The organism is Sphingobacterium gobiense, from assembly GCF_002980575.1.
Lineage (GTDB): Bacteria > Bacteroidota > Bacteroidia > Sphingobacteriales > Sphingobacteriaceae > Sphingobacterium > Sphingobacterium gobiense.
Map to the genome: position 1 here is coordinate 1,672,473 of NZ_PVBS01000001.1, position 114,828 is coordinate 1,787,300.

At 41.0% G+C, this 114,828-nt stretch carries 120 protein-coding genes and 1 pseudogene (2 of these 121 running past the window's edge); 53 read left to right on the forward strand and 68 right to left on the reverse strand.

The window, feature by feature from the left end; translation table 11 throughout:
• The 3 genes from C5749_RS07360 to C5749_RS07370 form a co-directional block, all read right to left on the reverse strand.
• A protein-coding gene (locus C5749_RS07360; protein WP_342748690.1) for a helix-turn-helix domain-containing protein crosses the window boundary here: on the reverse strand, window positions 1-747 show its 5' portion. 171 nt of this gene lie to the left of the window's left edge; 747 of the gene's 918 nt are visible here — the first part of the coding sequence; its start codon is at window positions 745-747; its stop codon lies beyond the left edge, outside the window.
• 51 nt (window positions 748-798) lie between these two features.
• Entirely contained in the window at window positions 799-1,638 is an 840-nt protein-coding gene (locus tag C5749_RS07365; protein ID WP_105724410.1) for an SDR family NAD(P)-dependent oxidoreductase, read from the reverse strand.
• Window positions 1,639-1,798: 160 nt separating this feature from the next.
• Window positions 1,799-2,338: a hypothetical protein gene (locus tag C5749_RS07370; RefSeq protein WP_105724412.1), complete on the reverse strand. Its 540-nt coding sequence runs from the start codon at window positions 2,336-2,338 to the stop codon at window positions 1,799-1,801.
• Between the two features lie 238 nt (window positions 2,339-2,576).
• Here C5749_RS07370 and C5749_RS07375 point away from each other — a divergent pair, with 238 nt between their 5' ends.
• Genes C5749_RS07375 through C5749_RS07385 form a run of 3 tightly spaced genes read left to right on the forward strand, consistent with a single transcriptional unit; the run spans window position 2,577 to window position 3,584 of the window.
• Window positions 2,577-2,780 carry a type II toxin-antitoxin system Y4mF family antitoxin gene (locus C5749_RS07375; protein ID WP_105724414.1) on the forward strand — a complete coding sequence of 68 codons (204 nt, stop codon included), beginning with the start codon at window positions 2,577-2,579 and terminating at the stop codon, window positions 2,778-2,780.
• Window positions 2,780-2,923 (forward strand): HipA N-terminal domain-containing protein, encoded by a 144-nt coding sequence (locus tag C5749_RS19935; protein WP_105724416.1) that lies wholly within the window; start codon window positions 2,780-2,782, stop codon window positions 2,921-2,923. Before C5749_RS07375 ends, C5749_RS19935 begins: the two co-directional genes overlap by 1 nt.
• A gap of 13 nt (window positions 2,924-2,936) precedes the next feature.
• Window positions 2,937-3,584, forward strand: a complete 648-nt coding sequence (locus C5749_RS07385) for a HipA domain-containing protein (protein ID WP_105724418.1) — start codon at window positions 2,937-2,939, stop codon at window positions 3,582-3,584.
• On the opposite strand, the gene C5749_RS19940 is transcribed toward C5749_RS07385, so the two are convergent.
• Window positions 3,576-3,731, reverse strand: coding sequence for an SDR family oxidoreductase (locus C5749_RS19940; RefSeq protein ID WP_146113724.1), 156 nt, complete (start codon window positions 3,729-3,731; stop codon window positions 3,576-3,578). The two genes, C5749_RS07385 and C5749_RS19940, sit on opposite strands and share 9 nt — an antisense overlap.
• 5 nt (window positions 3,732-3,736) lie before the next feature.
• On the opposite strand from C5749_RS19940, the gene C5749_RS07395 reads away from it, so the two are divergent.
• From C5749_RS07395 to C5749_RS07425, 7 genes are all read left to right on the forward strand, one after another.
• Window positions 3,737-4,558: a hypothetical protein gene (locus tag C5749_RS07395; protein ID WP_105724420.1), complete on the forward strand. Its 822-nt coding sequence runs from the start codon at window positions 3,737-3,739 to the stop codon at window positions 4,556-4,558.
• Between the two features lie 140 nt (window positions 4,559-4,698).
• Window positions 4,699-5,265 carry a 6-phospho-3-hexuloisomerase gene (gene hxlB, locus C5749_RS07400; protein WP_105724422.1) on the forward strand — a complete coding sequence of 189 codons (567 nt, stop codon included), beginning with the start codon at window positions 4,699-4,701 and terminating at the stop codon, window positions 5,263-5,265.
• A gap of 28 nt (window positions 5,266-5,293) precedes the next feature.
• Window positions 5,294-5,923, forward strand: a complete 630-nt coding sequence (hxlA, locus tag C5749_RS07405; protein WP_105724424.1) for a 3-hexulose-6-phosphate synthase — start codon at window positions 5,294-5,296, stop codon at window positions 5,921-5,923.
• A gap of 110 nt (window positions 5,924-6,033) precedes the next feature.
• Entirely contained in the window at window positions 6,034-6,909 is an 876-nt protein-coding gene (locus C5749_RS07410) for an AraC family transcriptional regulator (RefSeq protein WP_105724426.1), read from the forward strand.
• Window positions 6,910-7,149: 240 nt separating this feature from the next.
• On the forward strand, window positions 7,150-7,653 hold the full coding sequence (locus tag C5749_RS07415; protein WP_105724428.1) for an RNA polymerase sigma factor: 504 nt from the start codon (window positions 7,150-7,152) through the stop codon (window positions 7,651-7,653).
• Window positions 7,643-8,260: a hypothetical protein gene (locus C5749_RS07420; RefSeq protein ID WP_105724430.1), complete on the forward strand. Its 618-nt coding sequence runs from the start codon at window positions 7,643-7,645 to the stop codon at window positions 8,258-8,260. Before C5749_RS07415 ends, C5749_RS07420 begins: the two co-directional genes overlap by 11 nt.
• Before the next feature lie 47 nt (window positions 8,261-8,307).
• Entirely contained in the window at window positions 8,308-8,745 is a 438-nt protein-coding gene (locus C5749_RS07425; protein ID WP_105724432.1) for a carboxymuconolactone decarboxylase family protein, read from the forward strand.
• Between the two features lie 12 nt (window positions 8,746-8,757).
• Here the strand turns inward: C5749_RS07425 and C5749_RS07430 are convergent, their stop codons facing one another.
• Together C5749_RS07430 and C5749_RS07435 are read right to left on the reverse strand one after the other, a co-directional pair.
• Entirely contained in the window at window positions 8,758-10,038 is a 1,281-nt protein-coding gene (locus tag C5749_RS07430; protein WP_105724434.1) for a FecR domain-containing protein, read from the reverse strand.
• Window positions 10,039-10,059: 21 nt separating this feature from the next.
• Window positions 10,060-10,629, reverse strand: a complete 570-nt coding sequence (locus C5749_RS07435; protein WP_105724436.1) for an RNA polymerase sigma factor — start codon at window positions 10,627-10,629, stop codon at window positions 10,060-10,062.
• 247 nt (window positions 10,630-10,876) lie between these two features.
• Between C5749_RS07435 and C5749_RS07440 the strand changes: the two genes are divergently transcribed.
• Both C5749_RS07440 and C5749_RS07445 read left to right on the forward strand, forming a co-directional pair.
• Window positions 10,877-11,485 (forward strand): MauE/DoxX family redox-associated membrane protein, encoded by a 609-nt coding sequence (locus tag C5749_RS07440; RefSeq protein ID WP_105724438.1) that lies wholly within the window; start codon window positions 10,877-10,879, stop codon window positions 11,483-11,485.
• Between the two features lie 123 nt (window positions 11,486-11,608).
• Complete coding sequence (locus tag C5749_RS07445; protein WP_105724440.1) at window positions 11,609-12,001, forward strand: hypothetical protein; 393 nt, start codon at window positions 11,609-11,611, stop codon at window positions 11,999-12,001.
• 70 nt (window positions 12,002-12,071) lie between these two features.
• On the opposite strand, the gene C5749_RS07450 is transcribed toward C5749_RS07445, so the two are convergent.
• From C5749_RS07450 to C5749_RS07460, 3 genes are read right to left on the reverse strand one after another with little or no spacing between them, the layout of a single operon-like run.
• A complete protein-coding gene (locus C5749_RS07450) occupies window positions 12,072-13,412 on the reverse strand; it encodes a RagB/SusD family nutrient uptake outer membrane protein (RefSeq protein ID WP_105724442.1) in 1,341 nt (446 codons plus the stop codon).
• A gap of 10 nt (window positions 13,413-13,422) precedes the next feature.
• Window positions 13,423-16,653 (reverse strand): SusC/RagA family TonB-linked outer membrane protein, encoded by a 3,231-nt coding sequence (locus tag C5749_RS07455; RefSeq protein ID WP_105724444.1) that lies wholly within the window; start codon window positions 16,651-16,653, stop codon window positions 13,423-13,425.
• A 5-nt stretch (window positions 16,654-16,658) separates the two neighbouring features.
• Window positions 16,659-18,239, reverse strand: a complete 1,581-nt coding sequence (locus tag C5749_RS07460; protein WP_105724446.1) for a TlpA family protein disulfide reductase — start codon at window positions 18,237-18,239, stop codon at window positions 16,659-16,661.
• An 833-nt stretch (window positions 18,240-19,072) separates the two neighbouring features.
• On the opposite strand from C5749_RS07460, the gene C5749_RS07465 reads away from it, so the two are divergent.
• From C5749_RS07465 to C5749_RS07490, 6 genes are all read left to right on the forward strand, one after another.
• Entirely contained in the window at window positions 19,073-19,525 is a 453-nt protein-coding gene (locus C5749_RS07465; protein WP_105724448.1) for a hypothetical protein, read from the forward strand.
• 45 nt (window positions 19,526-19,570) lie between these two features.
• Complete coding sequence (locus tag C5749_RS19825) at window positions 19,571-19,882, forward strand: ORF6N domain-containing protein (protein ID WP_245893656.1); 312 nt, start codon at window positions 19,571-19,573, stop codon at window positions 19,880-19,882.
• On the forward strand, window positions 19,872-20,171 hold the full coding sequence (locus C5749_RS19830) for a hypothetical protein (RefSeq protein WP_105724450.1): 300 nt from the start codon (window positions 19,872-19,874) through the stop codon (window positions 20,169-20,171). The genes C5749_RS19825 and C5749_RS19830 overlap by 11 nt, the downstream gene beginning before the upstream one ends.
• 94 nt (window positions 20,172-20,265) lie before the next feature.
• Window positions 20,266-20,463: a hypothetical protein gene (locus tag C5749_RS07480; RefSeq protein ID WP_105724451.1), complete on the forward strand. Its 198-nt coding sequence runs from the start codon at window positions 20,266-20,268 to the stop codon at window positions 20,461-20,463.
• 193 nt (window positions 20,464-20,656) lie between these two features.
• The gene (locus C5749_RS07485; protein WP_105724453.1) at window positions 20,657-21,541 is read left to right on the forward strand and encodes a hypothetical protein; all 885 of its coding nucleotides are present in this window, start codon (window positions 20,657-20,659) and stop codon (window positions 21,539-21,541) included.
• Window positions 21,542-22,063, forward strand: a complete 522-nt coding sequence (locus C5749_RS07490; RefSeq protein ID WP_105724455.1) for a restriction endonuclease — start codon at window positions 21,542-21,544, stop codon at window positions 22,061-22,063. It abuts the gene before it with no gap.
• A 683-nt stretch (window positions 22,064-22,746) separates the two neighbouring features.
• Here C5749_RS07490 and C5749_RS07495 read toward each other — a convergent pair.
• The 3 genes from C5749_RS07495 to C5749_RS19630 form a co-directional block, all read right to left on the reverse strand.
• Window positions 22,747-24,387 (reverse strand): RNA-binding domain-containing protein, encoded by a 1,641-nt coding sequence (locus C5749_RS07495; RefSeq protein ID WP_105724457.1) that lies wholly within the window; start codon window positions 24,385-24,387, stop codon window positions 22,747-22,749.
• Window positions 24,388-25,641, reverse strand: a complete 1,254-nt coding sequence (locus tag C5749_RS07500; protein WP_105724459.1) for a hypothetical protein — start codon at window positions 25,639-25,641, stop codon at window positions 24,388-24,390.
• A 127-nt stretch (window positions 25,642-25,768) separates the two neighbouring features.
• The gene (locus tag C5749_RS19630) at window positions 25,769-25,930 is read right to left on the reverse strand and encodes a hypothetical protein (protein ID WP_181151306.1); all 162 of its coding nucleotides are present in this window, start codon (window positions 25,928-25,930) and stop codon (window positions 25,769-25,771) included.
• A gap of 128 nt (window positions 25,931-26,058) precedes the next feature.
• On the opposite strand from C5749_RS19630, the gene C5749_RS07505 reads away from it, so the two are divergent.
• A complete protein-coding gene (locus tag C5749_RS07505; RefSeq protein WP_105724461.1) occupies window positions 26,059-27,693 on the forward strand; it encodes a reverse transcriptase domain-containing protein in 1,635 nt (544 codons plus the stop codon).
• 29 nt (window positions 27,694-27,722) lie between these two features.
• Window positions 27,723-28,328 carry a hypothetical protein gene (locus tag C5749_RS07510; protein WP_146113713.1) on the forward strand — a complete coding sequence of 202 codons (606 nt, stop codon included), beginning with the start codon at window positions 27,723-27,725 and terminating at the stop codon, window positions 28,326-28,328.
• A 191-nt stretch (window positions 28,329-28,519) separates the two neighbouring features.
• Here C5749_RS07510 and C5749_RS19740 read toward each other — a convergent pair whose 3' ends face one another.
• From C5749_RS19740 to C5749_RS07520, 3 genes are read right to left on the reverse strand one after another with little or no spacing between them, the layout of a single operon-like run.
• Window positions 28,520-28,672, reverse strand: a complete 153-nt coding sequence (locus C5749_RS19740; RefSeq protein ID WP_219847918.1) for a hypothetical protein — start codon at window positions 28,670-28,672, stop codon at window positions 28,520-28,522.
• Window positions 28,657-28,947 carry an ATP-binding protein gene (locus tag C5749_RS19745; protein WP_219847919.1) on the reverse strand — a complete coding sequence of 97 codons (291 nt, stop codon included), beginning with the start codon at window positions 28,945-28,947 and terminating at the stop codon, window positions 28,657-28,659. The genes C5749_RS19740 and C5749_RS19745 overlap by 16 nt, the downstream gene beginning before the upstream one ends.
• A 41-nt stretch (window positions 28,948-28,988) precedes the next feature.
• A complete protein-coding gene (locus C5749_RS07520; RefSeq protein WP_105724465.1) occupies window positions 28,989-30,164 on the reverse strand; it encodes a Kelch repeat-containing protein in 1,176 nt (391 codons plus the stop codon).
• Window positions 30,165-30,696: 532 nt separating this feature from the next.
• Here C5749_RS07520 and C5749_RS19750 point away from each other — a divergent pair.
• Window positions 30,697-30,822 (forward strand): ORF6N domain-containing protein, encoded by a 126-nt coding sequence (locus C5749_RS19750; protein WP_281258057.1) that lies wholly within the window; start codon window positions 30,697-30,699, stop codon window positions 30,820-30,822.
• Window positions 30,823-30,992: 170 nt separating this feature from the next.
• Here C5749_RS19750 and C5749_RS19945 read toward each other — a convergent pair whose 3' ends face one another.
• Window positions 30,993-31,124, reverse strand: coding sequence for a hypothetical protein (locus C5749_RS19945; protein WP_425443439.1), 132 nt, complete (start codon window positions 31,122-31,124; stop codon window positions 30,993-30,995).
• Between the two features lie 265 nt (window positions 31,125-31,389).
• Here C5749_RS19945 and C5749_RS19950 point away from each other — a divergent pair, with 265 nt between their 5' ends.
• From C5749_RS19950 to C5749_RS07550, 5 genes are all read left to right on the forward strand, one after another.
• Window positions 31,390-31,653: a helix-turn-helix domain-containing protein gene (locus tag C5749_RS19950; RefSeq protein ID WP_425443443.1), complete on the forward strand. Its 264-nt coding sequence runs from the start codon at window positions 31,390-31,392 to the stop codon at window positions 31,651-31,653.
• 86 nt (window positions 31,654-31,739) lie between these two features.
• Window positions 31,740-32,495 (forward strand): SDR family oxidoreductase, encoded by a 756-nt coding sequence (locus C5749_RS07535; RefSeq protein ID WP_105724469.1) that lies wholly within the window; start codon window positions 31,740-31,742, stop codon window positions 32,493-32,495.
• 78 nt (window positions 32,496-32,573) lie between these two features.
• Window positions 32,574-32,924, forward strand: a complete 351-nt coding sequence (locus C5749_RS07540) for a DoxX family protein (protein ID WP_105724471.1) — start codon at window positions 32,574-32,576, stop codon at window positions 32,922-32,924.
• 1 nt (window position 32,925) lies between these two features.
• The gene (locus C5749_RS07545; protein ID WP_105724473.1) at window positions 32,926-33,372 is read left to right on the forward strand and encodes a nuclear transport factor 2-like protein; all 447 of its coding nucleotides are present in this window, start codon (window positions 32,926-32,928) and stop codon (window positions 33,370-33,372) included.
• A 49-nt stretch (window positions 33,373-33,421) separates the two neighbouring features.
• The gene (locus C5749_RS07550; RefSeq protein ID WP_105724475.1) at window positions 33,422-33,688 is read left to right on the forward strand and encodes a hypothetical protein; all 267 of its coding nucleotides are present in this window, start codon (window positions 33,422-33,424) and stop codon (window positions 33,686-33,688) included.
• Window positions 33,689-34,052: 364 nt separating this feature from the next.
• Here C5749_RS07550 and C5749_RS07555 read toward each other — a convergent pair whose 3' ends face one another.
• The 5 genes from C5749_RS07555 to C5749_RS07575 all read right to left on the reverse strand — a co-directional run bounded on the left by C5749_RS07555 (window position 34,053) and on the right by C5749_RS07575 (window position 37,452).
• Window positions 34,053-34,553 carry a hypothetical protein gene (locus tag C5749_RS07555; protein ID WP_105724477.1) on the reverse strand — a complete coding sequence of 167 codons (501 nt, stop codon included), beginning with the start codon at window positions 34,551-34,553 and terminating at the stop codon, window positions 34,053-34,055.
• A 9-nt stretch (window positions 34,554-34,562) separates the two neighbouring features.
• Complete coding sequence (locus tag C5749_RS07560; protein WP_105724479.1) at window positions 34,563-35,024, reverse strand: hypothetical protein; 462 nt, start codon at window positions 35,022-35,024, stop codon at window positions 34,563-34,565.
• A 36-nt stretch (window positions 35,025-35,060) separates the two neighbouring features.
• Window positions 35,061-35,918: a thiol-activated cytolysin family protein gene (locus C5749_RS07565; RefSeq protein WP_105724481.1), complete on the reverse strand. Its 858-nt coding sequence runs from the start codon at window positions 35,916-35,918 to the stop codon at window positions 35,061-35,063.
• Window positions 35,919-35,933: 15 nt separating this feature from the next.
• Window positions 35,934-36,497 (reverse strand): hypothetical protein, encoded by a 564-nt coding sequence (locus C5749_RS07570; RefSeq protein ID WP_105724483.1) that lies wholly within the window; start codon window positions 36,495-36,497, stop codon window positions 35,934-35,936.
• 202 nt (window positions 36,498-36,699) lie between these two features.
• Window positions 36,700-37,452, reverse strand: coding sequence for a response regulator transcription factor (locus tag C5749_RS07575; protein WP_219847922.1), 753 nt, complete (start codon window positions 37,450-37,452; stop codon window positions 36,700-36,702).
• A gap of 349 nt (window positions 37,453-37,801) precedes the next feature.
• On the opposite strand from C5749_RS07575, the gene C5749_RS07580 reads away from it, so the two are divergent.
• Window positions 37,802-38,041: a hypothetical protein gene (locus C5749_RS07580; protein WP_146113715.1), complete on the forward strand. Its 240-nt coding sequence runs from the start codon at window positions 37,802-37,804 to the stop codon at window positions 38,039-38,041.
• A gap of 312 nt (window positions 38,042-38,353) precedes the next feature.
• Here the strand turns inward: C5749_RS07580 and C5749_RS07585 are convergent, their stop codons facing one another.
• A complete protein-coding gene (locus C5749_RS07585) occupies window positions 38,354-38,959 on the reverse strand; it encodes a Crp/Fnr family transcriptional regulator (RefSeq protein WP_181151307.1) in 606 nt (201 codons plus the stop codon).
• 164 nt (window positions 38,960-39,123) lie between these two features.
• Here C5749_RS07585 and C5749_RS07590 point away from each other — a divergent pair, with 164 nt between their 5' ends.
• From C5749_RS07590 to C5749_RS07605, 4 genes are all read left to right on the forward strand, one after another.
• Window positions 39,124-39,531, forward strand: a complete 408-nt coding sequence (locus tag C5749_RS07590; RefSeq protein WP_105724491.1) for an SgcJ/EcaC family oxidoreductase — start codon at window positions 39,124-39,126, stop codon at window positions 39,529-39,531.
• Window positions 39,532-39,682: 151 nt separating this feature from the next.
• Complete coding sequence (locus tag C5749_RS07595) at window positions 39,683-40,240, forward strand: NADPH-dependent FMN reductase (RefSeq protein ID WP_105724493.1); 558 nt, start codon at window positions 39,683-39,685, stop codon at window positions 40,238-40,240.
• 116 nt (window positions 40,241-40,356) lie between these two features.
• Window positions 40,357-40,926 (forward strand): Crp/Fnr family transcriptional regulator, encoded by a 570-nt coding sequence (locus tag C5749_RS07600; protein ID WP_105724495.1) that lies wholly within the window; start codon window positions 40,357-40,359, stop codon window positions 40,924-40,926.
• A 90-nt stretch (window positions 40,927-41,016) separates the two neighbouring features.
• Window positions 41,017-41,541, forward strand: coding sequence for a DinB family protein (locus C5749_RS07605; RefSeq protein ID WP_105724497.1), 525 nt, complete (start codon window positions 41,017-41,019; stop codon window positions 41,539-41,541).
• Window positions 41,542-41,721: 180 nt separating this feature from the next.
• Here C5749_RS07605 and C5749_RS07610 read toward each other — a convergent pair whose 3' ends face one another.
• The 3 genes and pseudogenes from C5749_RS07610 to C5749_RS19955 form a co-directional block, all read right to left on the reverse strand.
• Entirely contained in the window at window positions 41,722-43,044 is a 1,323-nt protein-coding gene (locus tag C5749_RS07610) for an RNA-binding domain-containing protein (RefSeq protein ID WP_219847923.1), read from the reverse strand.
• A 233-nt stretch (window positions 43,045-43,277) separates the two neighbouring features.
• On the reverse strand, window positions 43,278-43,502 hold the full coding sequence (locus C5749_RS07615; protein WP_105724499.1) for a hypothetical protein: 225 nt from the start codon (window positions 43,500-43,502) through the stop codon (window positions 43,278-43,280).
• A 106-nt stretch (window positions 43,503-43,608) separates the two neighbouring features.
• A pseudogene (locus C5749_RS19955) lies at window positions 43,609-43,728 on the reverse strand (Fic family protein); the annotation flags it as partial.
• Window positions 43,729-44,023: 295 nt separating this feature from the next.
• On the opposite strand from C5749_RS19955, the gene C5749_RS07625 reads away from it, so the two are divergent.
• Window positions 44,024-44,587 (forward strand): hypothetical protein, encoded by a 564-nt coding sequence (locus C5749_RS07625; protein ID WP_105724501.1) that lies wholly within the window; start codon window positions 44,024-44,026, stop codon window positions 44,585-44,587.
• A gap of 188 nt (window positions 44,588-44,775) precedes the next feature.
• Window positions 44,776-45,219, forward strand: coding sequence for a GNAT family N-acetyltransferase (locus C5749_RS07630; protein WP_181151308.1), 444 nt, complete (start codon window positions 44,776-44,778; stop codon window positions 45,217-45,219).
• A 48-nt stretch (window positions 45,220-45,267) separates the two neighbouring features.
• On the opposite strand, the gene C5749_RS07635 is transcribed toward C5749_RS07630, so the two are convergent.
• The gene (locus tag C5749_RS07635) at window positions 45,268-45,627 is read right to left on the reverse strand and encodes a winged helix-turn-helix transcriptional regulator (protein WP_105724505.1); all 360 of its coding nucleotides are present in this window, start codon (window positions 45,625-45,627) and stop codon (window positions 45,268-45,270) included.
• Between the two features lie 94 nt (window positions 45,628-45,721).
• Between C5749_RS07635 and C5749_RS07640 the strand changes: the two genes are divergently transcribed.
• Window positions 45,722-46,321 (forward strand): nitroreductase family protein, encoded by a 600-nt coding sequence (locus tag C5749_RS07640; protein ID WP_105724507.1) that lies wholly within the window; start codon window positions 45,722-45,724, stop codon window positions 46,319-46,321.
• A 41-nt stretch (window positions 46,322-46,362) separates the two neighbouring features.
• A complete protein-coding gene (locus C5749_RS07645) occupies window positions 46,363-46,908 on the forward strand; it encodes an NAD(P)H-dependent oxidoreductase (RefSeq protein ID WP_105724509.1) in 546 nt (181 codons plus the stop codon).
• Here C5749_RS07645 and C5749_RS07650 read toward each other — a convergent pair.
• From C5749_RS07650 to C5749_RS07660, 3 genes are all read right to left on the reverse strand, one after another.
• Window positions 46,905-47,516, reverse strand: coding sequence for a response regulator (locus tag C5749_RS07650; protein WP_105724511.1), 612 nt, complete (start codon window positions 47,514-47,516; stop codon window positions 46,905-46,907). The two genes, C5749_RS07645 and C5749_RS07650, sit on opposite strands and share 4 nt — an antisense overlap.
• Before the next feature lies 1 nt (window position 47,517).
• Window positions 47,518-49,506: a tetratricopeptide repeat-containing sensor histidine kinase gene (locus C5749_RS07655; RefSeq protein WP_105724513.1), complete on the reverse strand. Its 1,989-nt coding sequence runs from the start codon at window positions 49,504-49,506 to the stop codon at window positions 47,518-47,520.
• 77 nt (window positions 49,507-49,583) lie between these two features.
• Window positions 49,584-50,561, reverse strand: coding sequence for a TolB-like translocation protein (locus tag C5749_RS07660; protein WP_105724515.1), 978 nt, complete (start codon window positions 50,559-50,561; stop codon window positions 49,584-49,586).
• Window positions 50,562-50,971: 410 nt separating this feature from the next.
• On the opposite strand from C5749_RS07660, the gene C5749_RS07665 reads away from it, so the two are divergent.
• The 4 genes from C5749_RS07665 to C5749_RS07680 all read left to right on the forward strand — a co-directional run bounded on the left by C5749_RS07665 (window position 50,972) and on the right by C5749_RS07680 (window position 54,418).
• Complete coding sequence (locus C5749_RS07665) at window positions 50,972-52,252, forward strand: MutS-related protein (protein ID WP_105724517.1); 1,281 nt, start codon at window positions 50,972-50,974, stop codon at window positions 52,250-52,252.
• Window positions 52,253-52,297: 45 nt separating this feature from the next.
• Complete coding sequence (locus C5749_RS07670) at window positions 52,298-52,525, forward strand: hypothetical protein (protein ID WP_105724519.1); 228 nt, start codon at window positions 52,298-52,300, stop codon at window positions 52,523-52,525.
• Window positions 52,526-52,645: 120 nt separating this feature from the next.
• Window positions 52,646-53,773 (forward strand): TlpA disulfide reductase family protein, encoded by a 1,128-nt coding sequence (locus C5749_RS07675; protein WP_105724521.1) that lies wholly within the window; start codon window positions 52,646-52,648, stop codon window positions 53,771-53,773.
• A 90-nt stretch (window positions 53,774-53,863) separates the two neighbouring features.
• On the forward strand, window positions 53,864-54,418 hold the full coding sequence (locus C5749_RS07680; RefSeq protein WP_105724523.1) for a dihydrofolate reductase family protein: 555 nt from the start codon (window positions 53,864-53,866) through the stop codon (window positions 54,416-54,418).
• Window positions 54,419-54,496: 78 nt separating this feature from the next.
• Here the strand turns inward: C5749_RS07680 and C5749_RS07685 are convergent, their stop codons facing one another.
• Window positions 54,497-54,763: a hypothetical protein gene (locus C5749_RS07685; RefSeq protein ID WP_105724525.1), complete on the reverse strand. Its 267-nt coding sequence runs from the start codon at window positions 54,761-54,763 to the stop codon at window positions 54,497-54,499.
• 98 nt (window positions 54,764-54,861) lie between these two features.
• On the opposite strand from C5749_RS07685, the gene C5749_RS07690 reads away from it, so the two are divergent.
• From C5749_RS07690 to C5749_RS07700, 3 genes are all read left to right on the forward strand, one after another.
• A complete protein-coding gene (locus tag C5749_RS07690) occupies window positions 54,862-55,653 on the forward strand; it encodes an amidohydrolase family protein (protein ID WP_105724527.1) in 792 nt (263 codons plus the stop codon).
• A 380-nt stretch (window positions 55,654-56,033) separates the two neighbouring features.
• Window positions 56,034-57,191, forward strand: coding sequence for an HlyD family secretion protein (locus C5749_RS07695; RefSeq protein WP_146113716.1), 1,158 nt, complete (start codon window positions 56,034-56,036; stop codon window positions 57,189-57,191).
• Between the two features lie 10 nt (window positions 57,192-57,201).
• Entirely contained in the window at window positions 57,202-59,361 is a 2,160-nt protein-coding gene (locus tag C5749_RS07700) for a peptidase domain-containing ABC transporter (RefSeq protein ID WP_105724531.1), read from the forward strand.
• 86 nt (window positions 59,362-59,447) lie between these two features.
• Here the strand turns inward: C5749_RS07700 and C5749_RS19635 are convergent, their stop codons facing one another.
• The 7 genes from C5749_RS19635 to C5749_RS07735 form a co-directional block, all read right to left on the reverse strand.
• Window positions 59,448-59,597: a hypothetical protein gene (locus C5749_RS19635; RefSeq protein WP_181151309.1), complete on the reverse strand. Its 150-nt coding sequence runs from the start codon at window positions 59,595-59,597 to the stop codon at window positions 59,448-59,450.
• A 252-nt stretch (window positions 59,598-59,849) separates the two neighbouring features.
• Entirely contained in the window at window positions 59,850-61,853 is a 2,004-nt protein-coding gene (locus C5749_RS07705) for a sensor histidine kinase (RefSeq protein WP_105724533.1), read from the reverse strand.
• Entirely contained in the window at window positions 61,850-62,608 is a 759-nt protein-coding gene (locus tag C5749_RS07710) for a LytR/AlgR family response regulator transcription factor (protein ID WP_105724535.1), read from the reverse strand. The genes C5749_RS07705 and C5749_RS07710 overlap by 4 nt, the downstream gene beginning before the upstream one ends.
• Before the next feature lie 97 nt (window positions 62,609-62,705).
• Window positions 62,706-63,008 (reverse strand): hypothetical protein, encoded by a 303-nt coding sequence (locus tag C5749_RS07715; RefSeq protein ID WP_105724537.1) that lies wholly within the window; start codon window positions 63,006-63,008, stop codon window positions 62,706-62,708.
• Window positions 63,009-63,036: 28 nt separating this feature from the next.
• Window positions 63,037-63,855, reverse strand: coding sequence for a hypothetical protein (locus C5749_RS07720; RefSeq protein WP_105724539.1), 819 nt, complete (start codon window positions 63,853-63,855; stop codon window positions 63,037-63,039).
• Between the two features lie 720 nt (window positions 63,856-64,575).
• Window positions 64,576-65,349 (reverse strand): hypothetical protein, encoded by a 774-nt coding sequence (locus C5749_RS07730; protein ID WP_146113718.1) that lies wholly within the window; start codon window positions 65,347-65,349, stop codon window positions 64,576-64,578.
• Window positions 65,350-65,361: 12 nt separating this feature from the next.
• Window positions 65,362-67,524, reverse strand: a complete 2,163-nt coding sequence (locus C5749_RS07735) for a WG repeat-containing protein (protein WP_181151310.1) — start codon at window positions 67,522-67,524, stop codon at window positions 65,362-65,364.
• A 110-nt stretch (window positions 67,525-67,634) separates the two neighbouring features.
• Here C5749_RS07735 and C5749_RS07740 point away from each other — a divergent pair, with 110 nt between their 5' ends.
• From C5749_RS07740 to C5749_RS07750, 3 genes are all read left to right on the forward strand, one after another.
• A complete protein-coding gene (locus C5749_RS07740) occupies window positions 67,635-67,784 on the forward strand; it encodes a winged helix-turn-helix transcriptional regulator (protein WP_105724547.1) in 150 nt (49 codons plus the stop codon).
• A gap of 101 nt (window positions 67,785-67,885) precedes the next feature.
• Window positions 67,886-68,527 carry a phosphotransferase gene (locus C5749_RS07745; protein WP_105724549.1) on the forward strand — a complete coding sequence of 214 codons (642 nt, stop codon included), beginning with the start codon at window positions 67,886-67,888 and terminating at the stop codon, window positions 68,525-68,527.
• Between the two features lie 176 nt (window positions 68,528-68,703).
• Window positions 68,704-69,426, forward strand: coding sequence for a DUF4386 domain-containing protein (locus C5749_RS07750; protein WP_105724551.1), 723 nt, complete (start codon window positions 68,704-68,706; stop codon window positions 69,424-69,426).
• 250 nt (window positions 69,427-69,676) lie between these two features.
• Here the strand turns inward: C5749_RS07750 and C5749_RS07755 are convergent, their stop codons facing one another.
• Both C5749_RS07755 and C5749_RS07760 read right to left on the reverse strand, forming a co-directional pair.
• Entirely contained in the window at window positions 69,677-70,681 is a 1,005-nt protein-coding gene (locus C5749_RS07755) for an SPFH domain-containing protein (protein ID WP_105724553.1), read from the reverse strand.
• 13 nt (window positions 70,682-70,694) lie between these two features.
• The gene (locus tag C5749_RS07760) at window positions 70,695-72,071 is read right to left on the reverse strand and encodes a hypothetical protein (protein ID WP_105724555.1); all 1,377 of its coding nucleotides are present in this window, start codon (window positions 72,069-72,071) and stop codon (window positions 70,695-70,697) included.
• A 431-nt stretch (window positions 72,072-72,502) separates the two neighbouring features.
• Between C5749_RS07760 and C5749_RS07765 the strand changes: the two genes are divergently transcribed.
• Window positions 72,503-74,062, forward strand: a complete 1,560-nt coding sequence (locus tag C5749_RS07765; protein ID WP_105724557.1) for a protein adenylyltransferase SelO — start codon at window positions 72,503-72,505, stop codon at window positions 74,060-74,062.
• A gap of 17 nt (window positions 74,063-74,079) precedes the next feature.
• On the opposite strand, the gene C5749_RS07770 is transcribed toward C5749_RS07765, so the two are convergent.
• The 6 genes from C5749_RS07770 to C5749_RS07795 all read right to left on the reverse strand — a co-directional run bounded on the left by C5749_RS07770 (window position 74,080) and on the right by C5749_RS07795 (window position 85,130).
• Complete coding sequence (locus C5749_RS07770; protein ID WP_105724559.1) at window positions 74,080-76,479, reverse strand: alpha-L-rhamnosidase-related protein; 2,400 nt, start codon at window positions 76,477-76,479, stop codon at window positions 74,080-74,082.
• A gap of 9 nt (window positions 76,480-76,488) precedes the next feature.
• Window positions 76,489-77,463 (reverse strand): hypothetical protein, encoded by a 975-nt coding sequence (locus tag C5749_RS07775; protein WP_105724561.1) that lies wholly within the window; start codon window positions 77,461-77,463, stop codon window positions 76,489-76,491.
• 11 nt (window positions 77,464-77,474) lie between these two features.
• Window positions 77,475-78,440, reverse strand: coding sequence for an IPT/TIG domain-containing protein (locus C5749_RS07780; RefSeq protein WP_105724563.1), 966 nt, complete (start codon window positions 78,438-78,440; stop codon window positions 77,475-77,477).
• Between the two features lie 36 nt (window positions 78,441-78,476).
• Window positions 78,477-80,240 (reverse strand): RagB/SusD family nutrient uptake outer membrane protein, encoded by a 1,764-nt coding sequence (locus tag C5749_RS07785; RefSeq protein ID WP_181151311.1) that lies wholly within the window; start codon window positions 80,238-80,240, stop codon window positions 78,477-78,479.
• Between the two features lie 107 nt (window positions 80,241-80,347).
• Window positions 80,348-83,710 carry a TonB-dependent receptor gene (locus C5749_RS07790; protein WP_219847925.1) on the reverse strand — a complete coding sequence of 1,121 codons (3,363 nt, stop codon included), beginning with the start codon at window positions 83,708-83,710 and terminating at the stop codon, window positions 80,348-80,350.
• Between the two features lie 238 nt (window positions 83,711-83,948).
• Window positions 83,949-85,130 carry a FecR family protein gene (locus C5749_RS07795; protein WP_105724567.1) on the reverse strand — a complete coding sequence of 394 codons (1,182 nt, stop codon included), beginning with the start codon at window positions 85,128-85,130 and terminating at the stop codon, window positions 83,949-83,951.
• 197 nt (window positions 85,131-85,327) lie between these two features.
• Between C5749_RS07795 and C5749_RS07800 the strand changes: the two genes are divergently transcribed.
• The 3 genes from C5749_RS07800 (at window position 85,328) to C5749_RS07810 (ending at window position 89,607) form a co-directional block, all read left to right on the forward strand.
• The gene (locus C5749_RS07800) at window positions 85,328-85,894 is read left to right on the forward strand and encodes an RNA polymerase sigma-70 factor (protein WP_105724569.1); all 567 of its coding nucleotides are present in this window, start codon (window positions 85,328-85,330) and stop codon (window positions 85,892-85,894) included.
• A 220-nt stretch (window positions 85,895-86,114) separates the two neighbouring features.
• Window positions 86,115-88,508 carry an alpha-L-rhamnosidase-related protein gene (locus C5749_RS07805; RefSeq protein ID WP_105724571.1) on the forward strand — a complete coding sequence of 798 codons (2,394 nt, stop codon included), beginning with the start codon at window positions 86,115-86,117 and terminating at the stop codon, window positions 88,506-88,508.
• A 46-nt stretch (window positions 88,509-88,554) separates the two neighbouring features.
• Entirely contained in the window at window positions 88,555-89,607 is a 1,053-nt protein-coding gene (locus C5749_RS07810) for a hypothetical protein (protein WP_105724573.1), read from the forward strand.
• Between the two features lie 129 nt (window positions 89,608-89,736).
• Here the strand turns inward: C5749_RS07810 and C5749_RS07815 are convergent, their stop codons facing one another.
• The 21 genes from C5749_RS07815 to C5749_RS07920 all read right to left on the reverse strand — a co-directional run bounded on the left by C5749_RS07815 (window position 89,737) and on the right by C5749_RS07920 (window position 109,195).
• Window positions 89,737-90,912 carry an NRAMP family divalent metal transporter gene (locus tag C5749_RS07815; RefSeq protein WP_105724574.1) on the reverse strand — a complete coding sequence of 392 codons (1,176 nt, stop codon included), beginning with the start codon at window positions 90,910-90,912 and terminating at the stop codon, window positions 89,737-89,739.
• Between the two features lies 1 nt (window position 90,913).
• Window positions 90,914-91,666 (reverse strand): 5-oxoprolinase subunit PxpA, encoded by a 753-nt coding sequence (locus C5749_RS07820; RefSeq protein ID WP_105724576.1) that lies wholly within the window; start codon window positions 91,664-91,666, stop codon window positions 90,914-90,916.
• Window positions 91,656-92,615, reverse strand: a complete 960-nt coding sequence (locus tag C5749_RS07825; protein WP_105724577.1) for a 5-oxoprolinase subunit C family protein — start codon at window positions 92,613-92,615, stop codon at window positions 91,656-91,658. The genes C5749_RS07820 and C5749_RS07825 overlap by 11 nt, the downstream gene beginning before the upstream one ends.
• Window positions 92,605-93,303 carry a 5-oxoprolinase subunit PxpB gene (pxpB, locus tag C5749_RS07830; RefSeq protein ID WP_219847926.1) on the reverse strand — a complete coding sequence of 233 codons (699 nt, stop codon included), beginning with the start codon at window positions 93,301-93,303 and terminating at the stop codon, window positions 92,605-92,607. Before pxpB ends, C5749_RS07825 begins: the two co-directional genes overlap by 11 nt.
• 132 nt (window positions 93,304-93,435) lie before the next feature.
• Window positions 93,436-94,392 (reverse strand): TolB family protein, encoded by a 957-nt coding sequence (locus C5749_RS07835; protein WP_105724579.1) that lies wholly within the window; start codon window positions 94,390-94,392, stop codon window positions 93,436-93,438.
• A gap of 138 nt (window positions 94,393-94,530) precedes the next feature.
• Window positions 94,531-96,168, reverse strand: coding sequence for an ABC-F family ATP-binding cassette domain-containing protein (locus C5749_RS07840; RefSeq protein WP_105724581.1), 1,638 nt, complete (start codon window positions 96,166-96,168; stop codon window positions 94,531-94,533).
• A 143-nt stretch (window positions 96,169-96,311) separates the two neighbouring features.
• A complete protein-coding gene (locus C5749_RS07845) occupies window positions 96,312-96,719 on the reverse strand; it encodes a RidA family protein (RefSeq protein ID WP_105724583.1) in 408 nt (135 codons plus the stop codon).
• A 161-nt stretch (window positions 96,720-96,880) separates the two neighbouring features.
• Window positions 96,881-97,996: an oxidoreductase gene (locus C5749_RS07850; protein WP_105724585.1), complete on the reverse strand. Its 1,116-nt coding sequence runs from the start codon at window positions 97,994-97,996 to the stop codon at window positions 96,881-96,883.
• 62 nt (window positions 97,997-98,058) lie between these two features.
• On the reverse strand, window positions 98,059-98,643 hold the full coding sequence (locus tag C5749_RS07855) for a Crp/Fnr family transcriptional regulator (RefSeq protein WP_105725318.1): 585 nt from the start codon (window positions 98,641-98,643) through the stop codon (window positions 98,059-98,061).
• Window positions 98,644-98,817: 174 nt separating this feature from the next.
• Complete coding sequence (locus tag C5749_RS07860) at window positions 98,818-99,351, reverse strand: dihydrofolate reductase family protein (RefSeq protein WP_105724587.1); 534 nt, start codon at window positions 99,349-99,351, stop codon at window positions 98,818-98,820.
• Window positions 99,352-99,422: 71 nt separating this feature from the next.
• Window positions 99,423-100,157, reverse strand: coding sequence for a helix-turn-helix domain-containing protein (locus tag C5749_RS07865; RefSeq protein ID WP_105724589.1), 735 nt, complete (start codon window positions 100,155-100,157; stop codon window positions 99,423-99,425).
• A gap of 278 nt (window positions 100,158-100,435) precedes the next feature.
• The gene (locus C5749_RS07870; protein ID WP_105724591.1) at window positions 100,436-101,344 is read right to left on the reverse strand and encodes an NAD(P)/FAD-dependent oxidoreductase; all 909 of its coding nucleotides are present in this window, start codon (window positions 101,342-101,344) and stop codon (window positions 100,436-100,438) included.
• A gap of 473 nt (window positions 101,345-101,817) precedes the next feature.
• Window positions 101,818-102,300 carry a YdeI/OmpD-associated family protein gene (locus C5749_RS07880; protein ID WP_105724596.1) on the reverse strand — a complete coding sequence of 161 codons (483 nt, stop codon included), beginning with the start codon at window positions 102,298-102,300 and terminating at the stop codon, window positions 101,818-101,820.
• A 372-nt stretch (window positions 102,301-102,672) separates the two neighbouring features.
• The gene (gene idi / locus C5749_RS07885) at window positions 102,673-103,191 is read right to left on the reverse strand and encodes an isopentenyl-diphosphate Delta-isomerase (RefSeq protein WP_105724599.1); all 519 of its coding nucleotides are present in this window, start codon (window positions 103,189-103,191) and stop codon (window positions 102,673-102,675) included.
• Between the two features lie 2 nt (window positions 103,192-103,193).
• Window positions 103,194-104,498, reverse strand: coding sequence for a cryptochrome/photolyase family protein (locus C5749_RS07890; RefSeq protein ID WP_105724601.1), 1,305 nt, complete (start codon window positions 104,496-104,498; stop codon window positions 103,194-103,196).
• 34 nt (window positions 104,499-104,532) lie between these two features.
• On the reverse strand, window positions 104,533-105,255 hold the full coding sequence (locus tag C5749_RS07895) for a lycopene cyclase domain-containing protein (protein ID WP_105724603.1): 723 nt from the start codon (window positions 105,253-105,255) through the stop codon (window positions 104,533-104,535).
• A 3-nt stretch (window positions 105,256-105,258) separates the two neighbouring features.
• Window positions 105,259-105,711 (reverse strand): sterol desaturase family protein, encoded by a 453-nt coding sequence (locus tag C5749_RS07900; protein ID WP_105724605.1) that lies wholly within the window; start codon window positions 105,709-105,711, stop codon window positions 105,259-105,261.
• A 55-nt stretch (window positions 105,712-105,766) separates the two neighbouring features.
• Window positions 105,767-106,201, reverse strand: a complete 435-nt coding sequence (locus C5749_RS07905) for a hypothetical protein (RefSeq protein ID WP_245893659.1) — start codon at window positions 106,199-106,201, stop codon at window positions 105,767-105,769.
• 20 nt (window positions 106,202-106,221) lie between these two features.
• Window positions 106,222-107,058 (reverse strand): phytoene/squalene synthase family protein, encoded by an 837-nt coding sequence (locus C5749_RS07910; protein ID WP_105724609.1) that lies wholly within the window; start codon window positions 107,056-107,058, stop codon window positions 106,222-106,224.
• A 5-nt stretch (window positions 107,059-107,063) separates the two neighbouring features.
• The gene (locus C5749_RS07915) at window positions 107,064-108,536 is read right to left on the reverse strand and encodes a phytoene desaturase family protein (RefSeq protein ID WP_105724611.1); all 1,473 of its coding nucleotides are present in this window, start codon (window positions 108,534-108,536) and stop codon (window positions 107,064-107,066) included.
• A complete protein-coding gene (locus C5749_RS07920; protein WP_105724613.1) occupies window positions 108,533-109,195 on the reverse strand; it encodes a MarR family winged helix-turn-helix transcriptional regulator in 663 nt (220 codons plus the stop codon). Before C5749_RS07920 ends, C5749_RS07915 begins: the two co-directional genes overlap by 4 nt.
• A gap of 210 nt (window positions 109,196-109,405) precedes the next feature.
• On the opposite strand from C5749_RS07920, the gene C5749_RS07925 reads away from it, so the two are divergent.
• From C5749_RS07925 to C5749_RS07935, 3 genes are all read left to right on the forward strand, one after another.
• Entirely contained in the window at window positions 109,406-110,131 is a 726-nt protein-coding gene (locus tag C5749_RS07925; RefSeq protein WP_181151312.1) for a class I SAM-dependent methyltransferase, read from the forward strand.
• Between the two features lie 69 nt (window positions 110,132-110,200).
• The gene (locus C5749_RS07930; RefSeq protein ID WP_105724615.1) at window positions 110,201-111,067 is read left to right on the forward strand and encodes an NmrA family NAD(P)-binding protein; all 867 of its coding nucleotides are present in this window, start codon (window positions 110,201-110,203) and stop codon (window positions 111,065-111,067) included.
• Window positions 111,068-111,568: 501 nt separating this feature from the next.
• On the forward strand, window positions 111,569-112,558 hold the full coding sequence (locus tag C5749_RS07935; protein WP_105724617.1) for an aldo/keto reductase: 990 nt from the start codon (window positions 111,569-111,571) through the stop codon (window positions 112,556-112,558).
• A 195-nt stretch (window positions 112,559-112,753) separates the two neighbouring features.
• Here the strand turns inward: C5749_RS07935 and C5749_RS07940 are convergent, their stop codons facing one another.
• Both C5749_RS07940 and C5749_RS07945 read right to left on the reverse strand, forming a co-directional pair.
• Window positions 112,754-113,380: an NAD(P)-dependent oxidoreductase gene (locus C5749_RS07940; RefSeq protein WP_105724619.1), complete on the reverse strand. Its 627-nt coding sequence runs from the start codon at window positions 113,378-113,380 to the stop codon at window positions 112,754-112,756.
• A 77-nt stretch (window positions 113,381-113,457) separates the two neighbouring features.
• Window positions 113,458-114,234, reverse strand: coding sequence for a helix-turn-helix domain-containing protein (locus C5749_RS07945; protein ID WP_105724621.1), 777 nt, complete (start codon window positions 114,232-114,234; stop codon window positions 113,458-113,460).
• Window positions 114,235-114,682: 448 nt separating this feature from the next.
• On the opposite strand from C5749_RS07945, the gene C5749_RS07950 reads away from it, so the two are divergent.
• A protein-coding gene (locus C5749_RS07950; protein ID WP_105724623.1) for a DoxX family protein crosses the window boundary here: on the forward strand, window positions 114,683-114,828 show its 5' end (the start). Its footprint extends 1,090 nt past the window's final position; the window shows 146 of its 1,236 coding nt (coding positions 1-146); it begins with the start codon at window positions 114,683-114,685; the stop codon falls past the right edge of the window.

Below are 114,828 nucleotides of genomic sequence, written 5' to 3' on the forward strand. Positions count from 1 at the left end.
CTGTTGGGTGGTCTGTTGCGTGTGCAATCGCAACAGCGTTCCCAAATAATTGGGAGAAATGTTCAGTTGTTCCGCAATCAGGGTGACTGTCGGCATGCCATTTTCCAACACGTTGTCTTTTTGAAAATGGTCAGAAAGAACACTTTCAAAACGCTCCAACAATTCATAGCTGGACTTTTTTCGAGTTAAAAACTGACGTTCATAGAAGCGTTCAGCATAAATCAGCAATAGCTCCAACTGTGCTATAATGAGTTCTTGGCTGAATTTGTCTATATTAGACTGGTATTCCTGCTCAATCTTCAGCAAGATGTCTACCATAATTTTCTCTTCCTTATCCGAGAGAAAAAGCGCTTCGTTTACCGAATACCGGAAAAAGTCAAAGGATTTTATCTTTTTTGCCAAGCGCGTGTTCCAAAGAAAATCAGGATGAATAAGCAAAAGCCAGCCTGTAGGTTCTACCACAGCATTCGGGTCTACCTCAATTTTCAGAAACTGAAGTGGCGCAACAAACGTAAGGACTCCAGAATCAAAATCATATTGCTGCTGTCCGTAATTGAACTTGGCATTGACATTCCGCTTTAACCCCACCGAATAAAAGTCCTGAATCCATTTCATCTGGCTATCATTGATCGGATAAGCAACCTTACTGTAATCGATCAAGCTGATCAACGGATGTTCAGGATTCGGCAAACTGCAAAACTTGTGAAATTCTGCAATAGAATTAAAGCGGAATGTATTTCCCATCATAGCTAAATTACTTATTTTCTTTGTATTGTTCTTGATTTTTACCGGGCATTGTTAGAAGCCGGTGGATAGTGTGTAGCTTTTCCATTGTTCGATGTCTTTGTTTAGTACGTCCGCCTTATTTTTTGCCATGTCATAGGCATCGGTACCTAATAATAAATGAACCGGTGGGGCGTCTTCTTTACTGACAGCGATCAATACATCTGCCGCTTTTTCCGGATCATTAGGCTGATTACCGTTGATGCTATGCAAGTGCGCTGCTTCCGACTGACGGGCAGCTTCATACTCCTTAATAGCCGAATTTGGTGTTTTTACAGAACCGCCAGCAAGAAAATCAGTGCGGAAATACCCCGGATAAACAACCGTGGCGCTCACCCCAAATGCTTTTGCTTCCTCAGCCAATGCTTCGGTAAAGCCAGCAACCGCAAATTTGGTAGCACAGTAAATACCAAATCCTGCAAAGCCTCCAAAAAGACCACCGACCGATGAAATATTAAAAATAGTACCCGATTTCTGCTTACGTAGATACGGCATGACATTTCTGATCACGTTCAAAGAGCCAAACACATTAACATCAAAATTTTCTCTAGCCTCTTCGTCGCTCAGTTCTTCTAATGTGCCTATCTGCCCGTAGCCCGCATTGTTTACCACCACGTCAATTTTGCCAAAATGAGCCATGCTTTTTTCAACGGCGGCCTTTACATCATCGTCATCCGTTAGGTTGACTTCGATTGGAAGAAATACTTCCGATGTATTTCCAATCTCTTCGATGAGCGATTTAGCGCTCCGTGTTGTAGCCACGACGCAATAGTTGTGTTGAAGGAGTTTTTTTACCAATGTAAGTCCCAGACCTTTTGAAGCTCCGGTAACTAACCAAACTTTTTTTGTTTCCATTTTCTTAATCGTTATTACGTTAAAACAATGTAACAAAGTTGGTTATCTTCAAACTGGTGGACGTAGCTCAATCAATGATTGACGTAGTCAAATCGTGGATGTCGCTCGTTGCAGACTATTAATACTTGATTTCGGTCTATAACATCTACGATTTGGATAATTAGTTACCAAATTTCACGTTCAGGTTATGTTTCTCTGCATAAGCTTTACCCAATTCTAATACTTCGAAGTACAGGTTTTCAAATCCTTCACCATATTTTTCTTCGACAGCAAGCGCCAACTGTTCAATGACTTCAACATCTTCCTTTTTATCACAACGCACTGCGATATCCATATATTCCTTTTTATAAACCGGAAGAACGTAGTGGTAAAGTGCTAGGGATTTTCCTTTGATAGCTCCCGCGTCAGCATCTGGCGGCGTCATATCTTCTATGCGGCCGATCGTCTGCTCCACATAAGCAATTTTTGCTTCGACAATTTGTTGCGCTTGGTTGTTTTGCTGCTGACCGGCAGGCATGCCTTTATGCGTACCCATTGTTGAGGTCAAGGTTCTCGTAAAAGACGCTTGTGCAAAGTCGTGTAAAATATTCGTATTCAATACGGTGCGCTGGAAAAACTTGTCCGCACTTGGCCTATTGCAAGCTGATATTACAGCAATCATGCTGATAAAGAGCGTAAAAATTACAGTATTGGCTTTCATACTATTTATTATATCGTTTCCGTTTAATTCACAACAAAACTATAATTATTTTGTTGGCTTCTATTATTCATTTAAAAAAAGGAAGGAGGCGGATAATCAACCCTAACGGGTATAACATTTACGAATAGCGTAATTTTATACCCTAAGAGGTATAATTTTGTTATAAACAGTATTTTTATACCCGAAATGGTATAATTTACTAGTTTTTATCTATATTTATATCAGAAAAGGTATAGATATGGATTCGTTAAGATTATTTGTAAAACAAAAGCGAAAGGAATTAAAACTTACGCAAGAAGATTTAGCATTAAATGCTGGCGTTGGTTTACGCTTTGTCCGTGATTTTGAGCAAGGGAAGAAAACACTTCGACTAGATAAAGTGAATGATCTATTAGCGTTGTTCGGCAAAGAAGTTGGTGTAATTGATAAAATTAGAGAATAATGGCACGTGAAGCGAAAATATATTTCCAAGATCAATTAGCAGGCTACCTAATAGAAAGTGATCGTGGTTATACATTCCATTATGACAAAGCATATATAAGCGCCGCTGATCCAAAACCCATCAGCTTGAGGTTCTCAATCTAAAGATTTTCTCCTTATGCCAGAAGTGGAAGATCTCACCATGCATTTGGCCGAACTGTTTAAAATAGAAACAGCTGAACATGCGTTAATACAAACCTCCACTGGAGAGCTCGCATATATTACCAAGCGGTTTGACCGAAAAAAGAAAAAAAAGGTTCATGTCGAAGATTTGTGTCAACTGTCGGAACTTTTAACAGAACAAAAATACAATAGTTCTTACGAGAGAGTGGGGAAAATTATCAAGCAGTATGCAACCAACTCGGGATTAGACGTTATCAAATATTTTAGATTAGTATTGTTTAGCTTTTTAACTGGCAATAATGATATGCACCTAAAAAACTTTTCGTTAATGCATACCGATGGAGGTATTATCTTATCACCAGCATATGACCTCCTGAACGTTAATTTAATCTATCCTAAAGACAAAGAAGATGTAGCGTTAACCTTAGGAGGCCGTAAAAGAAAAGTAAAGCGGCCCGACTTTGACCAGTTTGCTGCAAGTTTGGGGATTTCTGAATTGGTTAGAAACAATATATACAAAGACTTCTCTAAACAATCTCTTCAAATACAGGATTGGATTGATCGAAGTTTTTTAAACGATGAATATAAACAAGTATACGCCCAAATTGTTGATAAAAAATTGAAGCAGATTGGATTAAAGTAGACGGCTATCTACCAACAATTCTGTTCCGGTCACAAAACTTGTATGAGGAGACGCTAAGAACAAAACAGCGTTCACAATCTCCGCTGGATTGGACGTCTTGAGCGGGAAATTAGTAGGCGTTTTTCCGATATAAGATCTTATATTTATCCCTTATGAAACATACCCCTTTAATTCTACTCTGCACACTCACCATACTGATTGGCGTTGTACAAGGGCAGACTAACGAAAAACCATATATAGGCCGATATGGCCATAATGATGGCGTATGCCTTTTTGCAGACGGACAATTTCTGCTTTATGGCTATGCTACTGCCGTATTTGGTCGGTACACGCTAAAGGACGACAAGATCCTATTTTATCCACACCGACGGGATTTATTCGAAGTATATGGACACCGCAATCCACAAATTGAAGGAGAGCAATCTCGCTGGCAATTTATCGGGTTTGAAGAAGGGGCAACATTTGCCCAGTTCGATCAGGATTCTATCCAGAGGGTCTTTAATGCGGACGCCAACTGTTTCACCTACCCCTATATCACCAACCGTACGCAACAGGTAAAGCATATTACCCTGATGGATCAAGCCGAAGATTCATCTACGTTCGAAACATATCGATTTGCCAATACAGCCGCCTACAATGATTTTGTACTGGTTTATAATAAAATAAACGAAGAGCATCATGATTTTGTAGGTCGACTCGAAGACAACGTGCTCAAACTTTCTAATTACGGCGGTGACACTGGGTACGTCAAACAAGAAGAAGATACGGAGTGGGACGAGCTGCTACAATTTAAGGCCCAATACGAACAGGCGACGGTATATCGGGACCATTCCTATATGGATGATCGCACGCAACTTCAATACGATAAAGTACCTCAGCAAAAAGATAGTACTCATCCGTCAGTACCTTCTCCATTTGCGAAATCCACTATTTTTCACGCCGTGTGTGATGATTCCATCACTACCTTTGAATAGTTTACAATAAACACGGATCAAATCTATAACATATAGTCCTGTTTGTATAACGAAGGAGCAAAGGTGCCTCCATACCTTTGCTGCATCGAATATGAATAATCATCCCGCTAGATAATAGCTGATGACCAAAAGGACATAGCATGGCAACGAATAAAGCGTACGAACAGAACTTAAACATTATTACCGATGAAAATCGGCACGTTGCGAATCTGTTAGCATATGATGCCGTAGAGAAACTAGCAGTAGCTATACAAAACTCAAAAAGGCTTTTTTTCGCTGGAGCAGGGCGAACCGGCTTAGCTTTAAAAATGGCAGCCATGCGTTTTATGCACCTTGGCTATGAGGTGTATGTTATGGGAGAAACCGTTACGCCGGCAATTTTAGAAGGAGATTTATTAATCTTAGGATCCGGATCTGGAACCACTTCTACACTGGTTAGCGCAGGAAAAAAAGCGAAAAACCAACATGCAACCCTGGTCGTACTTACGGCAGATAGCCAAAGTACACTCGCACAATTGGCAGATCAATCCGTGCTCATTCCGGCAGCAATTAAGACCGATTTCGGAATCTCTGCTTCCGAGCAATACGCAGGCAGTCTGTTCGAGCAATCCATCCTTCTACTTTTCGATGCCATCTTCATGACCTTATGGCAGGAATCAGGATTGAGTAAAGAAGATTTATGGCCGAAACATGCCAATCTCGAATAAGTAAACACATTTTTTAGATTATTTTATTATGGCAAAATTACAAGTAGCAATCGATCTACTTACAACAGAAGCAGCATTGGAGTTAGCATCAAAAGTAGCTCCGTATGTAGATATTATCGAGTTAGGAACCCCGCTGATCAAAGCAGAGGGACTAAAAGTGGTCACGGCAATGAAAAATGCCCATCCAGAAAAATTGGTCTTTGCAGATATGAAGACAGCAGACACAGGCGCATTAGAAGCAGAAATTGCCTTTAAAGCAGGTGCAGACCTCGTAACGGTTATGGGAACTGTCGATGACGCAACAATCAAAGGTGCTGTAGAGGCCGCAAAAAAATACGGTAAACAAGTAGTTGTAGACACCATCGGCGTTAAAGATCGCGTAAAACGGGCAAAAGAAGTAACTGCATTTGGCGTCGCATTTGTAGAGTTACATGCTGGCCTAGACGAGCAGGCACTTCCCGGTTACTCTGTGGAAACCTTAATCAACGAAGGTAGAGAAGCACAAGTACCCTTTTCGGTAGCAGGCGGTGTTAATTTAAATACAATCAAAGACGTTGTTGCTGCAGGCGCAACAGTCGCAGTCGCTGGAGGAGCAATTTATGGCGCGGAAGACCCGGCTGAGGCTGCAAAAGCCTTAAAAGAAGCTATTGAAGCCTAATCTTGCATAAGATCTTGGCCCATGAAAGCTAAACGTGGTGCATTTATTTTTTTAGAAAACATCATTGCAGCATAGTTTTTGCGCTATCGATATTTATTAAAAAAAGGTATATGACCACCCATCATTTAAAAGATATACAAACGAATTTTGAAAGGGCTATTACGCCCTTTCACATTTTTGATTTAGATCAAGACAAACTAGAACCATACAAAGAGCCGCATACCAAAGACCATTTTTGCCTGATGTTCATCGAAAAAGGGCAAATGAAAATGCAAGTCGAAGATCGGAACTACGAAATTATGGAAAACAGCATCTCCGTGATCTTTCCCGGACAGCTATCTTCCAAAGAACAGGTCAGCAGCAACATTTGTGGCAAGATGATTTTGTTTGATGAGGTGCTTTTTTGCTCCGATATTCTACGAAACGAATTGCGTATTTATAACTACGATATTTCTACCAAACTAAATTATATCGCCTTACCCGAAAAAGAATCGGAAGAGACACAGATGTTGCTAAAGCAAATTGAGTTGCTGTACCATGATCTTACCTCTGTTAAAAAAGAGCAAGCACGTTTTTTTATCAAAATACTCTTGTTAAAACTGGTCGAATTTATGCATACCCATGTTGATAGAGAATCGTTGAAAAACGAAAACGCAAAAGTGTACGCAAGCTTTTTAGAACTTCTCGAACGCAGTTTCAAGACAGACAGAAGTGTAGCTTATTACGCAGATCAATTGCACGTCTCCACAAAAAAACTGAATCAGATCACAAAAACGTTAGCCGGACTAACCGCTATAGAGACGATCCATTCCCGCATTATGAATGAGATCAAGCAGCTTCTTCTACTTTCCACCTATTCGCACAAAGAAATTGCTTTTGAACTAGGTTTCAATTCACCGGCAGCACTCAACAAATTCGTACGCTCCAAGCTGGGCGAAACACCTACGGAACTTCAAAACCAACTGATACAGATGTATAACACCTAATCGTGAACCGGTTACCCACTTTTGCGCTTCTTTTTCTTTTTTTTGTGTAACGAAAGCGATTGAACTGATACTTACTGTTCAAATAGTTAGAAACACATTCAATTAAAAACAGATGAAGACAAAGAACAAACGACGACAGCAACTTTCGCAAAAGGCCGAAACAACAGCAAACGTATTCGGAATTATTTTTAGCAGCCAACGGCGCTACCCTGAAGCACATGTTAGCTAAAACGGATACAAGTGGAACCAAAAGAACGCGCATTTTTAACACAGATAGAAGCACACAAAGGTATTCTACACAAGGTTGGCAGGATATACGTGGATGACATAGAAGATCGGAAAGATCTTCACCAAGAAATTATCATCCAACTTTGGAAATCCTACGATAAGTTTCAAGGCCAAAGTGCGTTTTCCTCCTGGATGTACCGCGTTGCCGTCAATACAGCAATATCATATTTCAAGAAGGAAAAACCACACGGTAATACAATCGCCATTGATACGGTAGCCGAACCCGAAAGTGAACCGTACGACCCAAAAGCGGACGAGCAGCTCGAATTGTTTTACCGCGCCGTACAACACTTAAGCCCAGTAGAAAAAGCCGTTATCCTTTACTTCATGGAGGGGCTTTCACACCGAGAAATCGGCCTACAGCTAGGTATCACCGAAGGAAACGCCCGCGTAAAGCTGAACAGAACAAAAGAAAAATTACAAACCATTATAAAAAAATACGACGATGAACTTTGATAAAATAAAATCTGCATGGGATAATGATAATACGAACGATGTAAACATCCCCGACACAATAGAAAAGCTTAGGCGGGCACAGCACCCACTCGATAAACTTAAACGAAACATGCGAAACGAGTGGTATATGCAGCTCGTATCTATTATCGCTTTATGCTTCGCCCCGCAATTTCTAAATATACATCCCGATTTGCATGCCCTATATTACGCGATGTACGGTATGCTGATTATCGTATCGATATACTATCTGAACCTGTTCAGAAAATTCTATCAGGAACTTATCCACTATACTGCCGAAACCAAAGACAGCCTGAACGACATCTATTACAATTTCCGCTTAAATATCGCGCGGTATCACGCTTTCAGCTTTTTGCTACTGCCCTACGTGCTTATGGTTGTAGGATTGATAATCTGTAGCCGCTGGATCGAACAAGGAACAGATATGGTTACGATAGCAGCGTACCTTAAACCAACCGGGATTATAGTGACACTCGTCGTGTCAGCACTATTTATAACAGCCGTCCCCATCTGGACCAGAATTTTCTACGGAAAATATTTAACACAGATCAAAAGCGTTCTCGATGAACTAAAGGAAAAATTTAATTAATTTTAGTGCAGCATCAAGAGCGTCTAAGACTAAAAAGTTAATAAAATATGGAAAACAGATTCGACATGCAACACACGGAGCCAGATGGCTTCAAAGCGATGTTTGCTTTAGAAAATTACCTACAAAACGCGCAACTCTCCAAAATACACCTCGGGTTAATTAAGATACGCGCTTCCCAAATCAATGGATGTGCATTCTGCATCAATATGCATACCTCGGATGCCTTAAAGCAGGGAGAAACAGCGCAACGTATTTTCTTACTGAACGCGTGGAAGGAAACCGAGTTGTTCACCGAAGAAGAAAAAGTAGTCTTGGCCATCACCGAAGAAGTAACCCTGATTAATCAACACGGATTGACAGATGCTACCTATGCCCATGCTGCGAAACTTTTTGACGAGCATTACATAGGCCAGATCATCATGGCTGTTGCAACAATAAATGCGTGGAACCGGATTGTTATTAGCACGAAGCGGACGGTGAAGTAGGAGATCGCTATTTCACTTCCACGAGGCTAGCATCGTTCCCATGTTTTTCGGCAACTGTGCCTCCTCCGGGCAGAAACTGATTATGCCTTTGCTTTCGTAAAGCAACACACCGGCTTCGCGAATAGCGGCAAATACGGCTTCCTTGTCTTTTCGATAACATACTGTCGTTGTGATACGTCTATCTGCCGGCAGACAATGGTAATCTTTAACACGGAAGCCGTACCAAAAACTCATCTGCGCTACGAACTCCCGTAAGGGAACGTCTTTATACGTTCTTACAGCTTTCGTCCACACCAATATTGCGTCGGTATCCGCAATACCTTCATATTTTAAACTGTCCTTGAACACCCCTTTTTGAGCCGTGGCATGCGTCGTTATCGACCCCTGCGCACCGTAACAACTCAACAAAACCGTATCATCGCGGCGATTAGCATGCAAGCTTAGCTCTCCATCTAGCGCTGCTGCTCTTGTCAGATTATTCAAGCTCAACAACGCAAAATCTCCGTGGGCGGATTCTACGAAACCGTTACTCGTACCTATAATCAAAGGCACGGTATTCGTTTCATTCGGTCGTTGTACATAAGCTTCTCCCCGCACCTTTATTTGCTGGGCTTTCTCTTTTCCCGGTGCATAATGTAATGTCGACTGCGCGTTTAACCTTATACGTGTGCCGTCTGGCAACTCGACCATGGCCTGTTGTTGCCGACCCGTTGCCACCGCTATGCCTCCTGCCGATTCGCCAGCCCTCCTTTCATCATCAACTTCTCGTATTTGAAGCACTCCTTCCTCTGTTTTGAATACGCGCACATCAGCTTTGTGCAACACCTCTCCATGGTTTCTCCCTGTTACTTGCATCGCTGCTGTATCTCCCCATCGTAGGGAAACGATTGATTCCGTAACCGGAATCTCCACATCGCTGGCCAACCCGGCACATGGGCCATGCAGAAAATCCGGTAGCTGTTCACGCGTTGCATACCAATAGAAAAGGATGGACAGGATCGGCAAAAAAACGGCAGCCCCCCATCCTATTTTACGCCAAAGCGATTGCCCGCTTCGACTACGCTTTTCCGCCTTTCGGATGATCGCCTTAAAATCCGGCTTCCAGCCATCCAAGGGCGTTGCAGACAGTTCATCATCCTCCATACTTAAGAGTACGTCGGCAATCATCTCCTGTATTTCGTCGTGTGTATAGATCATCCGGCAAGCATCTAGCTCCCCCGCCTCCCGTGACGTAAGAACTCCCTTTATCTGCTTCCGGATCAACGTCTTCACATATTTCTTTTTGTAGATCATCTGTTTATTGCCTAAATCATGTTAAACAAACATGGAAAGCATTTGCTTCAACATGCTAATTACCTTCTTCTTTGCCCGAGAAATCGTATTTTTCACCGTCTGCTCGGTTAAATCGAATTTCTGCATTACCTCTTGATTGCTTAGCTCGTCAAACCTGGATGCTCTAAAAATTTCCTGTTCCCTGGGCGGTAAGTTATTCAGGGCTTCGTTTATCATCTCTTCAAGTTCCTTTGCCCTGAGTTTTCGATCGGCATGGTCATCTCCCGCCATTTCCAGGTATTTATCTTCCAGTTCTACGTTGTTGTGTTTACGCTCTTTTCTTAATAAGTACAACGCCTGCATTTCTGCCACACGCTGCATCCAGAAATAAGGTTTATCGTACATCGCAACCTCATTCCTTTTCTGCCATACAATTACTAACGTCTCCGATATCACCGTTTTTATAAATTCATCGTCCTGCCGGCAATAAACGAACACATATTTACTCAGCCTACTGCCGTAGCGTTCGTGGATGGCCGCAATGGCCTTCTCCGGCTGGACGAGCAGTAAGCGGAAATATATATTGTCGTTATCTGGGTTGCTTTTCCCCATGCCTTCATTTTTAGAAACAATTTCGATACAAAATTATTTTACTGAAAATCAGTTTATTATAAAATATATTACTTTCCAGTAGGTACGAAACCCGCTGTTCTGCAAGTCATATATAGAAAGCAATAAGAAAGATTTAATTAGTTAAACCAAAGATAAAGTAAAAACCAGATATAAACAAGAAAAAATAAAAATAAAATATTGATTTACAAATAGTTGCAACAAAATAGCGACCCAATATTCTTATGCCATGAAAACAAAAGCCCTACATATCGCCCCTTTCTGCATCCAGATTTTTCTCCTGATGTTCTGGCTCTATGTCGGTGTAGAAAAGCTATGGAACCTGCAAGGCTTCCATTCGGCTCTACTGCGGCAACCGTTCCCCGATAGCTGGGCCGATATGTTGTACTGGAGTTTGCCGTTGGCCGAATTCGGCATTGGGTTGTTGTTTATCTGCCAGCAAACTAAACGGTCTGCTTATCTCTTTTCGGCACTATTGCTTCTTATATTTTCCATCTATATAACCTTAGGGCTTATAGGTGTATATGCCGAGCGGCCCTGCGGTTGCGCATCGGTGCTCAATGGATTGACCTGGGAATGGCATCTCGTCGTGAATATGGCTTTATTCGGCCTGTCTATACTGGGGTGGTACTTGACTGGCCCAACTACCCCCATAGGCAAACGTGAAATAAGGCTCAAGCAATCTCTCGTGCTGTTCCGAGCGTTTATGCTGCTCGTTGCCATACCGGTTTATTTGGTTCTCCTAGTTTTCATCAGAAGGTTTCCGAGAAGATTCGCCGTATTCCCGGGTAGGCCGGTATGGAAGAACCTAAATTATACGTTCGTGGCTAGATCGTAAAAAACGCCACCGAGGTTAGAGAAAGACGGATACCTCTCGTTAAAGCAACGTATCGGTCGACAGAGAATTAATGTAGAGTTTTTTGAGGTAAACTTTTTTTGAGACTATAAAAAAGGCCATATCATGAAAGCTATATCTTTCATCAAAAAAAATATATTACCCGTTATAGCGGTGGTTACGGTGATAAGTTTCTCGTCTTTTAAGTTATGGGATAAGGCAACACAAAGTACGGTGACATTTATATATACCCCAGCATCTGGAGATACTCCTTTCGAACAAAGTTCGGTTGAAGAGCCATCCAATTGGAATCCTGGGTCTCCTTGTAGTGAAAGCGAAGATCAAGATAAAGCATGTTCCATAACAGTTCCGCTTACAAACACAATGAACTCTGGACAGGAACTAGATCCTTCCAAAGTTACTTTGCAATCAGAAGAATACGAGTCCTCTGGAAGCTATCGGATTGTTGACAACCCTAGCGGGGGATATTCAAATCCAATTAATCAACCACTAAACTAGTGCGATAGCTGCTATACAAGCTTAACCGAATGCCCGGACTTCCACCCGGGCATTTTTCTTCTCGAACAAATTATAGAAAATTATCCAGATCCCTCGGAAGTGGTAAAATGAAACCTTCACTCTGCGGCTGTAACACAAAGGTTTCACCCCCAACTTTCCGTGTCAATTGTATCTCATGTCCTTCCCTATTTAATCTTTTGATGTCAGACCAACGAATACCGCGCATGGCGAGTTCCTTCCGCCTTTCATCCAGTACCATTTTCAGCACACTTTCCTTACTATCTCCGATTTTCTCTACATAAGGAATAGACTCGTCCCAACGGCTCTTCAACAGTCTATTTAAGTCGTTCATCGCTGCTTGCGACTCCGAGTGTCTTACTCTGCATTCCGCCCTGATCAGATACATCTCCGCAGTCGTCAGTCCGGAGAATAACGATTGAATTGAATGCGAATGGGTTCCTTTAAATTTATAGAACTTTCCACTCGGCTGATAGTAAGCCCTTCTTCTTAAATCGCCATCTTCAAATAGCTGAAACAGGACTGTATCTATCAATGCCGTACTGGCCCGGTGTAAGGTAAATTTCTGTGTCATTTCGGAATAAAAGATGGTCTCTTTTGTAAACTTCGTAAAGGGCGTAGGTGCATCGATATTGATTCCATCATCCGCGTTATTAAAATCAATTAGAGAATCGTCTATTGCAAGAGCGTGCTCGGCATGCGTCAATGCATCTTCGTACATTCCCATAGATAATAACGCTCTGGCCAGAAGACTATGGGCTGCTAGTTTTGAGGGTCTAGCCTTAACAAGTGGTGTCTCTGGCAAATAACCCAGGGATTCTTCCGCTAGACTTATAACCTCGTCGTAGCATTCACCAACGGTAAAGAAAATACTCGGAACATTAAAGTCTGAATCGCTTCGTAGCACTATTCCACGCGAATCATTGTTTCCTTTCGGATCATACTCTTTTGAAAAAGCCCATAGCAGGCCTAGATAATAGTACGATTTAAGAAAACATGCGGATCCGTACACATTCTCCCAGACTTGTCTGTTTTGCACATTTTTTGGAACATTCTCCAAAGTTTCCAGACAATAGTTTGCCGTATATATAACTTGGTAAGCGGCTGACCAATCGTTTGAATAAAAGTAATCAAACGGTTTCCATGCATAAAACAACTTATTCTCGGCCGATAGTCCATTATAATTCTGTTCTAGAAGAAACGTATCATCAGCGCTGGATTGTAAAATCGACGGTGTACGAAGCGTATTGATAAATGTCTGATTGTCGAGCAAAGCCTGCAGATCGTCTATAGTGACCGGCACGGCTAGTCTGTTGTTGCTCTTTTCGTCTAGAAAGTCGTTACAGGACGAAAGAAGACAAATTAAAGCGATAAGTTTTAATATTTTGTTCATATCGTAATTTTTAGAATGATGTTCTTAAACCAATCGACCAAGATCTTCTGGGTGCTATAACATCAGCATAATCAGGGTCTAACCCTTCTTTGTTATCCACCCAGATGAGCCCCAAATTTGAAACATTCATGTATATGGAGGCATCCTTAAAAAAGGAGACATCTCTCAGAGCATCCAGATTGTAAGAGAAATTGACAAACTGTAGCCTGACGTTGCTGGCATTGCGCACCAAAACATCGCTCCCTGCATAGAAATTATCTCTTCCGGACATTCTCAGTGGATATTCAAACGACGGAACATGTGTATCGTCACCCGGATTTTGCCAGCGTAGTGCGTAGTCGGGGTGTCCAAAACCAAAATTTATGAGGGAACTGTAGTTGATAGAGGATTTTCGGAAATAATAACCCATTTTATAAAGTAGATTGAACGATAAAGCGAAGCCTTTATAGCGGAATTCATGTTGCCACGAGCCAAAACTTGTTGGCGTGGTCGGCCCGACATAGCGAATAGATTCGGTCTCCTCTCCCAGTTCGTTTACAGCATTGGTCAACGCTGCGTAATCTGTTGTAAGTTCACCTTCCAGATACCCCTGAGGGTTTCCTTGCGCGTCCAGACCTCCCCATCTATAGGCTGCTAGGGAATAAAGAGGAAATCCTTCCACAGGCGTAATCCTCGTTCCACTTTGTACAATTATGCGTGATAGGGCGCTTCTCCTCGAGCTTTCGTAATATTTCTTTGTCTTACTTAAGTTATAATTATAAATAAAGGTGCTTGTCCACGAAAAGTCACGCTTCTTCCAAAGATATCTCAACAACAGATCTATCCCGTTACCTTCCATGGCGGCTACGTTTGTAACGATAGTTTGAGCACCTCCCCAAGTCGTATAATCATAATCGGTCGGTCCATAAAGATCAGTTCCATCTTTTTGATAATATTCTATGCTGCCGTTTAAGCCCAGTCTGTTTATGGCGAAATCCAGCCCCATATTTATCTGCCTGACCTGCTCCCACCGTAGCCTAGGATTATTCAGCGTTCCGATACTCGCACTGGGCAGTCCGCCCACATCTGGAGGATTATTACCAAAGGCAGCTATTGGAAGCGCAGAACGACTTAAATCGACATTTCCGCTGAAGCCATAGGTCGCCTTAAGCCTCAACCGATCAAATGCATTACCCTGAAAGAAAGTCTCTTTTGCTATATCATAGCCAAGTCCTAAAGACCAGAGTGGCTTCCATCTGTCATTGGTGCTCACACCGTAGATATTCGAGCCGTCGCGGCGTATATTACCACTGAGCGAATATCGGTCCAAATAAGTATAATTGAAATTACCATACATACTTATAAACCTGTTGATCGTTGTCGGTTCTATTATAGGCGCACCGGGGATATAATCAAATCCCCTCAACGGCAAGGAATTATAGATATTGGCAAAATCTACTGGAAGATAACTCAATGGATCCTTTCGGTAGCCGTAATGGGTCCAGGATTCGCCAACATTTTTTACTTCCCGTCCTTCCATTCCGAGCATAGCCAAGATCCTGTGGTCTTTAAAGCTTTTGGAAAAATTCAATTGCGTTCGTAAGGACTGTGAACGGATAGATGCGATAGACCTGTCGACGATATCCCCTCCCGGTACATTATAGGTGACCCTACCGGTAGATTCGTCGATCTGAGAAAACCGGTTGATGATATTACGGGCGTAGTAACTATCTTGACCATAAAGACGCTCGCTATTGATGTTCTGATCCTGCATCTGATAGTAAACGGAAACATCTAAGCCATCGACTATTTTCGCTTCCAATGCGACGTTTCCCAATAGCTCTGACAGACGCGAGTTGAAATCAGTAAACTTAGCATCCGAGTACGGGAAATAGCGCCAGTCCATCAGCAGCCCTTTTCCGATGGTATCTATAAGAAAAGGACTATAATCCTTATAGAATGCCATCTCCTCTCCGCCCTCATCAAGCAACGACAGATACGGGACGGATTGACGGTTGCCGATTCGTCGCAGTTGCTCATAACTCGCCACCTGTCCGCTTTTAGCGTGTTCGCTGGTGAAGAGTCCGGACAGCGAAAGTTTGATTTTCTTACTTAGTTGTATATCGAAGTGCGAACGTAAGTTTGTCTTATTGGTAGGTTGGCCATAATCATCCCCCATACGGTTATGCCCTGCACCGAATGCAAAGTTTGTCTTTGCAGCCCCACCCGTGAGGCCTACGTAATATTGGCTAGTAGTCGTATTATGGTAGAATAGGTCTGTATATTGCCTTCTAAAATCTGTCTGTGTATAAAACTTTCTCTCCGAAGCATATTCTTCATCAGAAAGAAGCCCCTGCTTCTTCTTAGCCAACATATATACAATGGGTGAAATCGGCGGAAATGTTGTTCTTGTGAGATCTCTATCAAAAAAACCTTCCTCAAATAGCAATTCTTCGACCGCTATATAATCCGCATTATTCATTTCGGGTAAAGCATACAAGTTTGGCTTTTCGGACACGGCGGTATTGATACTCACGGATACCCGCAGTGGCCCTTCCGCATTTCCTTTCTTTGTTGTCAATATAATCACACCATTGCCTCCTCTCGCTCCATAGATCGATGTTGCTTCCGCATCCTTCAAAACCGTTACCGATTCGATGTCATTTGGATTTATATTTTCGATATCTCCTTCGTATACAAAATTATCCAGTACGATCAGCGGGTCGAGCGGACCATTTATGGTACTATATCCACGGATCGTTATATTCGTTTTATTTTGTGGGTTGTTATTCATCCGGCCAACCTGAACCGTTAAGCCGTTGGTTATCCCGTTGAGCCGTTCAAGGATATTGGGACTCACCTGTCTGTTGATTGCTTCATTGTCAAGGACAGTCACCGAACCGTTGATCCTGTTGGCTGCTATCTTCTGATAACCTGTATTGACTTCTACCTCATCTATTACATTCTCCAATCTGTCGAGTACAATAAGTATATCTTTCCGGTCGCTGTCCAGCCACATCTTATGTCGTTTAAAACCAACGGCGGAAAATAGAACGGTATCTGATAACGGAAGCTGTAGGAGAAAATGCCCGCGTTCATCCGTTACGGTGTTTTGGTTAGTTTTGACAGCGCGGATATTCACATATGAAATCGGCTGCTTATCCTCCGAAAGAACCTGTCCACTAATAGAAATGTTTTTTGTCTGGGCGTCGCTGTTCAACTGGAACAGCAACATCATCAACGCCACGATCAGTATTCTCATCGTAGTTAATTGATTATAGCGTTATTGTTGTATGAGTAGATTTCCAGTATTGTTCGGATGGCATCGAAGGCCTCGATGCTTCCCATAACGAGAACTGTGCCATCTTCAGCAAGAAGGACGTAGTGGGGGATATATAAATGCTTAAAATATAACCTTAACTTTTCGTCCTTGATGATCTTCGTCATGGCTAATTCGATATCCCATCGTTTCCGTTGATCTTCAAGGGATGCGCTGATCTTTTCTTTGGTGCCCCCTGAAAATTTTTCATTAACAAGAACAATTTCGCCCCATCCTTGCATGGTTTCTTGAATAGAGTCCAGCGTTGGAAAGTTTTTAAGACATGGGGAGCAATAGGTTTCCCAAAAATCAAGAAGCAAAACCTTTCCTTTAAAGGCTTCCAACGTTCCTTCTTTAATTACCGATCCCTCTAAAAAACTATGTTTTAGTCGCCAGAATTCGTCGGGCACTTTTTGTCCCACCTCCAGTTGTTTGATTTCGGATTGCCCTTCGGCAGTCCGCGGTTCCGCGGACTGCGCCCAGGCTGTTGATAGATTAAACAACATGAAACAAAGGAGTCCATAAAGGAGGACTCCTTTGTTCTTCAAGGCCATCACGGGAAATGATCTCCTTGAAAAACAAAGCGATGCCGCCATAAATGGCATGGCTTTGTTCTTTGATGTCATTAAAGATAATAATTTCCTTGAAAAACAGCCTAATCCTCTCAGACAAAGGACTACTTTGCTCGTCATTGCCTCTACTCCTACTACCCTCCTACTTTTACTGTACCGCTGATCTACGCCAGAGGTACATGCGTTTAGTGGATCTTTAGTAGATCTCCAGTAGCTTCTTAGTAGATCTCCAGTACCTTTTCGGTACACTCCCCGTACACTAACAGTACTCTCGCGGTACATTAACCGTACATTTCTTGTGTCATTGTTAGCTGTTTCTTGGGTGTTTGTTGTGTCATCCTTGGGCGATCCTTGTCTATAACCTGTTCTTAGGCTGAGTCGTGCTAGGCTCAGGCTTGGGTCATCCTTAGGTCGTTGTTGGGTGATCCTTAGGTCATTCTTAGGTTGAGCTTGGGTCGTTGTTAGGTCGGACGGACGTCGCTCAATCCCCGCTTTAAACTTGCTTAAAAAATGGCAAAATAGACCACTGTTTCTTCGGGTGGTGTTCGGATGTCCTTCGGACGCGCTTCGAGTCCGCTTCGGGACTGGTTCGGGACACCTTCGGTAATCCTTCGGGTGAGCTTCGACTGTTCTTCGGATGGCACCCGAACAGCACTCGAACACTTCCCGAACTGCATCCGAAAAAGTGTCGAACAAATCCCGAGGATGTTTCGAAGAAATACCGACAACCTGCCGAACGGTTGCCGAATGTAATATAGTGGAGTCTTCGTCCCTGCGTGTCTTTAAATTTGCTTGTAGTTTCGTATTACTACCCGTTCGGGTAGTGACAATCTTTTTGATAGGGTCCTGTAGCAACACATTTTGATTATGAATGTGCCTAGGTGGATACACAGTTACCTGTGTTGCTCTGTCCTTCCTTACGGGCATGGCGAGCCCATTAGCATAAAATTGCTGCATGTTTTAATCGGTTTATGATTAGTAAAAAATTGAAAATCAATAAAACCGACCCCGGCTCCTTCCGAAAAAGGAGAAATATGATTAAAATCATTTTGCAGGTTTGGAAAGTAAATCCTATTTTTATTGTGCAACGAATTATTTAGCCTTTACTGACCGAAGAAACCGTACAAACAATTGTGCATATTTTGTCAGAGGTCGGTAAAGCAGAAAACATAAGGGTGAAATCCGTCCACTAGGACGACTGGGCGAAGTAGGCCTCATTGCGTTTGCAGGCATACCTTGCCCCTCACCTTTTGCTAACTGCTTTTGGCTTTTTTATTCGGGCGATTTGATTAAGTTCTTTAAGGATTGTTTACGGGAAAAGTGAAGCAACACCTCTTGGAGGTGGCTTTGGGTAGTGGTACTGTTGGTTAAAGTTTTCGTTCTCATAATACTTTTGGTTTATGATGAACGATGTTCTGCTCGTGAAACTTGGAGGAACGTCTATTAACGAAATAATAGAGCGAACTACACTGCTTCCGACCGATGGTACCGCCAGGAACCTCTTCTATTCCTACACGAGGATTAGAATTTTCCACCGAAAGACTAACGTGAAGTCCGCCCTATTGAATAATACAAAGTTATAAATATTCAATAGAATGGCGAACCCACGGTCTTCTCGCTGGATAAACTGGCGGTTTTTCGGACGAGAGAGACATCGTTTATGACACACTTTATAAGTATGTCAATTAAGTCGTCATCTTGTTTAACTATACAAATATACAGATAGTTAAATTAAAATTGAAACTGTAATATACTTTTTATTATAAAAAATTGTAAATCAGTTACTTAAAATGAAATTCGAGAGATTTATTAAACAAATAGATGTAAATTATAAACAAAAAATCTCGGCAGCTAATTTACCGAAGAAAGTTCTAGATAAGCTTGATTCAACACTTAGTAAGGATATAACGACCGTCCGAGGTTTGGATTTTTATCATATTGTGGCTTCGGTATCGCAAGATTTCGACAATGATACAGCTAATGCATTTGAAGAATACTTCAAAAAAAAGAAATTCAAAGATGATGCAGAAGCTACCGACATTGACAATAAATACAAAGCCTTCATAAAGCAATTTATAGTTTTACAGCAAGATGTAGCCCAAGGTGCAAAAATAGAAGATATACGATTGAGCAGAATTCTAAATCGTGAGATCTCAGATTTCTTGGCATGGGAAGTATACGCAATAGCGGTTTCAAGAAGTAAAAAAATAAAAACTGCTTTCGAACAGCTATATAAAGAATAAATTTAGGGTGTCGCAAAGTGAGATAGCAAAAATAACGGAAAGCTTATGGCTAAAGCACAAAGTAAAACCATAAACGAAATAATGATTCCGGATGAGGTCGTCATGAACAAGATATACCTCGTTCGAGATCAAAAAGTTATGTTTGATAGTGATCTGGTTGAATTGTATAGCGTCGAGACACGTGTACTGAATCAAGCTGTAAACAGGAATTCGGATCGGTTCCCCGAAGACTTTATGTTTCAATTGACCAAGGAAGAATGGAGCAACTCGAAATCACAATTTGTGATATCAAGTTGGGGAGGAAGACGGAAAGAGCCTTTTGTATTTACTGAGTTATGGTGTGCTTATGATATCTAGCGTACTCAATAGTAAACCGGCTATCCAAGTCAATATCCGTATCATGCGTGTGTCCAATCAAATCCGTAATGCGATTATTGGCTCCACAGATATACGTCTGGAAATATCCGAAATAAAGAATGTATTGGCAAAACAGGGTAAACGACATGATGAACATGACAAAAACATTGAACTGGTATTCCAATACTTTGACGAACTAAGTGACAATATTAAGCATCCACCGTTGCCACCAAACCGAGAAAGGGTGGGCTATAAGATTGGAGAGAAGAAAAGAGACACGGAGCGTTAAGTTAAATAATACACCCTCTGACTTAAAAAATCGGATTTTGTGAAATACTGGCCTCATCCGACAAAAAGAGGACTAATCTTTATAGGAGGAAGTTATGACAAACTTAGAGAATAAAGTAATCATCGTTGGAGCGACAATACTTGGTTTCTTTGGAGGGATTGCATTTGTAAACAATTGGCTTGTGCTAAACAAGAACTATCCAGAGATTGGAATGTTTCAAATTTTTCAAGCTGATGTATGGGGAACGGTGAGTGATTGGGCGATAGCGGTTGTGAATAGCGAGCGAACATAAGTTTAGCTAAGCGAAATTTGTTGTATATTGGTTTCGCTAATACAATTGATGATACGCAATCCGCTACGCTCCTTGCGTATCATCGTCCCGGCGGTTTTACACAATTTCGGCTTCGAGCAAGCTCTATCGAAACTGCGCAAAGCCGCCGGGAACGTTATATTTGAATGACGACAATAAACTAAAACGACAATATATGTTTCAAGGAGGAATGTTTTCTATATCTGGCAATATACCAGATAACCTTTACCAAAAAATCAACCAAGTGTCATATGCTTTTTATAAAACGTTAACAAAAACTGTTGAAAAAAACAACTATAACCGGTCAGTAATGCGGTTATTGAAACCTGTCAATACTGTTGTACTGTTAGACAATAATTTCTTACACTTTGTTTGTACAAACAAAAGTGTTGGGGGTGCATTGAGAATTGTTCACAATGATTTTAGAGGTAAATCTAATATTGATTTATCAACTGCAATTGAAATTGTAAAACGAGATTTAGGATTTGAGGAACCATTTGGATTTTCAATAACTGCAGGAATTTTAAACTCGAATAAAGAAGATTATGATGAAATTATCTTGCCTTATGTTAATGATTACATTAATAGCGAAGCAAGACATCTAGAGAAATTAGCGAAGCAAGTTAGAATTAATCCCCTTTTTCAAGGCCGAGATTTTTATGTTAATGATAAACTTTGTTTTGTGTTAATGCCTTTTCACGAGAAAAAAGTGCAAGAAATTTATGAAGACCATATTAAGCCAACAGTTGAAAAAATGGGTTTAACTTGTAAAAGAGCGGACGACATATACGGCACTAATCCAATTATTGAGGATATATGGAAAAGCATAAACGAAGCAAAGTTTCTAATCGCTGACGTGACGGGAAGAAATCCAAACGTATTCTATGAAATTGGCGTTGCTCATACAATTGGCAAAAGTGTAATTATTATTTCTCAGGACATTAATGATATTCCTTTTGATTTACGACATCTGCGGTGTATTATTTACGACAACACTCCAAGAGGAGCAAAAACTTTATCTGAGCAATTAGAATTATCAGCAAAAACTCTATTGAAATAAATGCATCAGCAATTAATCAATAGACTTCAAGCTTGCCCAACAGGAGCAGGACAAGCAGCAAACGACTATGAAGACATCGTTGCTGATATTTTTTATTTTCTATTCCATCCAGAACATTTAGACGAACCGAGAGTTCAAACTATAACTTATAATCCGGACAGAAGAAGAGACATAATTTTACCCATTTCATGCAAGGAGGGACTATTCTACTTATTCGCATTACATTTTAAAAACGACACATTGCTTGTTGAATGCAAGAACTATCAAGACGAAGTTACGCACAAGGAGATATTTCAAATTTGTGATTATTTAGACCGACCATCATTAGCAAAAATCGCATTTCTTGTCACAAGAAAAGGTATGACTCAAAATGCGTCTGACACCATAAAAGAGAAATATCTAATTCACGGAAAACTTATTCTCTGCTTGACAGACCAAGATCTTATAGACCTTTTAAATGACAAAAATAATGCGGTTTCAATTCTAAGAAAAAAATATCATGACCAAAAACTTAAGTACTGACAACCAGGGATTTCGCTTTTAAAGTTTTAGCACCTTTTCACGGTATTTGTCACTACATGCTGCCCTTAGCCTCTTGGTTGGTTTCGAGTTTTTGGTGGACTTTTCGTTATCAATCAAAGCCAATGCTATTTTGCTGATCAGGTTAAAGTTCTGAGCAGAGTTTCCTGTGCGTTTGAGCTGCCCGTCTAACAAACATTTTGAACTAAAAGGACTTAGTAATGACGTGATAATTAAAGAGAACAATATTTTTAGGTCGCATTTTGCGACTTCAAGATGGAACTGTAATCTCACCCCATAGTTACACAACCAGACACGGTGGATTAACTTTGGATCAGCGCTTAAAAATCAAAATATCTAAAAAAAGAAGAGACATCTTTTAATGGGAAGATAATATCTCATTGGTTCTTTGAGTACTATTGAAACTATCTTTGATAGTTTCAATAGTACTCAAAGAGAAACTGAAAAAATATTCAAGAGGTATAGACGAGCGGCTCTGCTTAAGCAGAGCCGCTCGTCTATACTATACTATTTAGGACACAAAGCGTAAAATGTCTAAAACTTTAACTTAAAAATGTCTAAAATGTCTATGATAAAAACAAAATAAACAACTAAAAAACAAATGATTAGCAAAAAAATATGACTAAAAAATATCTAAAACGCGTATAAAAATGTCTAAAGTCTGACTACTGACTTTTTACCAACCGCCATTCCTTCCCTTCTACATAAATTACTTTTTTGCGTTTTAGCTCCTGCAATTGATTCTTTATCTTATCTCGCTTTTGAATATCACTTAAGCCTTCGGATAGCTTCGGCATTAACAGTACCTCCAAATCCTTTCGTAAGGTTCCGCCAAATTTAGATAAGTAATCAATAATAATTTTTTGGATATATGCATTTTCTATACCGCGAAGTTTGATGTAATCATCTTCCTGATTGGTCGCCTTAGCAATATCCGAAGAAATATGATAGTTGGGTCTACGCCCTTCAATCAATCTCTTTGACCTCAAGATTTGTATTGCCTCACTGGACAATGATTTTTGTTTCGCCACCTTATCCAACAACATAATCTCTTCCAGTGACAATTCTGGTAGCTCTGCCAATTTTTTAGCATAATTAACATCGATCAGCTTACCAAAGAAAACTGCTTTCACCCTCTCGTCAGAGAGATCATAGTCTGGTAGAGGAAAAAATTTATGCCGTTGTATATTGAACATTTTCTTGATACCACTGCCTATGGTATCGATCATATTCAGATTGACCATGGCAGTCACCAGAAAGCTATTTCGATATGTTGGCTCCGGGGAATCCTGGATAACGACTTCTTCTACACTATTCGGAATAAATTTACCAACATTGGTAAAAGACAACCAGCCGTCTTCACTTTCTACTACGACAATCTTCCCTCCCATCGTATAGTCTTGATGGGCAATACAATTGTTTAACGCCTCTCGGATAATGTAAGGATCATACTGATCTACCTCTTCCGGGAACAAAGTATTACCGGCTATATACCGATATTTTAGATTACGTATCTTTGCACTCACCTTTTCTACTGCGGTGACAAATGGACAATAGAAATGCTCATAGTCCTTTTCTACGTTGTCCCGATCTTTCAGAATCCATGTAATCCGCGCAACTGCAGGACTGATTAAATGTTCAGACTCCGACTTGCCCAAAAGCAGGATTGCCGTATTGGTAATCTTACCCTTGATCGTCAACTTGGCTTTATCTAAGAAAACGGAATCGCTCCAGCGATCAATTTCATCTTTTAGTCTAGGGTGCTTTTCTTTAAATTGTATCCGAGCAAAAGCGATGGCCTCCGGTGAAAGATCATCTAAAGTGGCAGAGGAAACAATATCGGCGCTCCAATCTTCCGTATCGAGCTGCCTCTTTATCCTTTCATACTCAAAATCGTGCAACGCTACTAAACTTTCGCCATCCCTTCCATACCAATGTCCCTTCCAGGATACCGGGTATCCTTTTGATGCGGCAGGTAACTCAAGTAAAATAACCTCACCATTCGATGTACTAATACGATGGTCTTGCAGAAAGTTGCACTTAGGAGACGTGTGTTTACTAATTTCCTGCTTGTATTCGTTAAGCTGTTTGTCAGTGATCTTCGTGCCTACGATTTTTCTAGTGTCTTTGACACCTAATATCAACCACGCACTATCTCTGCCTTTGAGATTCGCTTCATTGGTTAAAGCTGAGAAATACTTGCCCAATTTATCTTTATCGAATTGAGTCTTCGCTTCCTTGAACTCGACGATTTCATTTTCAACTTCGAGTTTCAGTAATTCTTCTAGTTTGGATTGGGGATTCATTTATTTTTTCGGCACAAAATATTCAACAAACTCATCTGGCACTCGCCGATAACTTTTAATACGAGAAATTTTAAAATGCCTTACAGCACCATTTCTCAAAAGACAATTTGCTTTAATCAAGAGTCTATCCTTATCCGATGGCTTGTCTCCTTCGGCTTTTTCGCTAATCAATTCATCGATGTAAATAATTCTTTTGGAATATCTTTCGTTCTTATCGGAATACTCAATCTCAAACCATTTTCCTTCAAAATTAGTCCTCTTTTCTACTTTAAAAAAACCTAAAACTTGTTTATATTGAAAATCCGTGCCATTAAAAATGGATTCCAAGGTATTAGGATTTACCCTGTCTGTCTGCGTGACATCTTGTAATTTATTAAACTTAAAATCATGAAGTTTTCCAGTAAACAGATCCTTAAACCGATAGATATAGAAGTAGTGTTTCCAAATGACGTCGTGAAATTTCAACGGAGTTTTTGCAACGAAAAGTTTGCTATCTTCTAATTCGATCTTCTTTTGCGTTTCGTAATATAGTGATGTTCTATATTCTTTCAGTTCTACAGTTTCCTTTTTTATTAGCTTAAGAGCAACCATTGGAAAATACTCTTCGCTGTATTTGCCCGTGATATTATTCAGCCATCGAAGTTTGACCATTACTTTAGATTTTCGATGACTTATTTTCCTATCCTTTTCGCTATATTTTTGGTAGTCTTCATTAGCTTTGAAGTCAACTATAGTTCCTAAAGGTGGCAGAAAATCTAATAGATTATTAACTTTCAACTTCGTAAAATCTCCTTCCGAATCGGACCACATCTTTTTCTTCCCCATTTCAAGATCAACGCTCGCTAATATTGCCTGTTCACCTAGAAAATCCTTCTTCATTTTCTCTACACCGTTGCTTTTGTTATCGATAAAAAAATCATTTTCACCTATATTAATAAACTTCAGCTCTCTTCTTTTGAACCAGTTTTCTTCTACACCTCCCGATGATGTCGAATAGTATATACACCTATAGGAATCGTTATCTTCTTCATCTCCCGTTGTTGGGTTATATTTTGCACCATATCTCTTCTCCGCCACAATCATCAGCGGAGGAGTGAAGTGGGCGTAGTTAGTTATCAATATTTCATTATTAGACTCTGTGAAAGGATGTGCATACGTCGACACAATTGATCCTATTGGAATTTTTTCGTCTGGTTCTTTGTAATCCTTCAATTTTTCCGAATTAAGCGCTTTATTGGTATTGGTTTCTTCCATTTTAATTTAAATTATTAATTGTATCCGCAATTTAGTAAATTCGGACAGCTTATGCAATGGGATAAACAGTAGTTTACAATTAGGTAGGATTATAGAGCCTCTTAAGTTAAAACTTAATGCTTTACTATTAGAAATAATAGGTCGAGCGTTTATTAAACAGGGTCTTGAACCATTCAAGCACGCCTGTAGTTAACAGCTCTGTAATGAAGCTCATGAAGTCATTCCCTTCTAAAGGAAGAGACATCATCACCAAGACAAAGATAGCTATTCTTAGGAATACATTTCTCATGTTCTTTAACGCTTTATTATGTTTATCGAAATTACAATGACTCAGTTATTGGGTCCTGGTCCGCACCGTGAGGTGGTATGTAAACAATAATACATTATTGAGAGCCCATTGCTAAGCTTATTTAAATTATGAAAAGGAAACCAGACTGGCTACAGAGCAAAGGCTATATGCATATTACACCATCACTAAGTATGGAGCGTAATTGGGAAGATTATTATCACAAAATAACTTCTAAAAAATATATGGATACATATGCTTTCTTTCCGTTGATACACCGCATTCTTTCGGATCGAAAGTATAAAAAGACTGATCCGAAAAAACACCATACCAAAGTCGGAAAGAGCAGAGCGCATAGCCACAAAAAGCTCGATGGATCGGGAACGATCAAAACTGTTAAGCAAAGACCGCTACATTACGCAAGCCATTTTGATGCCTTGATATATGCTTATTATGCACATTTACTAGGTAAGAAATATGAAGCCAAATTAAAAGAAGATCCAGAACTCAATAAAGCCGTCTTGGCCTATCGTACCATTCCAATAAGCGAAGAAAACAAAAAAGGGAAAAGTAACATCCATTTCGCCCACGATGTATTTGAAGAAATCAACAAACGAGTAGATACAGACGGTGAAGTGGCAGTATTGGCAATCGATCTAAAGAGTTTCTTTTCCACCTTGCATCATCCTACTCTATATAGATTGTGGGCATATGCACTGGGCGAAGAGGAGTTACCAAAAGATCATCTTAACGTATTCAGATCTTGCACCAATTTTAGTTATGTACTCTATAATGATCTAAAGAAGCAAGGCAAGCGTCACTTTGACGAATCAAGATTAGCAAAGATCAGAAGAACGAAAGGTTTTAAATGCTTCTTTGAATCCAATGAGGAATTTAGGAAAGCCATAAAGGATGGGCGTCTTCCAGTATATAAAAATCCTTTTCGTAGTGATAGAAATGAGAAGGGTATAAAAGAAATGATCGGTATTCCTCAAGGACTTCCTATCAGTGCCGTTCTGGCAAATCTCTACCTTATTGATTTCGACAGAAACATCATCAATGAGCTATCCCATAAACTAGGCGTACATTACAGGAGATATTCCGACGATATATTGATATTGTGCAAACCGGAGCAAATGAAAGATATAGATGACTACGTCAACGAACTGATAAAGCGGTTTCATGTCAAGATAAGCACAGAGAAAACCGAACGGTTTCTCTTTAGAAAAATGGCATACAATAAAAATGGTGATAAAAGGAAAACTGCTATAAGAATTGTTGAAGAAGGAGAGCATGGCGTTAATAAATGTGTAATAGACACACCCCTCACCTATTTAGGGTTTGAATTCCGAGGATATAATACGCTGATCAAGTCTACTAATATTGCCAAGTACTACCGAAGAGTAATTGAGATTATAAAACGACGTTCTCGAAGAGCAATACGCTTATCATCACATAATCCGACTATACCACGTGCAGTATATCTTAATCAAGTAAAAAAACTCTACAATGCACCGATAAAGCATGCGAACAAACTGGAAAACAAACAGGTTTACCGTCGTCGGTACTCCTTAATTATAGATGATCGAGGAGATTTTATGTTTAATCATTTTGATGTACCGATCAAACAGCAATCGAATTACCTTTCCTACATCAAGCGCTGTAAAAGACAGTTCGGTTCAAATTCTTTCTCTCGTCAGTTAAAAAAGAAGAAACAGATCATTGGCCAGGCTATAAATAAACATTTGGTAAGAAAGAGTTGGTAGGTTCACAAAACACATCGAAGAAAAGAAAAATGGCTAAAACACTATCCAAATGGTATGTATCATTAATCGTATTACCGATACTGATTACATATCTTACTAATCACTTTTCTCTGCCATTACTTCTTAGTGATTGGAAATTGTCTATTATATTTTCACTAGCAATAACCGTTGTTATATTAGGAATTGAGCTAAAAATAGAAATGGACAGAAGCAAAACCAATGATCTTAGCAAAAAGTCCGATATGGCCGTGATAAAAAGATTGTTGGATACACTAGACATCAAAATGCTTCAAGAAGAAGTTTTGCAAAAAGATTCTTGGAACGGGTATTTGCACGAGGCAATAAGTAAAATAATAGATTATCAGTATAAAAGCAGATTATTAGAGAATAAACTTATAGATAAGACATCGCAGAAGCTTTTCGACAGCTTAAACCATAAACTTATGTCGTTCACCGATTTTTCGGCATTTCATATGTGTGGGAGCAACCATGGTTATCTAATTCCATTCAAGGATTCTGAGTTCAGAGAAAAAGCCATGAAAGATTCTCAAAAAATAGATGAATTAGCGAAAGATGTCTATAAGGAACTAGAAGTTTTAATTAAATACTTAAAGCGAAAGGGATATTTAAATTGAAGACCAAATACGAGATCAAGCACCATAAATTTTTCAAAGTACATACGCCTAATCCAAGGGAGGGTGAGAATTGAATTGGGTCGTAAAACGCGACTTAAAAAAACAGATGATTATATACCTTTAAGGTAACCATCGACAGCATGACAATAACACTCTCCGACTCCAGAGATATAAATTCTTTCCTAATCTTTTTAAATTGGCACAAATTGAGCCGTGATATCCACGACATACTCCTTATTGATAAACTGCACTTGAAACTGGAGTCTACCACGCTCAAACCACTTAAATTCAATTTCGGGATAAGCTTTCAACTCATCTGCTATCAACTTTAATCCATTACCCACTGGTCAATTAACCCAACTCGCTTAAATAACGGTGCAATCGTCTTGTTACGGATATCAGACTGCCTAGCCTCTAACGCAGCAAAGTCTATCGATGGCAACAATTTTCCCGGGCTTGTAATCTCAATCATATCATCGAAGACAGCCACTTTGATGTCTCTTCCCGTAAGCGCATAGTCCCGATGAACAACTGCATTTCGAATGGCCTCCCGAACAGCGATTAGGATATTGCCAACGTGTATTAGTTTACGCAGATAGATTAATACCTGTCTTAACACCTTAAAACACCTGACGCATCAAATAGGAATATCACTCTACTTTACTGCATCTCTGTACGAGACACTTGAAATATCTCCGTCGGTAAACCTATAGAATCGTCCACATTGAGTACAGCCTCTCCACCATGCACAACCAGTCTGTCTCCAACTATCTGCATCGTATGAAATAACCGGCTATGTTGAAGTTTAAATTTTTTCCATTCCTCATTACCGAACTGATAAACCAATAAATCGGACGACATCCGGGAACCAGACTCCTCATCGCCCAGCACACGGCCACCACTCAAAATAAGGGCATCGGAAGGCTCGTCTATAAGGATAGCGTATAACTCCCTGTACTCAGGAAACCGCAAGGTCGACCACCGTTGATCTTTGATGTCGTATACATCGAGATATGGAGGAGTCTCAAATGCATATGTACTGTAAAAGTAAATCTTTCCTTTATGGACAAGCATTTTATTATTAAACTGATGAGCCTTATTCTCCATTTCCTTCCAAATTCGCGATTTCAAATCAAATTGCAATAAAACATGTTTGGTTTTAAAACCATTGGTCGTCAGGTTACAGGAGTAAATAGTGTTACCATCTGAGATAATAGACTGTACTGTTCCTTGATAAATTGGGTCTATTGCGATAGTCTCCCACGCCTGCATAGAATGATCGAAGATGTAAAAGTTTGCGTAGCTACGTACAATTAAATACTGATCCCCTGCTACAGTGACTGCGCGATAGGAGAAATCACCAGTACCGAGTACCTTGTGATCGATATGATCCAATGATAAGGTAAAACGATCTATACGTGGGCCTTCCTGCTTACCATGCCATCCTCCTGAGACAAATACCTGATTGTTCAAGATATGAACAAAGCTCTCCATCCTTGGCTTACTCAGCGGAGTAGACGTCCATTCAAACGTCTGCATATCCAATTTATACACGCTGGAAGTATACGACATAGGATGATGCCCGCCTCCGACATAAAATGAAACTCCATCCGTTGCGCTAGCCATTTTTTTTCGTGACTCCGGTGCTTCATGAGAATGGAGAAAGAGTAATTCAACATCTTGAGGTGGAATAGAAGGTGATTCCGGTTCTTCTGTCTCCGGCTCTTCTGTCCTTTCCGGATCATCAGCTTTCTTACAGGAGCATGCAAGAATGCCAATGAAAAGCGCGCAGAAAACACCCACACTGAATAAATAGCGAAAACGGTAACAGTTCATAAAAAGATATTAGATTAATAAACTGCCACAATGTTACAAAAATATCGTGTATGTTTTACGGATTATATGTTCCAACGTGGGAGAATTTATGGTTGAACTGACCGCTCCCATTAAACATGCGAGGTCGGCGCAAGGAAATATCACATCGTTGCATACGCTGTCTATTCCTTTACCATTATGTACTTGTACATGTAAATGCATGCACGGCACATCTTTGTTTTGTACCGGAACAACGTGAGCATGTCAGGTGCGTTGTTGATGATGTTATGTGACAAAGTCGTCAACTACATATTCATTGTGCACTACTGCAAGGGACATGTTCACACATTGAAGCTAAACAACGTTCAACACATGGATTTGCTCGTTATCTCAACGAACAAGTCCACAATGTAACGTGACAAAGCCGCCAACTACAGTGAGTGGCTGGTTATGTCACTGTACATAGCCGCTAAGTACCTGGAGGTTGGGGCTATGTATATGTACAAAATGGAATATTCTATTGCTTTACAATAAAAGTTTATTGTTACCTTTATTGGACATAGACCGGTTTCCGAAGGATTTCATGTTTGAACTAAACGATGACGAGTTCAAATTTTTGAGGTCACAAATTGTGACCTCAAAAACAGATGGCCGTGGAGGTAATGAGATTAGCTATTGAAAAGCTTTAGAGTGGTAGAATTTAAAGATTAAAATTTATGATCTCAAATTGCAAAAAGGTTTACGTGAGGTTAAAAATGGGGCTTTGTATATGTACAAAATAGATTCTATTGCTTTACAATAAAAGCTTATAATTATCTTTATTGGGACAATGAATTATGAACAATACCATTAAGTTATGAGTAAAAGTAACTCCTCTGGGTCACGTACGGACAGGATTAGTCGGCCGTTGGCAACAGTCGGCATCTCACCGCTTTCGTATAAACGATACGTATTGACACCCAATCCCAATACCTCGGACATCTTACTAGCCGACACACCATACTGCTCACGGATGTTGCGAATTTCCTCGGTAAAAGGTATGCTATATCTTTCACGAAAGAAAAACCGAAAAGTTCACCATATAAAGTTTTTCAAAAATTGCATCTTTGTGTTGTTTTTCGATTTAAGGCACATGGAAAAATCCGAACAAGAAATATTAAAAAGAAGCAAAGAAATTACCGAAAACTACTTTCAGTTTTTGGACAAACATATTGCAGATGTGGTTGTGGGAACTGTTGACCAATTTATGGAAATCAACCAAATTGCGAGTGAATTATTTCTGTCGCACAAGCATTTGACAGACACTGTCCAAAAAGAAACTGGAAATCACCCTTGCCATTTTTACGACCTAAAAATTCTCGATGAAGCAAAAAAAATGCTCTTACAAACAGATAGATCCATCGCAGAAATCGCAAAAACACTCACTTACGACCCTTCCAATTTTTCAAAATTCTTCAAGAAATTTGTAGGACAACCACCTGGGCAATTCAGAAAGGAAAACAAAAAATAAAAGTTCCGAAAAGTTCACCACGAAATAAACACAAAGTCTTGCCACCTTTACAATATCAATTTGTAAAATATTTAAAATCAAACAAAATGGCAAGAAACGATTTAAAAGGAAAAGTAGTTTTAATTGCAGGTGGTGCAAAAAACTTAGGCGGTTTATTGAGCCGTGATTTTGCAAGCAAAGGAGCAAAGGTAGCTATTCATTACAATAGTGAAAGTACAAAAGCAGATGCTGAAAAAACTTTGGAAGACATTACAAACGCAGGTGGAGAAGCATTTTTATATCAAGCAGATTTGACAGATGTAAAAAACATTACCAAACTTTTTGATGCTACCATCGAAAAATTTGGAGGTGTTGATATTGCAATTAATACCGTAGGTAAAGTGCTTAAAAAACCATTTGTTGACACAACCGAAGAAGAGTACGACAGTATGAGCGACATCAATGCAAAAGTAGCATATTTCTTCATTCAGGAAGCAGGAAAAAAACTGAACGAAAACGGTAAAATCAACACGATTGTAACTTCATTATTGGCAGCATTTACGGGTTATTATTCTACTTATGCAGGAGCAAAAGCTCCAGTAGAACATTTTACCAGAGCCGCTTCCAAAGAATTTGGTTCACGTGGAATATCAGTAACAGCGGTTGCTCCAGGACCGATGGATACATCATTTTTCTACGGACAAGAAAGTGATGACGCAGTGGCTTACCACAAACAGGCTTCTGATTTAGGTGGATTGACCGACATCAAAGACATTGCTCCATTGGTTGAGTTTTTAGTAACTGACGGCTGGTGGATTACTGGGCAAACCATTTTTGCAAACGGTGGTTACACAACGAGATAATAAAGGAAGTATTTTATATTTATATTTTTATAAGGCAAATAACTTTGTTGTTTGCCTTTTTCTTTAAAACCAAAGACCATGATATTAAAAATAATCAACGCTGTTTTAATACTTTTTGCCGTGTTTATGGGTACAAAGCACGGTTGGAATATGCTGACTGCAAAACCCGAAATGCTAGAAATGTTCGGCAAATGGAATTTTAGTAAAAATGCTGTTGTCATCAATGGAGCAGTAACATTACTGGCCTCGGTTTTGATATTGTTTCCCAAAACATTCGTGTGGGGAAATTTCCTAATGGCAGCAGGAATATTGATGATTATTTGTCTGCAATTATTGAACAGAGATCTGAAGGGTGTAGCAATAGAAATACCTTTTTTGTTGCTTAATCTCGTTATTATTTATTTGCAATACCCTTTAAAAAACAATTAAAATGGCTTATTACAAATTATTTATAATCTCACTGTTTATTTCTTCAGCACTTACTGCGTGTGGTCAGGTAAACAGGAACAAAATAAATGAAAACAACACTTTAAATTCTAAACAAATGCAAGACGAAATTTTATTAAAACCTGTAAAATCTTTGATTGAAGCTATGGAAGTGGAAAATGCCGAACTTATCAGAGCACAGTTTTCAGAAAAGGCAACCCAAGCATATGGTGCTGACGGAAAAATGAAAACACCCGAAGAAACCAAAAAGTGGATAGAAAGCGACATCGTTAGTCGTCAAGGCAAAGTTGCAAATCCCCAGTACAGTATAATCAGTGAAAATGAAGTTGTTGTAAAAGGTCAATATTCAAGTAAGGGCTACACAAACACAGCTAATTTTTTGTTTACTGTTGAAAACGGATTAATAACAAGTTGGAGAATGCGATATTAAAAGGGTTGCTGATAAAGTTCCGACTAATTATAATGAGACCAACGCAGCCGTGTATTTAGCTTACAAAGACCAACCCAATCTTCTAGCACAATTAGATTTGCACAACACACCTGGTCAATATTTAACAGAACATTTTGGATTCGTACCACTCGGGATGACCTTACATGTAATTTTCGCTTCAGAAAGTAACGGACAATTTGTATATAACATCAAAGAAGTAACTATTGTTGAAGATCATATCATTACCATAGCAACGGATAATATGGAAATTACCAGCAAAGAAGATTTGATTGACAGGATCAATGCATTGAATTGAGTTCTTCCGGTAATATCTCCCATTTTGCGTACGACTTGAACAGGTCGCGGGGTAAGGCAACAGTTCCGTTTTCGCGGAGGGTTGCAAATCCGTCCGAATAAAGGATATGAAAGGGCATCCTGTTGACGGTGCATGGCTTCGATGGTGTAGAGCATCAAATTAAGAAGAAACGAATAGAACCAAAAGTGGATCATCAATTCGATGATATACGTCTCTTCAAATAGCCTTAATGGAGTGCAGCTAGTTTTAGCTTTAATGCTTCGCTGCTTAGGGCAATAGAATTTCTTTTCTGGAACGGCCGGTCAGACTGCCCGAATGCAAAAGTCAAATGCTTGTAAAGAAATATACAAAATATAATTTCTATCTATTTAGACTTAGTTTCCTTAGATTTTACCACTGTTATCACCCTCTCCTGATTAATTTCTGATCCATTCCACACTGTCGTCCCATTTAATGCTACTTGTGTGCAAACATGGTTGTTTCCTGTAGATTCTATCTTTCCGTTTAAAGTATCTACATTATTTCCATTGCCCCAGTCGAGATATAATATAGAAGGATTTGCTTTTGGGTTTAGATATACCCTCAATCGATATTTATCATAGCCTCCTTCAGGCGATAATATCACATATGATTTTTTATCTGGTCCAATATCGGATTCTCTTCCCGTCGTAGCGTCGACAACTTTTAACGACTCTATATCAAAATAATCTATCTGGTCGTCGAGATTTCCAGCTAATAAATCTTCTCCCTGACTATTTAGTATCATAGCGTCAACATGTGTGTCGAAAACAGTCCCCCTGCCTTTTTTTTCGCAGGAAGACCATACCAAATTAAACAAAATCAATATGCATAAAATATTTTTCATAACTAATTTTTAAGGTTTTTTAAAACCATAGTACAGTACAGGCTTAAAATTGTTATAAGGAATGAAAAGAAAATTCTCTTCGGCGCTTCCTGATAGAATGACTGGACGATTATTTATGGCTCCCGGATAAATATAATTTCGCCCGTGATATATTGTAGCTTCGGTACTTGTTACGGTATGTTTCTTTGAAAAGAATGCCTCATCTTCGGGGGTCATACTGTTAACGCCAATCGACATCTTCTTTGCTGAGCTGGCCTTTTGAAGCGAACTATCTGCTTTTACGGTATTTGAACTATAGTATTCTTCCGCAATGGATCTATACAATGAATCTCCATGGTATGCATACGCAGAATCTATTGAAATCCTGTAGGGTTCCCGTAGTACTCCTAAAGATGCCATATTACTTCCCTCGTCATGCAGGACGTTCTCCTTGCTACAGGATGTAGCAGCCAACAGTACGACTGCCGTCAATATTTGGTATAATTTTCATTTGTTAAAGTCTTACGGCTAGTATGTATTCTCAAAAACGCTATTGTCTGTTAGGCAGGCAGCGCTAAAAGAAATGGGCATGCCGTAATTGTCTTTTGTCAGCTCTTCATCAATGTAGTCTAAGATCTGTTCAAACGGTGCTGGACTGATCGGTATCTCTTCATTGCCAAAGACTACTGTTCTAAAGGTGCAGTTTGCCAGAACCGCTTTATCATGGTCGGATAGTTGTTCACCTTCAAGAACGTTCTTTAAAGTCGTATTTACAGTGTTTTTGTCAAGGTTGGACTCCACCAGCATTAATATTCTCCTTCCGAAAGATAAAGAGTTGACATATATTAAATCTTCCGGATCATACTTCGCTATTTCTTCCGGATCAGTAGCAAAAGAACCTTCCGGCGGAAGATCTAGGTAGGCTGTAAAAGCTGTCCTTTTTATATCTACTGCTAAAAGAGTCTTTGGTGTCTTGGCTTCTGGAGAGATGCCAAACCATTCCCGTAAATTAAGGGTCTGGCCTAGATCGTTTTCAACGGCACTATACTGTTTTATCTCCTGCAGATTGTAAGAGAAGGAAGTATTGTTCTGAAATACTGGACTAGAAGCCTTGGAGAAAGCTTCTTCTAGAGATCGGTACATATTATCCTTACCAGCCTTAAGAGTGACGCTTCTGACTGAAGCACCGTCGAAGCTCATCGTAATATCATCATCTATCAGATTCAAAACGTTGTGCTCGTCTTGGTTTAAACTATTTTTTTTCAGGACACCGCCCAAATATAACATAGAAGGATTCTTTGAGGCAAATACAGAAGATCTTTCCTGGGCTACGGTAAGCCCGCTAAAAAGCAGCGTGAAGATGGACAAAAAAAGTAGGTGTTTCATATTGCAGATAAAATGTTAATGGTAAGTAGCTTCAACCTTCAACCAGATCAGATTGTATTGTTTGCTTTGCGCTATTAGTGTATCGAAGTTTTCCAGCGCATACGCTTGTCCTAAAATAGTACTGACCCTTTCGCGTGCCGATACTTTCTTAGAAAAAAAAGCTGCTGAAAGCAGGAATACGTCGTCTGTTCTTTTTCCAAGAAAATTCCACGTTTTCGTATTGTCGTCATAGAGATAGAGGTCGTCATTACCTTCCCATTTTGTTCTGAATTTCTCTTCAAGGGGACCTGCTTTAACAAATGTTGTAGAGTCTTTACTGATAGTAATCTCATTAGGAATAAAAGATCGCACCCGTGAACCGAAATGCTCTTCGATCTCGTCTTCTCCCAAAGATCCTGTTTCCTTAGAGTCTTCAATAGAACGGAATTCGATCACTTTACGGGATTCGAATTTTAGTTTCAATATTCCCGGCTCTTCGGGATCAGGAGGAATAACTACGTTGTCGTCCTTGCACGCAAACAGCAGAAAGACGATGGCAAACAACTGGATTTGCCACAGTTTAAATAGAGGTGTTTTCATTTTTGTACTTATGGTAAATAGAGTAATGTCAGTATGTATTTGTTCTACAGTGCTGCAAAGTAGCATGATGTTATCAAAACTACATTACTTCTAAGGGTAGTTCTACACTACACTTATGGGTAGTAAAGACGGTACGGTGGTGTTATACTACACTATTGTGTGGTCTTATTAACAATTATTGATGGCGATCGAGTTGATAAACTCATATTAGTTTGTTATTGGCTGCGTAGAAAATTGCTTCAGGCATACTTGAAACACCTAATTTCGTAAACAGCTTTTTTCGGTGAAATTTGACAGTCTCTGGAGAGACAAAAATCTCATTGCCTATGTCGTTAATAGTAAATCCTCTGATCGAAAGCCTTAGGATTTCCTTCTCTCGTTCTGAAAGCTTGATTCCGTCAATTGATCTCCATCTTTCATCATTTAGATCGAAATGTAACTCTTGATTGTACCCCTTTTTCGAAATCTTTATATTACCTGATGTCTTAGCAGTGGATAATGACACTATACAAAGTGCCTTCCAGATAGCGCCATCATCTGTTAAAAATAGCGGTGTAAGTTTTTGATTCACCAGAATCCGTTTGTTGTCATCTGTTTTTAAATGAAAATCATATGAAATCGTGTAAAGCTTCTTATCGGATAACGGTATTTTGTCATAAAAATCAAATCCGATCTTATTGATCTTTATCAACAATTCCAAATCCTCTGGTACTACATTTTTAAAATAAAATGCGTATCCCATCTCACGAACCTCATCGACAGAATGTCCACAAAGAAATAGTGGGTTTTCGGAAACGTACTCAAATGATTTTTTCTCGTAATCGATAGTATATATGCTCGCATAGGTAGTCCTTTCGAAAGCATATATAACTTCTTTGTAGTCTAATGGCTTTTTCAGTTCCTCTTCTGTAACCCCACTAATTGTATTATTTTTTAAAAAAAATCTGTTGATCATTGTACTCCCCATTCTAAGAATTCAAGAAAATAAATATAAACAAAGATATCATTATCGATAATAAATGTCGGACAAACAGTCGAGATGATGGACTACTTACCGTCAGCACCTTAAATAATTATATTAGCTAAGACGTGTTCGAGAATTCCAGTCCCATCGGGGTAAGTATGACTGGAGCAACATCTGATGACCACAAAACTACACCTTTTCGTAGTAAAACACTACATTGGTAATTTACCATAACTTTGAAGTCCAAACTATTATTAAATGTCAAAAAAAAGAATTCATTATAACAGACATCTGTGAAGAACAACTGATTCATTTAGCCAAGTTTGTTGTCGAACAGAACATGGTACGCCGCGTCCAAGACTCACAAGCCTCAACATATGATTTAGAAGTAGATATGATCTATGATGAGGAAAAGTCTTTCTTTTCGCAATCGCTTTACACTGTTGCTTACAATATGGATAACGAAATTGTAGGAAGCACCCGAACAATGGAGCACCGAGGACACGCAACACTACCCATTGAAAAATCCAAACCAACATTCAGATTATGCGTGTTTTCACAAAGCTACGTCAATTCCTGACAAACAACTCCCGTATGCAGCATGAGCTTACAGAAATGAGATTAGCTATTGAAAAGCTTTCAAAAATCTAAAGGAGTAACGGTGGTCAAGGGGTTTGATGTTGGAAATAGTTTTAATCGAGAATAGACTGTTATTTTAAAGTTCGGTACGATCAGTTATATAAAATCAGAATATGAAAAAATATAAGCCATATACAACTGATGGAGCTGCTAAGAAAGTACTTAAAATAGGTTAGCTTAAAAAAGTAATACGGCGCAGGATATCGGAACGGAGAAATGAATATTGGTTTTGCTAGAGAAAATGGCCGATGTGTCAATCTAATCTTTTTAAAAAGACCTGATTTCTCGCCCGGCTTAGCGTCTCCCTACTCACATGCAGAAATTTGGCAAGATTGGTTAATGAAATTTCCTGTAACCAATTCTTTTTGGATGCTAACAAATGAAGATATCGTTCTTCTGGAGACCGAAGTGTGAGTATCTCGTAATGCTCCTGCTTTTTTCTGATCATTTCTTGAGAAAGGTCTACACATAATTGAAGTAGATCGGGCTCGTTACTGAATATCTTCACCATCTTTTCAAGTGGGTACAAGATAATGGTGCTTGAAGTTATCGCACTTACAGAATACGGCAATGCCTGCTGTTGATGGATCGAGTTCCAGTTGTCGATATATTCAAGACTGCCACAAAAGGTAGAAATCCGTTCGTCCCCTTTTTCGTCCAGATAGTAAAGTTTTAGCCATCCGGTCACAACGAATATTCCAACATGCAAGCGCTCTCCATGCCTGAGAAAGATGTTGTCTTTTTCAAGATATTTTACCATCGATATCTCCCGCAACTTCCCCCAGCTCCCGGAGGTAACATATGGAAACTTCTCGGACAACTTTTGATAAAAATCATCTAACACTTTAGAATCACCCATATCCGTCATTGCTTGATTAAGTAGCTGTTAAATGTTGATCCGATAAAGATAAGCTTTTTGTGAACCTTTTTATCGATTTGCTGGCAAAAGGATTGTGATTATAATCACATGTTACAGCATATAGGTAGGATATCTTTGTAGGAGATGAACAACATGATATCGTTATGGAACAGGAAAGATTGATCACGGAATTATTTAGCAAATATGTCATTTATTGGAATAACCACGACATAGAAAATTGGGGAAAGCTATTTACCAAAGACACAAAATTCATTACGTGGTCTGGTGTAATGTACGCCAGCAATGCAGAAAATATAGAGCAACATGATAAAGCTCATCAAATTTTGTCGACGCAAAATCAGAACATGAAATATCATCTCGACGTTCTCGATATTAGCTTAATCCGCGATGACATTGCTCTCGTTTACGCCACATGGAAGTGGGAGGATTTTAAAATCGACAATCTGCATACCGAGCTACGTACCGGGATATTGACAATGTTGCTGTTAAAAGACGGCGTATGGTTGATTCGATCGACACAGAATACGCGTACATCGGAAAACCTGGGATAACATGTACAAAAAAGTAATATTGATCATCGGAGCCGGTGAACGCCTGGGAAGAGTTATTGCCTCGAGATTCTTAACGGAAGGTTTTGACCTTTTATTAATGAGCCGCAATGTTAGTAAATTGATAACGAACTGCTTATTTTAAAAAACGGACATGTTAAAAATAGCTATAATAACGGGCAGCACCCGCCCGATGCGGATAAACCGAAAGGTGGCTGAATGGGTTTATAGTGTTGCAAAAATGCAATCAGATGGAATTTTCGAACTGGTAGATATTGCAGATTACAATCTTCCGATGTTCGATGAACCTCTCCCACCCACTTTAGGAGAATACCGACAAAAGCACACAAAGATATGGTCGCAAAAGATTGCTGATTTCGATGGTTTTGTGTTTGTAACGCCAGAATATAATCATAGCATCACGGGCGTTCTCAAGAATGCGATCGACTTTTTATACAGCGAGTGGAATAATAAATCTGCAGGCTTTGTTAGCTACGGTGCGACGGGTGGCTTGAGGGCAATTGAACACCTACGGTTGATATTGAGCGAAGTACAGATAGCACATGTTAGGCCTCAGACCTCTCTTTCGCTGTATGATGATTTTAGAAATTTTGAGTCGATCGCTCCAAGGCCGTTTCAGATACGGTCTCTTAATGAGATGTTGGAACTGGTGTTATTGTGGGCACAAGCACTCAAAAGTATTCGCACCTAGTAAATATAATAGTCAATTTTGTTTGGGGTTTTAAAGTTTACGCTTTGGATTAGAATAGATATATTCCAGGAATATGAATATATTTATCCCTACGATACTAAACAAACATTATACACGTGGATAAAGTACGCGAACATATTGCTTCTCTTTTCAAATTAAGCGAAGGACAAGCCTCCATTTTTCTTTCAGAATTTACCAGAAAAGAATTTAAGAAAAACGATATTTTTATGGAAAGCGGAAAGATTTGTAATAAAATCGGACTGATAGAGCGCGGCTTAATGAAATGTGTTTTTAATAAAAATGGAGATGAAATAATATTTGAATTCGCATTTGAGAATAATTTTATTTCGGACTACTACAGTTTTTTAACGAATACGCCTTCAGCAAAAGAAATAAGATGTATAGAAGACACAACGGTGTATGTGATTACAAGAGAAAGTTTGGAGAGGTTAGGCCGTGATCATCCTTTTATCGAGAGCATGAGCGGACAAATGAATCAGATGTTATTTTTAAAAATGCATGATAGGCTTAAGTCATCTTTATTAGATTCAGCCGTTGAGCGATATATAAAATTGATCTCTGAAAGATCAGATCTGGTACAACGAATCCCCCAATATCTCATAGCATCTTATCTGAATATTAAACCCGAAACCGTCAGTCGCATCAGAAAGAAATATATAATCTAGCACCTTTATTGATCAAGGTCAACGAATTACCATTTGCTGCTTACTAATTTTGTATTGTACTTCAAGACTTCAATTTTAAAGTTATATAATATGAATCAAATCGAAATTTTAGTAAAACAGACAAAAGATGCGTACGAATGGACGAACAAAGTGATCAGCTCCATTCCTCAAGACAAATGGGATAATATCCCTAAAATAATTGAATCTAATGTGAGTTGGCAGGTAGGACATCTTATAATGAGCTTTTACTACCATTCAATAATGGTTATAAAAGGGCACCAGATGGATATACTCCAAAAAATACCGATGAAAGAGTATGACGTTTATTTTACCGATGCATCTCCTAATAAAGCGCTGGGAAAAACAGATCCTGTAGACCTGCAAAATAATTTGATGTTTGTTCAAGCCAGATCTATGGAGATTATCGCATCGTTATCCGAGAAAGATCTTCGAAGCGAACTGGAAGGAACTTTAGTTCCGCATCCAATAGCGACAAATAAATTTGAAGCGTTGGATTGGAACATAAAACATACCATGTGGCATTGCGGTCAACTCGGTATCTTGAAAAGAATTGTTCATGAAAGGTATAATTTTGGATTAAAAGCAGGTAAATAGCGGCTGTAAAAATTATTCTTTGATTCAAAAAGGGAGTGTGCGACTACAGATATTGCCAACGCGTTTTAGTATATACACCTTCCACGGTTGCGGATTTATTAATATGCCGCAATACAAATTCGTACGCTTGCTCGGCTATTCCAAAAAGACTGCATTCCGACACAAAGTGCACCAATTCCACTATTGCTCGGGTACAACATTGATCTTCCAATGCCCTGTCCGGTCACTACCAACTCTTTCCAAAATACCACGATTGCGCAATATCTGTATATGCTTGTCTATAGTGGTCGTACTTACGCCAATATGATCTGCCATAACACGTTTTGATATTTTCGAATTAGCATGGACGAGACCTAATATCTTCTGCTGTGTATCTACCAACCCATCTACCAACCCATCTACCAACCCATCTACCAACCCACTATCGGTTACAGATTTCGGAAATACCATCCTCGTAAAATTATTCAAAAACACGAAGCATTCTCGTCCGTAACTCTGCAAAATACGTGGAATGCCCGACCCCAACTGCTCCACCAATTCAAGATCCCGATATACTCGCATCAATTCCCTATTTCGTGGTATAGAAATCCCAGCAAAAAAATCTTCCTTGTCTAGACCATCGATCAACGAGCCATAAGAGGTAATCTCGATACGATCGACAAAAATCTCAAACTTGGGAGGGACTTCGCGGGTATAATCATTATGTACGATCGCATTGATAATTGCCTCACGAAGAGCGATCTGATTCCACAAGCGAGTATCGATTCGCTCCCTAGGCGTAATCTGCGACATGGTACGGTTCTCTAGCTCGATTTTATCGATCACGCTTTTGGTCGCTTTGATGATGGAACAAAAACCGTATTCATTATTCTCGATGAGATTTACCCTATCCGTTCCACTATATTTGGCCACTTTGATGGAGACATTGTTGTCATCAGCCAAAAGATATGCGGCATAGTTGAATTGACTATCTTCAGTGAAAAGCTCGAGTGTCTTTCTAAATTGTGGGTTAAGCGGCTTATCCTGTTCTTGATAATAGATACGGAGCTGTTCGAACCTCAAATCCTGAAAATAAGATCTGATTTTACCGATAGAATTGCGTGTACGAGAAGCGTATAACTTATCGATCATCGCTTGAGACATAGGTTCCGCAGAGCTTCCGACGCGTATCAACGCACCCTTTTCGCTCATTCCATATTTTCGGATGTAATAAGGGCGTTCCAATCCACCAACTACAACGAGCTTGACTACATCTTTGCCTTCGTATTCTTCCAAGATTACATCAAACAAACCCATACACGAAGGAAGTATATTATTTTTCAATCGATCTTTAATCACCAATTGGACATGGTCAGCATCCGGTACCCCCACATATCGTCCATCTTTACCGATACCAATGTATATACAGCCACCCTCATGGGTGTTAAGGAAGGCTACGACTTCTCTTTCAAAATCGTCGGTCAACTTGGACTTATACTCTATCGCCCGGTTCTCCGTCATCATATCATTATAGGCTATTAATTAAGCAAATATAAGAATATCTATTTGCTAAAAAAAGTAGCATAACACAGGTTAAGCCTAAAATTTTCTATTGAATTAACTTTAGATCCGACGTCGGCAGAGATAAGTGTTTGGATAAAACCCAAAAGGACGATGTAGCGCCGCACACATTATTAGCGATATTGTTAGTCAAAATCAAACGGACACCTGTCGACACGAATTCGTCCATGCCAAACTCATCTTTGAGCAATAATTTCCGGTGACAGATCCATGTTGTCAAGTATCAACCATCGCTCACATCCGGACGGAAGTGTCACATCGACGCGCGAAAGAATGATTTCCCCGTATGGGTAGATTAAACAGATGTCCATAAGTACCACCTCCCCATACGGATTATTCACATCCCCGTACCACGACACGGTGTTGTTGCCCAGCGCATCGTCCAAGTCGTACGACGACATTACACCGGATGTACGGGAAAATGGCGAATAGTTACAACAAGTTACATATGTTCATTGCGTGTTGATTATGTTATGTGACTTAGCCGTCAGCTACATCTACCGCTCTTTACTTCTTCACAATATTATTTCTGTAAGCTACACCTTTGGCTGTTAAGCGGTATCGTTGGTTTCTACTATTCGGTTTTTCAGGGATCGTCATTTCCACTAAACCAAGAGTCAATGCGGGTTTTAGATAGGTAACCTAAAGTGTTCTCTATGCAATAAACCTAGTTTATTCTGTATTTCCTGCAGGTCCATATCGCTATCCAACTCTTGTATGAGATTTTTAACTTGCTCGGCAACTTGCTCGGTATTTCTTTGAACAGCTTAGTCATCCATTGGAAATACTATCCGCAAAAAATTTTCAGTGAACTCAAAAACCGAACGAGAATAGTGTAATAGGAAGGACGAAATTCACAACTAAGGATATTTCCGATATGGGAGAAATTAACTAATTTTATAACATAAATATTAACCTAAAAATGAGCGTAAAAAAAAGCGTATTAGAACAGAAAACCAATACAGAATTGGAAAAATACATCGTTCCTGAGAGTAGATTTGTACCAGAGGCTATCAGATATGCCTTTGAGATCTTAAAATCCAGGGGAAGACATTTCAGCGACGACGAGGTCAAAAGTATCGAATGGTTAATAGCTAACAAAGAAGAAGTCGAAGACAACGTTGTCCACGAAAATTATATCAAAGCTTCAAATCTTTTTTTGGTTTCTGTTGGACTAGGATTAATCAATATATTCCTCGCCCCTGAGATTACCGCCGAAGGTTCTACGATCGCTGTTTCTATTTTTACCTTGGGTTTCTTACTGATAATCGGGCTGTTGATAAGAAAAGGTTTCGATTGGATGAAATATGTTCTGCTTGTATTCATGATTATAGGAGTTCTCGCAATTCCGTTGTTATTGCAGAATATTATGTATCAGCCTGTCGTGGGAATTATTAACCTCATACAAACAGCCCTTCAGGTGGTTACTCTCGTTATTTTATTTAAAATACCGGATAATCATAGCGCAGAAAAACAACGTATGTAGAAAACACGTAAAACCCTATATGAGCAAAGTTAATAGCGTAGAAAAGGTCAATATAAGGAGCTCATTGTTTAACAATAAAAGTTTATTATCACCTTTATTGGTATAATGAATTATGAACGATACTATTAAGTTATGAGTTAAATCTATGAAGTTTTTTCATGATGAGACAGGTTCTCAAAAATACAATTATGAAAGATATTGAAATAAAACTTGCGTCTGCGAATGACGTTATCAAAATAGAACCGATTTTTTCGCTATATCGGGAATTCTACGGAATGGAAAAAGATAGCGCGGGAACAATAGATTTTCTACGCGAAAGACTTGAAAGCAATGAGTCAATCTTACTCTATGCGGAAAGAAACGGAAACATTATCGGATTTACCCAGCTCTACCCTACTTTTTCTTCGGCTTCGTTAAGAAAAGCATACGTATTAAATGATCTTTATGTTATAGAAACTGAAAGGAAACAAGGGATAGCCAAATTATTAATAAACGAGAGTATCGAGATTGCAAAAAGAGAGGAGTGCGTCAGAGTTTCGTTAAGTACGGCAAAAGATAATCCCGCTCAAACCCTCTATGAAAAAATGGGATTCAAAGAAAGTTCATTTAAATTTTATAATTATAATATATGAGAATTGAATTGGGTTGCAAAACGCGACTTCAAAAAACAGATAATTTTATCATTGGTTTGTTTCTTTTATCACCTTTATGCGTTTATTATTTTTAGCTGCTTCCTTTCCCCATTGGGCAACGGATTGAAGCAACGGAATGAGAGTTTTTCCAAATTCGGTTAATTCATAATCCACTTTCAAGGGTGGTTTACTGGTATGAACGGTGCGTTTGACCAAACCGTCTTCTTCCATCTCTTTTAATTGCAGGCTCAATGTTCGCTCCGTTATTACAGGGCATTCTTTTCTCAATTCACTATATCGTTTTTTTTCAATTAAATGAATGAGGATAACTGCTTTCCATTTTCCGCCTATATATTTCATTGTCAGGCTCGTACCGCATGGGAATTGCTTGTCGTCTATACTATACATCTGCTACTATCAATTTTGACCGTTATTGCAAAGATATTATACTATACATAATTTTGCAACTGTAAAAAGTATAGTTTAATTAAATATAGTAAAAATGAGTTTTTTTGACATCGCAAAAAACAGGTACACAACTAAAACGTACAACCCAAATGAGAGAATTTCGGAAGACACCGTAGAGAAACTGAAAGAGATTATAAGATTGAGCCCGTCGTCTATCAATAGTCAGCCTTGGAAATTTACGTTTGTTTCAGATGAAAGTACAAAGCAAAAATTGGCGGATGCTTCCTATTGGAATGCGGGAAGAATTAATGAAGCGAGCCACTTGATTGTATTTAGTGCAATAGATGATATTGAAAAATTTGAACAACAAATTAAGGAAAATTTACCCGAAGGTTCTGTTAACTATTATAACCAATTTGTGAAGCCCAAGGGCAATACAGAAATCAAATATTGGTTGCGACACCAAGTATATCTTTCTCTTGGTTTTTTCCTTTCAGCTTGCGCAAGTCTGAATATCGATAGTACGCCAATGGAGGGATTAATAAATGATGAATACGACAATATACTACCATTGAACGGCTATAAAACACTGTTTGCAGTTGCCATCGGTTATAGGAATCCCGAAGATGCTAATCAGCCGTCCGTCAGCCCGAAATCCCGTTTACCGTTAGAACAAATTGTCCAATCTATTTAATCATAAAAAAATTGCAACTATAATTTTTATAGTAAAAAAGTATGGCATTAATTATTTTAGCACACCCAAATTTCGATCAATCGTTTGCAAACAAAACGATTATTGAAGAGTTACAGAAAAGCAATTTGGAATTAGAAATCCGAAATCTTTACAATTTATATCCTGATTTTAACATTGATATAAAAGCGGAACAGGAAGCATTACTACGTCACCAGACTATTGTTTTTCAGTATCCTTTTTATTGGTTGAACATTACTCCAATGTTGAAGCAATGGTTCGATTTGGTATTTGAATATCAGTTCGCTTATGGTTCGAAAGGCGATAAATTAAAAGGAAAAGACTTCTTGCCTAGTTTCACGGTAGGGTCGCCAGAGGAAGCATATAGGCCGTTGGGAAAACATCATTTCAGGATTTATGAATTTTGCAAAAATATGGAACAGTTGGCGTATTATTCACAGATGAATTACATTGACCCTATTTATTTTCATGGTACATCCCTGAACGTTGGGTACACAGTGGACGATGTTAGAAACAGAGCAAAAGATCACGCTAATAGATTAATAGTAAAATTGGAAGAGGTACTTTAGATAAACTTCATTTCTGTGGCCTTATGGATCAAGGAGGCCGAATTGGTCACGCCAAATTTCTGCAGCAGGTTGCGGCGATGGCTTTCGACGGTCAGTGGACTGATAAACATCTGTTCGCCGATTTTTGCGGTGGTATGCCCCTGCGCCATCAGCGTGAGTACCTCGCGCTCGCGCTGGCTAACCGTAGGTATATCGTCTTGTTTGTTGGTCAGGATAAAACTCATCTCTTTGCTCAGCACCTGCTCCCCCCGCATCACGGCTTCGATTCCTTCGATCAGTTCGTCGGTAGAGACATTTTTTAGCAGGTATCCCAGTGCTCCCGCTTTTAGCATGCGTGAGGCAATGCTTCCCTCGTTGAGATTACTGATGGCAATGACCTGCGTATCTGGGTATTTTTTTTTGATGATTTCTGTTGCGTCGATACCATTCATCTCGGGCATATTGATATCCATAAGGACCACATCGACGGCTTCGGTTGTCAAAAATTCGAATGCGTCTTTCGCGCTGCTAAATGAACCGCGTAGTACGATCGTCGACGTGTTTTTCAAGATAAATTCGAAGCCATTTAACACGAGCGGATGATCATCGATTATAATTACTGAAATCATATTATTCGGCTAGTTCAAATTGAATGTGAAACGATGCGCCTTTTCCTATGGTCGCATCGATCTCCAGATGCCCATTTAAAATCTCTACCCGGTTACGAATATTAGATAGTCCTATCCCTTCCCGTTTGGAATCATCCATAGATGGATCAAATCCCTTGCCATTATCTTCTACGGTAATATAAAAATAACCATCCGCCTCCGAACACTGCACCCAGATTTGGGTTGCGCCGCTATGTTTTACAGCATTGGTGAGCAGTTCCTGCACAATCCGGTATACGGCAATCAGAAAAGACTGGCTGTAATCCGTCCGCAAATTAGTGGCTTGAAAATCTATCTGCAACTGCGGTTGGTCCATGGCATTGCACAGATCTCGCAGGGATGCCTCCAGCCCCATATACAATAAAGACTCTGGCATCATATTACGGGCTATTCGTCGAAGTTCATTCACCGAATGGTCCATTTGGTTGATAAGTGTATATAAATCCATTGATGAATCTGTCTGTGGTTGTGCTTTAGCTTCCCTATTCGCAACTGCCGATAATTTGAGCTTCACGGCGGCCAGCATACCGCCCAGACCGTCGTGCAGATCGCGTGCTATCCGGCTGCGTTCTCTTTCTTGTCCTTGCAACATGGCATTGAAGAGGTTGAGTTTTTCCCGTTGTGCAGCCAGTCTCTTTTTGCTTCTGGCCGATATGTACCAGATGAAGCTAAGCATAGCGAGCACAATTGTCGTGAGCAGGAAGATACCGGCAAGTGTGCGTGTGCGCTGAATCGCGAACTGTTGCTGTTGGTTGGCTGCTTTTACCCGTAAGAGCTCATTCTCTTTTTCGGCTGTTTGGTATTTCTTCTCCAGTTCGAGCGTTAATGCTGCGCCTTTATCTGTTAGAAGGGTGTCCAGCACAATTTTATACTTCTCAAACCATTTTACAGATTCCTCATATGCTCCCAATTGTGCCGCGGTAGTGGCGAGATGATAATAAACCGTTTGCTTATTCTTCAGCGAAGGATTTTTTTCGATGTAGGGCAGTATCTCTCGCAGTTTGGCCATCGCTTGTGCTGGCTGGTTTGCGGTTTTAAATGCTGCAGACTGGCTGAAAAGAATGGACGCAACCATATCGCTGTTATTCTGCGCTTTTGCGCCGATGAGGGCTTTTTCGAAATGGAAGTTTGCCTGATCGAAATTGACCTGTTTCTGCCAGTAGCTTCCTTCTACATCGTGATAAACCGGGAGGTAAGAAGAAGCGGGCACTAATGTTGCGGTATGGGCAGCGCTGTCCAGCAGGGTCCGGGCGCGTATATGGTCTTGCTGGAGTAACGCATTACGGGCTGCGTTGACATATAGTGTAAAGCGTTGTTCACCTGCTTCTTGTTTGCCTTCTAACAACACCAACGCATTGTCGTAGTATTCCTCGGCTTTGCTGTATTCTTGCAGATTCATCAATGCCATGGCTACATTCTGAAGATTATTGCCCCAAAGCGTAGAATCTTTAATGCTTTTGGCCATTGGAATTACCTGATTGATGAGTACCTGCACATATTCGTGTTCTTTGCCTTCGCGTTGCAAGAGTGCTCCGTAACTTCCCCACAAACGAGCCCGATAGCGTGTCCCTGAAATCTTGTTTTTGGCGGGTACATCTCGGCGAAGATAGGCGTCTGCCTGCATATATAATTCCTTTGCTTTAGCAGGGTCAATGTTAAACTGAATAGCTGCGCGATAGAAACTTAATAGTCCTTGGTAATAGCTCGTATTCGCTTTATCACCCAGCAATTTTTGGCTATCGGATACGTAGTGTAACGCTTTTTCTGTGTCGTAGTCGGACCAGAAAAAGCTTAGCTCCAATAATGCGTGTGCTCTTTCCTCGCTGTTTTCGATCTGCTGCAGCTGCCGGTACAAACTGTCGCCGTAGTGCGTCAGCTGCGCTTGTGATTGCGCAAATATATTCGCGATGGAAAGTAGTGCATACGCAAGAAGAGACAGTAGTTTGTGCATTATTTTAACAGACTGTTTTTTTGAAATTACAGATTTATCCGCAGATTAACAATCTGGAACCACGGACCGTTTTCATCTTACCGCCAGATCATCTGCCCACCTGCCGTTTCAATCCTGTCTTTTCCTTTCACGAAAACGGGGATTACGCCGGGCGTGTTTGGCGCAATGGGGTCCACATTATATTCTTTGCCGTCGTTAGGGATAATCTTTAAAGACCACGTCCAGCCAAATGGACCGGTCTGTTTGTACTCAGTGCCTACCAACAGGTATTTTCCATCGGGCGAAAACTCGGGCACAGATTCTTTAAAATTACTGGTGGTCACCTGTTTCAGGTTTGACCCATCCATACCCATGGTGTACACATGGTTTGCAATGCGCACGGCAAGTTGGTTGCCCGCTGGATTGACGGCCACGTCGCCCCAGTCTTCGTAATTCATCTCTTTGAGCAAACTACCGGATGTATACGGCGGATCTAAACGAATAATATAATTATTGTGTACAATCAACAGCGAATTGCCGGGGAGCCATAAGCGTTGGTCGTTGAAACCGAATTCCTGCCCGTTGATATCGTGGATACGGCCGACAAACTCGCCATTTCGTTTTAGGATCGTGATACCGTCCTCCTTATCGTTTGAAAGCACCAGGATATGACTGTTATCGTACGACAGATATCCCGTACAGTATGCATTCAATCCCGGACTATGGTACACAAACTCCTCTACGATGCTGCCATCGTTAATATCGCTGAGGGTAAAACGTATGGGGTATTGACCGAATGTCTGTTCATCCACCACGGTGAGTTTGTATTTGCCATCCCGGGAGATGTCAAAATTGTTGAGGTCGGAATCATCGGGAATAAAGGCCGATCCTATTCCGTCTGGCAGACTCACTTTGAGGATTCCCTCGGTCGCCCAGTCGTAATATATCGTTCCTTTTAACGTGGATGGGTAACCACCGTCATCGCCATCTGGTCCGTTGTCATCTTTTGAACAGCTTATACTGAAGATCAACGTTAAGCCAATCAATATTAGTTTTAAAGCGCTTTGATTTACCATGCTTTTAGCTATTTAGTTCCATTTTTCGAGTCGGTGCTGTTACCCATATGTCAATGGTAGGTAACGTATACATCGCTTTATAACAAAAATAACCACAATAGCGTGGCGAATCAATCCACGAAAACAAGGATTTTGACACGGCAGGGAGACATCATCGTCTTGAACCTTGTTCGCATCTTGTTCGCATCTTGTTCGGAAGATTACCGGCATTCTACCGGTAAATTACCGTGTATTTACCGTGTTGCACACGTTAAATATACGGTAAGTACACGGTAAATCGTCGTTGAAGGGGCGAACAGAGTCCGAACAGTGTATAAACAAAGGCTAAATAGCATTCGAAAATAATCATATATTTATCGTAGTTTAGTTTTATCATCCACAGGCATATATGTTTGCACAACCAGCACAACATGGAGAATAACATTACGAATGTTAGTGATTTAAATATCAAAACGGATATCCTGGAAGTATTTGATAATACCCTTCATAACTACTCTAGGGATAGATTACTCGATATTCTCCTGACCCCGCTTCCAAATATCGATGCGATAAATAATCGCCAACAAATACTTAAAGGATTTCTTGCCAACAAAAAGTTATTGGAGAGGTATTTTTACAATAGTCGGGATTTCAGCGATGTGCATACACTCTTAACGAAGTCCGACAACAGAAAATTAAACTTCCGTTTTAAATTGTCGTTATTGTTTAACAGAGCAAAGCGTAATGCAGCTATGGGTATCTATATCCAACTTATTATATTTTTACAGCAGCAATATACGCTCATCTCCAATTTTATGGACACCGATACCTTCCCTGACTCCTACAAATACGAGATCAAGAGCTTAAAAAAGTATTTTCTGAACTTTGAACTGGATTTTTTCAGCACACTTATACGCGAAAACAAGTTTAAAATTGCTCATATAGTCGCTCTCCAAAAGAAGATTAATGAATTGCAGAAGACGGAAACGAACGACTTTTTTAAACGTTTATTTACATTTGAATCGCTATTATCCCTAAGTATATCCATTCATAAAAGAGGTTTTATCTTCCCTAGCATTGGAGATCCGGCATTTACAATCAGGGGTGTTTACCATCCGCTATTACCTAAGCCCATACGTAACGGCGTATCGCTAGACAAGCAAGTCGTGTTGATCACGGGGCCAAACATGGCCGGCAAATCTACTTTCTTAAAAGCTATCGCCATATCCGTTTATTTAGGCCATCTAGGTATTGCTATTCCTGCGGAAGAAGCTAAATTTCCATTTTTCCAGAACATCTGCATATATATTAATCATACGGACAATTTACGACAGGGTTTTAGCCATTTTTTACGTGAGGTTAAAAATCTCAAAGAGGTTGCGCTTAAAGCATCGGAAGGCACACCTACCTTCGCCATTTTTGATGAAATATTTAAGGGTACCAATATGAACGATGCATTGCAGATTACGCGGACCACTACACAGGGTCTTGCGCAATTCCATAAATCGGTGTTCTTTATATCGACACATATGGATGAATTAAAAGATATGGCATCAACAGCCGTTAATTCTTATTTCTTAGACTGCAAAGTGGAAGACGGGATTCCGAAATTTAGCTACCAACTGAAAGAGGGCTGGTCCAGTGTCCAGATTGGTAAGATATTGTTTAAAAATGAGGGACTTTATAATATCTTCAAACCGTCTGGGAGCTGAGATCGAAATTCGCTTAGATATTTCTATTTTAGTTATATTTAGATCATGGACGAAACAAAAGAAAAAAACCTAAAATTGGTAAACGAGTATTTCGATAAGCTACGCGCAGATTTGTTAGAGCTGCTTGACAAGCACGACCACGTGAATTTAGATATGGAGCCGCTTGGTGCTGACGAAGCATGTATGACAGGGAAATACACGCCTTCCGGAACCAGAATAACCATCAAGCAGGGCGATGTAGTGAAGTTTGAGCTTATTGATTATAGGGAATAAGACCAAAATATAGAACTGCTCTTTGAATACATTGACCGACTGCAGGAGAAACAACGGACCTCTCCTGTCGCGTCGAAAGTAAAAAGGGTTATAAGTTTTAAAATTGGAGACAACTAAAGCATGAAGAACAGGTTATATTTACTATTTTTTCTACTATCTATTGGGCACGCATTCGGACAGACTACTTTTACTATCTCCGGTTACGGAAAGAAATTACAAGAAGGAGACACACTATACCTGTCGTACGCAGAAAAGGGTAACCATATTTCAGAAAGTACAATAGCCGTAAACCAGCGTTTTTCTTTTACCGGTGTGGTTAAACACCCTACAAAGGCGAACATCTACAGGAATGAGAACCCAGAAGTGGTGGAATTTACTACCGAGTCGGTAAGTATATATTTAGAACCGGGTGATATAAAAATTATCAGTCCCGACACGTTAACAGGGGCAAAAATAAGCGGGACGCCCTTAAACGATACATTACAGCTATTACACAGTCAGCTGGCTACCGTGCGGGAAAGAATGAGATCCATAAAGGACCCCGATTTATTCAATGAAACGGAAAAAAAGGATACAGCATTACTACAGCACAATAAAAGAGAATTTGATAAAGCTTATTACGAAGGAGCAGATGTCCAATTAGCTTTTGCAAACCAATATCCGAACTCGTATGTAAGCTTAGACATATTGCTTCAGCTTTCACGAATTAACACCTATATTTTCAAGGTAGAAAAGGTATACAATAAACTTGCGGAGTCACTAAAAAATACAGAAAAAGGAAAAACTATTAGCGAAAGAATCAAAAAGAAGAGCCAAGTAATGGCAGGCATGAAAGCAATTGATTTCAGCATGGAGAATAAAGATGGTAAGATAGTAAGGCTATCCGAATTTGAAGGCAAGTATGTCCTTTTAGATTTTTGGGCTTCTTGGTGCGGTCCCTGTCGGGAGGAACATGCGAACCTCATCAACGCCTATCAGCACTATCGGGATAGAGGCTTCGCTATTTTGAGTGTATCCATAGATACAGACAAAAACAAATGGAAGGAAGCCATAGAAAAAGACGGCATCACATGGACACAGGCATCAGATTTACGGGGACATAAAGGTGACGTGTATCTTAAATATGGTATAACATCTATTCCGGCTAACTTTTTAATTGATCCGGACGGGGTAGTCATCGCTAAAGATCTAAAAGGAGAGTTTTTAAATAGGGAACTAGAAAAGTTATTTTTGACACCGCAACAATAACTGAAAGAATGCCTACTTTTCTTGTCTTAGGCGAAGCGCGATTAAAAGTGATTCTCGTACTATTGCACTGATAACAATTATGCATATACGATGAGAACAGTAAGATTTTGTATCAACATGAGCCTTGACGGTTACTGTGACCACACCGCTTTCAGTCCTGATGAAGCGGTTTTAGAGTACTTTACTGCCATGATGGACGATGTTGACCTGCTTTTCTTTGGTCGCATCATGTACCAGCTGATGTTTCCATACTGGCGCGAAGTTGCCCGGGATCAGTCTGGCAGCCCCGCAGAAAATCGATTTGCTGAAAAGCTTAGCGCTATCGATAGCGTTGTCATTTCCCGGTCGTTGGACGTTGTCGACGAAAACGTTCGTATCGTCCGTAGCCATCCTGCGGAAGAACTTCTGAAATTGAAGCAGCAAGTCGGAAAAACCATTCTGATGGACAGTGTCAGTCTGCTTCCCGAAATGATTGCCGTCGGTCTTATCGATGAATTTTTTCTTGTTATCCATCCTGTTATTGTGGGTAATGGCAGACATTTGCTAGATACTGGAAGCCTGCATGAGAAACTTAATCTCAAGCTGGTCGATACCATCAAATTTAAATCTGGATCTATAGCGCTCCATTACGTGAAATACGGTTAATGCCATTAAGTTATGAGTAGAACTATCCGCGTTTACTCGTCCTCCCCTCCTATCAGGAAAAAGGTATTGAACATTTTGCTATCCTTTATCGTTAGCCTTACCAGTCAAAGGAAGTATTAATTTCATTCCTTCGTGCGATGCTCGGAAACCCTGTTTTTCATAGAATTTAACAACGATAAGTTCCTGATTTGGATCGTTATTGATATTTTCAAATGCCTCTAAATAACTCTGCGGCAGAGGTATATTAAAGGCCTCTCTATTTTTCCCTAAGTCATCCTTGTATAATAGAGAGACAATATCTATCAAATCTTCTTTTTCTGCTATTTTATAAACTAAATTTGTCATTTGTGAACTTTACTTTACTGTAATTTAAAGAACAAAAAGATAAGCTTTTTAATGTCTATATCTCAAAAAAGACTATCGATTTATTTATAAAAAAAGTAATGAAGGTATTTGACTCTCATTTTCATATTATTAATCCGGATTATCCGCTGACTCCCAACAACGGATATCTTCCAGATCCATTCACAGTAGCAGATTACAAAAAAAGTACTAAAACGATAGATATTAGAGGGGGTGCAATTGTGTCTGGATCCTTTCAGGCATTCGAACAGGAGTATCTTATTCATGCCCTAAAAGACCTAGGCAAGGACTACGTGGGCGTTGCCAATATACCCCTGGATATGCCTCAGGATGAGTTAAAGCGCTTGGATGATGCTGGTGTGGTAGCAGTAAGGTTTAATGTAAATAGAGGTGGGTCTGAAACGATACAGAACGTAGGCCGATTATCAAATGAACTGTTCGATAAATTTGGATGGCATACAGAGCTATATATCAATAGCAGAGCACTTGCTGATCTTAGACATTTACTACTTTCGATACCCTCTTTTAGTATCGATCATTTGGGGCTTTCGAAAGATGGCCTTGACAACCTTTACTACTGGGCTGAAAAAGGCGTAAAAGTAAAGGCGACAGGGTTTGGCCGCCTTGATTTTGAACCTATCAAAGTAATAAGAGAGTTGTATAAGATTAATCCCGATGGTATCATGTTTGGGAGCGATCTTCCCTCTACAAGATCCAAAACTCCATTTTCTATAAAAGATTTGGAATTGCTGACGGACAATTTTTCGGAGGTTGAATTAGATAAAATTCTATTTTCTAATGCTTACAACTTTTATAAAAAAATGCTACACCGGACCGGGGGGGGTATAAATTTACACCGGGACCGACGTTGACGTTCATCATAAAATGCTCTCCGTAATTGCGTTGTAGACCCTCTATCGCTCCTAACAGTAAGGTAAAGTCAGGCACATATAAATTGTCACTTTGGGCTATAGAAGGACCTGCACGATTACAAGATACTTTGGATCAATACGGAAAAACATGGCGACAGCGATTTGGTAAAGTGAATATTTGATTGGAATAATTTAACAGTCAAGCCGGAGAAATATTTTTTGGTTGTGCGACGGGCATTAGTGGCCGAAAAGCTGCCCCGTATTTGAGGAGTATTATGATTTTGTACGAATACTATTTTTTACACAGCGAAAAGTAAACAGTTGCGAACGGATTTGTACCGGACATACCGTTGGCCAACCAAGGCGGTTATTTTAGCGGTATGAAACGCATTTTTCCGGCCGAAATTATCGAGTACTCGGTCGAGCATCATTTTCACCGACACCATACCCGTACATTGGTTGTTTACCAAGTGTTGCTGTGCGCTTTTATCATTGGGTTTATTTCCTTGTTCTTTATCCGGGTTTCTATAAACGTTATAGGAGGGGGAACCCTTCGACCTGTGGTCGAACGGAATGTCATCAAGTCGCCGGTTAATGGAAAGTTGGATCGTGTATTTATTAAGGAGAATCAACGGGTCGCTACGGGCGATGTACTTTTTACCCTCCAGACCGATTTATTGGAAAACCAAAAAGGTCTTACAGACGAAAGACAGCGAGAAGTTAGCCTTCGCATACGAGATCTGGCACAGTTAACGGCGTTGAAACGGGCTGGCCACGAGGCGACGCTAACACTATCCACCGCCCTTTACCGACAACAATACCAGCTATTCACAGAACAGGTGAACGATGCAGCAATCAGTTTACGCGAGGTGAAGACGCAGTTTGACCGTCAAAAGCAGCTTTATGACAAACGGATTATCTCCACAGCAGAATTTGACGGGGTGTCTTACGCCCTAGAAAAGGCCGAAACACGCTTACGTGTCCTATACGATGAGCAGGTGAGTCAATGGCAATCTGACCAGGCAGGACTGCAGCAGGAATACATGGAACTCGCAACAAAGCAATCACAGTATCTGCAAGAGCGGGAGCATTACGAAATTAAAGCACCGATGGCCGGAACGATCCAGCAGTTCAACGGTGCACAGCCGGGAAATTTCCTGACGCAGGGGGAAACCCTAGCAGAGATTTCACCGGATTCGGGTTTGGTGGCTGAGGTACAGGTTTCCCCCAAGGATATCGGTTTGCTTAAAGTCGGGATGCCGGTAAAAATTCAGGTTGACGCATTTGATTATAATCAATGGGGCATGGTGGAGGCACATGTCGTTGACGTAGCGGATGACGTCAGGCTCACGCAGCAGGGGGTCCCTATCTTTCGGGTACAGTGTCAGCTGCATCAGCTCCTGCTCCGGCTACCCAACGGTTACACCGGAACACTTCGTAAAGGGATGAGTTTCCGGGCACGGTTCCCCGTGGCCAACCGGACGCTCTTCCAGCTCTTGTATGATAAAGCGGATGACTGGCTGAACCCCAGCCGCTGATAAAAAGGATATGGCAAAGATTACTGTAAAACAACACGATTTAACCGATTGCGGCGCAGCCTGCCTGGCGTCGGTCGCCCGACATTACCGGTTGAATCTGCCGCTTGCGCGCATCCGCCAATATGCCTCAACGGATAAAACGGGTACAAACCTACTCGGATTGATCGAAGCGGCTGAAAAACTGGGATTCTCGGTGAAAGGGGTAAAATGCCCTTGGGAAACCTTACCTAACGTGCCGTTGCCCGCAATTGCCCACGTGGTAACCGAGCAGGGGTTACATCATTATGTGGTGGTGTATCGATATCGGAAATCGAGCATAGAAGTGATGGATCCGGCCGATGGACGGCTACATCGGCTGAGCCACGCCAATTTTAAGTCCCAGTGGACAGGGGTGCTCCTTCTTATGGCGCCGGCTGAGCCATTCAGCCCCGGCAACAAAAAAGTGTCTGTGGTCACCCGATTTCGGTTTCTATTACGCCCGCACGGAAAGATTATGCTGCAGGTATTGGTGGGTGCAGCTTGTTACACGTTATTGGGACTGACAACATCCATATTTTTGCAGAAAATCGTCGACGAGGTGCTACCGGGTGGAAACCTGAACTTATTGAACTTAATGGGGATAATCATGGTGGTGCTCCTGCTGTTGCAGACATTTATCAACCATGCAAAAACACAGCTTACCATCAAGACCGGGCAGCACATTGATGCCCGGCTGATGCTCGGGTATTATAAGCACCTGCTCCGGTTACCTCAGCGCTTTTTTGATACCATGCGTACAGGGGAGCTGATTTCCCGTATAAACGATGCAGTAAAAATCCGGACGTTTATCAACGATGCCCTCATTACGTTTGCTGTAAATGGCTTGATCATCGTTTTTTCCTTCGCCCTGCTATTTAGTTACTACTGGAAGCTAGCCTTTGTGGCGTTGCTCGTCATCCCGGTGTATGCCTTGATTTATTACTGCTCCAACCGTATCAACCGGAAAACGCAGCGTAAAGTCATGGAGCGTAGTGCCGAGGTGGAATCACAGCTCGTGGAGTCAATCAATGCCGTGGGAACCGTGAAACGGTTCGGGTTGGAAGACTATGCTAATTTAAAGACTGAAAGCCGGTTTATACGCATGCTGGACACGTTCTACCGCTCTTCCATGAATGCACTGTGGATCAGCAATTCTGGGCAGTTCATCTCCAGCCTGCTCACCATTGTGGTGCTTTGGGCAGGGTCGGTGTTTGTGCTGAACACCCAGCTGACACCAGGAGAACTGCTGTCGTTTTATTCGATAATCGGTTATTTTACTGCGCCTGCTTTGGGACTGATCGGGATAAACCGCACCATACAGGATGCATTGATCGCTGCGGACAGACTATTCGAGATCATGGATCTGGAACAGGAGGAAGCTGAAAAAAAAGCGCTATTGATGCCGGAAATGGTCGATGATATCCGGTTTAAGGATGTACATTTCCGGTACGGAACACAGGTAACAGTCTTTTCCGGGCTCAACCTCGTGATACCGAAGGGGAAATTGACCGCGGTGGTTGGCGAAAGCGGATGTGGTAAAACCACACTTTTATCATTATTACAGGGGATATATCCCGTGAGTGACGGTAGTATCAATATCGGGCAGTTTGATATCCGTTACCTGGCGCATGAGAGTCTACGCCGAGTGGTGAGCGTGGTGCCCCAGCAGATTGACCTGTTTGCCGGCAATGTCATTGACAACATTGCCGTGGGGGAACCAGAGCCGGATATGCGCCGGGTGATGCAGGTTTGCACAGATCTCGGGATGACCGACTTTATCGAACGGCTACCGACCGGATTCCGTACAGATATCGGTGAAAACGGTGTGCTATTATCCGGAGGGCAGCGGCAGCGCATCGCCATTGCCCGGGCGATATACCGAAACCCCGAAATACTGATACTCGACGAAGCTACATCGTCGCTCGATCCGGCGGCCGAGCAACATATCCAAGAGACGTTGCTCCAGTTGCGCGACCGTGGAAAAACCATTATCCTGATTGCTCATCGGTTGAACACCGTCAGGCTGGCCGATAAGATTGTGGTTATGCAGGATGGCGCTGTGATAGAAGAAGGCGGGCATCGTGAGTTGCTGACATCAAAAGGAGTTTATTATCAACTGTGGCGCCAGCATGTTCCTGAGCTGGCCGATTAACGCCCAAAGAAAACTACTAAAAAAAAGGTGCCGGCAGTACCGGCACCTGAATCATTGTGCTAAAACTTGGTAAAAAAGTGAATTTCTTACCAAAAAAGCGGATTTGTTACCGCAAAGATTTCGGCTCCATGATCCCTGATAAAATCCGCATCGGTGTAAGGCTTGATACGCCCACCGGTGGTTTCAATCAATTCCTCGGAGCTGAGCTCCACTACATTCAACTGTTCTAAATTCATGATTTTCTAATTTTAATACGTGAATAAAATAATTAAAACTTCTTTTGTTGTACAACAAACCTAAGGTAGTGAATGAAATAATAGTTGCCATGGCACAATTCATAAGCGTAATGACAAATGTTGTAAGCGTCCTGATAGGAAAAATATGCGTAGAAAAGGATGGGCGCTCAACATTCTGATTTGTTGCGTTCAAGCGAAAAGAGAGTTTTATAAGCGTAGCGAATGAATTGATATTTGTACTAAAAACGATTTCTAAAAATCCCGTTCTATCGGAATAATCAGCTCCACCTGTGTTCCGGTTAGGTTTTTATCCATTTCGTTTCTGTCCAAAATATTGACTTGTACTTCAATACCTTTTTCTTTAGCCAAAATCGCCAAACGTTCTCGGCTAATCGTCGTAGAAAGCGATTTTTTCTTTCCATCGGGTTTTTGTTTCAGGGTTTTGATGCCAGGGCCATTATCAATGACTACGACTTCCAGTGCATCGTTGCGAAGGTTTAGCTTTATCTCGATTTTCCCCCTTTCGGATGTATTGGATACACCGTACAGAATGGCGTTTTCGACAAAGGGTTGTATCAGCATCGGTGGGATAAGCACCTGGTAGTCTTCTTCGGTATCGGATTTTTTTATCTCGTAATCAAAGCTATCATCATACCGCATTTGTTGAAGTCCGAGATAATATTCTAAGGTTTCGATTTCGTCGTCCATCGGCACCCAATTCTCTCTAGATAATTCCAGGCTGTTTCTCAACAACCGGCTGAATTGGTTCAGATACCGCAAAGCTTTATCCTTTTCTTCAATTCGGATGTAGCTTTGTAGTGCTGCCAAGGTGTTAAATATAAAATGTGGTTCCATCTGCGTGCGCAATAGTTGCTGCTGCAGCTCCATTGCCCGCTTTTGTAATTGCACCTTTTCTTTTTCTTCTTTTAATATCAACTGTTTACGTCCAAAATACAATATCACCACAATTGCGATGGCCAGTAAGGCGGAAAGCCCGGCGATAATCAGCCATAAGCGGTTTTGTGCCAGTTTGTTTTCCGTCATCAGCACTTGTTGGTTGAGGTTCATAATGTGGTTTTCATTGGCCCGTAATTTATAGATGGTAGCCATTTCGGCGATGGATTGGGTATATTTATTTTCATAGACGGCTTTGTTTTTCTCCGATAGTAAATTGTATTCGGCAAAAGCCCTGTCGTATTGCTGCGTATTAAAATAGTAATTGACCAACGCTTCCCGGAACAACAAATATTCGACATCGGTCAGATAGGTGGAGTCTTGCGCTATGAAATCCTCAGCCATTCGCATAAAATTTTCAGCCTGTTCGATCTCGTTCAGCTGCAAGTAATTTTGTGAAAGGTTGATGTAATCTTTAAACAGATTGGTGTGGCTGGGTGGATGGCGAGGTTCCGCTTCTAAAATTTCTTCATCGAGTTTTAAGATTTTATGGTGGTAAACAACGGCTGAATCGAATTTATGCAATTCCTGATAGTAATGCGCTTTTTCATCATACAAAAACCGGGGATTGATGGTTTCCCGGTTGTTTTGCCAAAGGGTATCGATTATTTGGATATAATGGTAAACGGAATCAAGGCTCCCTTCTGATGATAAGCGGAAGTTATTGGCCAGTTGTCGATAGGCACGGTATTGCAAGCGAACCGGAGCTTCGTCATACTGCAAGTTTTGAATAGCTTTTCTGTTCCATATCATGGCTTGGGAATATTGGTTCAACCGTGCATCAGATTGGGCTGTAGCCATAAAAATACTGGCTTTTTGGACAGGTGTTAAATCCATCAGGGAATCTGAAACGATGAACTGGGCTGCCAGATTGAAATAATAATTTTCCAGGTGGATGTTCCCTTCAATGGTGGCTATATTTCCTTCACCGTAATTCAGCAAGGTCAAAATTTCTGAATCAGCATCTACGCCCTCTAGGACGTCCCAGGCCTTCCGCATATAATAGTTGAGCGAATCCAAATCGCCTTTGTTATAATAGGTACCGGCAAGCCGATAATACATCCGGGCTTTAACTTCAGGAAGCCGGCTATAGCTTATTTCTTGAATTTTACTTTTCCAAAATGAAGCCTGTTCATCAATAGGCAAACGCTGTGCTTCCTGTTCTAATTGTCGAAAATCTTTCTTGACCTCGATATTTACAGCAGTACCGTTTTCACGCTCTTTTGTAGTACAGCCAACGATACAGAAAACGACAAAAACCCAATGGCAAAACTTTATATTTTTAAAAAAGCGGTCTTTCATTGGGATGATTCGGATTCGGTTAGCTTCTGTACCACCAGTTCCTTTTTGCGGACTGAAACCGGAATCTGCGTCTTGTCTTTCAGAATGATATAGCCGGTTTTGACGTAGCGGTCTATACAGGTAATATTGAGCAAAAAGGACTGATGTGGTCGCAAAAACCATTTTTCGGGCAACAGATCCTGGTAGTGTTTCAAAGGTTTGGAAACCATTATTTTCCGGTTGTCGGTCAATACAAAATAGGTATAGCTTCCCTCGCTCTTCAGGTAAATGATTTCCTTTAGTTGTAAAACCTGCAAATATTCCATCGTGTGAAGAACTATCTGGTCTTCCAATCCCAGTTCTTCTTTTTTTAACCGGCTATTGGTAACGGAAATCTGCTGTTGTTGGACAGCCTGATCAAAGTACTGCCCCCTTACTTTCGTCAATGCATTTTGCAATTCTTTTTCGTCTAGCGGTTTTAACAGATAATCCAACGCGCCAACCTTGATAGCTTTGATCGCATAGTGGTTATAAGCGGTAATAAAAATAACCTGAAAGGAGATAGAATCCAATCCGTGTAGGACGTCAAATGCCGTTCCGTCCGTAAGTTGTATATCCATCAGCACCAAATCGGGGTTTTGCTTACGTATCACATCTATAGCACCAAAGACAGTCCCGGCGGTACCGGTCAGTTCCAAATCATCTTCCTTATTGACCAACCATTCTATTTCTTTTCGGATGGCTGGTTCATCTTCTATAATGATTGTTTTAATCATATCTTTCCTCCATTTTCTTCAAATTTATTAAATAATAGCCTTTCAATTGTGTTAAACAGTTTCTAATAATTGGCTACCAGACCGCTTTATTGTACATTTACTCCTTGAACAGATGCTCAATAAACCGAACGATCAATGATAAAATTGCCAGGCCGGCATGTCCCACCACGCCATAGAGCCACGCATAGGCCATGCTTACATCCTGTGGGTCTTTTCTCGGTTGAAAGGCAGTTATAATCAATACGGCCAGTATGAGGAAGTGCATGGTGATGAAAAGCCCACGCAGGAACTGGCCAAACAAAGGGTAGGATGCTTTATGAAAGAAAGGGGCACCCGCAATCCATAGCCCGGCGGCCATCAGCACAAAGTAAAGGGTATTGATGATCGTATCTTCATTCATTGATTTTCTGTTTTAATTGGATTTCTTCCTAATCATAATAGGTTATCTTTCTTTGTTCTGTACGGACATAGCCGTCTTCATCAATCGTCCGCTCTATCCAATTGCCCACCTTGTCAAAACGATAAGCATAATCCTTGATCCATTCTTTTTGGGCTTCGTCTACATAGCGTTCCTTGATTACATTTCCGTTTGGGTCATAACTGGAATACACATACACCGTATCCGTGTGTTCATTGCTAATCATTTTTGACCTTGTTGTATTTCCATCCGCATCTCTTTCCCACCAGGTTTCTTCTATCGAATCGTAACCCGGAATGGAGAATTGCGAATAGACGATATGACCATGACCATCATACTTTGAAATCCCTTTTGAATAATAAGTTCCATCCGCGAGGTAAACTTTTGAGATTCTCATTCGCTTTTTCGGTTTGTATTTTACTTTAGTCAGCTGCGGCAGACTGTCTGGATGTTGATAAAAATAGGATTTCTTCACCCGACCGTACCGGTCATTTACAAAGGTCTCTTTTTTGTTGTCTTTTAATTTTATCAACAAAAATCCGTTTTTATCATATATCCATTGGGAGGTAAAGTCCTTTATCTTGGTTTTTGGTTGCTGAAGTTTGATGTATTTGTAAGTCAATTGCCCGTTTTGGTTGAACAGAAAAATTGTTCGGTCAAATAACTCGCCGTCTTGCTGATACCTGTATAGTATGACTTTTTCCGGTTTGCCCCTAAACTGAAAATATGCAGTGGTATTGTCCGTAGAAATATCTTTCCAAGTGCGGCAAGCATTTAATCCGACAAGACTTACAGCAAGAATTAGAAGTGAAAAATCTGCTTTCTTCATAGATCAACTGAAATCATGGATAGGATATCCGTTTGATGAAGGTTCCGTTTTCGTGGATTTCCTCTTGACCACGGACATATCAAGCGCTGTTTGGGCAGAAAGACCTGTCGAAAAACAATATGAAAAAGCAACGCTGTAAAATAAGGCACTTATCATCAGGATAATGTTTATATAAGTTACACAGTAAGCCGTGCTATTATCGAAATCAGAAACGGTAAGACGAATAACAGTCCGACAAGAATAAGCCCCGAAAAATACCAAATAGGTGTTTTTACTTCTGATTTCAGTTTGTTGTATTCCTGCTTTAACCGGGGCGAGAACTCCCGTTTGCGCAACACTTGTTTGCAATGGGTGCATTGCGACGCCCCTGTTTTTCCGACAAAAAAAAGCGGAATCCAAAAAAGATGTGCATAACGCCCCAAAACACTGATCAACATATTGCCGGAGTGGCAATGTTGGCATTGAATCTTACTTTCATGCACAGGCTTTGTTTTGAGATGTGTACTTTGTATTCCGTAAAAAAACAGCATATCAATATATTTTATATTATACCGTCTAAATTAACGCGTATGCCGTAATGCCCAAAGCTGTAATTGGTAAGTGTAGGGACTGAGTTAGTATTTGTCAGGTTAAGGCTCCCACCTATGCATTTCCAAAACTGATCTTTCCCTCGTCGTCAACAATGCGGATATAACCCGGTGCGATCAATGCAAACACCTTCTACTCCCGCCAATAGTTTACCAAAAAACCCGAGCGACCGCTCTGTCCGTTCATGACGACTGCCATCTCTGGTGTCGATATAAAAAGGAAACAGGTATTTTCATCATTTTCTTTTAGTTTTTCTTCAATTGATTTTTCTATTTCATCCGTTAACATTACCTGTTTCGGCACTTCTTCTTCCGCTTCGTCATTTCCCCAAAAGCTATTGCCGCGATACGTGCGTTCTGGCCAATCGATAAAATCCAAATCCAGCAAGTTCATTCCAAACTGCACTTCTTTGTTTTCTGTTTTATAGATCAAATATAAGGTATGGTCACTGCTAAATCCACCTTTTTGCAATTCAGGCTCGGTGCCGTACTCTTTTTTCAGCTTGCCGATGATTTTCATAATATCTTTAGCCGATTTATAATTGGATAATCCACACACCATCAATACCTTTTCATCGTCCCAGTCGGTCAGCAAACCCAAATCCTCGAATGGCACACTGGCATATTCGGCCAGTGGGCTTTGTTGAGACCTGCTGCTGGTTGAGTATTGAACGAATCCTGGCATGACGGAATCCCGCTCGGCCACCACATCCTTGCTCGAAAGCATAAAGCCGTCCTTGTTATTCCAGCGGAAGATACTTTCGTCCTGAAAAAATTTATCCAGATCCAGATTGAAATTAAAACCGTCTAGTACTAATGGGTGCTTTCCGTACTGAACATGCTGTCCGCAGGCTTGTAGCATAAGCACTATAGTTATTGTAAACAGGAAATTTGCTTTTCGATTCATTTTGCTATGTGTTTATAATTTTTGTGAGGAATTATCCATTGCCTTAATCTTATACACCATATCCTGCGGCAGGGGTTCTCCTTTTTCGTCATACAGGCGACCATTGATCTCGTAATACACCGAGTCTTCGTGCTCCTTTTGCCTGCCATAATTGCTGACATAATAGGAGTCTCCCTCCGGCACAACGTCAGGGAAGGTTTTGACCACCTGGCCGCGCGTATTGATCAGGTGTATTTTTTTGTCCGGATCTTGCACGCAGGCCATTCCGTTATGGAAAGGGGTACCGGCTAAAAACTGTGGTGCAATGGCTATGTCTCCCGCCTCGTTGATATACCCGGTAATGCGGTCATAATAGCCCTGTACAAAACTGGCCACAGCCAGCCCTTCATTGAACCGGCCTATCCAGTCAAAGCCGTCTTCGGCCCGGACGACAATTTCTCCGGTCAGGGTATTGATGATTCCTTGCTTTTCGTTCCTCTTGTTTTTCGTTTGATAAGCGACCAGCTTATCGGAAAGGATACCGTAACCCGCGTCTATGTAATAGATTAAAGGGACGGTGAGTTGACCGCTGTTACTAAGTATACCTGATTTTCCTTCACGGGTCGTCAACAGGATAAAATCGCCGCTACAATCTGCCGCGATGATTCTCCCCGGTATGGAAATCCCTTTACCATCGCGGGTATAAAACACCTTGTACGGCCGCCCCCGGTGCGTGGCGTTCATTACAAAAACATCCCCGCACAGCTCCGCACCTTCAAAACGGAAAGGGATAATTTCTTTCAAATCCTTGTCCAGCACCCCGACATAGCGGTCTTCATTTTGGAAAAGATAAAAATCGTCATTATCCGGCAGGACGTTAAAGAAATCGAGGCCTTTCGGCAGCGACTCCATCGTTCTCTTGTCTGGGTTTAAACGGTAGCTCGTAAATTCCGCTTTCTTCCTTTCTGTAAAAAAGAGACCGGCGCGAAGGTTCAGCTCATCATAACTCGCCGGGATTATAATCTCCCGATTGGCAGCAACAATGCCGTATTGGTTTGTTTCCTTATCGAGATAGGTGCTATAGTCCGGGCTATTTTCCAACAGATTTCGTGCGGTAAAATCGCGATTGACATTGTCATATTCTCTGGCGACATACAAATAGATTTGTGTGATTTCATTCGGGAACTTAACCTCGTACTGCATACCGTTGACGCCCAACACGTCCCGGTACTTTTGCATCATGGTCTTCACATAATCGACGATCTCAAAATCATCTTCAAATTTTTCATTTTCATCGGCAGTGTATTCCTTGTACAGGGCATCTAGCTGTTGGATGTAGGACAACAGGTCTTTCGGATCTTTTTCCAATTGCAGCACCACCGCATCTTTGTTGTTATCGGCAAAAGCCTTATTCAGGGATTGTAGTTCTTTGGTGATACCCGCATCGATGCCGGTAACGGGGAATTTGGAGAAACTATTGGCAGCGATAGGCACCCCGCCTGATGTGATGCCACGGTACTCGATGATTTTTTTCGAAAGGTCGAGCGGAACGCTGAAGGACACCTCTTGACCTTCCGAACGGTCTATTTTAATGGTATAGTTGCCATATCGGATTTCTTTCTCTCTCTGCAAATCCAGCACTAAGGTGTCGTACTGCACCGGAAACTGATACGTTGCCCTAACCTGTATGCTATCCACCCACGTTAAGGGCAGGTCATCGGCTTTTATGGCTTTGCCACCTGCAAACATCATTTGAAGATCAATCTTCAAGTCTTCTGCCTTAATATGTTGAAATCCTTCCTGCTGATAACCTGCCGAAAACTCAAAATCGGATTCGGGCAACGCCAGCTTTTGCTCCACGTATAATTTTCGTCCCGGGTGGTTCAGATCCGCTGCGATCACCTCTTTGGAGGGTAGCACAAATTCCGAGAGACTATCCATCGTTGAGGATACCGAACCATCACCAACGCTCAATCCAAAGCTGTAATACAGTTCAAAACCGGCGATGGAATCCAATACACCGTTGAGATAAGCACCGTCATCTTTCAGCTGCTTTTCCAGACCTGAACCCGACACGGTATGTAGATGGGTGATGTAGTCTTTCTCTGACATGGTGCTTTTCAGGCTGTTTTGTTGCGAACAGGAGAAGGTCGCTGCGCTCAGGACAATGGCCATAATGATATAAGTTCGATTCATCGTTGCTATAACTTTACAAAGCATAGTTACTAAATAATCAGCCAAAATTATCCATAGGATTTATATTTGTTGAAGATTTCTTTGCATTCGTTTTTTGAGAGAAGGAAGTAATGACCCTGGGGTTGCAGTTGAAGAAATTGGAACAGCACGGGTTGGTATCCAGAAAAATCTATGGTAAAAAACCGCCGGTAAAAGTCGTTTACAGCTTATCCAACTTCGGGAAAACGCTGGTGCCTATTTTGGCAGACTTGAGTCTTTAATGGTTCCCAAGTTACAAATATAAACCCATTGCCGACATTTATAAAAAATAAGGTAGCCAACGGCGTGCATTTGCCTATTTTTATAAAAAATTTCAGTAGTTATGATTAGATTTATGGATCATGAGACTTGTTTCGAAATAGGTTTTCTAATGGCGAAAATTCATCATCTTACTTTAAATAGAACCATTGGCCGAATTTCCTATGACAAAAAGTCCCTTATAGAATCCCCTTATGAACAATTAAAACAATTCTTTTCAGATACATTACCAGAAATGAAATTCATCAAAGAGATTGGAAAGTCTTTTCAAAACTCAGATTTTGATAAAACTCAAAACGGAATTATACATTTAGATATTTGGTATGATAATATGGCTGTAACGGATGACAAGGAAATCACAATTTTTGATTTTGACAATTGCGGAAATGGATGGCAAATTTTAGATATTGGATATTTCTGCAAACAACTGTTTTTCATAGAATCGGATAAAGAGCAGTATGAATTAAAAATTCAAAGTTTTCTAAATGGCTACCAAAAAATTAAGGCTTTATCAGACGCGGAACTTAAATTAATTCCACAAGCAGGTGCTTCTATTTTTATTTTTTATCTTGGAGTACAGGCACAAAGATTCGATTGGTCTAATATCTTTTTGAGCGAAAACTATCTTAAAATGTTTGTTGGCAGAATAAAATCTTGGATTGATTATTATGAAACGAAAGAAATAACTGTGGCTAATAATGTATAAAAATAATGACTTAACCGCCGTACCCTAAGTTAAAGGTTGGTAAGTGAAAAAATTCACTACTTGTCATATAAAAATACGTTTAATACAAAAACCGCTAAAAAAACAACCATGTTTAAATTTCATTTTCATCACACGGAGGAATGTAAACGTTAAACATGGTAAACTCCATCTGACCGATGGAATTAAATTATTTATACATGAAATCATATAGAATATCAGCGATGATTGTAGGTGTCCTTTATATCATTGGGACAATCTCGGGCATATTAAGCATAGTGGTGACTGGAGATTTACTAAAAGGAAATGATGTACTAACTAAAATTGCTATGAACCCAATACCCCTCAATTGGGGCTCATTTTTCATTCTTATAATGGGACTTTCATTAGCAGCGATGCCTGTATTCCTGTATCCCATTTTCAAAAAAAAGAATGAAGCTTTGGCTCTTGGATTGGTTGTCTTCAGAGGGCCAATAGAGGGGAGCGCTTATATGTTGTTTGTTGTCAATTGGCTTTTGTTAGGTGCTTATAGCCAAGAGGTTTTTGCTATTGGAGGAGAAACAGCATCACTAAGGACGATGGGAAATGTTTTTCTCCAAGCAAATCAACTCATGAAGCCGGTATTATCTATTGTTTTTATAATTGGGGCCATGTTTTTATATACCCTGTTTTATCAGACACAGTTGATACCTTGCTGGTTGTCAATTTGGGGCATCATCGGCGCATTATTTTACTTAATTGCCGCTATTGTAAAGTTCTTTAATATTGGTTTTGGTTTTAGTATCGATTTTTTATACGCGCCATTGGCCATACAGGAAATGGTCATGGCTTTTTGGCTTATTGTCAAAGGGTTTAATCAGAAATACCTTACTAATATGGTTGTTGAAAAATCACATACATAAATACACTGTCCTGTACATATTTTCTTAAAAATCGTTGTCATCATTTTCAGTTGCTTGTTCAAAAAATCCCTGTCCAATAGCATTCCCTGTGTTAGTTGAGTGATTTTTCTCAAGGATGCGATATGTGGTTTTTTTTAGTACTTAAGTCTTCATGATTTTTAACTTCTCTGCCCGTCCGCTGGCAGGTTGATGGTATTATCTTTAACAACTATCAAAACAGCGACATATCACGCCATACCTGATAGATTTTTCATAATTGATCCAATAGTTGTTTTCGTTTTTCTTCATATTCCGCCTGTGTGATTAGTTCTTCTTCCAAAAGCAGTTTGAGACGTTTTAATGCCTTTACGGTATCTTCGTCCGTTTTGGGTTGCATTTCTTCATTGACGGCATCGGTAAATAGTTTACCCATGGTTATCGCCGCTCCTAATCCTACTCCGGCACCTGCCATCCCCCCTTCGTTTTTGGCTGCATCCCGCAAGGCCCGCAACTTTTCAAGCTCCATAAAAGTTAGCCCCGCTTCCTGTGCTGCCTTGGAGTCGGCTGTTACGTCGGCTACAGCACCGATGCGCCTTTCGGTTTCTTCATCAAAGCTATTGCCCTCGATCCTGAAATCGGTCAACGCAACACCGACAGTTTCGAAAACGCCATTCAATTGCTCTTTAACGCTAACAGCCAAGGCGTGAAGCTGGGCGTCAATCTCCGTATAAGGGGGTTTCTTCTCCGAAAAATGAGTGGCTAGCAACTGGATGATACGACCCTGAATCAAATCCTGAAAATCCCGGGTGGTGTATTGCTCAGCTGAGCCGGCATATTCGGTATAAAACATCGAGGCATCCGTCAGTCGGTAGGAGAAATTCCCATAAGCCGAAAGTTGGATAGGGATATTATAGACACTGTCCACATATTTTATGGGCGATGCCGTCCCCCAACCTTGGTTGACGACTTCAGCCTTTCGGTAAAAGTACAGATAGACCTTGTGCTCGCTCTCAAAAAACTGGGCGACTTTCAGCATACTGGTGATAAAGGGATGGTTGCTTGTTTTCAGATTATACGTCCCGGGGGTGTCGAGCACACCGGTAATCTGTCCTTCGTACACCAGAATACAACTTTGTCCGGGAGCAACGATTATTTTACTCGCATTTTTTAATTCGTCAGTAAGTGCCGGATATTTCCATAGCAGAATGTCCGGGTCCTGTGGCTTCCACGCAATAACGCTCGCCAATTGTCTTCTCAAAAATTTTAATGCGACCATAATGGATTGTTTTTTATTTGAATAAATCGTGCAGATTAATCTCCTTTATCAGTTTTCCGTCACTACCTAGGAAAACTAGCTTGTTTTGATGTACTCCGTTTTCTTTACCAGAAACATTGAATGCGATTCCGTTTTTAAATTTGTAAAAATCATTTCGGAAATCATAATCGGCCAATGCTGATTTATAATTCCACAAGACCTCACCAGTATTGACGTCTATTCTTTGCAGAAATTTACTCCCATTGATATTGGCGGTGGGATAGCCGGTGATGTAGAGTTCGTCGCTGCTTTGACTAACAATCTTGGATTCAAAATACAGTCGGTCGGGTGTTAGATCCTCAAACTTTGAAACACGTCCCGTTTTCTCAAAAAGTATCTTTTCGTAGGTAAAATTGCCCACAAAAATTCCAGAGCCTTTTGGATAATTGTATTTTTTCCGCCAGGAAGGACTTGTTGAAAGCTGGACGGGGAATCCGGCTTTTTCCCTGTACCAATATTTAATGAGTTGGATTTTTTCTTCTCTATAATCGGTGCTTTTCCCGGTAAAGGCAAAATACACCTTTTCGGGCATGGTATGATCTTTTACCAACTTGTCATAAGCGGCTGAAAGCTCGTCCCTTCCCTTGAAAACCTGTCTGGCCAGAGGATAATAATAATATTGGGTACCATCATTAGTCATTATTTCCAAACCGTCTCCATAGGATCGGCTTCTGAATTCCAAGGAAGCGATACCCGAATTGAATTCCGGAACGGACTCAAAAAATCCTTCGTTAACCGAGGTGATGGTTTGTCGTACACCGTCAATTTTATAAATCGTCGTCTCGTCTTTGGGAATGATATAGAAATTCCCGTCGCTAAAGAAACGATGATAGTACAACGCCGTTTTATCGTTCCATTCTTTCATTTCAATATCGTTAACGGTTTCGCCTTTTATGGGGTCATAAAAACGGAGGAGATAATCGGCGGGCTTATCTAGATTTCTACGATAATAGCTACGCTCCATAAAAAATATAACGATCGGATTTCCCTCTTCTCCGTCCAGGACAAAATGTGTTTTGATGCGTTCGCGTGTTTCAGTTTTTGCTGTACCGGGTAGGATATTGGATTTTCTGCCGGAGGAATTACGGCTAAAAAGCCCAAATAGAACGGGTAACAGTATAGATAAAGCTGCAATAACAGCGATAAAAACGAATAGCTTTCTACGGTTAGCGGAGAATTCCGGTGCGTAGGTAGGGTAGTTATGATCGTACCGGACATTGACATTGATGTCATCGTTATCCAAAAAATACTCGGTGCCACAATTGTTGCAGATGTAATGGTCTTCTTTGAGTTCCTGTTTTTTGGTACTACCGCATTGTGGACACTTTAGTGCTTTGATCTGTTTTGCCATTCGTGTTACGCTTCATTGAAAATGGGATATAACAAAAATAAGTATAAAAAATAAGCTAGTACTGCGGCCAATTTATATTCGTTGGTATATTTCTTTTTAATGTTGTATATCCATTTTTAATTAGTGGCGAGGTTTCATTCTAGGCAAGAATCATCTCTCACATAGGAAGTTTATAGAGACAGCTTTACAACGTTATATGCTCTTACTTGACATTGGCCCGAATTTGCCCAACAGATACCACTACGATATCTAGCTTCCTACCTGGCCATAAAACAACACCTCGGACAAAAACGAAAATAAACCGAATAATGATCGCAGAAAAATAGACTGATGCTGCCTTAAAATATCTTGACTTTACTAATGTAATTCCTTACACCGGAGTATCAATAAATGGCATACCTTTGGCGGTAGATTAGTTAACGCAGTACGATATGGAAAATTTAAGTTCTAAGCGATTTAAAAGGAATTTTGTGGATACATTCCCCGGGGATGACAGCGGTGATCTGCACCCTCGCCAAACGCCAGGAGTTTTATACAGCAAGGCAGTACCTACAGCCGTACGGAAACCCGAACTTGTCGCGTGGTCCGCCGAGCTAGCAGATAGCTTGGGCATCGCGAATCCTAATCCAGACGACATACAAATCCTGGGCGGCAATCTTATCACCCCAACGATGTACCCCTATGCAGCCTGCTATGCGGGCCATCAATTTGGCAACTGGGCAGGACAGCTTGGTGATGGTCGAGCAATCACGCTAGGCGAATGGGAAAACCCAAACGGAAATATTTGGGAACTGCAGTTGAAGGGTGCAGGCCCCACTGCGTATTCGCGGAGAGCCGACGGCAGGGCAGTTTTACGCTCATCGGTACGCGAATACCTGATGAGTGAAACGATGCATTACTTGGGTATCCCTACTACACGGGCATTAGCGCTTGTTACCACGGGCGACATGGTGACGCGCGACATGTTTTACGATGGGCGTGCTGCGGATGAGCCTGGCGCCATTGTGATGCGTACAGCACCAAGCTTTTTACGTTTCGGCAACTTTGAAATGCTTGCCGCGAGGAACGAGATCGATAACCTCACGCAGCTGGTGAACTGGACGATCGAACGCTTCTATCCGCATCTGGAAGGTGACGAAAAGGTACTCCATTGGTTTGGAGAAGTTGTGGAACGTACCGCAACCATGATCGTTGAGTGGCTGAGGGTAGGTTTTGTACATGGGGTGATGAACACCGATAATATGTCTGTGCTTGGTCTGACGATTGACTACGGACCTTATTCTTTTCTGGACAACTACGACCCGGATTTCACACCGAATACCACCGATTTACCGGGCAAAAGATATGCTTTCGGTAAGCAAGCGAATATAGCTTACTGGAATCTAAGCCGCCTGGCAAATGCTTTAGTACCGCTGATTTCCGACATGGTCAAATTAGAAAGCCAACTGAGAAGATATGAAGAATTTTATTGGAGTAAGTACTACGCAATGATGGCAAATAAGCTGGGTATGGACGGTATAAACAACGATGATGACGTAAAACTCTTGGCTGAATTTGAGAAAGTACTTGCAGCCATCCAGCCAGATATGACTATATTTTATCAGCTACTGATTGATCTGCCGGCAGACCTGGCCACAGAGCAAGACATGCTTAACTTCTTTAGGAGCAGTCTCTATGGCGATCCGGAACCAACGGATGTCACCCAACTTTACGCGCTCGTCAAGAGCTACCAAGCGCGTTTAAGAGCGAACACCTGCACAAAGGAGGACAGCTTACTGCGCATGCGAAAAGCCAATCCTAGGTTTATTTTAAGGAATTACCTGCTTCATACGGCCATAGAAGAATTACAAAGGGGCGAAAACAACCTCTTTTTAAAATTACAGCAGGCACTTAAAGATCCGTATTCAAAAAGTCATAATGAGTTCTTTGCGATACGTCCGGGTTGGGCCACACAACAGGCTGGCTGCTCGATGTTGTCCTGTAGCTCATAAATTCTGCCTACAGCAAACTATAGTCCATCAAGCATTTCTATCGTGTTTTTTCCACCAAGCAGTATCTGTTGTTTCCCATTCCACTGAAAATTACCTTGTAGGTTCTCGGGAAGCGTTACCGTACCGCTGATACCGTGACGGCCTTTCCGTTTGAACTTCACGCTGATTTCTCCTGCGGGGTGCGGCATAGAGGCTTCAACCTCTTTAAGGGCTCCCAAGTTTGGATCGATCAACACAGATTTGAAACCTGGAGAAGACGGCCTGATACCACAGATCGTCGCCAAAAAATCGTAGCTCGGGCTTGCGCTCCACGCGTGGCAGTCGGATCGGGTGGGCTCCGGCGTTTCCGAAAAAGTGGTAAGACCGAGATCCAACATCTTCCTCCAAGCATCAAGTTTGTCGTAATAACGATCTCCTAAACTGCTTTCCAGCAATGCACGGGTTAAATAAAACCGAAAATAAAAGGTCACGGGTATTAACGATTCATCTTCGAGCACATTCTTGATGACAGCGTAGCGCTCCGCTTCAGGTATACTTCCTGATAGGACCGCTAGTATGGAGGCATGTTGACTATAGACCTGCTTTTCGGGCGTATCAGCCATGACGCCACGTGCCCGATCAAAACAATGTTGATACGTAACCTTATTTAAGCGGTCGGCTTCTTTACGGTAACGCGCTGCTTGCTCCGGCTCACCAAAATAGGCGAACAAGTCAGCCGCCTGCTTGAGGGTATAGGCATAGTGTAAGGTTAATATTGATGAATTGCCCTCGGTAGCGCCTTTAGGAAGGCCTGAGGAAAACTGAGGAGTGTAATCGACAAAGGGCCACCATGGTATAGGACCAAGCATGCCGTTTTCTTGGTCTAGGTGCTGGCCATACCAATCTAGCGCGCCTGCGATGCCTTGTAAAAATTGCTGGATAAATAGATCATCTTGCCGATGCATCCAATAGTCGTGTATCATGGAAATCCACCACAGGGAATACGTGGGAATAATTTGAAGACGGCTACTTGGGTATCGACCTTGGATCATTCCTTCTGGCACCCGAGAATAATGAAAGTCTAATAAGGACCGACGCATCAAACGATCGTCGCCCGATATATATAAAGAGATTAGTGCTTGAATACGTGTATCACCAGAATATTGAAGTTGCTCGTAGTAAGGACAATCAAAGTAGGTCTCTCCAGCACATAATCTTGCCGTTCGCCAGCTGACGTCCCAAATATCGTCCATACGTTTGTCGTTGGATTTAAACTGCGCGTTCATTTCAAACGGGTAAGTGGTATAATACCCCAAGAAATCATGCAGCGTTAACGGTTCATCTCCAGTTTCCACGTCCATCTGGATGAAGCGATAGGTGCGCAGCCAAAGCGGCCTAAAGAGCCTATGTGCATGCCCATCTGGCCGAAAGACATCATAATTACCGATAAGCTTCTTTCCCTCCACCTCATTTCGGTTCCCCTTTCGCAGGTTTTGGTCAAATAGTGCTTCGGCGTAGCTCAATTTCACTGAACTTCCCTTGCCACCACTGGTCGACAGTTCGGGATAGGCTACTGTATTAACAGATTGGTCTATCAAAAGGCTTACGCGGGAGTTCGCTGGAACCGTAACGGATGTAGCACCTGTTAGAAAGCCGGAGAAAGCTTTCCTGTCCATCCCCGTTACCCACCGTATTTCCGACAGGCGTTGTGGCTTTTCTTCCAGCAACGGAATATTTCTTGGTTCAAGCGTCCAGATATTATCTGTACCTACACCTTGTGGGACCGCATCAGCGACAACCTGTGCCTGCGACCAGGCTGTATCGTCAAAATCCAGTTCTTGCCAGCCCCATATATAGCGCGATGCATCAACGTCATCTCCCGGACCGATGACCATATATGCATTTAATCGCTCCATATTATCCGTGGAACAGGGTGTATATGCCTTGCTCTGGAATACTTTGTAAGAATTATCGGTATTAACTGCCATTTCGTGCGCAGATTCGCCCTGAATAACAAACCCTGTCTGTGCACTGATCTGCGCAATGGGCGCATATACGCCCATGTTCCAGACAAGCGCAGCTACAACGTTTTTTCCGGGCTGCAGGTATGATGCTATATCGACCGTTTCGAAATACCAGTGATGAAGGTCGCCACGAGCGGGTCCCGAGACAACTGCCTTTCCATTGACAAATAGCCTGTACCGATTATCAGCCGAAACATGTATCTTATACGTTTTCGGCTTATCGGGCAAGACAAAGTCTTTCCGGAAATGAAATACGCCATAATCTCGTTGTGGTACATTAGGGCAGCTGATCCACTTCCCTTGCCATCTGTTATTGTGCCAAAGAGACTTTTCTTTATCTACCCATTGATCTTGTGCTTGAGACGATAAAAAGATAATCATGAATAGCCATAAGCTGCATAAAAAACGAACCATACAAACACTTTATTTCTGGATCACCTTCGATAAATCGAAGTCATTTATTTCAAAACCTACATCAAATGTGCCGGGGAGCTCCCACCCAAGGTTCATTCCGGTTATCCGGAAATCGCTATCAAAGGAGCCGGTTAAGTAACCACGTTGCCGCGCTATTTTTAATGCGTTGTCGATCAATGGATAAATATCCTTCTCGATTATCACCTCGTTACCGCTATGAAATGTACCGGTCATAAAATCGGTGGTGCCTGCACTATAAATAAATTTCCCACTGGCATCGTCTTTTCCAATATCTTTCGCAGCGTAGACGGGTATTTGCTCATTTCGGTTGTCATAGAAAGGGATACCGAACCATAGAAAGTCACCGTAATATGCGGAATGAGGATTCATATTCTGCACGGTGATAAACAACTGAAACTGAGCCGCATGTAGGCCCGGATTATAATCTTGCTGGGACATCATCATCTCAGCCTTCGTCAATCTACCCTTAAAACGTAGTATTAATCCTTTTAGATCCTTTACAAACGGTTGGTCTGGAAAACTCTGTTCGATAAGCAGATGTGGCCAATATTCACCTTCACGGCGCGGTCTTTCATACTCGGCCGAGGTGGTAGCTTCCATGACGATATGGCCTGCATGAGGTGCCTTTTTAAAAGAGATCAACTTACCCGCGTTAGCATACGTTACGCTCTGTGTATCTTCTACCCGGTCCTCTTCGGTGAGAAGAAACTGCGTCCCCCATTCGGCCATCCCCCAGATAGGCGACGCTCCTGAATGGGCTCCGAAAGGATGTATGACATTGCTGGTTGAGCCATCTGTTCGCTTCATTACGAGTCCTTTCTCGAAAAATGGATCGCCAAGAATGGAAAGGGTATCGTTGCTAATAACCTCAGGTGGGGTCTCAATAGGGTCGCCTGCGGAGCAAGCGACAATTAAAATAATGCTGGAAAAGCGTCCCAGCTTAGATAATATATTTTTTTTCATCTTCTTTTCATTTACATGGTTTCAATATGCAGATTATCGAATGCAATGTCGATAGGATTTGCCAGGCCAAAATAATATACACCAGGTGAGCCTCCTACATAAGGATTGGCGTCTTCAAAGCTTCGTTCAAACAGTACGGTATTCGTATTTAACTCCATTACCTTGACGACAAACCGGCCGGGCTGTGATGAGGATACCGCTATCCGATAAGGGATATGGGGAGCAAAGCCAGGAATATTTTCGCTCATCATGACATTTGCCCAGTCGTTCAGGCCATTGCTACCGCTTTTTAGCATTTGCACCAGTCCATTACTCGTACGGAATAGATAGAATCGCTTGTTGTCACTCTGGGCATTAAATATAATTCCGGCGAAAGATTCTGGAGAAACTTGCATGTCGGCTTCTAAGCGAAAATAACTACCTTCACCAACGTCCAAACGAAGTTCCGGATCACGGTATAAGGCGTAAGACTCTGTACTAGCCGCACCACAAAACAAACGATTATTCTTGACCTCAAAGGTACCTGCTACGATTTGCCAGTTGCTACCGATGGGATTTGGCGTAACATCGGATCCGACCGGCGGAACATCCGCTCGGTTGAAATTATCTTCAAACGTTTTTACCCGGACCAACGATAAGTTTCTTTTATTCGAGATTTTCCCTCTACTCCGTACTGATACCCCGGCTACGTTGCCGGTTAGCTCGGGGACAATCACTTTAATTGCCGTTTCCGAAACCTCGATAATATCAACGATGGTCTGATTGAATTTCACTTCATTTTCGCCTGGATTTCCCGAAAAGTTAACACCTACGATTGTTATTTCGTCACCGACTGATGCATTAGCAGGGCTAAGTTCAGTGATACGTGGGATGGGCGCAGTATTCAAAGGTATCTGTTCTTCATCGCTACAGGAAAGCGTTATCGCTACCATGACACAAACCAACCACCATGTTCTATAATATCTTGCTGTTTTCATTGCTTATCTTTTTATCTGTTAAAACCTACATCTCCTTTATTCCCACCCTGGGTTTTGTTCCCATAGGGGCATCATCACCAATTCGCCCAAAGGAATGGGAATAATAAGATGATTGTCTGTCCAGGACTTACGTCGTCCGGCTATTATGCGTTTTCCTTCAAAATTGTTATCACTAATCTTTGTCCACTCCATACCTGTGGTCAACTTATCGGTGGTATGTAGAATCTTCCAGCGGCGCGTATCCCAAAAGCGGTGCTCCTCAAAGGCGAGCTCGACCCGACGTTCGCGGCGGATGCGTTCTCGCATCTCTTCCTTGCTCAACCCCTTGGAAAGTGCTGGCATATCTGCCCGATCGCGTATGGCATCTACCGCATCGTATACCTCGGACGTGGGACCATAGGCTTCATTTGCGGCCTCGGCATAATTGAGGTAAATCTCGCCCAGACGATACTTCTTAAAGCGCGCGGTTCCAGTGTTGACATCAAGCTGTTTCGGATCGCGAAATTTTCGAAGGTAATAACCGTTTCGTGTGCGCTGCATAATGTTAGAAATGCCATCGGCTCCGCCCAAATAAGACTGAATATAATGGGGGGTACCGTTGACCTCGCCATAATAGGCATTGTTATACCAAACCGTTGCGTAAAAGCGGGGGTCACGATCTTTATATGGATTAGATTCGTCATATCCTGATGCGGTGTTGATGATCGGGTATAGGTGTTCTTCATCGTAGTATCCTAATATAGCGGGCTCGCCATTGGCCATATCGTACGCATCCACCAATTCTTGCGAGGGGCTCGCACCGGCTTTCTCTCCGCCAATGGATGGGATAGCGTGCATCACAAACATTAATTGGCTAAACTCCTGGTTACGGTAGGGTTTAATCTCAAAAATAGTTTCGCAGTCAGCCGGGTTCACGCTGATATCCGTACGGCCATAAAAGTACGATTCATAGTCGGGGAATAATTGATGATTATTACTCAGTAGGGCATCGAGCGAGTTCTTCGATGCCTCGGCAGCAGCTTCCCAAAGTGCTGTCTCCCCTCCTGGATTCCACAAAGGACTAGCGGCAAATAGCATTGCCTGTGAACGTATGGCATGCGCAACGGCCTTGGTAAGGCGTCCGCGATCGGGCTCCGCCGTGATTCGATAAGGAAGTGCTGACTCCAAAATCGCTTCATCGCAATTCTGTTTTATAAAATCGACACATTCCTGAAATGACTGCCGCTCAAGTGTTTCGAATCTAAAATCGTCCGAAAACGGTTTATCTACCACAGGCATACCGCCGTACATCTTGATAAGCTCGAGGTAAAAGAACGCACGCAGTACTTTTGCTTCCGCAATCAACCGGGCTTTTATCTGCGGATTGGTATAACGCGTGTCGACAATGTTAGCTAAGAATACATTCGCTTGCCGTATACCTATCCAATTTTTGCGGTAATAGTTTCCGTTGGTCAAGGGCGTCGACTCTCCCTGTATGGATTGAATATCCAAGGGATTCCAGTTGGGCCGCAACTCACCGTTATACCATCGCGACGGAGCCCGTCCCATATCTTGGGGAAAATCGTTGTCGTGCGCTTCATCGGAAAAACCGGCTAACAATGTGTAATAATCGTAAGATGAACCATAAGGATTAATGTTATCGTAGATGGTATTCAAATATTCGGATGCCATCAGTTCGTCATTAAAAATCTCCTCGAGCGTTAATCGGCCATCGGGCATGATATCTAAAGGATCTTTGTTACAGCTGCTTAGAAAAGCAAGAAACAAGACCACAACTATATGTTTAACTATATTTTTCATCTGTGTATAATTTGTTTTTTTAATGGTGATGAAGCTATCAGATTTATTCATTCCCCAGTTTGACTGAATACATCCTGATGGGTTCTTCATCCTATTTATATCAATAATTAAAAATTAACGCTTACACCAGCATTGAAAACCCGGTATACTGGATAACTGAGTGAATAACCGACTTCTGGATCGTAATCTTTTTCTCGCATGGAATCCCAGGTAAACAAATTCAAACCATTAACGTACACGCGAACCTCTTTGGCGCCGATACCTTTGATGGCCGATAGTGGAATCCGGTAGCCAATTTCTGCATTCTTCAAACGAATAAAACTACGATTTTCTAGAAAGAACGAATTATTATCGCGTTCGCTGACTGAAGCTCCCAGCGCTAGCCGTGGATAGCGGATATCCTCTCCTGCTGCCGCCCGTTCGGGGGTCCATGCGTGGAGATGCCTCTCTTTGAAGTCCCATTCGCTATGTGTTCCGTAGGAGCCCATTGCCTGCGTTACGTTATGTACACCTTGTAATAAGAAGGAGACATCGAGATTTCGATACGTTACGTTAAATGCACCGCCGAAGGTGAATTCAGGAACGCCTGAATAGCCGATTGGCACCATGTCACGCTCATCAATTATACCGTCTTCATTGGCATCCACATACTTGAAATCACCAGGCCTTACTGTATATCCGACATAGTTTAACCCTTCGTTGGCAATCTCTTCGTAACTTTCATAATAGCCATCTCGCAGCTCATAACCGAACGCCTGCCCGATACGGTAGCCTGTTTGTCTATATCGGTGTGTAAAGTCTGACGGTAATTGAAGCTCATCCGCGAATAGGACCTTGTTACGGGCAAAATTGTAATTCAGTTTGGACAGGATGGACCAATCCGTACTTAGCCTTTTGTTATAGTTCAGTTCTATTTCAAAACCTCTATTTTCGACAATACCCATATTTACGGGACTCATACGGCTTGCCTCAATTCCGTACACCATGGGAATGGTTTGCCTACTGATCAATATATTATCCCGACGCTCGTGAAACACATCTGCATTCAATGTAAGCTCGTTAAATAATCCCAGTTCTAGTCCGAAATTTGTTTTTTTAGCGACCTCCCATTGAATGAAGGGATTCCCTATATAGTTCTCTCCGATTTTACCCCCTCGACCCAATGATCCGCTATACCCCCCTCCTGTTTGCCGCTGTATATCATCAAGGTACAGGAAGCGACGACCTCCTAATCGGTCACTTCCTACCCGTCCGTAGGAGCCTCTAAGTTTGAGTAGGCTAATCGTGGGATGATCACGCAAGAATGATTCATTAGAGATCACCCAGCCACCCGATATTGTGGGGAAAAAGCCATAACGACGACCTTTTGCAAACTGTTCTGATCCGTTATATCCGGCATTAAATTCTGCAAAATATTTATTGTCATATCCATAAATAGCACGCAATGCTATACCCCGTAGGTTGAATGGTAAGCGGTCGTTCGGCATGACACGTTGCTCTTGCTGTGCGAGCAACATCCCAGTAACGGAATGCTTTTCATTAAACACCCTATTATAATCAGCAGATAGCTGAAAGTTGAAGAACGATTGAAAGTTAGACCCGCTACCGATGCTTAACGGTGTATTTTCTAATTCTGGAAACATCCGCATATAGGCTACGCTATCCATGCCCAGGTGGTTTGATGTATTCGGATCGATCACTTGGGTCCAGCGCTGGTACTCCCGACCTGCGGTAAGAGAATAAACCGTCCGGGTATCAAACGATGCCATAAATTTAGCGGACAAACCTTTGGTCAGAAATTCCAGGTCTTGCTTGAGTCCCCAGGAGGCCGTAATGTTATTTCGTGTTTCCTGCCGATATCCTGTCCGATTGATCAAGGCCCAAGGTGAAACGTTATAATTGCCTGTTCCGATCAGGACTTCTCCGTCGGGCGTGAGCGGACCAGGTAATACCACAGGAAAAAACGTATAGGTGCGTCTAAAAATCTCTTCTGTGCTCGCATTCGGCGAATTTACGCGCTCGAAATAGCCCGCTGCATTTAAAAAAGTGGTTAGCTTGCCCGACTTATTGAGTTTTGCATCGATATTAGACCGGAAGTTATATCGCTTTAAAAATCCAGCCGGATCATAGTCTGTAACGCTGGGATCAATTTTCCATTGTCCCCCCTGATTGAGAAAACCAACATTCACAAAATACTGTACATAATCTCCTCCTCCACTCAAATTTAAGTTATAGCGTTGTTGTGCGACGATATCGTTGAATAAGAGTTTCTGCCAGTTTGTGTTAGGATAGGCTGTAGGATAGTCCTGAAACATAAACCGATCCAGTGCGTATTCGGAATAAGGAGGTTGATTAACGGGATCGTTTGGATCTGCATTCGGGTTCTCGTTTGCCCAAGCCTGATTTTTTAAACGCGCCCAATCGTACGAACTGATCACCTCTGGTGTACGAGTAAAGCCCTGAAAACCGTGTTCATACAGTAAACCAATTGTAGGTTTCTCGCTGGTACCCCGCTTGGTTGTTACTAATATCACGCCATTGGCACCCCGCACGCCAAATAATGCGGTTGATGAAGCATCTTTCAAAATCGTAACACTCTCCACCTCATTAGGGTCAATATAGGTCATCTCACGTTCTACGCCATCCACCAAGATAATCGGAGCGGTGGCATTCAGTGTTCCCATCCCTCGTAAAAACAAAGCCGTATGATCACGCCCGGGTTCACCGCTGCGCTGTAGGGCTGTTAAGCCCGGTAGGCGGCCAGCCAACGTAACGGCAAGATTGGCCGCAGGACTCTGCTTAATTTCTTTCGTTTGTACCGACGCGATAGATCCCGTAACAGAAACCTTCTTTTGCGTACCGAATGCCACCACGACAACCTCATCCAAATCTGATAAAAGCGGAACCAAGTTAACATTTACGGTATTCATATCAGCTGTTAGCGTCACGCGCTGGGATGTATAACCCACCGTACTAAAATCCAATGACTCGCCGGCGCTCGCCTCGATCTGATATGAACCCGCGGCACTCGTGGATGTTCCCCTATCGGTACCAACTACCGTTATAGTAACACCTTCCAGAGGTGTACCAAGTGAATCTCGAACGGTACCTCGGATCGTTTGCTGTCGATCAGTTTGCTTCGTGCCATGAATTGGCGTAATACTTCGTGAGGGTCTCGTTGCATTATCCGCCACCCCTTCTTTTCGATTGAGCACGATAACTTTGTTACGTATCGTATAACCGTAAGGTTGGCCTTTGAATAGCTTATTCAATGTGTTTGATAGTGTCTCATTCGTTACATCCATACTGACCGGATCCATAACGACATCCTTTTTGTTATAAAAGAATTTAAGCCCTGTCTGTCTTTCAATCTTTTTCAGTACCACGCTGAAATCTGCCTTATGCTCGCGAATGGTAATACGCTGGCCAAATACGCTGGCAGAGAGCTGCGCACTAAAAAGGCTAATCATCAGGAAAATCAACTTTATTCGCATAATGCTATGTCTATGGTGTGACAACAAAAAGTTTAAAAACGGTTTTAATTGCATACTTTTGTATGGTTTGAGATTAATAAATGTAAACTGTTAGCGCTAGAACTTATAGTTGGATTTGTTTGCTCAAGCTGTTGCTGGGAATGTTACGAGCATTTCCAGCTTTCTTTTGCAAAATCAAATCTGAGGTGATAACACCTAGGTTTTATTTTTCTTTCTATCTATCTTTTTTTTGTTTTACAATTAGGTTATGTTTAGTGGTTAGCTCAAAATTTACGCCTGCTATCTTCAGTAACCCCAATGCCTCACCGAGAGACACGTTCTTGGGAATATAACCTGAAAACAGATCGTCGGAACGTGATATTTCATACGTTATGTCTATATCATACCATCGTCCAAATTCCTCCATAACAGTATAAATATTCGCGTCGTTGAAGAAGAACATGCCCTCTTTCCAAGCCGTATACTGTTCGATATCTACCTGCTGTTCTTTAATCGTACCTGTTCTATCCATAATAGATTGCTTACCGGCGGTAAGTACGACTTTGGCTTCTCTAGATTGCTGTGACTTCTTCGATGCCCGCACGGCAACACTTCCTTCTGCTACTGTCGTGACAGCCCCATAATGTACATGGTACATATTTATATTAAATTGTGTTCCTAGTACCTCGATTGTTTGTTGATCGGATTTAACAAAGAATGGTACACGGTTACCCCTCCCATCTACTTTCTTTTTTACACTAAAATAGGCTTCGCCTGAAAGCAGCTCCACTTCCCGCGTATTGGTATTAAAACGAGAGGGAAACCTAATCGATGAGGATGCGTTTAGCCATACTTCTGTCCCATCGGCAAGCATGAGCCGGTATTGCCCTCCTTTGGGTGTAGACAATACGGCATAACTTATCTTCTCATTATCATGCATTTGTTGTGCAAAGACGCTCTTCCCATCGATGTATTTAACCCCACCATCGACAACCAATGCTGATTGTTGTTCATCTAAATTGATAACCTCTCCGTCTGATAAGGTTAATTTTGCGCGATTACCTGTAGGTTGGATATCATATAGCCCGATCACCTCATCCTGTAGTCCAGATTTAGTCACCGTGTAATAGGAAATTGCCGCCAGCATTAAAAATATAACGGATGCTGCAACCCATCTTGCTCTTGTGAAAAACGGCCGCACCGATTTAGGCTTCTCGATTACGTTTATCGATTTGTTAACCTTGTCCAAAATCCGATTGCGTAAATGTGTCTCGTCTTGGGCGTAGGTATCAGGAATTTCCTTCGTAGCGTCCGGAAAGCTATTATACCATTGCGAAAGCTCGACTTTTTCAGCTTCGCTTATGCTGCCCTGAAGCCATTTGTTAATAAGTTCTTGATAGCGATCTATATTACTCATATTTGGTTCCCTTTACTATATAAGTCTGACGGAAACAGCACAACCCTTAGTCCCTTTAACTTTTTTTTGATTTTTTTTTTTTAAATAGAGGTTAGAACACACTGAGAACGTAGATACATGAGAGTACAGGATAGCTATTGTTGTTATTTTTACGTATCTTGCGGTCTGAATACGGCTAACCAAACGATAAACTTACTATGACTGTAGGGTATTTGCATAAGAATGATCAGGAACTATTGGAACTCGTTTATCAGGGAGATAGGCGAGCGTTTACGGTCATATATGACCGCTACTGGAAAAAATTATTCGTTATTGCTTCAAATCGCTTATCTGAATTGGAAGAGGCAGAAGAGATTGTACAGGATATCTTTGTTTCCTTGTGGACACGTCGTCATCAGTTAAATATAACGTCAACCCTTTCCCGTTACCTAGCCGTATCTGTAAAATATCGCGTATTTACTGCCATAAACAAGTCCTATACCCAGAAGCAGTATATCGATTCACTGATGGATACTTCGTCTATTGATGATTCTACGCAAGAGCTATTGGCCTTTGAAGAACTACAGCGTGAGCTGGAATACTACGTCGCAGGGCTCCCTGAAAAATGTCAGCTCGTTTTTAGAATGAGTAGAGAACAAGGGTATTCGCAGAAACAGATCGCAAAAAAATTACAAATTTCGGAAAAGACCGTTGAGGCACATCTCGGAAAGGCTTTTAAAACATTACGTGCAAAATTAAATAGTTTTATGACCTTATTGCTATAGTCTTACAACCAGAATATCATATTTCGACGTATCATCTGCATTCTACAACTTTAAACGAACTACACAAATAATAGGCTTCACTTACGTTTCCGGTATATACTGAAAAAAGTTCGGTGGTCGAATAAGGGAAGCTATAGATTCATTAGACCTATATATAAAGCAAACATTGTTTTCTCCGACCGGATATGGGCAAAGTTTGTTCTGATGAATCGCTACGTCTATGATCAAAAAAAAATATAATACCTATTTGACAAGTGTCCTATGTATACTCTTTCTGTATGTGTCCGTCTTTGCGAAATCTGCTTTCGCACAGGAAACCCTGCACGGACAGGACGTTGTGACAAGATGGAATACGCATTGGATCGGTCCTTCGACGACATCTCCATATGACTATGGAGTGCACCTATTTCGTAAAAAATTCAGTCTCGCCGATAAACCCGGCCGTTTTATCATCCATATGTCTGCAGATCAGCGTTATGTTGTTTTTATCAATAACCATCGCATTAACCATGGACCAGCAGCGGGCTCTACATTACGTTGGAATTATGATACGATCGATATCGCGCCTTATATTCAAGTTGGAGAAAATGTCATTACGGTACAAGTAATAAATTATGGTAAGTGGACGCCAGGTGCACAAATGACATCATCTACAGGATTCATTATGCAAGGTGACGGTGAAGCAGAACAGGTAGTAAATACGGACAAGAGCTGGAAAACAAAAAAAAATGACGCGTATGCACCTTCCTTGGAACACATGGAGGTAATCGACATCGAACCGGCAGACGAAATCGACGGTTCACTTTATCCTTGGGGATGGCAGCAGATCGATTATGACGATTCCCATTGGGAGGAAGCGGCCGTTCAAGAAAGAGGGATGAACTATGGCGAGGGAACAGAATATATACGTGCGCTACAACCTCGCAACATCCCTTTACCGGAACTAAAGGCAGAAAAACCCATGCAAGTTCGACGAACATCAGGGGTTACGACGAATGGTATTTTTCTAGAAAACGGGGCAATCACCATCCCTTCATTTACAAAGGCCAGTCTACTATTGGATCAAACATATCTCACAAATGCCTTTATAGAAGTTGTATTAAGCGGCGGAAGGCAAGGGAGTCTATCTATTGCCTATGCGGAGGCATTGTACGATACGGAGGGGAATAAAGGAAATAGAGATGAAATCGATGGAAAGAAACTGCTTGGGGTTAAAGATATTATTTACCCAGATGGAGGTAAGCACAGGTCCTATAGTCCGCTGAATTTCAAAACATTCAGGTATATCCAATTAGATATAGAGACAAAAGAGCAGCCCTTGATAATTGAACAACTTGACTGTACATTTGTTGGATACCCTTTTCAAGAGCTTGGCCGGTTCAAAAGCAGCAATCCGGTGTTGTCCACGATCTGGAAAACAGGTTGGCGCACAGCAAGGTTATGCGCGGTAGATCTCTATTACGACTGCCCATACTACGAGCGCATGCAATATACCGGAGATACCCGCATTCAATCCCTGATATCACTTTATGTGAGTGGGGATGACCGTTTAATGCGTAAAGCTATTACCGACCTAGCGTCTTCTTTAGTCCCTGAAGGCATCTTACAAAGTCGTTATCCAGCACAAAGAATACAGATTATTCCGCCATTCTCGTTGTATTGGGTCAATATGTTGCACGATTACTGGATGCATAGACCGGATGAAAACTTTGTAAGGGAGTATTTACCGATTGCTCAACAAATCATACGTTGGTATACCGAACGTGTCGATCCTGCTACGGGAATGCTTGGACCGATGCCCCACTGGAACTTTGTCGATTGGCCAAATGAATGGCCATGGTCTGCAGAGCGTCCTTCCGGAGGTGTTCCTCCAGGGGGATTAGAAGGAGGCTCTTCTATTCTTAGTCTTCAGTTTGCCTATACCTTAAAAGATGCTGTTGATTTGATGTCCTACTTCGGTGAAAAAGCGACAGCGAAAGAATATCAGTTACTGCATAAGAAGATTAACCATGCTGTTTTAATGCAGTGCTATGATCCGCATCGTCAGTTATTGGCAGACGATATTAAAAGGAGCAGTTATAGCCAGCATGCCAACATCATGGGCATACTAGCCGATGCAATTCCTAAAAAAGAGCAAGCCGATGTCTTGTTAAGATTAGATTCAGATACTTCTCTCATACAAGCGACACTATTTTACCGCTTCTATCTTATAAGGGCAATGAAAAAAGCAGGTTTAGCGAATAGATATGTAGATCAATTACAATTATGGAAAGACATGCTAGACCTAGGATTGACGACTTTTGCGGAACGTCCGGAACCTTCCAGATCCGACTGCCATGCCTGGAGTGCCAGCCCGAATTATGATTTTTTGGCTACCATATGCGGTTTAGAACCTGATTCACCGGGATTCAAAACCGTAAAAATAAACCCCAACCTCGGGAGTTTAGAATTTATTGAGGCTGAAATCCCTCATCCGTCAGGTATTATAAAACTATATCTAAAAAAAGAGATAGACGAGCTATCTGGAGAAATTACGCTCCCAAATGGGGTTTCGGGGACATATGGATATAAGGGCAAATCAATCAAGCTAACTGCTGGAACAAACAAAATATAAACCACATACTCCCGCATAAGGAGATCCATTAACTAATTGTATTTTTATGAGAACAAAAAAGAACCTTAAACGCTATTTTTACAGACTTTCAAAAATAGTTTTGCTTGCTGGTATCGTTTTCCTCGGTTTCATTAGTTGTAACAAAGCGAAAGATAGACAAGAAGAATTTAGCAACGGGTTATCAAAAGGCGTCGGGACGTCGGAGCCTCTTTTTTCGGTAACAAGTCCTCTATCCTTATTAACCGATCAAAATTTCCAACATGGATTCCATGTACTCCATCCAGCCACCGGCGTGGTACAGGGATCTATATTATATGCAGGAGGAGGTTCGTCTCCAAAATGGAATCTATCGCAGTGGTATAGTAACTCCTCTCTATATGGTGCTACACCGACTCCCCTATCATCCGGGTCATACCGTTTTGCCGATTCGAACAAAGCGATTACCATAGGACCGGCGTCTTCTACAGACAGGGATATTATTTTTGCCATCAATGGTCAAAATGAGTTTGGTGATACGTATAGAACCTCGTCCCAACCGTTTCCCCATTTGATAATCGATCAACGTATAGCAGACCCCGACGGTTGGTTAGGTTACGCAACGCCATTTATCGGCGCATTGGATAGTCTTAATTTCCAGATTGATGCCTATCTAGAGTACCATGCGAGAAACCAAAAAGCAGGATATAATTCGGCTATTCATGCCTTGCAATTCAGCTGCGTTTTCCTTGTTCAGAATCTCAACCCCAGCAGTACGGGCTATGGTAAGTCTATGTATTTCTTAATTATGCTGTTTGATGACCGATACAGCTTGCCGGGCCTTTCTATAAACGAAGATGTATTTAGCGGTCAGATTATTTATGATGTCGGCCTAGCCTCCTTTAGCTCGACCGGCCTTGTACAGGGGCAATGGAAGACTGTAAAAGGGGATATCTTGTCCCAGATCAAGCAGGGACTGAACGAAGCTTGGAGCAGAGGATACCTACTTGAATCCCAATCATACAATGATTATAAGGTCTCTCTTTTTACCATGGGATTTGAATGTACCGGGCTCAATATTGGTACGATGAAAACCCGTAACTTAAGTTTGATAGCCTATTAATAAACTTATTCTTGGACAAATGGAAAAAAGAAATGTAAAAACACTAATTTGAACCAATCGGTAGAAGAGGTAATTGTTGCGGAAAGTAAAAACGTGAATACACGAGTCTAATCGCCGATATAAGCCGCATCATCCCCCCAGTAGGATTCGAACGCTCATCCACGTCATGGCAACAACGATAACAACACCAACGCAAGTCAGTAAGAGGGGCTGCTTGTAGGACCCGACAATATCTTTCTTGTACGCAGCGATCAACATAACACTCAGTGATATCGGTAAAATGATGCCATTTACCGCACCTGCCATAATCAATAGATTGACAGGCTTGCCGACGATCACGAAAATACATATGGAGATGGTAATAAAAGCTATAATGATCCAATTCTCGTTCCGTTGAATGAACGGGCTGAAAGATTTGACAAACGAAACAGACGTATAGGCAGAACCGATCACCGAGGTAACTGCTGCCGCAAACATGACCAAACCAAACAAGCGGTAACCAAACTCGCCGGCAGCTAATTGGAATACGGATCCCGTGGGATTACTATCGTCGATAGCCATACCCTGACTGATAATGCCCAGTGAGGCCAAGAAAAGAAATATACGTATCGTCGATGCGACCGATATCCCCATTACGGCACTTCTATTCACCTCGGGTAACGACTCCTTCCCTACTACACCAGCATCGATAAGCCGGTGACCTCCTGCAAATGTGATGTAACCTCCCACAGTACCACCTACTAAGGTCACAATAGCCATAAAATCAATAGCAGATGGTGCTACCGTGCGGAGCGCAGCTTCAGCCATAGGTGGCTTAGCGACAAAGGCAATGTAGATAATGGCGAGGATCATGATAAACCCCATCAATTGCGCGAACCGATCCATGACTTGACCTGCTTGACGATTGGCAAAAACGGCAATAGCAATACCGGCTGCGAGCACCGAACCGGTGGTAACATCAAGACCAATCAATGCCTCTAGGCCAAGCCCCGCTCCTGCGACATTGCCAATGCTAAACGCTAAACCTCCGATAACAATAAGACATGACAAAATCGTACCTAAGCCAGGAAGAACACGATTGGCTACATCTTGCGCGCGCTGACCGGATACCGTTAGTACCCGCCAGATATTGAGCTGGACGCCAATGTCAACAAAGATAGATAGGAGGATAACGAATCCAAAGCTAGCCCCCAATGTTTTGGTAAAGACGGTAGTCTGCGTCAAAAAACCTGGCCCGACGGCTGATATCGCCATGAGCATCGCTGCCGCGATCAATGCGGAGGTGGTATTTCTCTTTGTATGCATGCTATGGAGTACGCGATAAATTTAAGGCGTGATGCACTTTCTGGGCTATCGCAATAGCGGACTCATTGTCACCATGCATACAAATCGTATCTGCTTTAATGGGGATGTTTACGCCGTCCGCTGTGATCACTTTTCCTTCTGTGGCCATTAATAAGGCCTGTGCAAATGCCCGGTCATAATCCGTTATGACGGCATTAACCATCGTTCGGGGTATCAGCATACCATCGGCTTGATAGGTGCGATCCGCGAATACCTCGCTATAAACGGTTAGCCCACGCTGTTCACCTTCCGCAATAAGTGCACTTCCTGATAACCCGTACAGGACCAAATTCGGATCAAATGCATAGACCGCATCGGCAATCGCCTTGGCAAGGTTGTTATCTTGTGCCGCCATATTGTACAGTGCGCCATGTGGCTTGACATGGTGTAGCAATACGCCTTGTGCTTTGGTACAGGCATAAAGCGCGCCGATCTGGTAGAGCATCAGGTCATATACTTCCATGGGAGTCAGGGCCATTTGACGACGACCGAATCCTTCCATATCCTTAAATCCTGGATGTGCACCAATATGCACATCGTGGCTGGCGGCAAGTGCAACGGTTTTCATCATGGTAGATGGATCGCCTGCATGAAAACCGCACGCTATATTTACCGAGGTTACAAAAGGCAGTATCGCTTCATCGTTGCCCATCCTCCATGACCCAAAGCTCTCGCCAAGGTCACAATTGAGATCAATCATTTTACTACTCGCCATATTTTAATGCTAAAGATAGTTTCAATTTATGAAGTTCATCTTCCTGGGCTCTCCATAGGGATTGTGCCTCCTTGATCGTGATCAATGCAAACCGAATTTTTGCACCGGGGCGCAACTGTGCCATCAGCGGTAGGTCGACAGTCGCTACCTGAGCAATGATCGGATAACCGCCGGTCGTGGGATGATCAGCCATCAAGACAATGGGTTGCCCGTCAGGTGGCACCTGTATCGTCCCAAAGGTGGTGGCCGAAGAGAGAAGTTCTTTTTTTTCACGCAGGTACAAGTTCGCGGATTCCAGGCGGTAGCCCATTCGATCGGAATTGCTGCTGATCGTAAACAGATCGGCAGTGAGCCGTTGCTGGCTCTCGCTATCGAATAGCGGGTGGTGCGGTCCGGCTATAACACGAATCACCTTGTTGGCAAGTCCTCGGTAACATGAGGACGCCATACGCCACTTAAATGATGAACTTTCCTGCGGCCAGCCAACACAAAAGGATAGTTGATCGCCTTTTTGCAAAGCACGCCCTTGCCACCCACCTATAGCTCCCCGGAGATAGGTAGAAGCGCTGCCAAGTACTTTTGGCACGTCGAGTCCACCATAAAAACAGAGGTATGATCGCCAACCTTTTTTGGGCTTACCAAAGGTGAGCTGTGCACCTGCTGGCACAACGACAGGCTTCCAAATAGGAATAGGTCGTTGATCGATTGCTGGGGAGAGATCTGCCCCGGTGACACAGATAAGCTGCTGCTTCTGAAAAAGCAAGCTAGGTCCAATTGATGTGCACTCTAATGCAGGTGTGTCCTCTTCATTGCCCAAAAGGAGATTACCCAGTCGAAGTGCCAACTTATCCATCGCACCGCTCGTTATCATACCATATTTCTGGAATCCGAAGCGCCCTAGATCTTGTACGGTCGTCAACATCCCTGGCTTGACAACACTAATCCCCATAATCAGCTCCTTTCATGCGCAGGTACTCCGCTTCGCTAATTGGATCAAATCGCAGGCGATCTCCCGCGGCTAGAAATGACGGAATCTCTTTGCTGGCGTCAAATAAACGTACAGGTGTTTTTCCAATAATTTGCCAGCCGCCTGGGGTCTCGATCGGATAGATTCCGGTTTGCGCACCGGCAATCCCTACAGATCCCGGTTCGATTTTGAGACGTGGCGTTGGTTTGCGGGGGGTGGATAGGCGACTGTCCATACCGCCAAGGTATGCAAAACCCGGAGCAAATCCAATCATATAGACGATATATTCGTTTTCACTATGAAGCCGCACGACTTCCTCTTTACTTAGTCCTGTGTAGTCCATGACTTCATCGAGATCTGGACCATCGTACCAGATGGGGATGACTTTGTTGACAGAACTGAAATGTATTTCTTCAGGTAAGGCGGCTACAATGCGCTCAATCTGTTCGACGACTTCAGCAAATTCTATGGATAATAAATCATAATACACGGTAATGGTTGTAAAGGCAGGCACATACTCCAAAATACCGGGATTTTCCAGCTTGTCCAACCCTAAGCCAACCAGTCGGATACGGTGATTGACTTGTTCCGAAATAGCCTCGCTAAAAACGGCAACGACTGCAGAATCGCCCAAAGGGTAGTAAGATACACTTTCTGGTTTATTCATCATGAAAGACAAGATAAGAAAAAGCGTCGGAGGATTTAGCATTTTCTGCCTTCTTCTCAATTCATGAAGACCTGAAGTTAGATGAGGTAGGATATTGCATTAGTAAATCGATTCGGACAAAGCACCCCGAATGGATTATCGCCATAACATCTGATTCGATGCTGTCTCGACATTTTTTGAATCGTTCCGACGAATCTCGAGGACGCCGTTACCAGGTTTTTTACCCACTTTGTATTTGTTGCCATCGGCAGGAATAATATTCAGGTCCCATGTACCGGGATGAAAAGTGCCCGGATAATAATCGGCTGCCACCAAGAGGTAGCGCCCATCTGGTGAAAAAATTGCTTCCCGTTCTTCACGGTCGCTTTCCGTCACCTGTACCAGATCTGTCCCGTCAGCATTCATTAAGTAAATGTGCTTATCGATACGGAGCGATATTTTGCTTCCATCGGCACTGGTGTGAATATTGCCCCAGTCCGAATAGTTTAATTCCTTAACAGGCGTTATCGATGTATACGGAGGATCACTTTTAAGTATGAACTTTTCAAACGTGAACAGGATGCTATTATTCGACGACCACACCACCTCGTCTCCAAGTGTAAGTTTGGTATCATTTACCATCGGCAAGTGATGTCTTACTTGACCTTCGGTATCAATAATAACGATACCATGCTCAAAATCTGGTTGTATGAGGATTAGGGATTTGTCTGGAGATAGCAAACCGCTGATCTGGCGGTCTTCGCCGTTTGGGCTATCATAAACAAACTCTTTAACTATACTGTTGTTTGCTGTATTGACGAGCTTAAATTTAATTTCGTCAAATTCTCCGGCAACAATTTCCGACTCAAGTCTGATGCTTCCATCCCAGCTGACATCCCACCCGTTAAGGGAATACGTGTTTCGGTTGAAATATATACTTCGCGCCTTGGTATTCAGATCTAGACTGTAGGTGTGTTCTCCTGAATCATATAACAGTATGCCACTGAATTCGTCATTTACCGGGAGCTCTGCGGAACCATCATTTTTTGAACATCCGGTTATATTAAGAAAATATACTACTGATAATAGAAACACCATATTGACATTTTTCATAGCAAATATTTCTGACGTTTAAAATTCGCGACCTTCCATCTTTGACCAATGTATTAATTAGAACAAAGTAACATAGATAAAAGGCTTATAACAATAACGGAAAACCAGTATTTTATCACTTCAATTATTTATTACCTTTTATCCCACCCTTTCTATATCATTAAGGTTACTCATTTTCTTATATTCCAAGAAGCCCTTGATATCTTCGAAGTGCTCTCTTACGCGCTTGTTGCCAAATTCGAAAACTTTCGTTGCCAATCCATCGAGGAAGTCTCTATCGTGCGATACCAAAATCAGCGTCCCATCAAATTCTTGTAGGGCATCTTTAATGATATCTTTGGTTTTCATGTCCAGGTGATTGGTAGGTTCATCGAGGATGAGCACATTTACGGGTTCTAATAATAGCTTGATCATAGCCAAACGTGTCTTTTCTCCTCCGGAGAGTACTTTCACCTTTTTGGTAGTATCGTCGCCGCTAAACATGAATGCACCCAGGAGATCTTTGATTTTGACACGCACTTCACCTACGGCAATTTGGTCGATGGTTTCGAACACGGTAAGCTCTTCGTCCAGCAACGAGGCCTGATTTTGTGCAAAATAACCGATTTGGGCATTATGCCCCACTTTTAGAGAGCCTTGGTAACCAATTTCACCCATAATCGCTTTAATCATGGTGGATTTACCCTCTCCATTTCTACCGACGAAAGCTACTTTTTCTCCACGTTCGATAACCATCGAGGCTTTTTCGAACACGACGTGCTCTCCATAGGTTTTGGTAAGTTCTTCAACGATAACCGGATATTGTCCCGAACGGGGCGATGGCGGGAATTTTAGACGTAGCGCGGAGGTATCTACCTCGTCCACTTCGATGATATCCAGTTTTTCCAACATCTTAACGCGGGACTGCACCTGCAATGTTTTGGAATAAGTGCCTTTAAAACGATCTATAAATTCTTGCGTATCGGCAATATAACGTTGTTGTTCTTCATAAGCCTTCAGCTGGTGCTGGCGTCGTTCTTGACGCAATTGCAGGTAGTGTGAGTATGTTGCTTTATAGTCGTAGATACGCCCCATCGTTACCTCGATCGTGCGGTTGGTGATATTATCGACAAATGCGCGATCATGGGAGATAACGATAACAGCTTTGGCCGAATTGACCAGAAAATCCTCTAGCCACTCAATACTTTCTATATCCATGTGGTTGGTAGGCTCATCAAGGAGTATTAAATCGGGCTTTTTCAACAGAATTTTGGCGAGTTCAATGCGCATGCGCCATCCACCTGAAAACTCCGCTGTCTGACGACTAAAATCCCGCCGTTCAAAACCCAAGCCTTTTAATACTTTCTCCACTTCTGCATCGTAGTTGGTCTCTTCGATGGAATAGAACTTTTCGCTTAGCTCGGAAACCTGCTCGATTAACTTCATGTACTCGTCCGATTCATAATCGGTACGGATGTTCAGTTGTTCGTTAAGCGTTTCAAGTTGGTCACGCATCTGGTAGACTTCATTAAAAGCTTTGGAGGTCTCCTCAAAAACCGTCATATTATCCTCCGTCAACAGGTGTTGAGGAAGGTAAGCGATCACCGCTTCCTTTGGTCCGCTGATATGACCGGTAGTAGGTTTCCCTACACCGGCAATGATTTTTAATAAGGTGGATTTTCCTGCACCATTCTTTCCCATCAGGGCAATCTTGTCATTTTCATTGATGGAAAACGACACATCACTGAAAAGGGTTGTTCCGCCAAAGGATACGGAGATATTATTTACGTCTATCACGATAGGTATCTATTTAAAAAACAGCCGCAAAGATACAGCAATATAATGGAGAATGTATATTAAGATTGTGAAAACACGGCATGGCGACGAAATTCACAACTAAAATAATAATCGCTATTTTTGACATATATTCTATTGCGATATTACTTTTTCCAGTCCGCCACTTCATCTGCTACGGCAATAGCTTCGATTTCAATTAATGCGTCGGGAGAGAAAAGTGAAGATACTTCAAAAATCGTATCTGCCGGATAAGGAGCAGTAAAGTATTTGCCTCTCAATTCGACAATCTTCTCGAAGTTTCCCATGTCCCGGAGCATGATGGTAACCTTAACCACGTTTTTCAAACTTGAACCTCCGGATTTCAATACTTTGTCCAAGTTTTCAAAAGCCATTTGCGCCTGGGCATCAAAGTCACCTATGCCTATCAGCTTTCCATCCTCGCCTATAGCGGTCTGTCCCGAAATAAACAATAAATCACCTACTCGATGACCCTGTGCCAGACGGAACGGTTCGTAAGCGTCTGGCGTAATTTTAATTTGTGAAATTTTCATTATAGTATTTTGTTTTTTAATGGTAATGAAGCTTGCATGAGTTGATTTTTCCATATCCCTTTTTCTATGGTGACACATGCGGGTTTCATTTTTTCTTTATTTGAAGTTATAGCTATGTTCGTCTGTGCGAAAGTTTTTCCTGTGATGGTATTTAGGGAAAGCTAATTGCTTTCAAGATTTAATTCTTTGATAATTTTTCGAGTATGGCTGAGGGTTGCTTCCGGCCATAACATATCACGGTGAAAAGGAATTAGGGGTATACTGTTTATCGTTTTTATCACCCAATGTGGGTCTGCCAAAGCTACCTTGCCAATAGCGATTAGGTCTGCGTGGTTGTCTTTCAAGGCGATTTCCGCCTTATTTAGATTATGAAAACCTCCGTTCGCGATTACAGGAATGCCAGTAGCCTTCCGGATAATTGATGCTAATGATATTCCATCTTCAAAGAAGCTATCCCGTTCCCATTCTCCCGTCTGCACCGCCACGTGAACAAAATCGGGTTGGCTTGCTTTTATTTCTTCAGCCAGTTCTTTGGCAGTTTCAATACCGTCTGCCCAGCGGTATGTAAGGTCGTTTACTTTCCCCTCTGAAATCCTTAGACCGACGATGAAATCCTGCGGTACGGATGCCTGTATGCCAGCGATAATTTCGGCAATAACACGGAAACGGTTCTGCATCGTGCCGCCGTAATGGTCGTTACGGTGGTTCAGTTCTGGTGTAAGGAACTGGTCTAAAAGATAGCCGTTTGCCCCGTGAATTTCTACGCCATCAAAACCTGACTTATAAGCGTTTACAGCTCCATCGATGAAACCCTGTTTCATTCTTTCAATATCCATCAAGTCCATTTCTTTAGGGATTGGAAATGCCCCGTCGCCACCGTAGGAAGCCATCTTTACGCCGACAGGTTTTACGGCGGACGGGGCTAAGGTGTTATCGTTGCATTGAGACAAAGCACCCCCGTGCATCAACTGTGCAAATATGAGGGACGGAGACTTATGCACAGTACGGGTTACCTTTACCCATGAAGCACGTTGTTCATCATTTACAAGTGCAGGCTGATTGGCGTAACTTTGGCTACCGTACACATCGGTGTAGATGCCTTCGGTAATGATAACTGCAAATCCTCCAATTGCAAATGCGGAATAATAGTCCGTCATTTCGTCCGTAGCCAAGCCGTCCGCAGTAGCGCTCACACGTGACATCGGCGCAACTACCGTCCGGTTAATCAATGCTTTTTGCCATATATTGGCTTTCTGAAAAATAGGATGATGTTTCATTTGCTTCTTAAATTTTATGAAGCAAATTTGATGGTATTCGATTTAGAAAAAATTGACCTAGGTCAAGACGGTTTATTTTTTTTCTTAATACGGCTTATAAATTCCGCCGACACACCCAAATAGGATGCTATCAGATATTGGGGTACTTTGGAGACTATGTTTGGGTAGGTTTCTAAAAAATTATAATACCTGCTCTCGGCATCGTACACGTTGTTATAGATAATTCTCTTTTGTAGTGCTCCCAAATAACTTTCCAATATTATCCGAAAGTACCGCTCCAAACAGGGAAGTTCAGTTAGTAACTGCTGAAAAGAATAATGGCTAATCTGTAAAACGGTCGTTTTTTCTATGGCTTGTATGTTGTATATGGATGGTTTCTGCTTGGAAAAGCTATCTAAGTCGGAAGCCCACCAATCGTCAACAGCGAAAAACAGGATTTCCTCATTGCCATTTTCGGCATTGATATAAAATGCTTTCAATGCTCCCGAAACTACATAGCTATCGTAACGACACGTATCGCCGTTACGTAAGAGATAGTCTCCCTTTTCCAATGTTTTCTTTGTCCAAAAACGCTCGAAAGTTAAAATTTCCTCTTGGGTTAAGTGTATGTGTTTTGATATGTTTTTTAGTAAAGTATTTTCGACCATAGAATTATTTTTCTCTATTTCGGTTTGCAACCGAAAATCAACGTAAGGGATAAAAGCGAGATCTGCTGTGGTCTGACTGATCCGCTTCTAAGCCCTTTTTTGTTTCTCCTCCAGTATACAGCAACCTTATTGCCACGGACACTTGCAATAAGGTTGTCCAGTCCGGTTCGCTGTTTACTTTTTTCGTTTATACTGTAGCTGCATCAATCCAGTTTCGAACGTTTTTGCTTTAACGAATTCTAGTGTTTGCTCAGGTCTTCCGTCTTTAAAAAGTCTTGTTCCACTACCTAACAAAACAGGAATAACCGAGATTATAAGCTCGTCTACTAAGTCGTTCTTCAATAGCTCATTGATTACTTCTGCACCACCATCACAATAGATATGCTTACCGCTTTCAGATTTTAAACGGTCAACCAGTTCGGTTAAGTCTCCTGTATAGAAAATCGTTCTACCTACTTGTGGCCTTTCAGTTCTTGTTATGACATAAATATCTCTTTGTCCGTTGTCGTAATGAGAAGCTCCGATTTCCTTTACTACATAATCGTAGGTTCTTCTTCCAATAATTATAGTATCAATTCGGGATGTAAATTCTACATAACCATAATCTTCTCCTTCTTTTTCTACAAGTTTCAAAAAGCTTAAATCGTCATTTGGCTTGGCAATATAGCCATCTAAGCTCATGGCTATAAAAAGTGATAGTTTTCGCATTTGTTTAGAATTTTAATATGTTACAAATTTACTCTTAAACAAGTACTTGCACTTTGTAAAAATGCGACAAATTAAAGCAATGATGGTGAAAGTCCCGTATTTCGCTTGATTTCATTGCTAAGGTGCGAATGGTCATAATAGCCACATTCAAATGCAATATCTGATAAGCTCCGATTTTGATTTGGATTTTTGATTAGCCGCAAAGCATACTGAAAACGAATAATATTTGAGTATTCTTTTGGAGATAATCCGATGAGCTTTTTAAAATTCCGCTCCAGTTGTCTTATGGTTGTACAATTTCTTTTTGCCAACTCGTAAATGCTGCTTGTTCCGTTTGCTGAATGTATATCGTTAAGTACTGATTGTAGTTGATTATTTTTGTGTTTTATCCTCTCTGAAAAGAAATGATCAAAATAATGGAACGGGCTGTCAAATATTTTATCGATATTAAATGAATTGGATTTTTCAAATTCAACAGTGTCGTTGGTCAATTCATTTTGTGAAGCATAACTATAGAAATTCGCGAAAGTCGCCGGTTTCAGGCATACGCCTATTAAATGTGTGTTCGTATCGATAAAACTATCTTTAAATGAGGTCATTGCACCAACTACATAAGTCTTCCCGAACTGCATTAAAACTGAGCCGTTATCTGTCAAACAACTTTCTCCTACATTCATGACCACGCCAGCGCAACCATCGGGGAAAACCCTCTCCCACTGTGTTTCCATTGCGGTTTCTTTCAGTTCCCAATAGAAATGAATAAAGGGTTCTAATTCTTTGTACGGTTTTATCTTTTTATACTCCATTGGTTTTTCGGGGCAGTTCACTACAACGACTTCTCGATACAATTATTTTCATCAAATTTATAAAATATATTTCTTCTGAAGATTGATCAAACGACGATACTTTCTTTAAACAGTTAAATATGCTAAAGAGAACAACTTCACGACCATATAGCGTCAGACCGTGATAAATATGCCTGTGTATATTTTTTTTAACACGGTCCACAGTCATTTGGCATGGATTTGCTGGCATTAAGGGTCATGTAAAAAGACAAAGGAAAAGATCGCCAAAATAAAAGTGACTAAAACATCTCCTGCGTCAATTCGCTATTCACCATGGCACCTACTAATGTTCCGGCTGCAACAGCATTCGATACAGATCGCATCGGACTTGTATTATCACCGCACGCATAGACGCCCGCTACCGTTGTTTTCTGAAAAGCATCCACTTGCAGGTGTCCCATTTCAGTCAGTTCGCAGCCTAAATTGATAGGGATGTCACAATGTTGCTCAAAAGGGATAGCGGCATAGGCAGCATCAAAATTTTCTAACGTATTATCCTTAAATACTAAGCTTGTTATCTGTCCGTTCTCGTGCAGGATTTCTCTGACTTCTTTTTCGATGACCCGAATTTTATGCTTACCCAGTTTATCTAATTGCTCTTCCGTAAATTCAGGCTTTCCGCCTGGTATGATGGTAATGTGTTGCGAGAGATTATTCACCAGAGAGGTTAAATGTACCGCGCGTTCTCCATTGGCGACAATAGCCGTCTTTTTCCCACGAACTTCGTAGCCATGGCAATAAGGACAATGAATAACGGATTTTCCCCAACAAGCTTCAAAACCTTCTATGTCGGGAAAAATATCTTTGACACCGGTAGCAAAAATTAACTTCTTGGCAGAAAATATTTCTCCTGAGTGGGTATGAATATCAAAACCCTTTTCGGTTTTAAAACCATGAACCGCTAAATCGTCATAAAATTTCACCGTCTTATATTTCAGCACCTGTTCTTTCGCCTTCGCGGCAATATCTGCAGGCACGGAACCGTCGTGAGTTATAAAATTGTGTGAATGTGGTGTGTATCGATTGCAGGGCTTTCCACTATCGATAACCAATACGTTTTTTAAGGAACGTCCTAACGCCATTGCGGCTGAAAGCCCTGCATAACTACCGCCGACAATGATGACATCTATTGCATGATTTTGTACCATATTACTGTCCTGATCTTTCTTTTTGTTACTGCAAAGGTAGATATAGTTTTTATTATTGCAACACAATTGCATTAAAATTATATAAGTACGGCATGTTTAAAATGTGTAAAGTAAGTGCAGACTCGCCACCACTTCCCCAGCAGGACTAGCGCCAATCCAGTCCTACGAATATAGTCATACACCGCTGCAATCTGTCACTTTGTTAGCTTTTCTGGGTCGACTATGGAATAGATATCTTGAATTAGACCATCATTATTTAATTGGAGGATATGACAATTATGTAATTTATCATTTTCCCAAAAGCGAATCGCAGGTTGATGATTAAAAGATTGAAAAGTAAATTCTTTGCCGAGCAGAAATTGTTGCTGTATTGTGTCCATAGACTTATTATCTGGTGTGCTGTCACAGGATTGGAAAAGAAATGCTATTGACAGATATATTGTAGAAAGTTTTTTCATCGGTTTGTCTATCCATTATAAAGGATTGCGACCAATAAATCGATTTTTTCCAAGCAGAAAACCAACGGCACGCCTTATATTTTCGGTGCGGCTTGCTGGTGTTTTCAATGTGGAAATATATCGGATGATTTCTTTCTTTAAATAGGGTGGCTGCGCTTGAAAAATAGCATTTGCTTTACTGTTTTTAGAAAGAGCCTCCATGAAATCTGCTGGAATATCTAGTATGTTTTCTGTTTGGTTATAACCGATAGACACGATTATTACTTCACCTATTCTTTTAGGCGATGCAGGTAACATTTTCATGTTGATGTAAAGCCGCCAGGAGCCTTTAAACCGGACCAGCGTCTGCGCATAAGGTTTCTCATTCACATAACCTTTTACCGGAATTGGCCCTTTATCGCGTCCTGCATCCTGAAAAATAGTGTTCAGGATATGTTCCGGAACAAAGACAAAGGGATTGATACCTATAATGTCCAACGAAGCTTTGAATTCATCCATATTTCTGTTCGAATTTATGGATAAACTTCTGTTTGGCAAAGTACCATTGGTAAACCGATTATAACGAGATAGGGAAAGAACTCATGTGTTAGTGGTTTATGGTTGTACAATAAAATTCATAAACTCCACTGGAGTATTACCAGTGACAGGATCATACGCATAGACCATCAGTTCATATTCGCCTGTATTTTTAATGTATTTTCTGGCAAGCATTTTAGTGAAATATACTGATGTGTTCGCGGTGATAGGATATTGATAATAAATCCTGAAATTTCCAAAATCACACCATCGCCCAAAATGTGCTTACCTGGGATGAGCCACATCTCTGTACTGGCCGCTATCTGAGCACTTCGCTTGTTACAAATATCTTTTTCACGGTTCTATTTTTGAAAGTAATTCCGGAAAAGCCTGCCTGAACCACACGGTATAATGCCATGGATTCTCATTTATATCCGATAGAATTTCAGCGGTATTCATCCATTTGTAATCCGATGCTTCATCTTTGTTTAAAATCGGATTTTGGTTAGTTTGCCCTATAAAAACATAATCTAGCTCGTGCTCGATTAAATTGTTTTCAACAGGTTCGTTGTATATAAAAGAGTAAATCAGTTTCAAGTCACATTTTATACCCATTTCATAATACAACCGCTCGATGGCACTCATCGTTATGTCTTCACTCCATTGCGGATGGGAACAACAGGTATTGGTCCACAAACCACCACCGTGATACTTGTTGGCAGCTCTTTTTTGCAAAAGCAACGCTCCCTCATCGTTAAAAATAAACACTGAAAATGCCCTGTGGAGCTCCCCTTGCTGATGAGCAAGCAATTTTTCCATCTCTCCGATAGCATTATCCTCTATATCTACAAGGACGACTTTATTTCTTTCCATATTTACGTATTTTCTTTTACCGCATCTCCATACACTTTCAAAGCTCTTTCCCGTGCAAAGCTATGTTCAACAATAGGTTTGGGATAGCTTTCGGCACCAAATTCGGGAACCCATTTTTTGATGTATGTTAAATCTTTATCGAATTTTTCGGTTTGTCTAGCCGGATTAAAAACCCTGAAATACGGGGCGGCATCACAACCCGAACCTGCTGCCCATTGCCAGTTCCCATTATTGGCAGATAAATCGTAATCATTAAGTTTTTGAGCAAAATAAGCCTCGCCCCAACGCCAGTCTATTAATAAATGTTTACACAAAAAGCTCGCAGCAATCATCCGAACACGATTGTGCATATAGCCTGTTTCGTTCAGTTGCCGCATTCCTGCATCGACTATCGCATACCCTGTTTTTCCCGCACACCATTGTTCAAATTCCCACTCATCATTTCGCCATTGGATAGCGTCATATTTAGCTTTGAACGATTGATTGACAACTTTAGGGAAACGATACAGTATCTGCATAAAAAATTCACGCCAGATTAGTTCGTTCAACCAGATTTGATTGTGCCCCAAAGCAAAAGCCACACATTTACGAATACTAATTGTTCCGAAACGCAAAGCAATACCAAGTTGGGTAGTCCGTTGCGATGCCGGATAATCCCGATATTTGTCATATTCATCGATTATCGAAGCATCCAATTTGGGCGTTTCAAAAGTCATATCCGCTTTTTCAAAACCAATTTCTTTTAAAGAATGAATCTCTTTATAATCTTGCTTTAGAAAATTTGTAAAATAAGTTTGGTATGGCTTATAATGATCTTCTATTAATCGTTCTTTCCATTTTTTGGAATATGGTGTATAAACTGTATAAGGCGTTCCGTCGTTTTTCAGCAAATCGCTTTTATCAAAAATTACCTGGTCTTTGAATGCGCTGAAAGGAATGTTTTGTTCTTTGTATAAATGATAAATTTCGGTATCTCTTTTAATGGCTTGGGGTTCGTAATCCCGATTGAAAAAAACGGATTGAACGGCATATTTTTCAGAAAGCATCTTGAAAATATCTGCCGGATTTCCATAGAATGTATTTAGTCTTGTATTTGACGATTTTAGTTCCGTGTTTATTTTTGAGAGTGCCTGATGAATGTAATCCACTCTTCGGTCTTGCTTATCCTCAAAGTGTTTCAAAATATTCGTATCGAAAATAAAAATTGGCAAAACAGGACATTCCGAAGCTAATGCCTGACATAAACCTACATTGTCTTCTAAACGCAAATCTCTGCGAAACCAAAAAATGGAAACTTTATTTTTCATTCAAAGATGGATTACTGTTCAATATTTGTTCGCATCAAAGTTCTTGGCTGACTATGCGTTTTTTATTTTCATCTAAAGTGTGTTTAAACCGCTTAAAAAAATACAGTACCAAAAGAAATTGCGTATAGCCGTATACGGCATCTTCTACAGGTATCGTGAGCATGCGTATGCCAAGAAAATGATTTGGGTTGTAATTTACGATAGGCGCTTCCAATCCTGTTCCTGTCAACACCCCATTTACAGGGAAGAAACCTAGCATCAGCACCGTAAAAACAAGTGATGCCTTGCCGATCCAGCGTGCACGGACAACAAAATGCAGATAGATTAAGGTTACTATCGTGGCGATAGCTGTTACCAGTGTATAGATTTTGTCGTGATGCAATAGAGCTATCAGCGAACACACAATTACACTGACAAAAACAATCAAGTTATTCATTCCCGAAAGCCAATCCAACTTGAAAAATTTGTCAAAACAGAAATAAGTAAACACGCAAGAAAAGGGAATACAGATAAAAAACAGCCATTCTTCCAAAGGTAATCCGGCGACGACTATTCCGAGTGTGTAATCGGTATTGAACCACCAAACACCCGTTGCCGTAAACCAAATATCCCAAGCAATGAAAGGAATGGCCACCAAAATAGCCGATTTCAGAAATGCCGCGAAGTGGCGATTAAACAGTATCCGCTTGTCAAAAGATGCGATGAAACAAATGATGACCGTGAAAAATAATATCAATGCGTAAGTATATACTTTCATTTTTTAGCGGTTTTTAAAAAACATCCTGAAATATTTGAAAGGCACATACAGAAATCCGAAACATTCGCCATCTTCTTTTCCCGTATGCTTGTGATGTTGTTTATGAGCCCTGCGTAGTGCCAGGAAATAAGGGTTTTTGATGTTTGTGAAATATCTAAGTCTTTGATGAATAAAAATATCGTGTACAAAAAAATAGGCCATTCCATACAGCATAATCCCCAAACCAATAAAGAATAAGTAATTAAACTCCTCTAATGACCCGAAATACATCAAGGCGATCGTTGGCGAGGCAAATATCACAAAGAAATAATCGTTCTTTTCAAAAATGCCCTCATTGCTGTGGTCGTGGTGATCTTTGTGCAGAAACCACAGAAAACCATGCATCACATATTTGTGGATAATCCAAGTTGCTCCTTCCATCAAGATAAATGTGAGCAATGTGATTAATAAGTTCATACAAAAATGATTTTTAAAATTGTTGTTCTCTGTATAAATTGAGTTTTCATTTTTTTTAATCTTTTAAAAGTTTTTCCATATTCTTTTTCAGAATATCCGAATTAATTTGGTTGCGATTTTTCTTAATAAATTCAGTATCCTCTTTAATGTTTGATTTGTAGCCCAAAAAAGAGGGCGCATTTTTCTGAACAGAAAGCCGAATAAACCTTAACTCAGCATTATTAGGATCTTTTTTAATAGCTTGTTCTATGTTGTTCTTTCCTTTATTGAATGTATTCAGTTTGCTAATCGGACTAAAAACGTGGTTTGCCCTAATGGTTTGCAAGCCCCCCAAATATCCTAAAAGCGTCACCGAGTTGTCTTTTGTTTTTTCAAGTTCGGTAATCGTTTGTTGGCACAATGCTTTATCCGATAAAAACGCATTGTAATTTGTTCTCACTTTATCTAAAATGCTAACATCAAAACTTGTCAGAAAAAATAAAGCCGGCATAATCAACGTAAAAATTTTCATTACAAAAAAGCTGTTTTATACCTTACATAACTTTTGAACGCTACATAAGCTTTTTCGGAATTGGGAATACGGACCCTGCTATTCAGTATCTCCATTGATGATTTTCGTTTTATTTTTTGAAATAAAGCAAAGTAATATTTATAAGCCAGATACACCCCAAAGATTGAAGAACTAGGGAGCTTTTTAATACCGACTAGAGCTTCTTTAAATTCTTCTTCAATCTCTGTTTCAATTTCCCATTTCACAGCATTATCAAATACATTCATATCGATATTTGGAAAATAAGTGCGTCCCAAAATCTGATAATCATCTTTCAAATCCCTCAAAAAATTGATTTTCTGAAAAGCTGAACCCAGCTTCATGGCATAAGGTTTCAGCTCCTCGTATTTCTCTTTATTTCCATTGGTAAAAACCTGCAAACACATCAAGCCAACCACTTCTGCTGAACCGAAAATATATTCTTTGTACAATTCAGGATTGTAATCTACTGGCTGTAAATCCATTTCCATACTGTGCAAAAACTGGTCAATCAGACTTTTGTGAATAGCGTATTTATGCACCGTTTCCTGAAAGGACTGTAAAATAGGATTCAGAGAGATTTTTTCTGATATAGCGTTTTCAGTTTCAATTTTCAAACGATTCAGCAGTTTGCTTTTATCATAATCGTGAAAGCTGTCTACGATTTCGTCTGCCAGTCGCACGTATCCGTAAATTGCATAGATAGCAGTACGAATAGCGGGATTTAGCGCCAAAATACCCAAAGAAAAACTTGTGCTGTATTTTTGGGTGGTCATCTTACTTACCGAGTAAGAAAGTTCGTCAAATAACTGTTTCATATTACTCAGTTTTTTATTTTGATTATTTCGTTGGCTACAATTTTTCCTGATATGATTGACGGCGGAACGCCAGGCCCCGGAACCGTCAGCTGACCTGTATAGAACAAATTTCTCAGCTTTTTGTTGCTGATTTTGGGTTTCAAAACCGCCGTTTGACCAAGTGTATTTGCCAAACCATAAGCATTGCCACCATAAGCATTGTAGTCAGCCATAAAATCGCTGACACAATAACTTCTTTTATATTCAATTTTAGACTGTAAATCGCTTATGCCTGTGTGCTTTTCGATTCTTGAAAGCATTTGTGCTAAGTATTTTTCCCGAATACATTCCTCATCGTTCATTCCGATAGCCAAAGGCATCAGCAAAAACAAATTTTCTTTTCCTTCCGGAGCAACGCTATCATCAGTTTTTGACGGACAACACGCGTAAAACAATGGTTTTTCCGGCCACTTTTTTCCTTTATAGATACAGTCAATATGTTCGTCCAATTCATTCTCAAAGAAGAGCGTATGGTGTTTCAGATTGGGAATGGTTTCATTGATACCTAAATAGAAAATGAGGCTCGATGGTGCAAATGTTTTTTTCTTCCAATAATCGTCATTATAATTTCTATACGGTGCATCTAAGAGTGTTTCGGTATGCTGATAATCCGAAGAAGCAACCACGGCATCAAATTCATATTTTTCGTCATTGATAGTCAAATAACTCACCTTATCATTTTGTGTATTAATGCGTTCAACGGTTTTATTAAAATGAAAATGTACACCTTGCTTTTCGGCTACACTTTTCATGGCCAGCACTAATTGATAAAAGCCACCCAGAGGATAATGCGTTCCCAAAGCATACCCTCCATAGTTCATCAAGCTGTACATTGCCGGAATATTTTTGGGAGAGGCACCCAAGAAAATCACGGGAAATTCCATCAGCGTTCTTAACTTTTGACTTTTAAAATATCGAGCAACATAAGTTCGGAAACTGGTCAGCAGATCTAACTTTAAGGCACTTTTCGCTATTTTGGGAGAAATAAATTCCGCCCAGTTATGACAAGGTTTATTCACAAAATCTTTCATTCCGATTTCATATTTGAATTTTGCCGATTGCATAAATTTTTGCAACTGCGATGCTGCACCTTTTTCGATTTTTTCAAAGACGGTTTTTAATTCCGCTAAACTTTCAGGCACGTCAATTTTCTCATCGGAAAAAATCATCTCAAACTGTGGATTTAAAGAAACCAACTCAAAGAAATCAGCCGTTTTGCAACCGAAATCGGCAAAGAAACCTTCCATAATATCAGGCATCCAATACCAGCTTGGCCCCATATCAAACACGTAACCTTGTTCGATCGTAAATTGCCTTGCTCGGCCACCTGATTGGTCGTGCTTTTCAAAAACATGTACATCATTTCCTGCTTTGGCCAGATATGCAGCAGCCGATAAACCCGAAAATCCCGAACCGATAACAGCTATCTTCTTTTTCATAAGTTTGTATTATTTAAGGCTTTTTCCAACAAATATTCGGGTTCTATATTTTTGTCATAAATCGGCTTATGAAAGTCATTGAGCTTATCGAGCAAGCGGATCAATTCCATTTTTTCATTTTTGGTTAAATCTCCTGTAACAATTTTAGTTGCTTTTCTGATTTTATCCATTTGCTTATCCAAAACCTGAATACCTTTGTCAGTAATTTTCAAAACCTTACTTCTTTTATCGATTTCCGAAGCTGCTTGGTTTACCCACCCTTTTGAAATTAAGCGATTGATAATCTGCATTCCGACAGGTTTTTCGTGGACGTTCTTTTTTATCAACTCCATTTTTGTCATCTCACCAAAGGCTTTTAGATTGATGAGGTAAATAAAATCTTCCTGCGACGAAAAATCGGAGCCGAAAATTGCCGACTTTGAATAGCTTTTAGCATAGCGGTTCATATGCACAATTAATGTATTTATGACACTTTCGGGACTTCGACCGTTCTCTTTCCCTTCCCAATTAGGCTCGGTAGTCGAGTTCTCGTCATTATAATTTATAAAAATCCACTTTTTGAAATCATCGATGGTAACTGCCGACTTATTCAAACCGGTATTTTGATTTTCAAATTCCACGACCAAATCAAGTATATCTTTAATCAAATTATAATTCATACATAATCAATTTGTTCACAAATATACTAATTATAATTAATATAGTATATTTTTATACTTTTTAATAACGGTATAATTTATCTTTTAGTTTTTTTGGTCGGATGCGATATTAAGCAGTGTATTCCCGGTGGAGTATCCGCTTGTTTGAATTCTAGGATATTTGGCTTAAATTTATTTCTACCTTATTACTACTCGAAAAAAATTGAATTTATGAAATCTACGATAAAAGAAATTGAAGAACGCTTTGATAATGATGTGGAACGGTTTTCTAAACTGGAAACGGGTCAACAGACAACCTTAGATGCAACATTTAATATGGAGCTGATAACAGAAGGTATCGTCCGTCATTATCCCACACTTAAGTCTGTATTGGATATTGGTTGCGGTGCTGGTAATTATTCGGTAAAATTATCACAGAAAAAACCAGATATTGATGTGACATTAGTTGATTTGAGTCAACCAATGTTAGACAGGGCATTAGAGAGGGTTGGTGCGGTAACACAAGGAAAAGTTGATGTACGCAAAGGTGATTTTAGATCGATTGATTTCGGAACGGAAAAATTTGATGTTATTATCGCAACGGCTGTGCTGCATCATTTGCGTAATGATAACGATTGGGAAACAGCGTTTAACAATTTTTTTGGTTTGTTAAAAGAGGGCGGCAGCATTTGGATATTCGACCTGGTTCATCAGTCTGATACAGCATTACAGCAATATATCTATCAAGAACTTTATGGGGAATATTTGACAGGTTTGAGGGATGAGCACTATAGAGATCATGTTTTTGCCTACATCGATCGGGAGGATACACCGCGTAGTTTGATGTATCAGTTAAATTTATTGGAGAAAGTTGGATTTAAGAAAACAGATGTTTTACATAAAAACCTCTGCTTCGCTTCCTTTGTAGCTTTTAAAACAAAGGAGTGCCACCCCTGACATACCGTTGTCACCTGTCGCTCTTATCTTTGTTCACAGACATTCTTACTCTCAAAATTAGAAAAATATATGAACATCATTGTAGGAGCCACAGGGCAGGTAGGATCATATCTTATCCAAGAACTAAAACAGCAGAACGTTCCGGTTAGGGCGCTGGTCAGAAATCTTCAAAAACTTTCTGATAAAACCATTGAATCCCGGGAAGTCGACCTATTCAATGTCGAAAAACTTGTGGAAGCGTTCCAAGGCGGAACTACGGCTTTCGTTTTGACACCCGAAAATCCGGTGTCCAACGACATCATCGGAGAAACCAAACATATTGTCCAAAATTATAAGACCGCGATCCAAGCGACAGGAATTAAAAAAGTAGTCGCGTTGTCTTGTATAGGAGCACATATCAAAGGCGACACCGGCAACATTCTGATGTCCCGAATTTTAGAACAGGGATTGGATGAGCTATCTATAGAGCGGGTTTATATCAGACCTTCTTATTATTTCAGTAATTGGTTGGCCTATATGGAAACCGCTGATCAACATGGTGTCTTACCAACTTTTTTTTCCGAAGAGTTGCAAATAGAGATGCATTCCCCGATCGACTTAGCTAAATTCATTGCTAAAGTAATAATAGACACATCATCTTCAGAAAAGAGAAAAATCTATGAACTAACAGGACAAGAAAAATACACTTCACGGGATGTGGCCGATGTCTTTTCGAAGGTCCTTAACAGGGATGTAACTGTGCAACCCATCGAAAAAGACAAATGGCAGGATACCCTTTTGTCAGTTGGCTTTACAGTGAACGCGGCACGTAATCTAGCTGATATGACACAAGCTGTTATTGATAACCTAGCCGTTCCAGAATATCCGAACGATATCATTAAACTCCCTACGACGCTGACAGATTATTTGAAAGCATGCTATACACCATCATGCTAGAGATAAGGAACTTAAAATATACTACGCATCATATTCAGCGCTCGACATACCATCATTAGATATGAAGGAAGACATTTATTGGATCAAAGGCAAAAATGGCTCGGGTAAAAGTACAAAAATGCCTTGCGGGCCTCTTAATCATTCTCTATACGAAAGATATTGAAACGACTAAAAATAAAATAATAAGCGCAGGGAGCACTATTGTTAAGGGTATTTTCAGTTTCCCCGGAGGAAACGTTTTCAATTCACGGATTTAGACGGCTAGGAACTCGCTGTTTGGACTGAATATGAAATAGACAGCTTGTGAAAAACAAAGTGCAGATAATGTTATCCATCAAGGTTGACGATAGAAAAGGAAATCTTTGTACTCGCGCTCATAACCATATAAAATGAAACGTTACTGGTAAGAACTTTTATCGAATTTTTAAACAGTTCCACATATTTATTGTTATTCTGATAAACAAAAATCCGGATCAGCAGTAAATTAAAAAGATATAAAAAATGAGCGATATAGTTTTAAAAAAAGAACACGAACTAGGTCTTGGTGGGGTACCAATCGGCACGGCGTTTGAAAATATTACCGACGATCAGTCACAGAAAATTTTGCAGGAAGCTTGGGATCTAGGTATCCGCCATTATGATACTTCGCCCTGGTATGGACTCACAAAAAGTGAAAGAAGGTTTGGCGAATTTCTGAAAGACAAAAACCGTGAAGATTTTGTTTTCTCTACCAAAGTCGGCCGCTTATTTACACCGGTTCCCGAATCAGAAGTACCGCCAACGATGTGGAAAAATCCGCTGAATTTCGATTTCAAACATATGTACACAGCCGATGCGGTGAAAAAATCCATTGAGGACAGTTTAGAACGCACTCGGCTCGATTATATTGACATTGTTTACATCCACGATTTGTCGGAGGATCAGGTGGGCGATCGCTATATTTATTACCTGAAACAAGCCAAAGAAGGCGCTTTTAAAGTGTTATCAAAACTCCGTGATGAAGGGGTTATTAAAGCTTGGGGCATGGGTGTGAATAAGATCGAACCGATCCTAGATTGTATAGAGGCTGCGGATCCTGACATCTGTTTGTCGGCTACGCAATACTCCATATTAGAACATGAAGACGCCGTGGACCGTCTGCTTCCTGCCGTTAAAAAAGCAGGCGTAAAATTGGTCTCCGGAGCGGGTTATAATTCCGGATTTATTGCTGGGAGAGACCGCTACAATTACAAGGACGTAATCCCGAAAGGAATGACCGAAAAACGGGATAAGATCGAGGAAATCGCTAAAAAATATGATACCGACATGATTACCGCAGCAATACATTTTGTGCTGACATGTGAGGAGTTTGTAGCTATTATTCCGGGCGCAAGTTCAACCGATCAGGTTAAAAGCAATGTAAGATCCTGGAAGTCTGAAATACCGGTTGATTTTTGGAAAGAGCTGAAATCGGAAGGTCTTATATATGAAAAAGCCCAGACTCCAGGATAATTTTGAAGTCGCAATTTGCGAATTTCTTGGCCAAATTTCATCTCTCCAATCTAATATTTCAGGCAATACCCTATGGCTAACCGTACGATCAATAAGAGTTGGGAGGGAACCGCTCTAAGATCGCAAAGCGTGACCTTAGAACACACGCGATTCCCAATATGTACCGTTCTATGTTCGATGACTAGGAAAGAAATATTAATTCGATATACTAACTGCTTTCCCTACGTTGCTTTCAGTATGCAACTGGCACAACATAAAGTCCGCGACGTCTGCTCGTGATATTCTAAGATTGAGTTTCTTGTATTTTCCGTCAAAACCAATCTTATATCCGTTGGTCACCGCTCCACCAGTCAATGCGCTCGGTCTGACTATAGTAAAATCCAAGTTGCTGTTGTGTATATACTCTTCCTGCAATTTGTGGTCGTTGAATGCTCTTTTGAGTAGCATGCCAAACATGATATGCTTCCAGATAAAGTTGAGATTTCCATAGCTTTCGCCCATACCGAGTGTCGATAAACAGATCAACTTCCTGACCGCAACGCTGTTCATGGCATGGATAATATTTAAAGTTCCTAACGCCCGTATCTTACCGGCTCTTCCATCTCCTAATGCACAAAAAATCGCATTGTGATCTTTCACCGCACGTTTTACATCGTCTGCATTAGAGACATCTCCAGTATACACATGAAGATTGGGGTGGTTTAGCGCTATGATTTTTTCTGGATTACGCACGAAAGCTGTTACCCCGTACCCTTTTTCCAACGCTTGCTTTACAATTTCTGTACCTACGGTGCCCGTTGCACCAAAAACGATTATTTTCATTTTTTTTGCTTTTAGTCTACGTGGCAAAATTGCAGCATATAATGCCTAGAAAATAGAATAAAAACGACAACGCTTGCTTATTTTTTAAATGCTTTCGGCGTTTTACCTGTGAACGCTTTGAAAACACGTATGAAATGGGACTGGTCGGCGAAACCATTTTGATAAACAATATCTGTCAGCTTGCTATAATCTTTTACGGTAAGTTGCTCCATAGAAGCCTGGAACTGGATAATTTGGGAGAATTGTTTGGGCGAAAGCCCGGTTTCATTACGAAACCGCCTTTCAAACGTACGCATGTTTAAGTTACATTTTGCAGCAATGACAAGAATGTTTTCCTGTCCTTTTGTCCTGATAATCTGTATAACTGCTTCACGTATTTTATCGTCAAGATCTTGCTTTTTTCTTTCTAAGAATGACAGTAGTAGATTTGTGATTACTTCGACCTTACCCTCAAGGGAATCGGAAGCTTGTAATTCCTTGGCAAGCACCGTTATACCGTCGTCCGCCTTCATGTCGTCCAAATAGTAACAGTTATCGTTTATGCTTTGCGGAACGAGATTAAAAAACGTTCTCAAAACAAACGGATATAGCTGAAAAATGATGAGTAAGTATGCTCCGGAAATTTCCAGTTCAATAGGTTTAATGGTTTGTCCATAAAGAAAGATTTCAGGCATCGCTTTATCGTGCGGGTGCACTATCAGCCCATTTTCCGTCCGCTGGAACATCAGTCCGGGATAGCCATCTGCGAAAAAAGGTAAACTTGTTTTCAAGTTTCTATCCTCGCTTTCAAATACCCAGATGTTCTTCACAAACAATGAAATGGATTTGTTTGGCGCTATGCTTTGAAAATTCATTGCTTCATTACTGAACTTCGTATGTCCTTATATTGCATTTCTCAAATACAAAGGGTCATGGCAATATACGATTTAAAAGTCGATCAAAGAAAGCGGATGCTAAGGTATCCACTCGGTGAAAAGAACAAGAGCATTGTTTTTGACGTAAACGTTTATTAATTTTATAGGATTATCCTTTAAAATCAACGATAATGAGTGATAATCTGACTATCAAAAAGCTTGCTGTCAAAGATATAGTACCTTTTGAGAAGCTTATCAACCTATTTGCGGAAGTTTTTTTTACAGGCGGACAAAGCTGATGACCATGCGGTGGACTTTTATAGAACAACAAAACCCGCATTGGAGGAACAGGTAGTTCATTTTACTTGGAGGTAATTGATCTCCTTATGAACAAAATATATGGAGGAATGATAAGGCCAAGTTTTGCAGATATTAAATATCTTTATCTATGATGAATTATTACTGGAATTTACCAACAAAAATAGGTTTTCGCTTTTCATTCATTTTTATCTTATCTTTTATTCTGATAATGAATAATGGAGCTTTTCCATTATTTAACTATATAAATAAACCGTTCGTACAATTAATGCATGG

Excerpts from the sequence above, each read along its gene's own strand:
- hxlA (WP_105724424.1), top strand. The coding sequence starts at position 5,294 with ATGGCAAAATTACAAGTAGCAATCGATCTACTTACAACAGAAGCAGCA.
- C5749_RS07945 (WP_105724621.1), bottom strand. The coding sequence starts at position 114,234 with ATGAATTTTCAAAGCATAGCGCCAAACAAATCCATTTCATTGTTTGTG.
- C5749_RS07630 (WP_181151308.1), top strand. The coding sequence starts at position 44,776 with ATGAAAGATATTGAAATAAAACTTGCGTCTGCGAATGACGTTATCAAA.
- C5749_RS07810 (WP_105724573.1), top strand. The coding sequence starts at position 88,555 with ATGAGAACAAAAAAGAACCTTAAACGCTATTTTTACAGACTTTCAAAA.
- C5749_RS07930 (WP_105724615.1), top strand. The coding sequence starts at position 110,201 with ATGAACATCATTGTAGGAGCCACAGGGCAGGTAGGATCATATCTTATC.
- C5749_RS07795 (WP_105724567.1), bottom strand. The coding sequence starts at position 85,130 with ATGAGTAATATAGATCGCTATCAAGAACTTATTAACAAATGGCTTCAG.
- C5749_RS07690 (WP_105724527.1), top strand. The coding sequence starts at position 54,862 with ATGAAGGTATTTGACTCTCATTTTCATATTATTAATCCGGATTATCCG.
- C5749_RS07860 (WP_105724587.1), bottom strand. The coding sequence starts at position 99,351 with ATGCGAAAACTATCACTTTTTATAGCCATGAGCTTAGATGGCTATATT.
- C5749_RS07510 (WP_146113713.1), top strand. The coding sequence starts at position 27,723 with ATGGCTAAAACACTATCCAAATGGTATGTATCATTAATCGTATTACCG.
- C5749_RS07460 (WP_105724446.1), bottom strand. The coding sequence starts at position 18,239 with ATGCAGCAATTTTATGCTAATGGGCTCGCCATGCCCGTAAGGAAGGAC.
- C5749_RS07915 (WP_105724611.1), bottom strand. The coding sequence starts at position 108,536 with ATGAAAAAGAAGATAGCTGTTATCGGTTCGGGATTTTCGGGTTTATCG.
- C5749_RS07760 (WP_105724555.1), bottom strand. The coding sequence starts at position 72,071 with ATGGCAAAACAGATCAAAGCACTAAAGTGTCCACAATGCGGTAGTACC.
- C5749_RS19630 (WP_181151306.1), bottom strand. The coding sequence starts at position 25,930 with ATGAGAAATGTATTCCTAAGAATAGCTATCTTTGTCTTGGTGATGATG.
- C5749_RS07870 (WP_105724591.1), bottom strand. The coding sequence starts at position 101,344 with ATGGTACAAAATCATGCAATAGATGTCATCATTGTCGGCGGTAGTTAT.
- pxpB (WP_219847926.1), bottom strand. The coding sequence starts at position 93,303 with ATGATGAATAAACCAGAAAGTGTATCTTACTACCCTTTGGGCGATTCT.
- C5749_RS07495 (WP_105724457.1), bottom strand. The coding sequence starts at position 24,387 with ATGAATCCCCAATCCAAACTAGAAGAATTACTGAAACTCGAAGTTGAA.
- C5749_RS07755 (WP_105724553.1), bottom strand. The coding sequence starts at position 70,681 with ATGGTCGCATTAAAATTTTTGAGAAGACAATTGGCGAGCGTTATTGCG.
- C5749_RS07845 (WP_105724583.1), bottom strand. The coding sequence starts at position 96,719 with ATGAAAATTTCACAAATTAAAATTACGCCAGACGCTTACGAACCGTTC.
- idi (WP_105724599.1), bottom strand. The coding sequence starts at position 103,191 with ATGGAAAGAAATAAAGTCGTCCTTGTAGATATAGAGGATAATGCTATC.
- C5749_RS07645 (WP_105724509.1), top strand. The coding sequence starts at position 46,363 with ATGGCATTAATTATTTTAGCACACCCAAATTTCGATCAATCGTTTGCA.
- C5749_RS07780 (WP_105724563.1), bottom strand. The coding sequence starts at position 78,440 with ATGAAAACAGCAAGATATTATAGAACATGGTGGTTGGTTTGTGTCATG.
- C5749_RS07540 (WP_105724471.1), top strand. The coding sequence starts at position 32,574 with ATGATATTAAAAATAATCAACGCTGTTTTAATACTTTTTGCCGTGTTT.
- C5749_RS07520 (WP_105724465.1), bottom strand. The coding sequence starts at position 30,164 with ATGAACTGTTACCGTTTTCGCTATTTATTCAGTGTGGGTGTTTTCTGC.
- C5749_RS07935 (WP_105724617.1), top strand. The coding sequence starts at position 111,569 with ATGAGCGATATAGTTTTAAAAAAAGAACACGAACTAGGTCTTGGTGGG.
- C5749_RS07610 (WP_219847923.1), bottom strand. The coding sequence starts at position 43,044 with ATGATGACGGAGAACCGGGCGATAGAGTATAAGTCCAAGTTGACCGAC.
- C5749_RS07705 (WP_105724533.1), bottom strand. The coding sequence starts at position 61,853 with ATGAAAGACCGCTTTTTTAAAAATATAAAGTTTTGCCATTGGGTTTTT.
- C5749_RS07445 (WP_105724440.1), top strand. The coding sequence starts at position 11,609 with ATGAAAGCTATATCTTTCATCAAAAAAAATATATTACCCGTTATAGCG.
- C5749_RS07580 (WP_146113715.1), top strand. The coding sequence starts at position 37,802 with ATGGTACGCCGCGTCCAAGACTCACAAGCCTCAACATATGATTTAGAA.
- C5749_RS07865 (WP_105724589.1), bottom strand. The coding sequence starts at position 100,157 with ATGGAGTATAAAAAGATAAAACCGTACAAAGAATTAGAACCCTTTATT.
- C5749_RS07575 (WP_219847922.1), bottom strand. The coding sequence starts at position 37,452 with ATGATCAACAGATTTTTTTTAAAAAATAATACAATTAGTGGGGTTACA.
- C5749_RS07895 (WP_105724603.1), bottom strand. The coding sequence starts at position 105,255 with ATGAAAGTATATACTTACGCATTGATATTATTTTTCACGGTCATCATT.
- C5749_RS07775 (WP_105724561.1), bottom strand. The coding sequence starts at position 77,463 with ATGAAAAAAAATATATTATCTAAGCTGGGACGCTTTTCCAGCATTATT.
- C5749_RS07735 (WP_181151310.1), bottom strand. The coding sequence starts at position 67,524 with ATGAATCGAACTTATATCATTATGGCCATTGTCCTGAGCGCAGCGACC.
- C5749_RS19950 (WP_425443443.1), top strand. The coding sequence starts at position 31,390 with ATGGAAATCAACCAAATTGCGAGTGAATTATTTCTGTCGCACAAGCAT.
- C5749_RS07900 (WP_105724605.1), bottom strand. The coding sequence starts at position 105,711 with ATGAACTTATTAATCACATTGCTCACATTTATCTTGATGGAAGGAGCA.
- C5749_RS07535 (WP_105724469.1), top strand. The coding sequence starts at position 31,740 with ATGGCAAGAAACGATTTAAAAGGAAAAGTAGTTTTAATTGCAGGTGGT.
- C5749_RS07740 (WP_105724547.1), top strand. The coding sequence starts at position 67,635 with ATGACCCTGGGGTTGCAGTTGAAGAAATTGGAACAGCACGGGTTGGTA.
- C5749_RS07815 (WP_105724574.1), bottom strand. The coding sequence starts at position 90,912 with ATGCATACAAAGAGAAATACCACCTCCGCATTGATCGCGGCAGCGATG.
- C5749_RS07545 (WP_105724473.1), top strand. The coding sequence starts at position 32,926 with ATGGCTTATTACAAATTATTTATAATCTCACTGTTTATTTCTTCAGCA.
- C5749_RS07785 (WP_181151311.1), bottom strand. The coding sequence starts at position 80,240 with ATGAAAAATATAGTTAAACATATAGTTGTGGTCTTGTTTCTTGCTTTT.
- C5749_RS07490 (WP_105724455.1), top strand. The coding sequence starts at position 21,542 with ATGCATCAGCAATTAATCAATAGACTTCAAGCTTGCCCAACAGGAGCA.
- C5749_RS07455 (WP_105724444.1), bottom strand. The coding sequence starts at position 16,653 with ATGAGAATACTGATCGTGGCGTTGATGATGTTGCTGTTCCAGTTGAAC.
- C5749_RS07375 (WP_105724414.1), top strand. The coding sequence starts at position 2,577 with ATGGATTCGTTAAGATTATTTGTAAAACAAAAGCGAAAGGAATTAAAA.
- C5749_RS07385 (WP_105724418.1), top strand. The coding sequence starts at position 2,937 with ATGCCAGAAGTGGAAGATCTCACCATGCATTTGGCCGAACTGTTTAAA.
- C5749_RS07745 (WP_105724549.1), top strand. The coding sequence starts at position 67,886 with ATGATTAGATTTATGGATCATGAGACTTGTTTCGAAATAGGTTTTCTA.
- C5749_RS07905 (WP_245893659.1), bottom strand. The coding sequence starts at position 106,201 with ATGCCGGCTTTATTTTTTCTGACAAGTTTTGATGTTAGCATTTTAGAT.
- C5749_RS07505 (WP_105724461.1), top strand. The coding sequence starts at position 26,059 with ATGAAAAGGAAACCAGACTGGCTACAGAGCAAAGGCTATATGCATATT.
- C5749_RS07805 (WP_105724571.1), top strand. The coding sequence starts at position 86,115 with ATGATCAAAAAAAAATATAATACCTATTTGACAAGTGTCCTATGTATA.
- C5749_RS07365 (WP_105724410.1), bottom strand. The coding sequence starts at position 1,638 with ATGGAAACAAAAAAAGTTTGGTTAGTTACCGGAGCTTCAAAAGGTCTG.
- C5749_RS07565 (WP_105724481.1), bottom strand. The coding sequence starts at position 35,918 with ATGAAACACCTACTTTTTTTGTCCATCTTCACGCTGCTTTTTAGCGGG.
- C5749_RS07655 (WP_105724513.1), bottom strand. The coding sequence starts at position 49,506 with ATGCACAAACTACTGTCTCTTCTTGCGTATGCACTACTTTCCATCGCG.
- C5749_RS07665 (WP_105724517.1), top strand. The coding sequence starts at position 50,972 with ATGGAGAATAACATTACGAATGTTAGTGATTTAAATATCAAAACGGAT.
- C5749_RS19945 (WP_425443439.1), bottom strand. The coding sequence starts at position 31,124 with ATGTCCGAGGTATTGGGATTGGGTGTCAATACGTATCGTTTATACGAA.
- C5749_RS07465 (WP_105724448.1), top strand. The coding sequence starts at position 19,073 with ATGAAATTCGAGAGATTTATTAAACAAATAGATGTAAATTATAAACAA.
- C5749_RS19825 (WP_245893656.1), top strand. The coding sequence starts at position 19,571 with ATGGCTAAAGCACAAAGTAAAACCATAAACGAAATAATGATTCCGGAT.
- C5749_RS07685 (WP_105724525.1), bottom strand. The coding sequence starts at position 54,763 with ATGACAAATTTAGTTTATAAAATAGCAGAAAAAGAAGATTTGATAGAT.
- C5749_RS07850 (WP_105724585.1), bottom strand. The coding sequence starts at position 97,996 with ATGAAACATCATCCTATTTTTCAGAAAGCCAATATATGGCAAAAAGCA.
- C5749_RS07825 (WP_105724577.1), bottom strand. The coding sequence starts at position 92,615 with ATGGGGATTAGTGTTGTCAAGCCAGGGATGTTGACGACCGTACAAGAT.
- C5749_RS07500 (WP_105724459.1), bottom strand. The coding sequence starts at position 25,641 with ATGGAAGAAACCAATACCAATAAAGCGCTTAATTCGGAAAAATTGAAG.
- C5749_RS07615 (WP_105724499.1), bottom strand. The coding sequence starts at position 43,502 with ATGTCGTCGTACGACTTGGACGATGCGCTGGGCAACAACACCGTGTCG.
- C5749_RS07765 (WP_105724557.1), top strand. The coding sequence starts at position 72,503 with ATGGAAAATTTAAGTTCTAAGCGATTTAAAAGGAATTTTGTGGATACA.
- C5749_RS07770 (WP_105724559.1), bottom strand. The coding sequence starts at position 76,479 with ATGGTTCGTTTTTTATGCAGCTTATGGCTATTCATGATTATCTTTTTA.
- C5749_RS07920 (WP_105724613.1), bottom strand. The coding sequence starts at position 109,195 with ATGAATTATAATTTGATTAAAGATATACTTGATTTGGTCGTGGAATTT.
- C5749_RS19830 (WP_105724450.1), top strand. The coding sequence starts at position 19,872 with ATGATATCTAGCGTACTCAATAGTAAACCGGCTATCCAAGTCAATATC.
- C5749_RS07750 (WP_105724551.1), top strand. The coding sequence starts at position 68,704 with ATGGAATTAAATTATTTATACATGAAATCATATAGAATATCAGCGATG.
- C5749_RS07940 (WP_105724619.1), bottom strand. The coding sequence starts at position 113,380 with ATGAAAATAATCGTTTTTGGTGCAACGGGCACCGTAGGTACAGAAATT.
- C5749_RS07715 (WP_105724537.1), bottom strand. The coding sequence starts at position 63,008 with ATGAATGAAGATACGATCATCAATACCCTTTACTTTGTGCTGATGGCC.
- C5749_RS07440 (WP_105724438.1), top strand. The coding sequence starts at position 10,877 with ATGAAAACAAAAGCCCTACATATCGCCCCTTTCTGCATCCAGATTTTT.
- C5749_RS07585 (WP_181151307.1), bottom strand. The coding sequence starts at position 38,959 with ATGGGTGATTCTAAAGTGTTAGATGATTTTTATCAAAAGTTGTCCGAG.
- C5749_RS07675 (WP_105724521.1), top strand. The coding sequence starts at position 52,646 with ATGAAGAACAGGTTATATTTACTATTTTTTCTACTATCTATTGGGCAC.
- C5749_RS19635 (WP_181151309.1), bottom strand. The coding sequence starts at position 59,597 with ATGAATTTAGAACAGTTGAATGTAGTGGAGCTCAGCTCCGAGGAATTG.
- C5749_RS07420 (WP_105724430.1), top strand. The coding sequence starts at position 7,643 with ATGAACTTTGATAAAATAAAATCTGCATGGGATAATGATAATACGAAC.
- C5749_RS07555 (WP_105724477.1), bottom strand. The coding sequence starts at position 34,553 with ATGAAAAATATTTTATGCATATTGATTTTGTTTAATTTGGTATGGTCT.
- C5749_RS07670 (WP_105724519.1), top strand. The coding sequence starts at position 52,298 with ATGGACGAAACAAAAGAAAAAAACCTAAAATTGGTAAACGAGTATTTC.
- C5749_RS07710 (WP_105724535.1), bottom strand. The coding sequence starts at position 62,608 with ATGATTAAAACAATCATTATAGAAGATGAACCAGCCATCCGAAAAGAA.
- C5749_RS07800 (WP_105724569.1), top strand. The coding sequence starts at position 85,328 with ATGACTGTAGGGTATTTGCATAAGAATGATCAGGAACTATTGGAACTC.
- C5749_RS07660 (WP_105724515.1), bottom strand. The coding sequence starts at position 50,561 with ATGGTAAATCAAAGCGCTTTAAAACTAATATTGATTGGCTTAACGTTG.
- C5749_RS07570 (WP_105724483.1), bottom strand. The coding sequence starts at position 36,497 with ATGAAAACACCTCTATTTAAACTGTGGCAAATCCAGTTGTTTGCCATC.
- C5749_RS19935 (WP_105724416.1), top strand. The coding sequence starts at position 2,780 with ATGGCACGTGAAGCGAAAATATATTTCCAAGATCAATTAGCAGGCTAC.
- C5749_RS07425 (WP_105724432.1), top strand. The coding sequence starts at position 8,308 with ATGGAAAACAGATTCGACATGCAACACACGGAGCCAGATGGCTTCAAA.
- C5749_RS07605 (WP_105724497.1), top strand. The coding sequence starts at position 41,017 with ATGAATCAAATCGAAATTTTAGTAAAACAGACAAAAGATGCGTACGAA.
- C5749_RS07595 (WP_105724493.1), top strand. The coding sequence starts at position 39,683 with ATGTTAAAAATAGCTATAATAACGGGCAGCACCCGCCCGATGCGGATA.
- C5749_RS07480 (WP_105724451.1), top strand. The coding sequence starts at position 20,266 with ATGACAAACTTAGAGAATAAAGTAATCATCGTTGGAGCGACAATACTT.
- C5749_RS07695 (WP_146113716.1), top strand. The coding sequence starts at position 56,034 with ATGAAACGCATTTTTCCGGCCGAAATTATCGAGTACTCGGTCGAGCAT.
- hxlB (WP_105724422.1), top strand. The coding sequence starts at position 4,699 with ATGGCAACGAATAAAGCGTACGAACAGAACTTAAACATTATTACCGAT.
- C5749_RS07720 (WP_105724539.1), bottom strand. The coding sequence starts at position 63,855 with ATGAAGAAAGCAGATTTTTCACTTCTAATTCTTGCTGTAAGTCTTGTC.
- C5749_RS07635 (WP_105724505.1), bottom strand. The coding sequence starts at position 45,627 with ATGTATAGTATAGACGACAAGCAATTCCCATGCGGTACGAGCCTGACA.
- C5749_RS07435 (WP_105724436.1), bottom strand. The coding sequence starts at position 10,629 with ATGGGGAAAAGCAACCCAGATAACGACAATATATATTTCCGCTTACTG.
- C5749_RS07730 (WP_146113718.1), bottom strand. The coding sequence starts at position 65,349 with ATGAATCGAAAAGCAAATTTCCTGTTTACAATAACTATAGTGCTTATG.
- C5749_RS07680 (WP_105724523.1), top strand. The coding sequence starts at position 53,864 with ATGAGAACAGTAAGATTTTGTATCAACATGAGCCTTGACGGTTACTGT.
- C5749_RS07450 (WP_105724442.1), bottom strand. The coding sequence starts at position 13,412 with ATGAACAAAATATTAAAACTTATCGCTTTAATTTGTCTTCTTTCGTCC.
- C5749_RS07820 (WP_105724576.1), bottom strand. The coding sequence starts at position 91,666 with ATGGCGAGTAGTAAAATGATTGATCTCAATTGTGACCTTGGCGAGAGC.
- C5749_RS07835 (WP_105724579.1), bottom strand. The coding sequence starts at position 94,392 with ATGAAAAATGTCAATATGGTGTTTCTATTATCAGTAGTATATTTTCTT.
- C5749_RS07410 (WP_105724426.1), top strand. The coding sequence starts at position 6,034 with ATGACCACCCATCATTTAAAAGATATACAAACGAATTTTGAAAGGGCT.
- C5749_RS07370 (WP_105724412.1), bottom strand. The coding sequence starts at position 2,338 with ATGAAAGCCAATACTGTAATTTTTACGCTCTTTATCAGCATGATTGCT.
- C5749_RS07855 (WP_105725318.1), bottom strand. The coding sequence starts at position 98,643 with ATGGTCGAAAATACTTTACTAAAAAACATATCAAAACACATACACTTA.
- C5749_RS07880 (WP_105724596.1), bottom strand. The coding sequence starts at position 102,300 with ATGGATGAATTCAAAGCTTCGTTGGACATTATAGGTATCAATCCCTTT.
- C5749_RS07485 (WP_105724453.1), top strand. The coding sequence starts at position 20,657 with ATGTTTCAAGGAGGAATGTTTTCTATATCTGGCAATATACCAGATAAC.
- C5749_RS07590 (WP_105724491.1), top strand. The coding sequence starts at position 39,124 with ATGGAACAGGAAAGATTGATCACGGAATTATTTAGCAAATATGTCATT.
- C5749_RS07395 (WP_105724420.1), top strand. The coding sequence starts at position 3,737 with ATGAAACATACCCCTTTAATTCTACTCTGCACACTCACCATACTGATT.
- C5749_RS07640 (WP_105724507.1), top strand. The coding sequence starts at position 45,722 with ATGAGTTTTTTTGACATCGCAAAAAACAGGTACACAACTAAAACGTAC.
- C5749_RS07430 (WP_105724434.1), bottom strand. The coding sequence starts at position 10,038 with ATGATCTACAAAAAGAAATATGTGAAGACGTTGATCCGGAAGCAGATA.
- C5749_RS07650 (WP_105724511.1), bottom strand. The coding sequence starts at position 47,516 with ATGATTTCAGTAATTATAATCGATGATCATCCGCTCGTGTTAAATGGC.
- C5749_RS07925 (WP_181151312.1), top strand. The coding sequence starts at position 109,406 with ATGAAATCTACGATAAAAGAAATTGAAGAACGCTTTGATAATGATGTG.
- C5749_RS07910 (WP_105724609.1), bottom strand. The coding sequence starts at position 107,058 with ATGAAACAGTTATTTGACGAACTTTCTTACTCGGTAAGTAAGATGACC.
- C5749_RS07890 (WP_105724601.1), bottom strand. The coding sequence starts at position 104,498 with ATGAAAAATAAAGTTTCCATTTTTTGGTTTCGCAGAGATTTGCGTTTA.
- C5749_RS07790 (WP_219847925.1), bottom strand. The coding sequence starts at position 83,710 with ATGATTAGCCTTTTTAGTGCGCAGCTCTCTGCCAGCGTATTTGGCCAG.
- C5749_RS07700 (WP_105724531.1), top strand. The coding sequence starts at position 57,202 with ATGGCAAAGATTACTGTAAAACAACACGATTTAACCGATTGCGGCGCA.
- C5749_RS07625 (WP_105724501.1), top strand. The coding sequence starts at position 44,024 with ATGAGCGTAAAAAAAAGCGTATTAGAACAGAAAACCAATACAGAATTG.